General features: G+C 69.5%; 101 protein-coding genes (1 of these 101 cut by a window edge). 42 read left to right on the forward strand and 59 right to left on the reverse strand.

Annotation, left to right across the window (positions count from 1 at the left end):
- On the reverse strand, positions 1–306 hold a 306-nt coding region (locus BO221_RS55495; protein WP_233166239.1), incomplete at its 3' end, for a transposase.
- A 355-nt stretch (positions 307–661) separates the two neighbouring features.
- Between BO221_RS55495 and BO221_RS24100 the strand changes: the two genes are divergently transcribed.
- Positions 662–1,102, forward strand: coding sequence for a hypothetical protein (locus BO221_RS24100; RefSeq protein WP_143195650.1), 441 nt, complete (start codon positions 662–664; stop codon positions 1,100–1,102).
- Positions 1,103–1,287: 185 nt separating this feature from the next.
- Here BO221_RS24100 and BO221_RS24105 read toward each other — a convergent pair whose 3' ends face one another.
- Together BO221_RS24105 and BO221_RS24110 are read right to left on the reverse strand one after the other, a co-directional pair.
- Positions 1,288–1,821 carry a hypothetical protein gene (locus tag BO221_RS24105; protein ID WP_073562863.1) on the reverse strand — a complete coding sequence of 178 codons (534 nt, stop codon included), beginning with the start codon at positions 1,819–1,821 and terminating at the stop codon, positions 1,288–1,290.
- 684 nt (positions 1,822–2,505) lie between these two features.
- Positions 2,506–2,808 carry a hypothetical protein gene (locus BO221_RS24110; protein ID WP_073563235.1) on the reverse strand — a complete coding sequence of 101 codons (303 nt, stop codon included), beginning with the start codon at positions 2,806–2,808 and terminating at the stop codon, positions 2,506–2,508.
- A 298-nt stretch (positions 2,809–3,106) separates the two neighbouring features.
- Between BO221_RS24110 and BO221_RS56340 the strand changes: the two genes are divergently transcribed.
- Complete coding sequence (locus tag BO221_RS56340) at positions 3,107–3,586, forward strand: hypothetical protein (protein ID WP_233166240.1); 480 nt, start codon at positions 3,107–3,109, stop codon at positions 3,584–3,586.
- Positions 3,587–3,887: 301 nt separating this feature from the next.
- Here the strand turns inward: BO221_RS56340 and BO221_RS24120 are convergent, their stop codons facing one another.
- Complete coding sequence (locus BO221_RS24120) at positions 3,888–4,094, reverse strand: ATP-binding protein (protein ID WP_143195651.1); 207 nt, start codon at positions 4,092–4,094, stop codon at positions 3,888–3,890.
- Positions 4,095–4,457: 363 nt separating this feature from the next.
- On the opposite strand from BO221_RS24120, the gene BO221_RS24125 reads away from it, so the two are divergent.
- Positions 4,458–4,871, forward strand: coding sequence for a carboxypeptidase regulatory-like domain-containing protein (locus BO221_RS24125; RefSeq protein WP_073562865.1), 414 nt, complete (start codon positions 4,458–4,460; stop codon positions 4,869–4,871).
- Between the two features lie 669 nt (positions 4,872–5,540).
- Here BO221_RS24125 and BO221_RS24135 read toward each other — a convergent pair.
- Both BO221_RS24135 and BO221_RS24140 read right to left on the reverse strand, forming a co-directional pair.
- Entirely contained in the window at positions 5,541–6,419 is an 879-nt protein-coding gene (locus tag BO221_RS24135) for an SDR family oxidoreductase (RefSeq protein ID WP_073562867.1), read from the reverse strand.
- A gap of 100 nt (positions 6,420–6,519) precedes the next feature.
- Positions 6,520–7,293: a hypothetical protein gene (locus tag BO221_RS24140; RefSeq protein ID WP_073562868.1), complete on the reverse strand. Its 774-nt coding sequence runs from the start codon at positions 7,291–7,293 to the stop codon at positions 6,520–6,522.
- 150 nt (positions 7,294–7,443) lie between these two features.
- Between BO221_RS24140 and BO221_RS24145 the strand changes: the two genes are divergently transcribed.
- Positions 7,444–8,469 carry an NADP-dependent oxidoreductase gene (locus BO221_RS24145; RefSeq protein ID WP_073562869.1) on the forward strand — a complete coding sequence of 342 codons (1,026 nt, stop codon included), beginning with the start codon at positions 7,444–7,446 and terminating at the stop codon, positions 8,467–8,469.
- Between the two features lie 22 nt (positions 8,470–8,491).
- The gene (locus BO221_RS24150) at positions 8,492–9,589 is read left to right on the forward strand and encodes a glycosyltransferase (protein WP_073562870.1); all 1,098 of its coding nucleotides are present in this window, start codon (positions 8,492–8,494) and stop codon (positions 9,587–9,589) included.
- Here the strand turns inward: BO221_RS24150 and BO221_RS24155 are convergent.
- A complete protein-coding gene (locus BO221_RS24155; RefSeq protein ID WP_073563237.1) occupies positions 9,576–10,202 on the reverse strand; it encodes a GNAT family N-acetyltransferase in 627 nt (208 codons plus the stop codon). The two genes, BO221_RS24150 and BO221_RS24155, sit on opposite strands and share 14 nt — an antisense overlap.
- Positions 10,203–10,298: 96 nt before the next feature.
- Between BO221_RS24155 and BO221_RS24160 the strand changes: the two genes are divergently transcribed.
- The gene (locus BO221_RS24160) at positions 10,299–11,147 is read left to right on the forward strand and encodes a L,D-transpeptidase family protein (RefSeq protein WP_073562871.1); all 849 of its coding nucleotides are present in this window, start codon (positions 10,299–10,301) and stop codon (positions 11,145–11,147) included.
- A gap of 18 nt (positions 11,148–11,165) precedes the next feature.
- Here the strand turns inward: BO221_RS24160 and BO221_RS24165 are convergent, their stop codons facing one another.
- From BO221_RS24165 to BO221_RS24190, 6 genes are all read right to left on the reverse strand, one after another.
- Complete coding sequence (locus BO221_RS24165; protein WP_143195652.1) at positions 11,166–11,588, reverse strand: hypothetical protein; 423 nt, start codon at positions 11,586–11,588, stop codon at positions 11,166–11,168.
- Between the two features lie 12 nt (positions 11,589–11,600).
- A complete protein-coding gene (rpoN, locus tag BO221_RS24170; protein ID WP_073562873.1) occupies positions 11,601–13,115 on the reverse strand; it encodes an RNA polymerase factor sigma-54 in 1,515 nt (504 codons plus the stop codon).
- Between the two features lie 261 nt (positions 13,116–13,376).
- Positions 13,377–14,114, reverse strand: a complete 738-nt coding sequence (gene lptB, locus BO221_RS24175; protein WP_073562874.1) for an LPS export ABC transporter ATP-binding protein — start codon at positions 14,112–14,114, stop codon at positions 13,377–13,379.
- Entirely contained in the window at positions 14,111–15,049 is a 939-nt protein-coding gene (locus tag BO221_RS24180; protein WP_073562875.1) for an LptA/OstA family protein, read from the reverse strand. Before BO221_RS24180 ends, lptB begins: the two co-directional genes overlap by 4 nt.
- On the reverse strand, positions 15,046–15,573 hold the full coding sequence (gene lptC / locus BO221_RS24185) for an LPS export ABC transporter periplasmic protein LptC (protein ID WP_073562876.1): 528 nt from the start codon (positions 15,571–15,573) through the stop codon (positions 15,046–15,048). The genes BO221_RS24180 and lptC overlap by 4 nt, the downstream gene beginning before the upstream one ends.
- A gap of 14 nt (positions 15,574–15,587) precedes the next feature.
- The gene (locus tag BO221_RS24190) at positions 15,588–16,502 is read right to left on the reverse strand and encodes a lysophospholipid acyltransferase family protein (RefSeq protein ID WP_073563238.1); all 915 of its coding nucleotides are present in this window, start codon (positions 16,500–16,502) and stop codon (positions 15,588–15,590) included.
- Positions 16,503–16,519: 17 nt separating this feature from the next.
- On the opposite strand from BO221_RS24190, the gene astB reads away from it, so the two are divergent.
- Together astB and BO221_RS24200 are read left to right on the forward strand one after the other, a co-directional pair.
- Positions 16,520–17,845, forward strand: a complete 1,326-nt coding sequence (astB, locus tag BO221_RS24195) for an N-succinylarginine dihydrolase (protein ID WP_073562877.1) — start codon at positions 16,520–16,522, stop codon at positions 17,843–17,845.
- 12 nt (positions 17,846–17,857) lie between these two features.
- The gene (locus tag BO221_RS24200; protein WP_233166241.1) at positions 17,858–18,448 is read left to right on the forward strand and encodes an aminoacyl-tRNA deacylase; all 591 of its coding nucleotides are present in this window, start codon (positions 17,858–17,860) and stop codon (positions 18,446–18,448) included.
- Positions 18,449–18,458: 10 nt separating this feature from the next.
- Here the strand turns inward: BO221_RS24200 and BO221_RS24205 are convergent, their stop codons facing one another.
- Both BO221_RS24205 and BO221_RS53960 read right to left on the reverse strand, forming a co-directional pair.
- Positions 18,459–21,050 (reverse strand): O-antigen ligase family protein, encoded by a 2,592-nt coding sequence (locus BO221_RS24205; RefSeq protein ID WP_073562879.1) that lies wholly within the window; start codon positions 21,048–21,050, stop codon positions 18,459–18,461.
- 59 nt (positions 21,051–21,109) lie between these two features.
- Positions 21,110–21,679 carry a hypothetical protein gene (locus BO221_RS53960; RefSeq protein ID WP_073562880.1) on the reverse strand — a complete coding sequence of 190 codons (570 nt, stop codon included), beginning with the start codon at positions 21,677–21,679 and terminating at the stop codon, positions 21,110–21,112.
- A 105-nt stretch (positions 21,680–21,784) separates the two neighbouring features.
- On the opposite strand from BO221_RS53960, the gene BO221_RS24215 reads away from it, so the two are divergent.
- The 5 genes from BO221_RS24215 to BO221_RS24235 all read left to right on the forward strand — a co-directional run bounded on the left by BO221_RS24215 (position 21,785) and on the right by BO221_RS24235 (position 27,030).
- Positions 21,785–22,078 (forward strand): hypothetical protein, encoded by a 294-nt coding sequence (locus BO221_RS24215; RefSeq protein WP_083681316.1) that lies wholly within the window; start codon positions 21,785–21,787, stop codon positions 22,076–22,078.
- Between the two features lie 134 nt (positions 22,079–22,212).
- Complete coding sequence (locus tag BO221_RS24220) at positions 22,213–23,196, forward strand: SDR family oxidoreductase (RefSeq protein WP_073562881.1); 984 nt, start codon at positions 22,213–22,215, stop codon at positions 23,194–23,196.
- On the forward strand, positions 23,193–24,062 hold the full coding sequence (locus tag BO221_RS24225) for an alpha/beta fold hydrolase (RefSeq protein WP_198956174.1): 870 nt from the start codon (positions 23,193–23,195) through the stop codon (positions 24,060–24,062). Before BO221_RS24220 ends, BO221_RS24225 begins: the two co-directional genes overlap by 4 nt.
- Entirely contained in the window at positions 24,059–25,510 is a 1,452-nt protein-coding gene (locus BO221_RS24230; RefSeq protein ID WP_073562882.1) for a hypothetical protein, read from the forward strand. The genes BO221_RS24225 and BO221_RS24230 overlap by 4 nt, the downstream gene beginning before the upstream one ends.
- A gap of 41 nt (positions 25,511–25,551) precedes the next feature.
- A complete protein-coding gene (locus BO221_RS24235) occupies positions 25,552–27,030 on the forward strand; it encodes a hypothetical protein (protein ID WP_073562883.1) in 1,479 nt (492 codons plus the stop codon).
- Positions 27,031–27,055: 25 nt separating this feature from the next.
- On the opposite strand, the gene BO221_RS24240 is transcribed toward BO221_RS24235, so the two are convergent.
- From BO221_RS24240 to BO221_RS24255, 4 genes are all read right to left on the reverse strand, one after another.
- Complete coding sequence (locus BO221_RS24240) at positions 27,056–30,454, reverse strand: WD40 repeat domain-containing protein (protein ID WP_073562884.1); 3,399 nt, start codon at positions 30,452–30,454, stop codon at positions 27,056–27,058.
- Positions 30,451–32,487 carry a CHAT domain-containing protein gene (locus tag BO221_RS24245; RefSeq protein ID WP_083681317.1) on the reverse strand — a complete coding sequence of 679 codons (2,037 nt, stop codon included), beginning with the start codon at positions 32,485–32,487 and terminating at the stop codon, positions 30,451–30,453. The genes BO221_RS24240 and BO221_RS24245 overlap by 4 nt, the downstream gene beginning before the upstream one ends.
- A 33-nt stretch (positions 32,488–32,520) precedes the next feature.
- Positions 32,521–33,819 carry a UDP-glucose/GDP-mannose dehydrogenase family protein gene (locus BO221_RS24250; protein WP_073562885.1) on the reverse strand — a complete coding sequence of 433 codons (1,299 nt, stop codon included), beginning with the start codon at positions 33,817–33,819 and terminating at the stop codon, positions 32,521–32,523.
- 87 nt (positions 33,820–33,906) lie between these two features.
- On the reverse strand, positions 33,907–34,878 hold the full coding sequence (locus BO221_RS24255; RefSeq protein WP_073562886.1) for a nucleotidyltransferase family protein: 972 nt from the start codon (positions 34,876–34,878) through the stop codon (positions 33,907–33,909).
- A 205-nt stretch (positions 34,879–35,083) separates the two neighbouring features.
- Between BO221_RS24255 and BO221_RS24260 the strand changes: the two genes are divergently transcribed.
- Entirely contained in the window at positions 35,084–36,406 is a 1,323-nt protein-coding gene (locus BO221_RS24260) for a DUF418 domain-containing protein (protein WP_073563242.1), read from the forward strand.
- Between the two features lie 100 nt (positions 36,407–36,506).
- Here the strand turns inward: BO221_RS24260 and BO221_RS57385 are convergent, their stop codons facing one another.
- On the reverse strand, positions 36,507–37,547 hold the full coding sequence (locus BO221_RS57385; protein WP_198956175.1) for a nucleotidyltransferase family protein: 1,041 nt from the start codon (positions 37,545–37,547) through the stop codon (positions 36,507–36,509).
- Positions 37,544–39,028, reverse strand: a complete 1,485-nt coding sequence (locus tag BO221_RS24270) for an MraY family glycosyltransferase (RefSeq protein WP_073562887.1) — start codon at positions 39,026–39,028, stop codon at positions 37,544–37,546. The genes BO221_RS57385 and BO221_RS24270 overlap by 4 nt, the downstream gene beginning before the upstream one ends.
- Before the next feature lie 171 nt (positions 39,029–39,199).
- On the opposite strand from BO221_RS24270, the gene BO221_RS24275 reads away from it, so the two are divergent.
- Positions 39,200–40,393, forward strand: a complete 1,194-nt coding sequence (locus BO221_RS24275) for a glycosyltransferase family 4 protein (RefSeq protein ID WP_073562888.1) — start codon at positions 39,200–39,202, stop codon at positions 40,391–40,393.
- A 15-nt stretch (positions 40,394–40,408) separates the two neighbouring features.
- Here the strand turns inward: BO221_RS24275 and BO221_RS24280 are convergent, their stop codons facing one another.
- Entirely contained in the window at positions 40,409–41,275 is an 867-nt protein-coding gene (locus tag BO221_RS24280; RefSeq protein ID WP_073562889.1) for an FkbM family methyltransferase, read from the reverse strand.
- Between the two features lie 42 nt (positions 41,276–41,317).
- Complete coding sequence (locus BO221_RS24285; protein WP_073562890.1) at positions 41,318–42,397, reverse strand: polysaccharide pyruvyl transferase family protein; 1,080 nt, start codon at positions 42,395–42,397, stop codon at positions 41,318–41,320.
- Between the two features lie 139 nt (positions 42,398–42,536).
- On the opposite strand from BO221_RS24285, the gene BO221_RS24290 reads away from it, so the two are divergent.
- Positions 42,537–43,409: a bifunctional 2-polyprenyl-6-hydroxyphenol methylase/3-demethylubiquinol 3-O-methyltransferase UbiG gene (locus tag BO221_RS24290; protein ID WP_073562891.1), complete on the forward strand. Its 873-nt coding sequence runs from the start codon at positions 42,537–42,539 to the stop codon at positions 43,407–43,409.
- Here the strand turns inward: BO221_RS24290 and BO221_RS24295 are convergent.
- Together BO221_RS24295 and BO221_RS24300 are read right to left on the reverse strand one after the other, a co-directional pair.
- The gene (locus BO221_RS24295; protein WP_073562892.1) at positions 43,390–44,586 is read right to left on the reverse strand and encodes a glycosyltransferase family 4 protein; all 1,197 of its coding nucleotides are present in this window, start codon (positions 44,584–44,586) and stop codon (positions 43,390–43,392) included. The two genes, BO221_RS24290 and BO221_RS24295, sit on opposite strands and share 20 nt — an antisense overlap.
- Positions 44,583–46,109, reverse strand: a complete 1,527-nt coding sequence (locus tag BO221_RS24300) for a lipopolysaccharide biosynthesis protein (RefSeq protein WP_083681320.1) — start codon at positions 46,107–46,109, stop codon at positions 44,583–44,585. Before BO221_RS24300 ends, BO221_RS24295 begins: the two co-directional genes overlap by 4 nt.
- Before the next feature lie 188 nt (positions 46,110–46,297).
- Here BO221_RS24300 and BO221_RS24305 point away from each other — a divergent pair, with 188 nt between their 5' ends.
- Genes BO221_RS24305 through BO221_RS24315 form a run of 3 tightly spaced genes read left to right on the forward strand, consistent with a single transcriptional unit; the run spans position 46,298 to position 49,871 of the window.
- Complete coding sequence (locus tag BO221_RS24305; RefSeq protein WP_073562894.1) at positions 46,298–47,524, forward strand: glycosyltransferase family 4 protein; 1,227 nt, start codon at positions 46,298–46,300, stop codon at positions 47,522–47,524.
- Positions 47,521–48,711, forward strand: a complete 1,191-nt coding sequence (locus tag BO221_RS24310) for a glycosyltransferase family 4 protein (protein WP_073562895.1) — start codon at positions 47,521–47,523, stop codon at positions 48,709–48,711. Before BO221_RS24305 ends, BO221_RS24310 begins: the two co-directional genes overlap by 4 nt.
- A complete protein-coding gene (locus BO221_RS24315; protein WP_073562896.1) occupies positions 48,708–49,871 on the forward strand; it encodes a glycosyltransferase family 1 protein in 1,164 nt (387 codons plus the stop codon). The genes BO221_RS24310 and BO221_RS24315 overlap by 4 nt, the downstream gene beginning before the upstream one ends.
- Before the next feature lie 64 nt (positions 49,872–49,935).
- Here BO221_RS24315 and BO221_RS24320 read toward each other — a convergent pair whose 3' ends face one another.
- The 8 genes from BO221_RS24320 to BO221_RS24355 all read right to left on the reverse strand — a co-directional run bounded on the left by BO221_RS24320 (position 49,936) and on the right by BO221_RS24355 (position 60,235).
- Positions 49,936–50,844, reverse strand: coding sequence for a hypothetical protein (locus BO221_RS24320; protein ID WP_143195653.1), 909 nt, complete (start codon positions 50,842–50,844; stop codon positions 49,936–49,938).
- Between the two features lie 163 nt (positions 50,845–51,007).
- Complete coding sequence (locus tag BO221_RS24325; protein ID WP_143195654.1) at positions 51,008–51,913, reverse strand: hypothetical protein; 906 nt, start codon at positions 51,911–51,913, stop codon at positions 51,008–51,010.
- Between the two features lie 107 nt (positions 51,914–52,020).
- Entirely contained in the window at positions 52,021–53,199 is a 1,179-nt protein-coding gene (locus BO221_RS24330; protein WP_073562899.1) for a glycosyltransferase family 4 protein, read from the reverse strand.
- Positions 53,196–54,296, reverse strand: coding sequence for a glycosyltransferase family 4 protein (locus BO221_RS24335; RefSeq protein ID WP_073562900.1), 1,101 nt, complete (start codon positions 54,294–54,296; stop codon positions 53,196–53,198). The genes BO221_RS24330 and BO221_RS24335 overlap by 4 nt, the downstream gene beginning before the upstream one ends.
- Complete coding sequence (locus BO221_RS24340; RefSeq protein ID WP_073562901.1) at positions 54,247–55,533, reverse strand: acyltransferase; 1,287 nt, start codon at positions 55,531–55,533, stop codon at positions 54,247–54,249. Before BO221_RS24340 ends, BO221_RS24335 begins: the two co-directional genes overlap by 50 nt.
- A complete protein-coding gene (locus BO221_RS54950) occupies positions 55,530–56,891 on the reverse strand; it encodes an O-antigen ligase (RefSeq protein ID WP_073562902.1) in 1,362 nt (453 codons plus the stop codon). The genes BO221_RS24340 and BO221_RS54950 overlap by 4 nt, the downstream gene beginning before the upstream one ends.
- The gene (locus BO221_RS24350; RefSeq protein ID WP_073562903.1) at positions 56,888–58,024 is read right to left on the reverse strand and encodes a glycosyltransferase; all 1,137 of its coding nucleotides are present in this window, start codon (positions 58,022–58,024) and stop codon (positions 56,888–56,890) included. The genes BO221_RS54950 and BO221_RS24350 overlap by 4 nt, the downstream gene beginning before the upstream one ends.
- Positions 58,025–58,036: 12 nt before the next feature.
- Positions 58,037–60,235, reverse strand: coding sequence for a GumC family protein (locus tag BO221_RS24355; protein ID WP_369865497.1), 2,199 nt, complete (start codon positions 60,233–60,235; stop codon positions 58,037–58,039).
- 124 nt (positions 60,236–60,359) lie between these two features.
- On the opposite strand from BO221_RS24355, the gene BO221_RS24360 reads away from it, so the two are divergent.
- From BO221_RS24360 to BO221_RS52685, 10 genes are all read left to right on the forward strand, one after another.
- On the forward strand, positions 60,360–61,709 hold the full coding sequence (locus BO221_RS24360) for a bifunctional glycosyltransferase/class I SAM-dependent methyltransferase (protein WP_073562905.1): 1,350 nt from the start codon (positions 60,360–60,362) through the stop codon (positions 61,707–61,709).
- Entirely contained in the window at positions 61,706–62,053 is a 348-nt protein-coding gene (locus tag BO221_RS24365; protein WP_043404635.1) for a P-II family nitrogen regulator, read from the forward strand. The genes BO221_RS24360 and BO221_RS24365 overlap by 4 nt, the downstream gene beginning before the upstream one ends.
- Positions 62,050–63,648 carry a hypothetical protein gene (locus BO221_RS24370; RefSeq protein WP_073562906.1) on the forward strand — a complete coding sequence of 533 codons (1,599 nt, stop codon included), beginning with the start codon at positions 62,050–62,052 and terminating at the stop codon, positions 63,646–63,648. Before BO221_RS24365 ends, BO221_RS24370 begins: the two co-directional genes overlap by 4 nt.
- Before the next feature lie 174 nt (positions 63,649–63,822).
- Positions 63,823–65,415 carry a hypothetical protein gene (locus BO221_RS24375; RefSeq protein WP_073562907.1) on the forward strand — a complete coding sequence of 531 codons (1,593 nt, stop codon included), beginning with the start codon at positions 63,823–63,825 and terminating at the stop codon, positions 65,413–65,415.
- A gap of 48 nt (positions 65,416–65,463) precedes the next feature.
- The gene (locus BO221_RS24380) at positions 65,464–65,790 is read left to right on the forward strand and encodes a cytochrome c (protein WP_043404627.1); all 327 of its coding nucleotides are present in this window, start codon (positions 65,464–65,466) and stop codon (positions 65,788–65,790) included.
- A 69-nt stretch (positions 65,791–65,859) separates the two neighbouring features.
- Entirely contained in the window at positions 65,860–66,054 is a 195-nt protein-coding gene (locus BO221_RS24385) for a hypothetical protein (RefSeq protein WP_073562908.1), read from the forward strand.
- Positions 66,055–66,175: 121 nt separating this feature from the next.
- Positions 66,176–69,757, forward strand: a complete 3,582-nt coding sequence (gene mfd, locus BO221_RS24390; protein ID WP_073562909.1) for a transcription-repair coupling factor — start codon at positions 66,176–66,178, stop codon at positions 69,755–69,757.
- A gap of 75 nt (positions 69,758–69,832) precedes the next feature.
- Complete coding sequence (locus BO221_RS24395; RefSeq protein WP_083681322.1) at positions 69,833–71,176, forward strand: AAA family ATPase; 1,344 nt, start codon at positions 69,833–69,835, stop codon at positions 71,174–71,176.
- Positions 71,173–71,829: a retron system putative HNH endonuclease gene (locus BO221_RS24400; protein ID WP_073562910.1), complete on the forward strand. Its 657-nt coding sequence runs from the start codon at positions 71,173–71,175 to the stop codon at positions 71,827–71,829. Before BO221_RS24395 ends, BO221_RS24400 begins: the two co-directional genes overlap by 4 nt.
- On the forward strand, positions 71,826–72,542 hold the full coding sequence (locus BO221_RS52685; protein WP_143195655.1) for an ATP-grasp domain-containing protein: 717 nt from the start codon (positions 71,826–71,828) through the stop codon (positions 72,540–72,542). Before BO221_RS24400 ends, BO221_RS52685 begins: the two co-directional genes overlap by 4 nt.
- 103 nt (positions 72,543–72,645) lie before the next feature.
- Here the strand turns inward: BO221_RS52685 and BO221_RS24410 are convergent, their stop codons facing one another.
- The 5 genes from BO221_RS24410 to BO221_RS24430 form a co-directional block, all read right to left on the reverse strand.
- Positions 72,646–73,491: an OmpA family protein gene (locus BO221_RS24410; RefSeq protein ID WP_073562911.1), complete on the reverse strand. Its 846-nt coding sequence runs from the start codon at positions 73,489–73,491 to the stop codon at positions 72,646–72,648.
- Positions 73,492–73,643: 152 nt separating this feature from the next.
- Positions 73,644–75,317: a diguanylate cyclase gene (locus BO221_RS57390; protein WP_073562912.1), complete on the reverse strand. Its 1,674-nt coding sequence runs from the start codon at positions 75,315–75,317 to the stop codon at positions 73,644–73,646.
- A 91-nt stretch (positions 75,318–75,408) separates the two neighbouring features.
- Positions 75,409–76,005 carry a hypothetical protein gene (locus BO221_RS24420; protein ID WP_073562913.1) on the reverse strand — a complete coding sequence of 199 codons (597 nt, stop codon included), beginning with the start codon at positions 76,003–76,005 and terminating at the stop codon, positions 75,409–75,411.
- A 114-nt stretch (positions 76,006–76,119) separates the two neighbouring features.
- Positions 76,120–77,280 carry an acetylornithine deacetylase gene (gene argE / locus BO221_RS24425; protein ID WP_073562914.1) on the reverse strand — a complete coding sequence of 387 codons (1,161 nt, stop codon included), beginning with the start codon at positions 77,278–77,280 and terminating at the stop codon, positions 76,120–76,122.
- A 118-nt stretch (positions 77,281–77,398) separates the two neighbouring features.
- Positions 77,399–77,872 (reverse strand): ferritin-like domain-containing protein, encoded by a 474-nt coding sequence (locus BO221_RS24430; RefSeq protein ID WP_043404576.1) that lies wholly within the window; start codon positions 77,870–77,872, stop codon positions 77,399–77,401.
- A 180-nt stretch (positions 77,873–78,052) separates the two neighbouring features.
- Here BO221_RS24430 and BO221_RS24435 point away from each other — a divergent pair, with 180 nt between their 5' ends.
- Positions 78,053–78,367 (forward strand): hypothetical protein, encoded by a 315-nt coding sequence (locus tag BO221_RS24435; RefSeq protein ID WP_073562915.1) that lies wholly within the window; start codon positions 78,053–78,055, stop codon positions 78,365–78,367.
- Between the two features lie 98 nt (positions 78,368–78,465).
- Here BO221_RS24435 and BO221_RS24440 read toward each other — a convergent pair whose 3' ends face one another.
- Complete coding sequence (locus tag BO221_RS24440) at positions 78,466–78,780, reverse strand: PQ-loop domain-containing transporter (protein WP_073563246.1); 315 nt, start codon at positions 78,778–78,780, stop codon at positions 78,466–78,468.
- A gap of 154 nt (positions 78,781–78,934) precedes the next feature.
- Between BO221_RS24440 and BO221_RS24445 the strand changes: the two genes are divergently transcribed.
- Complete coding sequence (locus tag BO221_RS24445) at positions 78,935–79,369, forward strand: CBS domain-containing protein (protein WP_073562916.1); 435 nt, start codon at positions 78,935–78,937, stop codon at positions 79,367–79,369.
- A gap of 8 nt (positions 79,370–79,377) precedes the next feature.
- Here BO221_RS24445 and BO221_RS24450 read toward each other — a convergent pair whose 3' ends face one another.
- The 5 genes from BO221_RS24450 to BO221_RS24470 are packed head-to-tail and all read right to left on the reverse strand — an operon-like array spanning position 79,378 to position 88,680.
- On the reverse strand, positions 79,378–83,082 hold the full coding sequence (locus BO221_RS24450; RefSeq protein ID WP_073562917.1) for an FG-GAP-like repeat-containing protein: 3,705 nt from the start codon (positions 83,080–83,082) through the stop codon (positions 79,378–79,380).
- A gap of 11 nt (positions 83,083–83,093) precedes the next feature.
- On the reverse strand, positions 83,094–84,614 hold the full coding sequence (locus BO221_RS24455) for a hypothetical protein (protein ID WP_073562918.1): 1,521 nt from the start codon (positions 84,612–84,614) through the stop codon (positions 83,094–83,096).
- Complete coding sequence (locus BO221_RS24460; protein ID WP_073562919.1) at positions 84,614–85,990, reverse strand: DUF1501 domain-containing protein; 1,377 nt, start codon at positions 85,988–85,990, stop codon at positions 84,614–84,616. Before BO221_RS24460 ends, BO221_RS24455 begins: the two co-directional genes overlap by 1 nt.
- Positions 85,991–86,011: 21 nt before the next feature.
- On the reverse strand, positions 86,012–86,677 hold the full coding sequence (locus tag BO221_RS24465; protein ID WP_073562920.1) for a hypothetical protein: 666 nt from the start codon (positions 86,675–86,677) through the stop codon (positions 86,012–86,014).
- Positions 86,677–88,680 (reverse strand): DUF1585 domain-containing protein, encoded by a 2,004-nt coding sequence (locus tag BO221_RS24470; RefSeq protein WP_369865508.1) that lies wholly within the window; start codon positions 88,678–88,680, stop codon positions 86,677–86,679. Before BO221_RS24470 ends, BO221_RS24465 begins: the two co-directional genes overlap by 1 nt.
- A 147-nt stretch (positions 88,681–88,827) precedes the next feature.
- Here BO221_RS24470 and BO221_RS24475 point away from each other — a divergent pair, with 147 nt between their 5' ends.
- Positions 88,828–89,394, forward strand: coding sequence for a DUF420 domain-containing protein (locus tag BO221_RS24475; RefSeq protein WP_073562922.1), 567 nt, complete (start codon positions 88,828–88,830; stop codon positions 89,392–89,394).
- Between the two features lie 27 nt (positions 89,395–89,421).
- On the opposite strand, the gene BO221_RS24480 is transcribed toward BO221_RS24475, so the two are convergent.
- The 7 genes from BO221_RS24480 to BO221_RS57395 all read right to left on the reverse strand — a co-directional run bounded on the left by BO221_RS24480 (position 89,422) and on the right by BO221_RS57395 (position 95,950).
- Positions 89,422–89,805 carry a DUF952 domain-containing protein gene (locus tag BO221_RS24480; RefSeq protein ID WP_073562923.1) on the reverse strand — a complete coding sequence of 128 codons (384 nt, stop codon included), beginning with the start codon at positions 89,803–89,805 and terminating at the stop codon, positions 89,422–89,424.
- 72 nt (positions 89,806–89,877) lie between these two features.
- Positions 89,878–90,384 (reverse strand): SRPBCC family protein, encoded by a 507-nt coding sequence (locus BO221_RS24485; RefSeq protein ID WP_073562924.1) that lies wholly within the window; start codon positions 90,382–90,384, stop codon positions 89,878–89,880.
- Positions 90,385–90,419: 35 nt separating this feature from the next.
- Complete coding sequence (locus tag BO221_RS24490; protein ID WP_083681325.1) at positions 90,420–91,241, reverse strand: ABC transporter permease; 822 nt, start codon at positions 91,239–91,241, stop codon at positions 90,420–90,422.
- A complete protein-coding gene (locus BO221_RS24495) occupies positions 91,238–92,149 on the reverse strand; it encodes an ABC transporter permease (RefSeq protein WP_073562925.1) in 912 nt (303 codons plus the stop codon). The genes BO221_RS24490 and BO221_RS24495 overlap by 4 nt, the downstream gene beginning before the upstream one ends.
- Positions 92,146–93,693, reverse strand: a complete 1,548-nt coding sequence (locus tag BO221_RS24500) for an ABC transporter substrate-binding protein (RefSeq protein ID WP_233166242.1) — start codon at positions 93,691–93,693, stop codon at positions 92,146–92,148. The genes BO221_RS24495 and BO221_RS24500 overlap by 4 nt, the downstream gene beginning before the upstream one ends.
- Before the next feature lie 74 nt (positions 93,694–93,767).
- Positions 93,768–94,652 (reverse strand): hypothetical protein, encoded by an 885-nt coding sequence (locus tag BO221_RS24505; protein WP_073562926.1) that lies wholly within the window; start codon positions 94,650–94,652, stop codon positions 93,768–93,770.
- Between the two features lie 71 nt (positions 94,653–94,723).
- Positions 94,724–95,950: a M57 family metalloprotease gene (locus tag BO221_RS57395; RefSeq protein ID WP_304528724.1), complete on the reverse strand. Its 1,227-nt coding sequence runs from the start codon at positions 95,948–95,950 to the stop codon at positions 94,724–94,726.
- A gap of 274 nt (positions 95,951–96,224) precedes the next feature.
- Between BO221_RS57395 and BO221_RS24515 the strand changes: the two genes are divergently transcribed.
- Positions 96,225–96,986, forward strand: coding sequence for a hypothetical protein (locus tag BO221_RS24515; RefSeq protein WP_073562927.1), 762 nt, complete (start codon positions 96,225–96,227; stop codon positions 96,984–96,986).
- A gap of 4 nt (positions 96,987–96,990) precedes the next feature.
- Here BO221_RS24515 and BO221_RS24520 read toward each other — a convergent pair whose 3' ends face one another.
- The 4 genes from BO221_RS24520 to BO221_RS24535 are packed head-to-tail and all read right to left on the reverse strand — an operon-like array spanning position 96,991 to position 101,465.
- Positions 96,991–98,166, reverse strand: a complete 1,176-nt coding sequence (locus BO221_RS24520; RefSeq protein ID WP_073562928.1) for a hybrid sensor histidine kinase/response regulator — start codon at positions 98,164–98,166, stop codon at positions 96,991–96,993.
- Positions 98,163–98,603, reverse strand: coding sequence for a response regulator (locus tag BO221_RS24525; RefSeq protein ID WP_073562929.1), 441 nt, complete (start codon positions 98,601–98,603; stop codon positions 98,163–98,165). The genes BO221_RS24520 and BO221_RS24525 overlap by 4 nt, the downstream gene beginning before the upstream one ends.
- Positions 98,603–100,843, reverse strand: coding sequence for an ATP-binding protein (locus BO221_RS24530; protein WP_073562930.1), 2,241 nt, complete (start codon positions 100,841–100,843; stop codon positions 98,603–98,605). Before BO221_RS24530 ends, BO221_RS24525 begins: the two co-directional genes overlap by 1 nt.
- Positions 100,818–101,465 carry a biliverdin-producing heme oxygenase gene (locus BO221_RS24535; protein ID WP_073562931.1) on the reverse strand — a complete coding sequence of 216 codons (648 nt, stop codon included), beginning with the start codon at positions 101,463–101,465 and terminating at the stop codon, positions 100,818–100,820. Before BO221_RS24535 ends, BO221_RS24530 begins: the two co-directional genes overlap by 26 nt.
- Before the next feature lie 248 nt (positions 101,466–101,713).
- Between BO221_RS24535 and BO221_RS24540 the strand changes: the two genes are divergently transcribed.
- From BO221_RS24540 to BO221_RS24580, 9 genes are all read left to right on the forward strand, one after another.
- Positions 101,714–102,832 (forward strand): ABC transporter ATP-binding protein, encoded by a 1,119-nt coding sequence (locus tag BO221_RS24540; protein WP_073562932.1) that lies wholly within the window; start codon positions 101,714–101,716, stop codon positions 102,830–102,832.
- Positions 102,819–103,907, forward strand: a complete 1,089-nt coding sequence (locus BO221_RS24545; protein WP_073562933.1) for an ABC transporter ATP-binding protein — start codon at positions 102,819–102,821, stop codon at positions 103,905–103,907. The genes BO221_RS24540 and BO221_RS24545 overlap by 14 nt, the downstream gene beginning before the upstream one ends.
- Entirely contained in the window at positions 103,904–104,779 is an 876-nt protein-coding gene (locus BO221_RS24550) for a carbohydrate ABC transporter permease (protein WP_073562934.1), read from the forward strand. Before BO221_RS24545 ends, BO221_RS24550 begins: the two co-directional genes overlap by 4 nt.
- Positions 104,776–105,567 carry a carbohydrate ABC transporter permease gene (locus BO221_RS24555; protein WP_073562935.1) on the forward strand — a complete coding sequence of 264 codons (792 nt, stop codon included), beginning with the start codon at positions 104,776–104,778 and terminating at the stop codon, positions 105,565–105,567. Before BO221_RS24550 ends, BO221_RS24555 begins: the two co-directional genes overlap by 4 nt.
- Positions 105,568–105,573: 6 nt before the next feature.
- The gene (locus BO221_RS24560; protein ID WP_198956176.1) at positions 105,574–105,852 is read left to right on the forward strand and encodes a DUF2160 domain-containing protein; all 279 of its coding nucleotides are present in this window, start codon (positions 105,574–105,576) and stop codon (positions 105,850–105,852) included.
- Between the two features lie 4 nt (positions 105,853–105,856).
- Positions 105,857–107,638 carry an ABC transporter substrate-binding protein gene (locus BO221_RS24565; protein ID WP_073562936.1) on the forward strand — a complete coding sequence of 594 codons (1,782 nt, stop codon included), beginning with the start codon at positions 105,857–105,859 and terminating at the stop codon, positions 107,636–107,638.
- Between the two features lie 85 nt (positions 107,639–107,723).
- Positions 107,724–107,990, forward strand: a complete 267-nt coding sequence (locus BO221_RS24570) for a hypothetical protein (protein ID WP_073562937.1) — start codon at positions 107,724–107,726, stop codon at positions 107,988–107,990.
- Positions 107,984–108,181, forward strand: a complete 198-nt coding sequence (locus BO221_RS24575; RefSeq protein WP_073562938.1) for a hypothetical protein — start codon at positions 107,984–107,986, stop codon at positions 108,179–108,181. Before BO221_RS24570 ends, BO221_RS24575 begins: the two co-directional genes overlap by 7 nt.
- 12 nt (positions 108,182–108,193) lie before the next feature.
- On the forward strand, positions 108,194–108,757 hold the full coding sequence (locus BO221_RS24580; RefSeq protein WP_073562939.1) for a hypothetical protein: 564 nt from the start codon (positions 108,194–108,196) through the stop codon (positions 108,755–108,757).
- 2 nt (positions 108,758–108,759) lie between these two features.
- On the opposite strand, the gene BO221_RS24585 is transcribed toward BO221_RS24580, so the two are convergent.
- The 4 genes from BO221_RS24585 to BO221_RS24595 all read right to left on the reverse strand — a co-directional run.
- Positions 108,760–113,097 (reverse strand): DEAD/DEAH box helicase, encoded by a 4,338-nt coding sequence (locus BO221_RS24585; protein ID WP_073562940.1) that lies wholly within the window; start codon positions 113,095–113,097, stop codon positions 108,760–108,762.
- Positions 113,098–113,223: 126 nt separating this feature from the next.
- Positions 113,224–113,826, reverse strand: coding sequence for a hypothetical protein (locus tag BO221_RS24590; protein WP_073562941.1), 603 nt, complete (start codon positions 113,824–113,826; stop codon positions 113,224–113,226).
- 4 nt (positions 113,827–113,830) lie between these two features.
- Positions 113,831–114,304 carry a hypothetical protein gene (locus BO221_RS53965; RefSeq protein WP_143195656.1) on the reverse strand — a complete coding sequence of 158 codons (474 nt, stop codon included), beginning with the start codon at positions 114,302–114,304 and terminating at the stop codon, positions 113,831–113,833.
- Between the two features lie 113 nt (positions 114,305–114,417).
- Positions 114,418–114,703, reverse strand: the 3' portion of a protein-coding gene (locus BO221_RS24595) for a GlxA family transcriptional regulator (protein ID WP_233166243.1). 728 nt of this gene lie beyond the right edge of the window; the window shows 286 of its 1,014 coding nt (coding positions 729–1,014); its start codon lies beyond the right edge, outside the window — the gene reads right to left on this strand; its stop codon occupies positions 114,418–114,420.

Raw genomic sequence — 114,703 nt, forward strand, 5'->3', positions numbered from 1 at the left:
CCATTCTCGACGCCATCCGCGAGGTGCGCGCCGCCTCCGCGCCGCCTCGCGCCTCTCGGCGGGCGTCACCTCCACGGGCACGAAGGACATGGCCGTCCTCGTCCCCTCCTTCCCTTCTCGCCTGCGCGTCCAGAAGCGCAGCCTCTCGCGCGGCAACCCGTGCTTGCGCATGAAGGCCGACTGCGTGCCTCCTTCCTCCTCCCAGGCTCGCACCACCTGCTCTGCTACCTCCGGTGTCCACCTCGGCCGCCGCGCTGCTTCCAACCACGCCGGCTCCGTCTTCGTCGTCGCTGTGCTCGTCGTCATCTCGCCGCGCACTCTGCGGCCCCTCATGCACCGACACTACCTGGGCTGGATCGGAGGCTTACTTCGCGGCGCACCAGAAGGAGGTGCTCACCCGCGAGTACGTCTCCGGCTACCTGGACAAGTAGGAGCAGTTGCAGAAAGACGAAGGGCCCGGCTCCGAGGTGGAGTCCGGGCCCTTCTCGCTTTAGGGGGGGCGAAACGGTCCCCGTATCTCTACGCCGGTGAACGGCGCGGGTCATATCGCCTCTCCCGACCTAAGCTGTACTTGCCGCCCGGGGGGCGGCCGGTATCTAAGCCAACAACAGGCAGTGCTTGGTGCATTGCCTTTCGAAAGGGCGCTTGAATGAGTGACAGTATGGCAGCAAGAAACGAGGATTACGGCACCGAGGCAGCACTCCGACTCATGGCTGACGACGCAGAGCGGCAGTCGAAGGATATAAAGGGACGGGAGCTTGCCGCGAAACGCATCCTCACCCAACTCCTGGCGCTGGGGGGCAAGCAGCGCCGCGACACCATGAGGTTCGACTTCACAGAACAAGGCGGCGGCGTAACGATCTATCTCCCAGCGCAGCCGTACGCCCATCGCGACATGGCGCACGTGAGGTACGAGAACGGTACGTTCGTAGTGAACGCCGGACCCAAGAAGGTGAACGTGGATCTCGCCTATGATGCGTATCTGGGCGACTACGTGCCTGCGCAGCCAAGGAACGAAGGGGACGTTCCCCGACCTCCGCTGGGGGAACTCATCTACGCAGTGCTGAAGGCCACCGAGCGCCTGCCGGCAGAGGCATCATAATAGAGCCCCCGAGGTGAGGACGGCGGTGGAGAGGTCGCGCCCAACGCCAAAGATGGTGATGCCCCTCTTCCTGGAGTGGACGAATAACCGCTTAAGCCACGCACGGAGTGCTGTAGGCTAAGACAACGAAGGGCTCGGCTCCAAGGTGGAGTCCGGGCCCTTCGTGCTTCAGGACGTGGCGAGTCCTACCGGGTGGCGGGCTTCGCGGCCGAGCTCGCCGCCTTCAGCTTCGTGCCCCAGCTGAACAGGCCCGAGGCCCCCGCAGCGGTGGCCAGGATGCCCAGCACCAGGGTCAGCGTCACGGGTTTGCCGACTGCCAGCGCGGCGGACATCTGCAGCGCGGCCGCCGTAACCACCGCCAGGGAGATGCCAGCCACATCCGTCCGCAACCAGGGCACCCGGGACTCACCGAAGCGCCGCACCGCGTACACGGCGCCGAGCACCAGCGCGCACGCGAGCAGGCCCCAGTTCTTGGAGGACACGGCCTGGGCGAAGAGCTTCACCACCTCACCGAGCTGCACCTCCCCGGGTGTGGACGTGTCCGGGGCCGGCTCCGCAGGCAGGGCCACCACCTTGGTCGCGGCGCGCTGGGCCTGGGAGACCAGGTGCGCGGTGACGCTGCCCGCGCCCGTGGTGTCGGCGGACGGCTCAGCCAGCGAGGGGGTGGCCAGGGACAGCAGGGTCAAGACGGCGAGGGACGACAGGGACAGGCGACGCATAGGTGCTCCTGGGTGAGCGGGGCGGGTGTGCCCCGGGCAGGAGAAGGAGCGGCCCCGCGAGCGCGGAGCGAAAGAGATTTGGCTCCAGAAGGAGCCCGGTCCCGCGTGCTTCAGGCGCAATCGGCGTTACTGGCAGCACAGACTTGGGGAGGCAAACCTGGGGTACTGCCGCGGGACGCATTAGCGGCGACAGCATGAGGCGGGCACAGGAAACAGCACACATGGCGCGTTGCTGAACCTGTTCTTATCTTCCCCAGTGATGTCCGCTCGTTCGCTCTTTCCACCCGTCCCAGACGTCATCCGTGAACTCGCCGAAGTCGTCGGCATCGCCAGGGCCGCATGGACCCTGGTGTCGGTGGGGGTCTTCCTGGTGCACGCCGCCAGGAGCCTCCGACCAAAGACGACGAAAAAAAAAAACCCTCCACCCGGCTTGAATCCATACGGGAATATTGAACCCCTGGCGTAGCTCGCTGAATGCCCTTGAGGGTGTCTTCAGGATGACGTCCGCCCAGGCGGTCTGGCGTTCTCAATGCTGCGTCAACGGAAAGGGCCCGGTCTCCAACTCAGAGCCGGGTAGTTCGCGTTTCAGGTGCCGCCAGTAACATCTGGCGGCGCAGATCTGGGGAGGCTAGGCCCAGGGTCACGTCTCGGGCACCGGCACGTCAGGCCCGGGTGAGACGTGGGTCAGCGGCTCACGCGAGCGTCGTCGGTGAGTTTCTCGACGGCACGGGCGAGACGGCCGATCTCCAGCGTCATCGCGTCGAGTCGCGCCTCGATGCGTGCGACCTGGGCGGTGGCGTTGGACTGGGCCACAGAGAGGCGGACCACCTCGGCCTCGGCCGTGGTGACGCGGCGCTCGAGGTGACGCTGGTCGGAACTCAGCGCGCCCCAGACAACGCCAGCCGTGAAGACGGAGAAGGCCAGCGGCACCGCGAAGGTGAGCCACGGCGACGGCTTGGACTCGGCGGGGATGATGGGTGCGCTCATGCCCGGCAAGAAGTGGCGAGACGCGCGGCGCCGCAGCTGTCCTACACGCAAGACATTACCGTGGAGGTGAACCGCCCCAGTGTGTCCTACATACGGGACTGTGAGGGTCCCCCCCCCCAAAAACCGTGCAGTGGGGCAGAAATTTGGATTGCTCGGCGGGGACAATCGCGCGGGGAGAAAACCCCAATAAATCCCCCGCTCCTCCGAGCGAGGCCGCGCCGAAACTGTCAGCCGACCCCCGTGTTTCTTGCGGCGCCTCTTCTGCTGGGTGTCACCCACTCGCCCCAGGAGGGCACCCATGACGAGCAACCCCACCAGCAGGCCCATCACCACCCCGACCTTCGGACGTGTCGGCTACGACGCCTACGGCAACCACCCGAGCGCCCACGGTCCATGGACTACCTTCGACGGGCGGCCCATCCCGAAGTGGGAGGAGTACAGCGCGGCGGGCTCGGGCAGCCTCCCCCAAGCAGGAGCGGAGGAGAGGAGCGTGACGCGCCCCCAGGTAGGAGCAGAGGAGGCGAGCGTGGCGCCTGAGGCAGGAGCGAGGCAGGAGCGGAGCAAGGAGAGGACGCCGCCAGTAGACCAGGCGGGGCTGTTGCGCAGGACATTCGCGGTGGACGTGTTCACCTGCGTCAGGTGTGGAGGCAGGCGGCGGGTGCTGGCGTACGTGAAGCAAGCCAGAGGGGTGCGCGCGATTTTGGAGCACCTGGGACTGCCCACTGCAGGTGCGAGCCTGACCCCGGCGCGAGCGCCACCCCAGGGCGCTTGGTGTTGAGGCTTACGCCGCCACAGCCAAGAGACCTCATGCCCCTGCCGCGCCCCTCATGGGAGGGCTGCCTGGGCAGTCTGCACCAGCCCTCCCCCTCAACACGGCCTCTCTCCTGCCTATACGCATACGCATACGCAAGAACGCGCTTGGATGGCATGGCGGTGTTGGACCTCGCTGGAGGAGCGGATGGACTCAGATGCACTGAGAATACATTGAACCGAAAACATTTCCAGGCAATGGTGTTTTACTGGTTATTGTTGATTCATGAGAATGCGTGGTCCCAATGACAGACGCGGACCGTCGTCCCTCAGCGCGCCGCGTGTCTTTCTGGCCAGCGCGGCTCCGCCCGGGTGCCGTGTGGGGAGAGGGGCGTGAGCAGCACCCGCCAGCCGAAGTGCTGCGCCAGCCGCTCCACCAGCGACAGCCCGACGCCAAAGCCGCTGCGCTCGGGAGCGACCGCGCCAAGGCCCTCGCCGCTGTCGCTGACGCTCCAGCAACCCTCCTCCACCCGCACGCGCACCTGCCCGGCGCGGCATCGATCTGGAGTTCCGGTGGTGTCGATAGGGGCTCGTGATGGTCGTACCACTCCGAGAGACCTTCGAGCCGCGCATGGTCGAGTTGCTGGCCGTCCTGGCCTCGCGCTGGTCCGCCTTCGACCCATCACAGGATGTCCGCTGGCCCCATCTGTGTTGTGTAGCCGACGGAGCAGATGTGTCCACGGAATTGGGACGGGCTCACTCCTACGCGTGTGACCCGGGGCTCGCGTGAGTTACAGCAATGGCGGGGATTTTGAGAAAGACTGTTACTCCTGTTTTTATTGCCTTTTCATGCCTGAAATGCAGAATGCGCGTGCTTCATTCACAACCAGAGGGCACGCATGCGCAACTGGATCAAGACGCTTGGTATTGCTTCCTCGCTCGTGATGGGAATGTCGCTCGCCGGATGCGGTGGACCCGAGGGTGAGGATACGTTTGAAACCTCCGCCTCTTCCCTCGCGTCGTACGCGACCATTCAGGGCCAGTTCATCGATGAGAACGACTGGTGGGCGGACGGGAAGGTTCCGGGCGCGACCATCACCGTCTACTCGCAGGTGGATGGCAGCATCCTTGGCTCTGGCACCACGGACCAGAATGGCTACTTCTCGGTGAGCGGGCCGTTCTTCAATATCAACGTGCGGGTAGAGGCGGTGCCTCCGGTCACGGCCAACTGCAAGAGCAGTTACAAGACCGCGTACCTCTTCGTCGATGCCGTTCTTGAGACGATGAATTTCAAGGACGAGTGCAAGTTCTGATCGGAAGCACCGGCGGCTGAAGGCCTTGGTTCTTCTCCGAGGTCTTCATCCCTGACTGAAATTGGGGCGCTGTTCCCCCAAGCAGGAGCGGAGGAAGGAGAGGACGCCGCCAGTAGACCAGGCGGGGCTGTTGCGCAGGACATTCGCGGTGGACGTGTTCACCTGCGTCAGGTGTGGAGGCAGGCGGCGGGTGCTGGCGTACGTGAAGCAAGCCAGAGGGGTGCGCGCGATTTTGGAGCACCTGGGACTGCCCACTGCAGGTGCGAGCCTGACCCCGGCGCGAGCGCCACCCCAGGGCGCTTGGTGTTGAGGCTTACGCCGCCACAGCCAAGAGACCTGATGCCCCTGCCGCGCCCCTCATCGGAGGGCGGCCTGGGCAGGCATGCCCAAGGAGGCTGCGGGGCCTCTCCACCGGCCCGGCTCACTGCTCGGCCGGCACCCGTCCGCGGCCCTCCTCGGCCCCTCTGCACCTGCCCTCCCCCTCAACACCGCCTCTCTCCTGCCTATACGCCAACGGATTTGGTCCAAATTTGGTCCGACAAGAACCGATTTGGTCCCCCAAGATGCTCCACGCCTCCTCGTTAAGAGTGGGTTCGACTCAAGGCGGCGGGCAACCTCGATTGGAAGCGGCGGGAATCGAATCCGCCGCCCCCACGCGTGGCCCCGTGCTCAGGCGAGGACCTGTCCGCCCGTGACGCCGAGGATCTCCCCGTTCACGTAGCGCGACTCGTCCGAGGCCAGGAACACGTACGAGGGCGCCAGTTCCACCGGCTGCGCGGCCCGGCCCATCGGCGACTGCTCGCCGAACTTCTTCACCTTCTCGGCGTCGAAGGACTGCGGGATGAGCGGCGTCCACACCGGGCCCGGCGCCACGCAGTTGACGCGGATGCCGCGCTCGATGAGCTCCTGCGCCAACCCCTTGGTGAAGGTGACGATGGCGCCCTTCGTGCACGAGTAGTCGAGGATGCCCGGTGACGGCTGGTAGGCCTGGATGGAGGCCGTGTTGATGATGGAGGCCCCTGCCTTCATGTGCGGCAGCGCGTACCGCACCAGGTTGAACATCGCGATGATGTTCGTGCGGAAGGTGCGCTCGACGCGCTCGGCCGTGAACTCCTCGAACTTCTCCACCTTCTTGCCCTGGTAGGCCGCGTTGTTGACGAGCACGTCGATGCGGCCGAAGCGCTTCACCGTGTCCTCGATGATGCGGCGGCACACGCTCTCGTCGGTGATGTCTCCCTTGAGCGCGAGCACCTGGTGGCCCGAGTCCTCGACCGCCTTGCGGGTGACCTCGGCGTCCGGATCCTCGTTGAGGTAGGCGAAGGCCACGTCCGCGCCCTCACGGGCGAAGGCCAGGCACACCGCGCGGCCGATGCCGCTGTCCCCACCCGTGACGAGCACCACCCTGTCCTTCAACCGGCCGAGCCCCTTGTAGCTCGTGAGGCCGTAGTCCGGCTCGGGCGTCATCTGCTCCTCAAGCCCCGGGTGCTGCTGCTCCTGGGGGGGCAGAGGAGGCTTGGGTCCTGCTTCGCGCGGATTCTTCTGAGCCATGGCGGGGTCCTCTCGGGTTGCCTACCCTCCCCAGGGTGGGGAGGGGGCGGGACCCCGGCAACCGCCGGAAGAGGAACCCTCGCCAGGGAGGCGAGCGGGCTCAGGGACTGACGGTCACGTCCACGTCTCCCGAGTGGAAGAGGCCGCCCTCGCAGCGGGCCACCCCCTCGCAGGAGAGCACCTGCGCGACGGCGGTGCCGCTCATCCGCAGGATGTACTGGCCCTCCACCGTCTCGGGGGGAACGGTGAAACGGGACGTGTTGCCCTCCTGCTGCACGTCGAGCACGCCCAGGGCGCCGGTGTTCTTGTGGATGATGCTGGCCTTCGCGGGTCCCTGGAGGACATCGGTCTCGGGCAGCCACGCATAGGCATAGGTCTGATTGCGCCGCAGCGTGCCTGGGGAGCCGCTCTCGCGCAGGAAACGCCGCTTAGCCTTGGCATCGCGCAGGACGAGCACCATCGAGTGGGTGTCGTCCTGGAGGATGATGCGGAGATCCTCGGTGGGCTCGTTGTCCCAGCGCTCGGGGTCGAAGTCGAAGGTGGCGCGCGGCGGCTCGCACACCTCGCGCCCGCCGACACCGGTGTCCGGCACGCCCCCGGGCTCGAGCTTCATGGGCTGGCCATTGAGCGTGGCGGTGACGCCGTCCGCGAGCCGGGCGCAGGTGAAGCCCTCGGAGAACACGAGGGTGAAGCGGTGCGCGCCCACGGTGGAGTCCCGTTCGAGGGAGTCCACGTCCGTGAGGGTGAACTTCAGGGTGCGATCCTTCAGGTCCACGAGGGTGGCGGGCTGGGCCACGGTGCGGCCACAGCCGGCGAGCAGTCCCCACGCGGCGAGCGCGCCCACGACGAAACGAAGAGAGGAAGCGGAAGCCATCGCGCCACCCTACCACCACCCTCGGGAATGGCCCGGTCCACGACGCACCCTCCCGAGCCAGCCGGGCGGACGGGCGAGCCCCACCCTCGGATGCCCATCACACACCCTGCCCTCCCCTTCCCTCTTGGAACCGCGAAGGAGACGCACGACATGTCCGCCATCAACCGCCAGTTCCTCCTGGCGCGCAGGCCCGAGGGCCGGCTGCGAGAGTCCGACTTCGACTACCGCGAAGCCCCGGTGCCCGCGCCCGGTCCCGGAGAGGTGCTGACGCGCACCCTCTATCTCTCCATCGATCCGGCCAACCGGGTGTGGATGTTCCCCGACCCCACCTACCGTCCGCCCATCGAGCCAGGCGAGGTGATGGCCGGGTTCACGCTCAACGAGGTGGTGGACTCGCGGGACGCGCGCTTCCGCCCCGGAGACCTCGTCGAGTGCGATGGCGGCTGGCAGGATTACGCCGTGCTCCCAGGGGACGCGCTCCACGAGCTGGAGCCGAGGAAACCGCTGTCCCACTGGATGAGCGTGCTCGGGGTGACGGGGAAGACGGCGTACTTCGGCATGCTGGAGGTAGGAAGGGTGCGCGCCGGAGAGACGGTGCTCGTGTCGGCGGCGGCGGGAGCGGTGGGCTCGTTCGCCGGGCAGATCGCGAAGCTCCATGGGTGCCGCGTCATCGGCATCGCCGGAGGCCCGGAGAAGTGCCGCTGGCTCACGGAGGAGCTCGGCTTCGACGCGGCCATCGACTACCAGTCCGGAAACCTCTCCGAGCGGCTGGCGGCCTGTTGCCCCGAGGGCGTGGACGTCTACTTCGACAACGTGGGCGGCGCGGTATTCCAGGCGGCGCTGTTCCGGATGAAGACCCACGGGCGCATCGTCTGCTGCGGCTGCGTGTCCATCCTCGACACAGAAACACCACCCCCGAGGCTGCTCGGCGTTCCGGGCCTGCTGCCCATCCGCCGGCTGCGCCTGGAGGGCTTCATCGTGATGGACTTCTACGGCCGCCGGAGACAGGCCGAGCAGGCCCTGGCGGGCTGGGTGGCCGAGGGGCGGCTGAAGGTGCGCGAGGACATCATCGATGGGCTGGAGAACGCGCCACGGGCCTTGATGGGCCTGCTGCACGGAGCCAACATCGGCAAGCGGATGATTCGCGTCGCGCCGGAGCCCTCGGTCAGGGGGTAGGACGCGGCGGCGAGGAGGCAACGTGGCCGGCCGAGTGCTCCATCTGGCGGCGGGAAACCTGTACGGAGGCGTGGAGACCTTCCTGGTGACGCTGGCGAAGTCGCCACGGCGGCTGGAGCACCGCTTCGCGCTGTTCTTCGAGGGCCGGCTGGCCACGGAGCTGCGGGCGGCGGGTGCCTCGGTGGAGGTGCTCGGCCCGGCGCGGCTGGGGAGGCCGTGGACGCTCGTGGGGCCCCAACTGCGGCTGCGCCGGATGCTGCGCGCGTGGAACCCGGACCTGGTGGTGTACCACTCCACGTGGCTGAAGCTCGTCGCGGCCCCGGCGCTGCTCGGCTACCGTCAGGCGCTCTTCGTGCACAGCCGGGTGGACCCCCATCACCCGCTGGATCGGTTGATGGCGCGGTTTCCTCCCGATGCGTTCCTCACCAACTCGGAGTTCACGGCCGGGTCCGTCTCGGCCCTGGTGCCCCGGCCCACGCCGCTCGTCGCCGGCTGTCCCGTCGAGGACCGCACCCCAAAGGAGCCCGGCGTGCGTCAGTCCGTGCGCCAGGAACTGGGCGTGGCCGAGGACACAGCGGTCATCCTCCAGTTGAGCCGGATGGAGCCGGGCAAGGGACACGCGCTGTTGCTGGAGGCCCTGGCGAAGCTGGGGCGCGACGCGGCGTGGGAGTGCCTGGTGGTGGGAGGCGCGCAACGTCCGGAGGAACAGGCCTACGTGGAGCGCCTGCGCGCCCAGGCGGCACAGTGGGGGCTGACGGACCGGGTGCGTTTCCTCGGCCAGCGCACGGATGTCCCTCGGCTGTTCGCCGGAGCGGACCTGTTCTGCCACCCCAACGTGGTGCCCGAGGGCTTCGGCATCGTCTTCGTCGAGGCGATGTACGCGGGCCTGCCGGTGCTGACAACGGACATGGGCGGGGCGCGGGAGATCGTCGACGAGACGTGTGGAGCCCGGGTGGCGCCCCGGGCGGACGCCCTCGCGGAAGTGCTCGCGCGCTGGGTGGCGGACCCCGGAGCGAGGCAGGCCCTGGGACGCGCGGGCCAGCAGCGGGCGGAGCGCCTCTACCTGCCCTCCATCCGCGTAGGCCTGCTGGAGGACGCGCTCGAGCTCAGTGCCCGGTGAGCATCGACTCCAGACGCGTCTTCACCTCGGGCCACTCGCTATCGATGAAGCCGTAGTAGGCGGAGTCGCGGACCACGCCGCCGCGCACCAGCATGTGGTGGCGGAGGATGCCCTCGAAGCGGCCACCGATGCGCTCGATGGCCGCCCGCGAGCGCGTGTTGCGCCGGTCCGTCTTGAGCTGCACCCGCATCACCTTCAACTCCTCGAAGGCGTGGCGCAGCAGCAGGTACTTGCACTCGGTGTTCACCCGCGAGCGCCACACGCGCTTCGCCAGCCACGTGCTGCCAATCTCCAGGGTGCGGTGCTTGCGCTGGATGTCCAGGTAGCGCGTGCTGCCCACCGGCGAGCCCGTCTCCTTCTCGAGGATGACGAAGGGGCGCTCCACTCCTCGCTCCACCGCCGCCAGTGCGTCGGCGATGTACGTCTCCATGTCCCCGAGCGTGCTCAGCACCACGTTGAAGTGCTCGAAGATGCCGGGCTCGGCCACCGCGGCCAGCGCGGGGGCATGGCTCATCGCCAGCGGCTCCAGACGGACGGACTGGCCCTCCAGCGTCACCGGCGGGACGACGAGGGACGTGGGCTCTCGGTGGAGGATGGGATCGTTCGCGCTCATGTCGATGGACGACACGTATACCAGGGTGGATGTCCCCGCCACCGGCGAGAGCGCTAAGCTCGAAGGCCACCGCTCTCCTGTGACTCCGGGTGCACCATGACCGCTGATTCCGCTGGCTCCTCGACTCCCCCCGCCGCCCCGCGCAACGAGCGCTTCGCCCAGGTGCCGGAGCTGGCGGGAGTGCTCGCCGGACAGGCTTCGCTCGGCGTGGGCTCGAAGGGACCAGGCGTGCGCGCTGTGCAGCAGGCGCTCGCCGACATGGGCTTCAGCGTGCCCGGAGGCGCGGATGGCGCCTTTGGCGCGCAGTCGACCAAGGCCGTGCGCAACTTCCAGGTGCATGCCCGCCCGGCCTTCCCCGCGGTACAGGCCACCGGCAAGGTGGACGCCGCCACCCTGCGCGCCCTCGATGCGCTCGCCCCGCCCCCGGGACAGCGTGGACAGGGCCAGCACCTGCCGGTGCCCCATTACAAGGGCACGCCCGTGCGCGTGGTGGTGGTGAAGAACGAGCACCGCACCTTCCTCTTCGATGCCCAGGGCAAGCTCCAGTCCATCTTCGGCAACGCCGTGGGCACTCGCGCCAGCCAGACGGACCCCGGCCTGAAGAAGGTGACGGGCAAGCTCGACGAGCCCCAGGCGCTCGCCCTCGGCAAGAAGCTGTGGGGTGGGCCCGTCTTCGGGCCTCGCCTCATCGACCTCTCGTGGGCCGATGGCTCCCGCTCGGGCGAGGAGCTCCATGGCACCAGCGCTCCCGCCCACCTCGGCGAGGACGTCTCGCACGGGTGCATCCGTCACGACAACGCCGACATCATCGCCCTCTACAACGCGCTGAAGGCCGGAGACATGGTGGCCATCGTCGACAGCATCAACGACCCGAATCTGAAGGCCCCTCTCGCCACCCCACCGGGCATGCCGGACCTCTCGGGCGCCGTGGCTTCGCGCAAGTAGACCTGTCTCGAAATCCTCTTACGGGGAGTCCCGCTTGGACTCCTTCTCGAAGGGGAAGTGGAGGATGGCCCACAGCGCCATCACCCGGTGGAAGGCGGGATACGAGTCCACGGAGGGCACCCCGTAGAGGCTGACGGTGCGCTCCTCCTGCCCGCTCCAGAAGTGGAGGACGCGCTGCGGCCAGTCGTCCACGATCGCACGCGGTGAAGCCTGTTCCGGCAGACCCTGGACGAGACCGAGGATCCGCCGCATCGCGGAGTCGTTGAAGCGGTGCTGGATGCGTACGCGCCGCTGCTCACCGCCCGGGAGCCATGCGTGGCTCTCGTACTCCGCCTTCCCGGACGCCGCGAGCCGGAGGGTCGAACGGTGGAGCGTCTCCGTGAAGCCAAGCGTCACGGAGGCGATCAAGACATCCCCCCGCTCGAGCCACCTGGGTTCCACACCGGCTCCCGGCTAGAAGTAGCGCTTGCGCTTGCTGCTCGGGAGGATGCCCAGCACCTCGCGGTACTTGGCCACCGTGCGCCGGGCGATCTCCGTCCCCTGCGCCTTCAGCAGCTCCACGATCTTCTGGTCCGAATACGGATTGCGCGGATCTTCCTGCGACACCAGCTGCTTGATGTGGTGCTTCACCGCCTCGCTCGCCGTGTCCTCGCCGGACACGCGGGCAATGGACGAGTTGAAGAAGTACTTCAGCTCGAAGATGCCCTGCGGCGTGTGCACGTACTTGTTCGTCGTCACGCGCGACACCGTCGACTCGTGCATCCCGATGTCCTCGGCCACGTCCCGCAGAATCAGTGGCTTGAGGTGCGCGATGCCCTTGTCCAGGAAGTCCTTCTGGAACTTCACGATGCTCTCGGTGACCTTGTAGATGGTGCGCTGGCGCTGGTGGATGGAGCGGATGAGCCACTGCGCGCTGCGCAGCTTCTCCTGGATGAACTCCTTCGTCTGCCCCGGCCCCACCCCGCCACTCTTCAGCGCGTTGCGGTACGTGCCCGAAATCCTCAGCTTCGACAGGCCGTCGTCGTTGAGCACCACCGTGTACTCGTCCTCGCCCATCTTGTAGACGAACACGTCCGGGGTGATGTACTGCGCGTCGTCCCCGCTGAAGTTGCGGCCCGGCTTCGGGTCCAGCTTCGGCAGCAGCTTGGACGCCTCCACCACCTCCTCGAGCGGCACCTTCAAGTCCTTCGCGATCGCCGGAAGGTTCTTGCTCTCGAGGTACTTCATGTGCCGCTTGATGATCATCCCCAGCAGCGGCGCGTGCTTGTCCTTCAGCGCCGACACCTGGATGAGCAGGCACTCCTGCAGATCGCGCGCGGCGCAGCCCTTGGGCTCCAGGTTCTGGATGCGGCGCAGCGTGCGCTCGGCCAGCCCCATGGGCACGTCCGCCTCGTTGGCCAGGCGGATGAGTGGATCTCCCTCCACCTCCTCCAGCTTCAAGTACCCGTCGTGGTCCAGGTTGCCCAGAATCAGCATCCCGATGCGCCGCTCGGCCTCGTTGAGCCGCAGCGTCCCGAGCTGCTCCTGGAGGTGATCGACCAGGTCCTCCTTCTCCACCAGATTGGCTTCGAAGGAAGGCAGGTCATCGGTCGCCACGTTGCCCTTGTTGGAGGCGGTCGTGGGCTCGTTGAACTGGTAGCTGTTGAGGTAGGCCTCCCAGTCGATCTCCGGCGGGCCATCCCCGTCCGCCTTGAACTCGGGTGCCGCGTCCGGGGTCCGGGCTTCCACCCCCGCCGGCATCTCCGTGTTCGCCGCCTCCATGGAGGCCTCGCCCGGCTCCTTGTCGGACGTATCGCCAAAGGGCGCCTCGTCGGGCTGCTCCAGGAGGGGGTTCTGGTCCATCTCCTCGCGGACCTGCTCCAGCAGCTCCATCCGCGAGAGTTGCAGCAGCTTGATGGCCTGCTGCAGCTGGGGCGTCATCACCAGCTGCTGCGACAGCTTCAGGCTCTGCTTGAGTTCCATCGCCATTTCTATCTCCCGCCCGTTTCAACAATCGACTCGACGGCGGCCCGCCATCAAGGACCGTGCCAAAGTAGCAAGGCCCCCTGACTTCGTCCAGTGTCCGAGAGTCCGGCCCGCACTTTGCATTTTGTGAAATTCTTCTTTTATTCCGCCTACTTGCACTGTCTCCGACCAACGGGGAGACGTTGCGCAATGGACGTGCCGACGCGCCAGGGCGAGGGGCGCCAGCCGGCCCTCCACCCCCCCGCGGGGCCGGAATTTCGGCCCTCAAACCGACTGCAAGCGGAATCGCTCCCCGAGGTACACCGCCCGCGCCCGGGCCGAGGAGGCAATCTGCTGCGGGGTGCCCTCCTCCAGGATTTCACCCTGTGCGATGATGTAGGCGCGATCGCAGATGCCCAGGGTGTCCTGGACGTTGTGGTCGGTGATGAGGACACCGAGGCCACGGGACTTCAGGTGGGAGATCTGCCGCTGGAGGTCGCCCACGTTGATGGGGTCCACGCCGGCGAAGGGCTCGTCGAAGAGGATGAAGCGGGGGTTGGGGATGAGCGAGCGGGCGATCTCCGCGCGGCGGCGCTCGCCACCGGAGAGCGTCTCACCGAAGGAGTAGGCCACGTGGCTCAGGCCGAACTCCTCGAGCAGCTCGCGGGCGCGGCGCTCGCGGGCGGACTTGTCCAGGCCCTTCTGCAGCTCCAGCACGGAGAGGAAGTTCTCGTGCACCGTGAGCTTGCGGAAGACAGAGGCCTCCTGCGGGAGGTAGCCCAGGCCGCGCAGGGCTCGCCGGTGCATGGGCAGGGACGTGAGGTCCTCGTTGTCCACGCGCACCCGTCCCGCGTCGGGCCGCACCAGGCCCACCACCATGTTGAAGCTCGTCGTCTTGCCGGCGCCGTTGGGGCCGAGCAGCCCCACCACCTCGCCCTGCGCGACGTGGAAGGAGACGCCCTGCACCACCCGGCGCTTGCGGAAGCTCTTCTGCAGGCCCTCTGCGTGGAGATGACTCGTCATGGCTGCTTCGTTCCCCCCGTCTTGTCCTTGCGCCGCTGCTCCTGCTCCTTCAAGGGCGCCGTCTTGAAGACGACGGTGGCGTCATCCCCCTCGAAGCTCTTGCCCCCGAGGGCCATGCGCACCTGTGTGCCCCGGAAGTGGATCATCGGATCCTCCGCCTCGGGATTGCCCGTCACCACCAGCATGCCGGTGGGGACGTTGAGGCGGGCCCGCTCCCCCTTCGCCCGGCGATCTCCGTCCACCGCGCGCACGTTGCCCACGCAATCGGCCCGCGTCACCTCGCGCGAGCCGTTGTAGTAGGCGGTCAGTTTGTCGCACCGCAAATCCATGGTCCGGTGCTTCACCGTCACATCGCCCGAGAAGACAGCCTGTGCACGCGTGCCAGCCACCCGCTTGGACGTAATGACCACGGGGTTATTCTGCGAGGCGCCCTTCGCCTCGATCGGCGCCGGCTTGAAGGTGACGGTGGCGTCCTTCACCTCGAAGTTCTGGCTGCCCAACATCAGGCGCAGCTCGGAGCCCTTGAGGTGGGCCGCCGGGTCCTGCGCCTCGGGGTTGCCCGTCACCACCAGCAGGCGGCCAGGCACGTCGAAGTCCGCCCGCTCGCCCTGGGCGGTGCGCTCGCCATCCACCGCGCGCACATTGCCCACGCACTCGCCGCGCGTCGCCGTGTACTTGCCGCCGTACTGCGCGTAGTGCGCGGTGAGCTCGTCGCACCGCAGGTCCATCGAGTCGCGCTTCGCCCGCACGTCCTCCTTGAACATGAGGGTGGACTGGTCGCGCAGGATGGTCATCCGCTTGGAGGTGATCTCCGTCTCGCCGCCCTTCGGGGAGACCGCGGCCGTGGGGGTGGCGCGAGTGCCCGTGCTGGCGGTGGCCGTCGCGGGCTGCACCGGCTGGGCGACGAAGAAGGCCGTGACCAGGTACTCGATCACGGCGTGGCCCCCTCGACGATGGTCTGCACCGAGCCCTCGAAGTCGAACTGCCCCGTGGGGAAGGACAGCGAGAAGGAGTCCGCCCGCATGCGGCCATTCGCTCCCGTCACCACCACCCCCTCCGTGCCGCGCGCCACCTGCTCCGTCCCGTCATAAGTGGCTCGCGGGGTGTGCGCCACCATGCCGGTGGCCGTGCGCACCTCCACGTCTCCCGAGGCCACCAGTTGCCGCGCACCCGGGTTGCCCTCCATGAGCTTCGCGCGCACCGTCGTGCCACCCGGCTGGCCGCCACCCTGGGCGTCCTTGTCCGGCACGTTCACGGTGGCCTGGGTGGCGGTGAGCTCGCCCGTCCGGTCCCAGGTGGCCTGCACGGCCTCGCCCGTCATGGACAGGGTGCTGCCGTCGTACGAGCGCAGCCGTACCCCATGCATCACCACGGCGGGAGGCGCGGAGGCATCTTCGGCGGCCTGCTTCTGGGAGCAGGCCGCCAGGAGGGCGAGGAGGCTGAGGAGGGTACGTCTCACGAGGCGTATCTCTATCACCGGGCAGGGGTGGGACGGGTCTTCCAACGCTGATGCATCCACACCCATTGCTCGGGGGCCCTGCGGATGGCCGCCTCGATGCTCAGCGAGAGAGCGGCCGTGAGCGTCACGGCATCCGCCTCGCGGTCCCCGCTCGCACTCCAGGGCACCTCTTCCATCCAGAGGCGGTAGCCGTCGCCTTCACGCTGACAGAAGCCCACCACCACCGCCGCGCCGGTGCGCAGCGCCAGGTCCGCCGCCGCGCGCGGGGTGGCGGCCAGCTCACCGAAGAAGGGGACGAAGACGGACTGCACCTTCGTGTCCTGGTCGATGAGCAACCCGAGGATTTCTCCGGCCTTGAGGGCGCGCAGCATGGCCCGGGCCGCGCCCTCCTGGCCGCGCCAGATGCTGCGCACCCCGCCCTGGGCACGGAAGCGCTCGACGAGCGTGGTGAGCCGCGGGTCCGTGGTCTCCTTGGCGATGCTCTGGCTGGGGTAGCCCGCGCGCGCCACCCGCCGGGCCAGCAACTCCCAGTTGCCCACATGGCCGGACACGAAGACGACCCCCTTGCCCCGGGCGAGCGCCGCCTCCAGGACGCCCCGGTCCGTGGCCTCCCAGCGGACCAGGTGCTCGAGTTGCCGGTCCATGGCGGCGGTGGCGCCCACCTCGAAGGCGGCCATGCCCAGGTGGCGGAAGGAGGCCCGGGCGAGCGCATGCCGCTCCGCGTCGGACTTCTCCGGGAAGGCCCGGGCCAGTGACTTCAAGGCCTTGCGGCGCTCCCCGCCGGCCACGGCGAAGGCGAACCGGCCGAATCCCGCCCCCAACCACCGGGCGAACCCCAGCGGCAGGACACTGACGATGGCCAGTGCCGCACGGACGAGCAGGTAGCGGAGGAAACGCTTGAGACGCTTTGCTAAGGGAGGGCGCTCCACGAGCGTTTCCATATCCCATGCGCGAATACAACTTCGACGGCATCGTCGGTCCCACCCACAATTATGGCGGCCTGTCGCCGGGCAACCTGGCGTCCTCCCTGCATGGCGGCGAGGTGAGCCACCCCCGCGAGGCGGCCCTCCAGGGCCTGGAGAAGGTGCGCTTCGTCTCGGGACTGGGCGTGGGGCAGGCGGTGCTGCCACCCCAGCCGAGGCCCTCGCTCAAGGCACTGCGCGCACTGGGCTTCACGGGCACGGACGAGCAGGTCATCACCCGGGCCGGGAAGGAGGCCGAGCACCTGCTGCGGCTGACGTCCAGCTCCGCGGCCATGTGGACGGCGAACGCGGCCACGGGAGCGCCCTCGGAGGACACGGCGGACGGGCGCATGCACCTGACGCCGGCCAACCTCCAGCAGATGTTCCACCGGGCGTTGGAGGCGGAGACGACGCACTCGGTGCTGCGCGCCATCTTCGCGGACGAGAAGCACTTCGCCGTGCACGCGCCGCTGCCGGGTGGCGGGCACTTCGCGGACGAGGGCGCGGCCAACCACATCCGGCTGGTGACGCCGGGGCACAAGGCGGTGCACGTGCTGGCCTGGGGCCGGAGCGCGTGGCGGGACGATGTGCGCCACCCCACCCGTTTCCCCGCCCGGCAGACGTACGAGTCCAGCCAGGCGCTCGCGCGGCTCCACCAGTTGGACCCGGCGCAGGTGCTGCTGCCGCAGCAGGCTCCCGAGGGCATTGACGCGGGCGCCTTCCACACGGACGTGGTGGCGGTGGGCAACGAGAGCTTCCTCATGCTGCACGAGCAGTCCTTCGTGGACCCGCAGGGGCTGCTGAAGACGCTGCGCGAGAAGCTGGGCGAGGGCTTCACGTACGTGCTGGCCACCAACGAGGAGCTGCCGGTGAGGGACGCGGTGAAGGCCTACCCGTTCAACTCGCAGGTGCTGACGCTGCCGGACGGCACCATGGCCATCATCGCGCCCGAGGAGAGCCGGGAGACGGGGCCAGCGCGGCGCTTCCTGGAGCGCGTGGTGGAGGAGAACAACCCGGTGAAGCGCGTGTATTACCTGGACGTGCGCCAGTCGATGAACAACGGCGGCGGTCCGGCGTGCCTGCGCCAGCGCGTGTGGCTCACGGACGCCGAGCGCGCCGCGGTGAAGGCCAACGTCTTCTACACCCCGGAGTTGCACGAGGCGCTCGCCAGCTGGGTGAAGCGGCACTACCGTGAGGATCTGCGCGCCAGGGACCTGGTGGACCCGAAGCTGGCCCGCGAGACCATGACGGCCCTGGACGAGCTGACGCGCATCCTCCAGCTGGGCAGCGTGTACGACTTCCAGAAGTGAGGCGCGGGGCGCATGCCCGCCCGTCTGGGAGGCATGCGCCCGGCCAGCCATGGACTGAAGGGCCGGGGCAGTCCACCTTCGAGACAGAAGGTACCGCCCATGATCCCCGAGCCCATCCAGCACTATCTCCAGCAGCAGCACGTGCCCTTTCTTCGCCACTGGCATCCGCGCGCGGTGACGGCGCAGGAACTGGCCCAGGCGCTCCACGTGACGGGTTACCGCGTGGCCAAGTCCGTCATCGTCGAGGCCGACGGACGGTTGTGCATCTGCCTGATTCCCGCGACGGACACCCTGGACCTGGAGAAGGTCCGCGAGGTGCTCGGCGCGAGGGACGTCCGGCTGGCCAGCGAGGACACGTTCGCGAATCGCTTCCCCGAGTGCGAGCTGGGAGCGGAGCCGCCCTTCGGCCACCTCTACGAGCTGCCAGTGCTCATGGACGAGGGGCTCGGCGTGGCCGAGGACCTGCTGCTGCGCGCCGGCTCCCATGAGGAGGCGCTGGAGGTGAGTGTCGAGGACTTCATCGGCCTCGAATCACCGAGGATGGGCTCCATCACCCACGGGCACGTGGGGCGGAACACGGTGCATCACGACGTGCACGCGTGAGCCGTGGGGCTCAGGGCTCCTCGCCCTCCAACGTCCCCATGTCCTCCTCCGCGCCCAGGGCCCGGAGGAGCAGGTCCTCCTCCGCGCCCGAGCCCACACGTGAGCGGCTCCGCGCCTCCACGCGCTGGCGCTCCGACGCCTCCAGGCGCGCCACCCACGCCTCTCCTTCCCCCCGCTGCTCCTCCGGCAGCAGCAGCAGGCCCTCGCGCACCGCCCGCGCCGCGGCGTCGAACTGGTGCAGCGACTCGTGCAGCCGCGCCACCTTGAACCAGAGACTCCCACTCGGCTGCATGCGCACCGCGGACTTCCAGGACTCCAGCGCCCGCGCGCGCAGCCCCTCCCGCTCGTAGCTGGCCCCCTCGAACATGTAGAGCTGAGCGCGCTGAGACTCGTTGGACACGAAGGGGTTCACCTGCTGGAGCGACTCCCTCGCGCGCCGGGTCAACCCCAGCTCCACCTGCAGCCGCGCGAGCGCGAAGGCCCGCTCCACGTTGCCCGGAAACCGGGGTCCCAACGCCTCCAGCACCGCGAGCGCCTCGTCCCCCCGGCCCTGTGCATGGAGCACGTCCGCACGCAGCAGATAAGAGGAGAGTGCATCCGGAGCCCTCCGCGATACCTCCGCGCTCGCCGCCTCGGCCTCCGCCAACTCGCGCCGCTCCAACCGCACCCGGGCCTCGAGCTCCCAGAGCCGCACCGCTTCGGGCACCGCGTCGAAGCGCTCGCGCGTCCAGGCGAGCCAGGGGAGGAGCATCTCCGGGTTCCCCGCGCGCTGGAGCTGGGAGGCGAACGTCACCACGTGCCGCGCCGTGTCCGGGGTGAGGGCCTGCAACTCCTCGAGGGTCCTCGCCCGGCCGAGCGCCTCGCTCCACATCAATGAATGGTCTCCCGCCTCGAAGGCCAGCCGGTACTCGAGGAAGGCCTGCGCGCGCTGCCCCAACGAGAGCAGGGCGCGCGCGGCCACGCGGTGGGCCCACGCATCCACCGGGTTCAGGAAGAGGGCGCGGTTGGCGAAGGCGAGCGACTCGGCCGCTTCCGCGCGCCCCGCGTTCACATGGGCCAGGCCCATCAGGTCCTGCAGCGCATGGTCCGCCGGGTGCCGGTCGATGAGGGCGAGCCCCCGGGCGCGCACCTCGGCGAGCGGGGCCCGCGTGGTGACGAGCGCACCGAGCTCCGCCTCCGCCCTGTCCAGCGTGCTCCAGCCGGGAACGAGCGCCACCAGGGCCACTCCCGCGAGGGCCACGCCCACCGCGAGCACGCGCAAGGGCGCATGGCCGCGAGGAGCCTCGGCACGCTGCCGGTCCTCGGGACGGGCCACGCTGGCCAGCGCCACCCAGGCCGCCACCGCGCTCGCGGGCAGCTCCAGGCTGAAGTCGAAGAGCTCATGCAGCCCGAGCGCCCCCACCCCCGCGAGCACCGCCCATTCCTCCGCGCCCAGCCCCTCCCGGCGCAACAACTGGCCGAAGCCCCACAGCATCCCCGCCAGCAGCAACAGCCCGGGCACGCCGAACTCCGTGGCGAGTTGCAGCACCGCGTTCTCCGGGTGCGTCGAGGTATTGATGACGGGCCGCGTCTGGTAGCGGGGGAAGACGGACTCGAAGGCGCCACGGCCCAGGCCGAGCGGATGGGCCCTCGCGACCGAGGCCAGCTCCGGCCACTGCTGGAGTTTGCTCTGGCGCAGCTCCTCCACGCTGTCCGCCGTCTCCAGCTCGGCCGCGAGGTGCTCGGAGGCCAGCAATCCGCCCACGGCGAGCACCGCGAGGAGGCACAGCAACACCATGCCCCAGCGGCGCCACGTACGGGCCAACAGGAGCGCGAAGGCGAGCACCCCGAAGACGAAGAAGGCGATGCCCCCGCGCGAGAGGGACAGCAGCACCCCCGTCCCGCCCAGGAAGGAGGCCAGCACGTAGGGCACCGCTCGCGTGCGCCCCTCACTGGAGAGCGCGAGTCCCAGGGACACGGTGGCCGACAACCCGAGGAAGGCCGCGAGGTGGTTGGGGTTGCCGAAGGGCGTGACGAGCGGCGGCCGGGCGTGGACGAACGCGATGACGCCGAAGAGGGTGTCGAGTCCGAGCAGCGCGTGCACCAGGCCCAGCACGGCGATGGCCGCGCCCGTGAAGGCGAGCGTGCTCAGCAGCCGGCGGCGCGCGCGTCCGGAGCGGCACACCTGCACGGCGGCGACAAAGGTGAGCAGGTACGCCAGGTGCCGGGCCAGCTCGCGCCAGGTGGCCGGCGGATCCATCGACAAGGGGCGCGGGCCGTCCAGTCCCAGGGGGACGAGGACGAAGTCGCGCAACCCGGCCGCCTCGGGACTGAGCACGGCGAGGAGCCCCGGCGGCAGCGGAACGAGCTGCAACGCGCACAGGAGGGCCCCCGCGCCCAGGGGCAGCGCGAGCACGGGCAGGTGCAGGGAGCGCCGCTGTCTCCACGCCCCCACACACGCCAGGACACAGGCGAGGCCCGCGAGCACCACCAGGGGTCCATGCACCCACAGGGGCGCGCCCCCGAGCGACAGGGGCAGCCCCACCAGCAGCACCGCCAGCACCGCCTCGGCACCGAGGGTGTACCGGGACGTGCGCGAGCGGGAGGGGAACGCGGAGGACATGGACGGCTCCCGAGTATGGCACGGGTCCGGTGGGACGCCTGGAGTACCCGCCCGCCTGCTCAGAAGGAGAGCGACGCCACCGGGATGAAGCTCTCGCCCCGGCCATCACGCCAGGACCGCACGGAGGACTCGGAACCCGAGCGCTTCAACTCCCGCAGCTCATCCTCCAGCCGGCCGCGCTGGAGGATGAGCTCGTTGCGCTCGACCCTGGCCAGCTCCGAGGCCTGCAGGCCGGTGACGAGGCCCATGATGAGCAGGGCCACTCCGCCGACCCCCAGCGCCGTGAGCACCGCTCCCACCGTCGTGACCGTGAGCGCGTACTGCGCGCTCGAGGCCAGTCCGACGATGATCACGGGCACCCCCACGAGCAGCAGCGGCGACAGCACGTACCCCGCGATGCTCATGGCGATGGCGCCGACGGGCCAGTTCGAGCTGGTCTGGCGCAGGCGGGCGTTGATTTCCTCCACTTCCCGGGTCAACTCGCGGATGCGGGCCTCGCGGCTCTCGGACGGGGCCTGCGCGACGAGCAGCCGCGCCGAGGGGCGCACCTCGGGCGGGGCTGGCTCCAGCAGCGAGACCTGGCCGGACAGGGGGGAGACGGCGAGCAGGACGGCGATGAGGGACACCATGGTGGGAGGGCCTCCAGGAAAGTGAGCAGCTGAAGAAGCTACCATCCGACCTTCTGGCCGCCATTGCTTGCATCCCGAACGCCTTCTGGCATCTTCGCCCACCTCATGCGCCGCGCCACCGCCATCACCCTGCTCTGCTCCTCCCTGCTCGCCCTCGCCGGTTGCAAGAGTCCGTGCCGGGAACTGTCGGATCGGCTCTGCGAGTGCGTCGAAGCCTTCCGGCGCGACGAGTGCATCCAACTGGCGGCCGACCGCGAGCGGAGCATCGACACGACCGACGAGGATCTCGCCCTCTGTGAGGAGCGGCTGGACACCTGCACCGTCAATCGGAACGACCGCACGACCTGCGACCTCCTCCTGACGGACGAGGGCAAGGCGGCCTGCGGTCTGGCGCGCTGAACCCGGCCCATCCCCTGGCGAGGAGCCCGGCGGCTGCCTGAGCGCCCGCCCGTCTTGTCGCCTTCCCGGAGCAACCCCAGCTTCCTGCCATCCCTTCGGGAGGTCCCCACCTCCCGTATGCCGCGGAGGCGGGTATGGCGAAGGTGCGGGACACAGTGGTGGTCATCACCGGCGCCTCGAGCGGCATCGGGCGGGAGACGGCACTGGCGTTCGCCCGGAAGGGCGCCACGGTGGTGCTGGCCGCCCGGCGCGCCCAGCCCCTGCGCGAGGCCGCCGCGCAGTGCGAGAAGCTCGCGGGACAGGCGCTCGCGGTGCCCACGGACGTCACCGACGAGGACTCGGTGCGGGACCTGGCGCGCGCCGCCATCGAGCGCTTCGGCCGCATCGACGTGTGGGTGAACAACGCCGCCGTCACGCTCTTCGGGCGCTTCGAGGAGACACCGCCTCTCGACTGGCGCCGCGTCCTGGAGACGAACCTCTTCGGCTATGTCCACGGCGCGCGCGCGGCCATTCCGTACTTCCGCGAGCAGGGCCATGGGGTGCTCATCAACAACCTCACCGGCTACGCGAAGATGGGCGCGCCGTACCTGAGCGCGTACATCTCCAGCAAGTTCGCCCTGCGCGGGCTGACGGAGTGCTTGCGCCAGGAGCTGGTGCGGGACGGCATCGAGGTGTGCGCGGTGCTGCCGGCCTCCATCGACACGCCCATCTTCCAGCACGCGGCCAACTACACCGGGCGGGCGGTGAAGCCGCTGCGCCCCGTCATCCCCGCGCACGCGGTGGCCCGGGCCATCGTCCAGTGCGTCCGGCGCCCCAGGCCCGAGGTGGTGGTGGGACGCGCGGGCTCCCCGTTGCAGCTCCTGCACACGCTGTCGCGTCCGCTCTACGACCGCGTCATCCAACGCCTCATCGAGCGCGAGCACTTCCAGAAGCGCTCCGCCGCGCCCTCCGCCGGCAACCTCTGGAAGCCCCTGGCCCAGGGCACCGGGGTGAGCGGCGGCTGGACGGGCCACGAGGGCAGACCGCGGCGCACCCGGGCCCTGCTCGGCACGGGGGCGGTGGCCCTCGCCCTGGGACTCGGGTGGCTGGGCCTACGCGAGGCGGGGACGCACGCATGAGACCCGCCCTCCCCTCGCTCACGGAGTCCCTCGGGCGGTGGGAGCACGCCCTCATGGCCGGAGACGCGGACACGTACTCGGGCCAGGTGGCCAGCCGGTGGACACGCGTGGGCGGGCGGCGCGTGCACGTGCGCGTCTCCACGCATCCAGTGCCCCCCGAGGCGCTCACGGTGGTGCTGGTGCACGGACTGGTGGTCTCCAGCCGCTACATGGTGCCCACCCTGCTGAGGCTCGCGCCCACCTGCCGGGTGCTCGCGCCGGACCTGCCGGGCTTCGGCCGGAGTGACCCGCCCTCGCGGCCTCCCGAGAGCATGTCCGGCCTCGCCGACGCGATGGCGGAGTGGATGGAGGCGGCGGGGCTGGAACGGGCCGTCTTCCTGGGCAACTCGCTGGGGTGCCAGACGCTGGCGGACTTCGCGGCACGCTACCCCGAGCGCACCGTGGGCCTCGTGTTGCAGGGGCCCACGATGGATGCCGAGGCCCGCTCCGTGCACCAGCAGGTGTGGCGATGGCTGAGCAACTCCCAGCGGGAACGCTCCGCGCAGATGCCCCTGCTGGTCCATGACTACTGGGAGGCGGGTCTCCGGAGATTCCTCGACAGCTTCCGGATGGCGTTGAAGGACCGCATCGAGGACAAGCTGCCCCGGGTCCAGGCGCCCACGCTGGTGGTCCGAGGGGCCAGGGACCCCATCGTCCCACAGCGCTGGGCCGAGCGGGTGACGGCGCTGCTGCCGCGAGGCCGGCTGGCGGTCATTCCCGGGGGAACGCACACGTTGAACTTCGCCGCGCCGCTCGAGCTCGTCCGGGTGGTCGAGCCATTCCTGCGCGAGCTCCAGGCTGGCGCCGAGAGGACCCCGCACGCATGAAGCCCTCCCAGTACGTCGCCGGCTTCGACTCCTCCACGGGCTGCCTCCGGGCGCTCTCGCGCTTCCTCCACGGGAGGGATTTCCCCGCGCTGGGCACCCGGGGCGGAGACGGACTGCTGCCCCTCGTGCGGCTCGTCAGCGCCCTGCCCCGCAAGCTGCGCGAGGAGGTCTACGCCTGGTCCGGCTGGGCCGAGGCCATCCAGTCGCGTCACCTCTCGCAGGTGGTGTCCGAGGAGATGTCGCGCTGGACGGTGGAGCAGTACCCGCGGCGCCAGTACCCGGCGGTGGCGATCGGCTCCTCGGGCGGGGCGATGGTGCACCTGTGCGCGGCGCTCGGCATTCCGTGGCTGCCGCAGACGTTCCTCATTCCCGTGCGCGCGAACGTCTCCCCGGACGAGCCCCGGCACGCGCTGCGCTTCGGCGAGGAGAAGGCCCCGTTGCTGCTGGAGGGCAACCCGGACCTGGCGCTGCACCACATGCACGACGTGGCGCAGGACCGGCTGATGCTCGCGCACATGACGTACTTCCGGGTGAAGCGCCTGCGCCTGGGAGAGGCCTTCTCCGGGTTCCTCACGGACTCACTGGAGCCCGGGGGCACCCTCTTCCTGGTGGAGTGCGAACGGCGCTGGCCGACGCTACGGGTGGGACCGCGCCACGTCTTCCAGCACGGAGCGGTGGGAGGCCTCTCGCCCGAGGAGTACGAGCACGGCGGCGAGGCGGTGGAGGAATACCTGCGCCGCTACGGCATTCCCAAGACACGCTGGGACTCGCCAACGCCGGACGGTGACTCCCCCGAAGCGGAGTGGGGCTTCGAGCCCGCGCTGCGCGAGGACGTGGAGGAATTCGCGCGGCGGCACGGCTACCGGGTGCGGCGCATCGTCTACACGGAGCCGAGGGACCTGAGCCCGCTGGTGGCGGACCTGTACCGCTGGTGGTACCGGCAGCGGCGGATGAAGGCGAGCCGGCTGCTGGTGGAGTCCTTCATGACGATGGAGCCCTGGTGGACGCTGCGCACGGGCTCGGTGCCGTTCTGGATGACGTTCAACGAGGGCACGTCCGCGGACGCGCTGGAGCAGTACCTGCGGGAGGCGGAGCCCTTCGACATCATCCACCTGATGCTCTTCCAGCACGGCACCGAGGGCCCGAGGCTGGCGGCCATCGCGAGGTGGAAGGAGCTGCTGGGGAAGGCGCGCCAGTGGGGAGGCTTCCTGGGCGTGGATCCGCGGAAGCACCCGAGGGACTTCGCGGCGCTCGCGCGCTACCACACGGACCTGCGGAAGCTCTCCGCGCGCTACCCGATGCCGGGGCCGCTGACGCTGAGCCAGCTGGAGCGCTTCCTGGAGGAATCGGGCGACAAGTACCCGGTGCGGTGGGTGGACGTGGAGCCCCCACGAAGCTCCGGGACGCGCACTCCGGACGAGGAAGAACGAGGCCCCTGGCTGCACTGAGACAAGCCCCCTCTGCCTCTGGTCTATGCTGACAGGCACCTATGAGCACGTCAGCCGAACAACCCCAGCGCGAGGATCTCGAGCTCCTCCTGGTCCACGCGGATGACCAGCACCCGGTACTGGAAGGAGGGCTGGAGCCGAAATCAGTCTGGAACGCGCCGAAGCCCGAGTCGCTCCCTGGCCGGGTCGAGGTCCCCACCCGCGACATGCGCCACGGCGATCCGAACGATCTGCCAGCGCAGCGCTGGGCCGTCGTGGCGCCGCTCGGGGACGAGGGTGACGCCCTGCTCCAGGCCGTGGAACCGTTGGTGCGCCAGAGGGAGCAGCAGCAGGGCGCGCCGGTCATGCGCTACCGGGTCTGCCCAGGCATGGATGCGGCGACGGTGGTGAAGTGGAAGAACCAGGTGCTGCAACCCGAGGACATCCCGGAAGAGGAGTGGCCACGCTACCTGCTGTTGCTCGGGGACTTGCACCAGATGCCGGTGGAGATGCAGCACGTGCTGGCCAACGACCTGTTCGTGGGCCGGCTGCATTTCGCCCACGCATCGGGAGCGGTGGACCTCGAGGGCTACACGGCGTACGTGGAGAAGGTCCTGGCGTCCGAGCAGGGAACCAACGCCACCGAGGAGCTGGACGTCCTGCTCTACACCGCCCGGGACGGAACTTCCGCCACGAACACGGGGCACCGGCTGTTGGTGGAACCCTGCCAGGAGATGATGGAGAAGCGGTGGAAGCCCAAGCGCCCGGGGATGAACATCCAGCTCGTGCCCTATGACGAGGAGGGACCGGAGGAGTTGCTGAGCGCCGCGGGGGCGGCCCGCTCGGGGGTGATGCTCACCGTCTCGCACGGGCTCGGGAAGCCGCGTGGCGGGTGGGCCTCGGTGGAGCAGCAGCGGGCCACGCAGGGTGCGCTCTCCATCGCCCCGGGGAAGGTACTCACGGCGGAGCTGCTGCGGAAGACGCCCTTCCTGCCGGGAGGCATGTGGTTCTACCTGGCGTGCTTCGGCGCGGCGACGCCTCCACGAAGCGCGTTCCACGCCTGGCTGAAGCTGCTGGAGCAACAGAAGCTCTATGGCGCACGGCCCGAGAGCGTGCTGGAGAACCTGCCCAAAGCGGGCGAGCGCCCCTTCCTGGCGGCGCTGCCACAGGCCGTGCTGGCGAATCCGAAGGGGCCGCTGGCCGTCATCGGACACAGTGACCTGGCGTGGACGTTCGGCTTCGCCGACTCCGAGGAGATGCGGAAGAGCCGGGCCTCGCGCGTCCTCTCGATGCTCAGCGCCATGAAGGACGGCAGCCGCGCGGGCGTGGCCTTCGACTCGCTGATGCGCTTCTACCGGGACGTGAACGACGACGTGATGAAGGACTACGAGGCCCGGCAGGAGGCGGAGGTCTACAAAAGACCTGACCCGATCGATCCGAAGAAGCTGGGCCTCCGCTGGATGCTGCGCAATGACTTGCGCGGTTACCTGCTGCTGGGAGATCCGGCGGTACGGCTCGCATTCCGGCGTCCCTCCGCGTGACGACTTTCACGTCCGCACGTTCAGTTCAAGGACCGGAGGCGCCAGCGACGAAGGGAGGCTGTGAGGGAATGCGACCGTAGGACCGCTCGCATTCTTCGTAGGTCTTCAGTGCTTGTGAGTCGCTCTCACCCAGGTAGATCTGACGCAGCTCGGGCAAGAGGCAATCATGATTGGCTTCCCGCAGGCGCCGGGAGAGCTCGGAGATGGCGAGAGGCCAGGTCCGAAATGTCCTGTCCGCGGAGGCAGTGACAATGCGCTGCCCATCCGGACTGAAGTCCGCGGACAAAACCGCGCCTCCATGCCCAGAAAGGATGATGGGTGCACCCTTTCCATCCGCGCTCCATATCCGCGCGGTCTTGTCCTTTGAAGCAGTCACGATGCGCTGCCCATCCGGACTGAAGTCCACGGACAGAATCATGTCCCCGTGCCCAGAAAGGATGATGGGTGCACCCTTTCCATCCGCGCTCCATACCCGCACGGCCTTGTCCTCGGAAACAGTCACGATGCGCTGGCCATCCGGACTGAAAGCGGCGGACATGACCCTGCCCTCGTGTCCCGAAAGGACAATGGGCGGTCCCTCGCCATCGGCACTCCATACCCGCGCGGTCCTGTCAGCGGAAGCGGTGACGATGCGCTGCCCATCCGGACTGAAAGCGGCGGAATAAACCGCGTCCTCGTGTCCCGAGAGAACAACGGGTGCGCCCTCTCCATCCGCACTCCACACCCGGACGGTCCTGTCCCAGGAGGCAGTAACGATGCGCTGCCCATCCGGACTGAAACCGGCGAAACAAACCGCGGCCTTGTGTCCCGCGAGGACAACGGGTGCACCCTTGCCATCCGCGCTCCACACCCGGGCGGTCTTGTCCTTGGAGGCCGTGACGATGCGCTCCCCCTCTGGACTGAAGCCGGCGAAGAAGAGCGGACCCTCGTGTCCCGCGAGGACAACGGGTGCGCCCTTGCCATCCGCGCTCCAGACCCGGGCGGTCTTATCCTTGGAGGCCGTGACGATGCGCTCCCCATCCGGACTGAAGGCGGCGAATTGCACTTCATCCCCATACCCCAGGGGGACAACGGGTGCGCCCTTGCCATCCGAGCTCCACACCCGCGCGGTCTTGTCCTTGGAGGCCGTGACGATGCGCTCCCCATCCGGACTGAAAGCAGCAAACCAGACCCTGTCCTGGTGTCCCGCGAGGACAACGGGTGCACCCTGGCCATCCGCTCTCCAGACCCGGGCTGTCTTGTCCTCGGAAGCAGTCAAGATGCGCTGCCCATCCGGACTGAAGGTGGCGGAATGAACCGCACCTTCGTGCCCCGAGAGGATGACAGGTTCTCCCTTTCCATCGGCTCTCCAGACCCGAACGCTCTGATCCAGCGAGGCCGTGACGATATGCTGCCCATCCGGACTGAAGGCGGCAGACATCACCCTGTCCTGATGTCCCGCGAGGACAACGGGTGCACCCTGGCCATCCGCGCTCCAGACCCGGGCGGTCCTGTCCCAGGAGGCCGTGACAATGCGCTGCCCATCCGGACTGAAGGCCGCGAAATAAACCCCGTCCTCGTGCCCAGAGAGGACAACGGGTGCGCCCTTCCCGTCCGCGCTCCACACTCGAGCGGTCGTGTCACTTGAAGCAGTGACGATGCGCCGCCCATCCGGACTGAAGGCGGCGGCTCTGATCGGCCCCCCATGTCCCGAAAGGACAATGGGCGTTCCCTTGCCATCGGCACTCCACACCCGGGCGGTCTTGTCTCTGGAGGCTGTGACGATGCGCCCCCCATCCGGACTGAAAGCGGCGAACCAGACCCTGTTCTCGTGCCCCGAAAGGACAATGGGTGTTCCCTTGCCATCGGCACTCCACACCCGGGCGGTCTTGTCCCAGGATGCGGTGACGATGCGCTGCCCATCCGGACTGAAGGCGGCGGACACAACCTCGTCCTCGTGATGCAGGGTGATCTCGAGCTCGCTCCGCACGAGGCTCTCCATTGCCAGCGCCCGCCAATCGCGAGATGTCTCCGGGTGTTTGACCTCGAGGAGCAGATTCATCGCGGGCGCGAACTGGCGGTGTCCCATCTGTTCGCGCACTCCCACCATCACGGATTGATCGTGCGCCCGCTCAGCTTGCGAGGTTGCTTCAACCTGGGCCTTCCAAGCCGCCTCCTGGGCCTTCCAAGCCGCGGCCCTTTGCTGGAGCGCCCAGACAAACAACCCTCCCGTCAGCACTGCCACACCGACAGCGATCCCGGCGATCAGCAGCAACCGGCGCCTCTTGGCGCGTTCACGCTGGAAGCTGCGCGCCGACTCCTCGCGCCGCACCCGCTCCTGCTTGAGCTCGAACACCTTCCGCGCCAGCCAGTCATGCCCCAGCTCGAAGTACCGGCCTCCCTGGTGCGCCTCCGCGCGCAACACCGCCGCCTGCTCCAGGTGCTCCAGCACCTGCTTCGCCTTCTCGGGTGGCAACACCGCGTGGGCCTGCTTCTCCGTCAGCAGCGTCCGGCTCCCATCATTGGCAACCAGATGCTCCTCCAGCAGCCGGCGCGCATCGGCGCGTAGCGGCCCCAGGCGTCTCAAGGTCGTCTGCAGGTAGCGATGCAGGATGGGCTCGGCCTTCACGGGGCCGGCCTCATGCCCCTTCCGCTTCCGCTCCTCCCAGAGCGCCCGGCAGACAATCTGCGCGAACGCGGCCTGGACTTCCGCCGTGTCCGACGCGGACTGCCCGGGCAGCCCGACCTGGAGCATCAGCTCCCGCATCTCCTCGCGGTCCCACTGCTGCGCGGGCTGTCCCTGGGTGGCCAGCCAGCACACCACCTCCACCATCTCCCCGACGGTCAGGGGGCCCAGCCGGAAGCCCTGCTCCAGCAGCACCCGCCGTCCGCGCAGCCGGTCCCGGAATCGCCCCAGGTAGTCCTCACGCAGCGCCAGCACCAGTTGCAGCCCGCGGAAGGGCCTGCGCGCGAGCTCGTCCAGGCTCTCGAAGAAGGCATCCACCTGCTTTGGCTCGCGCCCCGGCAGGAAGAGCTGCTCGAGCTGGTCCAGGTAGATGAGCAGGGGGCGCTCGGACTGGCGCTCCGCCAGACGCAGGGCCTCGGAGAGCGCGGTGGACGGCGGCATGTCCCCGGGCACCGGTCCCAGCTCGAGGTCCGAAAACATCTGCCGGGCCAGCCACGCCAACGGCTCCTCATCCGGCGGCCACCCCTCGACGCTGGAGATGCGGAAGTCGTGCTCCTCCTTGCGCAGCTCGGGAATGACTCCCGCCTGCATGACGGACGACTTGCCCGCCCCCGAGGGGCCGAAGAGCGTGATGCACGGGTGCGCGAGGATGCTGTTCAGCAACCGGCGCGTGGTCTCCTTGCGTTGGAAGCGCTCGCTGTCCCGGCTCCGGTAGGGCTGGGGACCCAGAAAGGGATTGGGATCCACGTGGCCACTCATGGCTGCGTCCCCCGCGCCCGCTCATCGAGCCACACGCTCAGCTCCGCGGGAGCCGCTTCGATGGCCTGGATGCCCACCCGGCCCGGCAGGCCCTTGCCGCTCACCCACACGGACTGCTCCGGCTCTCCGGGCTCCAGGGTGACGAGGCTCCCGATGGGCAGGGGGCGCTTGCCGAAGAGCCGGTAGAGCATCATCCGGTGGTGCCAGGTGTGCAGAGACATCCCCAACAGCAGTGCCGGGTGTCTGTTCAACGCCCGCAGGACGGGGTCCGCGAGCACGGGGGGAAGCAGGGAGCCCAGGTGGATTCCCAGCAGATAGTCGTCCTCGGTGAGCAGCGGCTTGCGGTAGTCGTTCGACGGCAGGTAGCCGCTGTAGAGCCGGAGCACCACGTAATCCCTCTCCGGATCGATCGACTCCAGGGGCGCGTCGAATGGCTCCCAGCTCTCCGCGTCCGCCTCGTACCGCATCACCAGGGTCGAGTCCTCGCCCGACCCGGGAAGTGGAGGCTGGATGGCATAGAGGGCCTGCTGGGAATGGTGCCGGGCCAGCGCGTTCTCCAGCACCGGGCGCCGCATCAGCGTGATGTGGACTCCGGGAGGCAGCCCACGGGCCAGCACCTCGACGAGCGGCGACTCGGGAGCCACGCTGCGGAATACCTTCTTGAACTCGGAGTCCAGCGACTGCTCTCCGATGTGGAGCGCGTAGTGCTGCGCCAGGGTGCTCAGGGCCCCCTCGGGAGAGGAGTGGGGTGCCCGGGCCACGAGCTTCGTCTGGAGCTGCTGGCGGAAACTCTCCAGCAGGGGGCCCTCGTCCATCCACCGGTCGCCCAGCACCAGCGAGAAGCGGCTCGACAGGAGCTGCCGCAAGGCCGCGGGCATCTCGCGGCGCGAGTCCGGGCTCGCGCGGGCCGGGGCTCGCGGAGGTTCCACGATCTTGCGGCCCTTGAAGTCGAACAGGATGGAGTTGCGCGCCCGCAGGTACAGCACCGGAGAGAAGGCCTCGGCACTCCCCTTGAAGCTGGTCAGCATGGTCCGCCGGGCCTCGTTGAGGCTGAAGGCCACGTCCCCGTGCTGAAGCGTCCTGCCGGTGAGCGTCCGGTAGAACGTCTTCGAGCACAGCTCCGCCACGTCCGCCTTCACGGGCCAGAGGTGGGCGACGACCGCATCCGCCCCATCCCGCGTGAGCAGTTCCGCCGCGCTGGCATGTTCCCCCGGAGCCGCGCCCTCGCAGGCCTCCAGCACCACCAGACGCAGGTATCCGCGCGTCCCCGCCTGGAGCTGTTGCGCCAGCAGCTCCGCCTCCACCCAGGACTCCTCGTCCTCGTCATCCGCGAGCCGGAGGGCCGGCACGCCCTTGCGCACGCCCCCGTGGCCGATGAAGTGGATGACGTGGGGAATGGGCTCGCTCCTCAGCCGCTCCAGGAGGTCGCTCTTCCGGGTGCGCGAGCCGGTGAGCGGTTCGAGCCACTCGACCTCGCCCGCGCCGATGCTCTCACCGAGCGCGCTGCGCAGCCTCGCAAGCGCCCCCTCGTGCATGGGCGCGACGGCCAGCACCCGCACCGCTCCACGCACCTCGCGCGGCTGCCACGGCTCCTTCGAGAGCACGCCCCGGACCGGCAACAGCTTCGGCGAGTTGCCCAGGAACCCGAGCTGAGTCTGGGGCTCACAGAGCGCCTCCCACGGGAAGGCCTGGAGCGCACCGTCGCGCAGCAGGAAGCGCACCAGCAGCGGCTCCCCGCCCGCGGCCTCGCGCAGCCGCTCTTTCACGGTCTCCAGCTCGCCCCGGAAGAGCGCCTGGTGGAACGACCGGGACTGAGCGAGCCGCTGGTCCCCGAGCGGAGCCGCCCGGAGGGCCGCCTCGCGCAGGTTGATGGCGAACTGGCTCAGCGCCTCCGAGGTGACGGCTGGCGCCAGACCATGTGGCGCTGGCCGCTCGTCCCGGCTGCTCTGGGCCTTCACCTGGAAATCATCGCCCGATCGGTCGATTTCGATGTCCAGGCACTGTCTGGAAGGTTCGGCTCCCCCGCGAGGCATGCCGGGATACTACCTCGTCCTCCCGGAGGGCCCCTACTTCCGGCCCAGGCCCATGTACGTGAAGCCCAGCTCGCGCATGCGCGACGGGTCGTAGATGTTGCGGCCGTCGAAGATGACCGGGCTCTTCATCAGCGCCTTCATGCGATCGAAGTCCGGGTGGCGGAACTCGTTCCACTCGGTGACGACGAAGAGCGCGTCCGCGCCCTCCAGCGCCTCGTAGGGCACGTTCGTGTAGCGGATGCGGTCACCCAGCACGCGGCGCGCGGTGCGCTCGGCCACCGGGTCATGCGCCGCCACCTTCGCGCCCTTGGCCAGCAGGCCCTCGATGACCTCCACCGACGGCGCCTCGCGCATGTCGTCCGTCTTCGGCTTGAAGGCCAGGCCCCATACCGCGAACGTGCGCCCCTCCAGCGAGCCGAAGTGCTTCAGCGCCTTCTGCACCAGCGCCTTCTTCTGCCGCTCGTTGGTGCGCTCCACCGCGCGCAACAGGTCCAGCTCCATCCCCAGCTCGCGGCCCTTGGCCACCAGCGCCTTCACGTCCTTGGGGAAGCAGCTGCCGCCGTAGCCCACGCCCGGGAAGAGGAACGGGTAGCCGATGCGCTTGTCCGCGCCCATGCCCTTGCGCACGAAGTCCACGTCCGCGCCCACGCGCTCGCACAGCGCGGCGATGTCGTTCATGAACGAGATGCGCGTGGCCAGCATCGCGTTGGCCGCGTACTTCGTCAGCTCGGCCGAGCGCGTGTCCATGTAGAGGATGGGGTTCTCCGTGCGCACGAACGGCGCGTAGAGCTGGCCCATCACCTTGCGCGCCCGCTCGGACTCGGCGCCGATCACCACCCGGTCCGGCTTGAGGAAGTCATCCAGCGCCGCGCCCTCCTTGAGGAACTCGGGGTTGGAGACGACGTCGAACTCCACCTCCGTCACCCGGGAGATGACCTCGCGCACCTTGTCCGCGGTGCCCACCGGCACGGTGCTCTTGTCCACCACCACCGTGTACTGCCGCATGGCCCGGCCCACCTGCTCCGCCGCCGACAGCACGTACTGGAGGTCCGCCTCGCCGCTCTCGCCCTCGGGCGTGCCCACCGCGATGAACACCACCTGCGCGCGCGCCACCGCCGGCGCCAGCTCCGTGGTGAAGCTCAACCGCCGGTCCCGCGTGTTCTTGCGGATGAGCTCCTCGAGCCCCGGCTCGTAGATGGGGACTTCCCCCTGCTGCAACTGGGCGATCTTCCGCGCGTCGATGTCCACGCAGACGACGTCGTTACCCGAGTCCGCGAAGCAGGTGCCCGCGACCAATCCCACGTAGCCGGTTCCAATGATGGCGATATGCATGAGCGTCCTGACTGTCAGCAGCCGGGTACGCTCTTACCCGGGAGTGGCCTCGCGGGGGAAGGGGCGAATAGCAACCAGCCCCTCGCCTCACTGCCCGGTCAGCAAGCGGCGCAGCCGCTCCGAACCCCGGACATGGCTCATCTTCCCCGGCACACTCGCCGGCTGGACGACCAGCCGGTCCAACAGCTCGCGCGTGGCGCGGCGCAGCGGCGGCAGGGCCGGCTTCAGAGCCTCGGCCGTCTCGGGGAAGAGTCCCGACACGATGGACAGCGAGGTGTAGAGGGAGCGCTCCAGCTTCCACGCCTTCGCCCGCTCCAGCAGTGCCGCCACGTCCACGGGGCGCGAGTACACGCCGCCCATCGCCTTGGCGCCCGTCATCAGCTCGCGCAGGTCCACGAAGGACAGCCAGGGCACCTGGTACCCCTCCCGGGCCTGCTCCAGGCACACCAGCAGCACCGCATCCTCCAGGTCCGGGCGGAAGATGGAGGGGCCGTACATCTTCATGGGCTTCGCCCGGTCGAAGATGCCCTGCACCTCGGCGCGGCGGCTGGTGCCGAGCACGTCGGCGTAGAGGTGGATGGCGGTGCGGCCGTCGGACAGAACCTTGATGGCGCCGTGGGCCGGCGCGTCGGGCTCGGGGCGGAACTCGTTCTGGGCGAGGTAACCCGCGAAGCCGTCCACGTCCATGCGCCGCAGCAGCATCTGAATTTCCAACACGGGGCGGAAGGCCACGTGCGGGTAGAGCGTGTCGGCGAAGGCCGCCGCCCCAATGAGGAGCAGCTTGCGGCCCTCCAGCTCGTCCACGGAGCGCTTGAAGTTGACGAGCTTCATCACGTTGTCGTTGACCGAGCCCGAGTAGATGCTCAGCAACTGGTCCCGCACCCACTCCGGCGCATCCGCCCCGGGCATGCGGTACTGGAGGTTGTAGGAGGCCAGCGGAGCCAGGCCCTGCGCGATGGCCCAATCCACGTACTCCTCCCAGGGAGCACCGCGCAGCGAGACACGGGGCGGTTCGAAGGAGGCGAGGACGCGAATGGTGTCGAGGAGGCTGATGGCCATGGCGACGCAGCTTTAACGACTCCCGCGTACATGACGCAATCGGAAGCCGCATCGCCTGTCCATCTCGCTACCGCGGGGACGGGGTTGTCCGGATATGGAACGGCGCTGTCCGGATACGGACAGCCTGGGAGGCCCGGGCCCGGCGGTCCCCTGGCCGCTGGGAATAGGGGCGGGCTGGCACAAGTTCGGCATGGCTTTTCCGGCCATGAGCCAACCACCCTCTTCTCCCACCGCTCCGCAGGCCGAAGCCCGCCCCGTCGACGCCAGCGAGCGGCTCGCCCTGCTGGACGTGCTGCGCGGCTTCGCGCTGTGTGGCGTCTTCGCGTCCAACACCTTCATGTGGTTCTCTGGCCGCGCCTACCTGACGCGCCAGCAGATCGAGGCCGCCATGGCCTCGGCCACATGGGTGGACCAGACCCTCATGTACACCATGGGGATCCTCGTCAACGGCAAGTTCATCACCATCTTCTCGTTCCTCTTCGGCCTGGGATTCTCCGTGCAGATGATGCGGGCCGAGGCGCGCGGCGCCGCCATCACCCCGCTCTACATGCGGCGATTGGTGATGATGTTCCTCATCGGCTGCGTGCACCTGTTCGGGCTCTGGCTCGGCGACATCCTCACCACCTACGCGACCATCGGCTTCGCGCTGCTGCTGTTCCGCGGGCGCCAGGACAAGACGCTGCTCATCTGGTCCGCCCTCCTCCTCTTCATCTCGCCCCTCGTGGTGAACCTCGCCATGAAGTACGTGCCCATGCTCCTGAGCGGGGGAGCGGAAGCGGGCGCCGATGCGGCCAAGGCGGCCATGGAGCGCTCCAGCCAGCTGCGGGCCGAGACGAGACAGGCCTTCTCGAACGGCACCTACGTGGAGATGGTGCGCACCAACGCCCATTACTTCTTCGTCCAGTTCCTCCCGGGTCTCGCGGGATTCTTCCTTCCCCTCCTCGGCCGCTTCCTGCTCGGACTCATGGCCGGACGGCGGCGTCTCTTCCATGACGCGCCCCAGCACCTGGCGTTCTTCCGCAAGCTGCTCCGCTGGAGCCTGGGCATGGCGGTGATCGGCAGCGCCGTCGGGATGGTGGTGCAGTACATGATGCGCCAGAAGATGCTGGATCCCCAGTCGCCGTGGATGATGCTCCTGAGCCCGGTGCGTCAGCTCAACGAGATGGGGCTCGCCGCCGTCTACGTCGCGGGCCTGGTGCTGCTCTTCCAGCGCGAGGCGTGGCAACGGCGGTTGATGGTGCTCGCCCCCGTGGGCCGCATGGCGCTGACGAACTATCTGAGCCAGACGGTCATCAGCCTGTTCATCTATTACGGCTTCGGGTTGGGGCTCATGGGGAAGATCAGCCCCGGGGCGACCATCGCGCTCAGCCTGGTCATCTTCGCGGTGCAGGTGGTGTTCAGCCACTGGTGGCTGGCGCGCTTCCGCTTCGGCCCCGCCGAATGGCTGTGGCGCTCGCTGACGTACGGCAAGGCCCAGCCGATGCGCCAGCCCTCGGCGCCCGCCGCCGCGGCGGTGACGGCCGTCTGACGCTCACACGGGAGAAGAGGCGCGGCCCGGCCGCTCTCGGCACCCCGAAGGTGCCGAGCACCTCCCTCTCGCAATGCTCCAACCGCGAGACCGTACGGGGTCAGCGGCTCGAACGCAGCGCCGTGAGCCCGTCGTCCCGTAACCGGCGCAGTGAGTAGCGCGCCATGGGCAGCAGCCGGGGCGCGAGCAGCAGCTTCGCCGCCACCCACGCCGGCTTGTGGTTCATCAACTCCGTCTCCAGCAACCGTCCGGCCGTGAAGAAGCGCGCCGCCATCCGCCGCTGCCACACGGGCGGAGCCAGCGCCTCCAGCACCTCCTCCGGCACCGAGGCCCCCGTCAGCCTCCGCGCCGCCTCCAGCGCGTACCAGGCCAGGTGCGGGAAGGCCGTTCCCCTCGCCACCTCCACCACCCGTTTCCAGTCCAGCCCCGGGCTCGCCAGTACCCGTAACTTCAAATCGAACAGCCACGCCAGCCGCTGCAACAGGTGGTTGCTCGCGTGGATCGCCAGGTACACGAGCTCGTCCTCCGCGCACAGGTAACGCACGCGCCGGCCCTCCAGCACCCCCTCCTCCGCGCGCGCCAGCAGTGCTTCCGCCTCCAGCGTCTGGCCGTACCCCACCAGCGCGCGGAAGTGCAGCTCCACCATCCCCGCCGCGCCAGTGAACGTCAGGTGGTGCTCGTGCTCCCGCGCATGTGCCGCCGCCGCCTCGCCGAGCGGCCTCAACCCCAGTCCCACCAGGGCACCCGACGCCACTCCCACTTCCGCGTCCGCCACCAGCAGATCCACGTCCGTGGTGGCCCGCTGCAACGGCTCCGGGTACAGGCGCAGGCCCAACCCGTACCCCTTGAGCAGCACCGGCACCACCCCCACCGCGGTCAGCGCGTCCAGGCTCCGCACCAGCAGCGCCTTCACCCGCATGCCCCGAGCCGCCTGGGCCAGGGTCTCGCGGCGCAGGTTCGTACGCGCCGGCTCGCCCAGCGTCCACCCCGAGCGCCCCAACGCGTGCTGCACGAAGCCCGCGAGCCCATGCCGCGCCGCCGCCTGCACCAGGGCCTCCACGTCCGTGGGCACGGCACCACGCGGCGCCTCGGGCCAGGCCCGGAGCACTTCCAGCAACGCTCCCGCGCCCTCGCCGCTCACCGGCGCAGCGCCACCACGCGCTGCGGATCCGCGTCCGCCCGCGCCAGCAGCTTCGCCGCCCGGTCTCCCACCGCGTCCGCCACCAGCTCCAATGCCAGCTCCTCGTCTCGGTTGATCTCCGAGCGCCCGTCACTCCAGGCAATCATGAGGCGGCCGAGCAGCTCGTCCCCGTTCTTCACCTCCAGGGCCACCTCCAGCGGCAGCGCCGAGCCCGCGGGCCGATGGGTCTCGAAGGTGAGGCCATCCCTGTTGCCCTCGCGCTGGCGCTCGAGGCGCAATTCCAGCCGGGAGGCATCGAGCGCGCCCGCCAGCGGGCGCACCGCATCCCAGAGCTCCTTCATCCCGTTGCCAGCGCGCACCGCGTCCGTCACGTCCTTCACCAGCGAGCGCAGGCGGATGTTCTTGCGCCGCGCCGCCCCCATGTCACCGGCGTTCCGCAGGTCCAGGTAGCCCAGCTTGCGCATCAGCACCGCCACCACCACCGCCATGCCCGTGAGCAGCATGGCGCTCTGCGCGGTGTTGGCCCAGTGCAGGCCGAGCGCCGTCAGCGTGAAGAGCGCGCACAGGGCGTAGAGCACCAGCACCGCCCCGCGGTGGCTGAGCACCATGCGGCTCATCATCCGGTGGTGGATGTGCTCGCGGTCCGCGCTGAACATGGGCCGGCCCAGCACCGTGCGCCGCACCATGGCCAGCAGGGTGTCCATGATGGGCAGGCCCAGCGCCATCACCGGCACCAGCATGGCCACCGCCGTGCCGCTCTTGGCGCTCGTCTTGATGGAGACGGCCGCCAGCACGAAGCCCAGGAACATGCTGCCCGTGTCTCCCATGAAGATGGAGGCCGGGTTGAAGTTGAAGACGAGGAAGCCGAGGATGGCCCCCGCCAGCGCCGCCATCACCAGGCACAGCAGCACGTCGCCCCGGCTCAGCGCGAGGATGAAGTTGGTGCCCACCCCGAAGAAGGCCACTCCGCCCGCCAGCCCGTCCAGCCCGTCAATCAGGTTGAGCGCGTTGATGACGCCCACCACCCACAGCACCGTGAAGGGCAGGCTCAGCAGCCCCAGCGGCACCGGCGGCCCGAAGGGGTTGGCGATCAGCTCGATGCGGAAGCCGAGCCAGTACAGGCCCAGGGCCAACAACAGCTGCACGCTGAACTTCAGCTTCGCGCCCGCGCCGCGCAGGTCGTCGTAGAGGCCCAGCGCCGCGATTCCCAGCCCGCCCGCGAACAGGCCCCACACCAGCTCCGTGTGGTAGCGGAAGTGTTGACCCACCCCCGAGTCCACCAGGAAGAGCGCGCACAGGGGCGCGAAGAAGCCGCCCACGATGCCAATGCCCCCCAGGCGAGGGATGGGCCGCACGTGCACCTTGCGGCTGGAGTTGGCCTGGTCCAGCAGACCCCAGGCCAGCGCGCGATTGCGCACCACCAGCGTCAGCACCAACGCCACCATCAGCGCGACGAGGAAGGCCACCAGATAGGTAATCATCTCTCGACCTCCACCCCCAGGGCCGCGCATGGTGGCGGGGCTGGCGCGGAGCGTCAATGTCCTCCGGTATCACTCGACTGTTGCCTGCATGCTGGAGAAGCCAGCAGCCGATAACGCACACGCCTTGTCCCCCTCCTGTCGCACCGGATTGGAATTGAGTAAGGGGAACGGATGCACGGCGGAAGCACACACACACCGGGCACCGCGCTCGTCAGTGGTGCCGCGGCGGGCGCGGGAGGCATGGGCGTCCACGCGGCTTCCCTGCTGCGCGCACTCTCCGGCCCGGGCGCGCCGCTGCATGTGCTCGGGCCTCCTCCCACCGACGCCCGGCTGGCCTCTCTCCCGGGCGTCGTCTGGCACACGCCTCCTCGCTCCCTGCTCGCGGCGGTGCGGCGCTGGACGCCCTACCGCTGGCTCACCGGAGCGCTCCAGCTCCACCTGGACGAGCACCTCGGACAGTGGGCCGCGGCCCGCCTGGAGCACCTGCGGCCCTCACGGCTGTACACCTTCACGCAGGTGGGGCTCGAGTCCCTCGAGTGGGCCCGGCGCGCGGGCGTGCCCTGTGCCGTCGACAATCCCAACGGGCACATCGCCGGCTTCCGGGACGTCTACGTCCGCGAGACGTGGCGCCAGGCCCTCCGCCCCCACCTGGGACACCCCACCCCCGCCGCCGTGCGCCGCATCCAACGCGAGTACGCGCTCGCCAACGCCATCCGCGTTTCCTCTCCCTGGTCCCGTGACTCCCTCGTCCGCCACGGCGTGCCCGAGGGCAAGGTCACCGTCATCGAGCTGCCCATCGACCTGGAGCGCTTCCAGCCTCCGCCCACGCGGCCCGCCGCCGAGGGGCCGCTGCGCGTGTGCTTCGCCGGCTCGCTGGACGTGCGCAAGGGCTTCCACCACCTGCTGCGCGCGGTGCGGCAGGTGGGCGCCGGGCGCGTCCAGCTCCACATCGTGGGCGCCACGGGAGACCGCGTGTCGCGGCGCCTCTTCCAGCGCGAGCGCCAGGGCCTCCAGGTGGAGGCGATGCCGGGAGACCCGCGCCCCGTCTACCAGCGCTCCGAGCTCTTCGTGCTGCCCTCGCTGGAGGACGGCTTCGGGCTCGTGGTGGGCGAGGCCATGGCGTGCGGGCTGCCCGTCGTCGTGACGGACCAGTGTGGCGCCGCCGCCTGGGTCGAGCCCGGACGCACGGGCTGGGTGGTTCCCGCCGGACAACCGCACGCACTCGCCTCGGCGCTGGAGGACGCGCTCCGCCGCCGCGCCGAGCTGCCCCACATGGGAGCGCGGGCACGCGCCGCCGTCGAGGCCCACGTGGCGGCGGACCCGCTGGCCCGGCTGCGCACGTGGTTCGAGTCCGTCACCCCCTGAGCGGAGCGCGTCTCCTCAGGGCAGCGTGCGGCCGAAGCTCGCGCCCACCACCTGATTCAGCCGCTCGGTGTCGCGCGAGAGCACGAGGTTCGCCTCGCAGTTGTTCCACATGTGGTCGTAGACCCACGGCTTGCCCAGGGGAATCAGCCGGCGCTGGTGGATCTCCCAACCATCGAAGCCCATGTCCACCAGGGCCTGCACCAGCTTGGAAGCGGAAGAGCCGGCCTCCTGGAGCGCCTCGGGAAACACCTCCACGAGGAGCACCATGCCGGGATTGCGCTCCACCGTCCGCCGCATGCCCTGGAGCACGTTGTGCTCGTAGCCCTGGACGTCGATCTTCACCAGGCGGATGGCCCCATCGGGGATGTCCTTCACCGCCTCGTCCACGGTCGTGAGCGGCACCTCCTGCCCCGTGCCACCCGTGCCCTCCCCCGCCACGCGATGGTCCCCATAGTTGTAGGGGTGGAGCGCCATGCGCACCGAGCCCATCCGGTTCCCCACCGCCATGTGGCGCGCGTCCACGTTCTCCGCGTGGTTGAGGCGCAGGTTCTCCCGCAGCAACTCGTGGTTGTGCTGCTCCGGCTCGAAGGAGATGACCTTCCCTCGCGGCCCCACCCGCCGGCTCAGCGTCAGCGTGTGCAGGCCGATGTTGGCGCCGATGTCCAGGCACACCCCACCTTCCAGCTCCAGGTGCTCCAACAGGCGGCGGAACTCGGGCTCGTAGTCCCCCTCGACGTAGAGCAGGGTACCGACGATCTCATCCCGGAGGTCCACCTTCATCTGGAAGTCCTGGACCCGGACCTGTACCTCGGGGCGCGTCCGGGAGAGGACGGGAATCACCACCCGGCGCTGGAGCGCCTTCATCCACCAGGGCATCCGCATGAAGCGGCTTATAGGCGTCCCCCCGGGAGGGCTCAAGCCACCTCAAGGGGGAGTGAGCAGCTTGCGAACATACTCCCGGATGCTCCGCTGCCGTTCCCGGGCCCGCGCCAGGATGGGCTCGCGCAGGCCATCCGCCTGCCCGGCCAGCTCCAGCGCGCGAGAGAAGATGTCCTGTTCCGGCACGCACAGGTCCACGTGCCAGTGCTCCAGCCCCAGCGAGGCCATGAAGTCGAGGCACTTCTCCCGGTAGCCCAGCATGAGCACCGGCGTGCCCGCGCAGCACGAGAGCACCGCGGCGTGCAGACGCACCGCGAGCGTGAGGGTGCACGGAGCGGCGAGCCGCATGTACGCCTCGGCCGTCCTGGGCTCGTGGATGACGATGCCCTCCTGTCCGACCCTGGCCGCGAGACGGCGCAGGCTCTGGACATCCCACGCGTGCATGGCCACGAAGACGGGCTCCCAGCCCTGGGCCACGAAGTGCCGGATGGCGCGCTCCAGCCCCTCCAGCCGCTCATCCGGGTAGCCCTCGGGCTCGCCGGGCGTCGTATAGATGATGTTGACGGCGAACCGGCGCGGGAGCGCGGGCGGCTCGGCACGCTCGCACGTGGACACCAGGGCGAGATCGCCAATCACCTCCACATGGGGAACGCCCAGCTCGTCGAGCGTGGCCTTCGAGAGGGGGCCTCGCACGCCCACGGCCCGGAAGTCCCGCAGCAACGCGCGCCACTCCAGCAGCTCCGGCCGGGCCTTCATGTGGAAGCCGGCACTGCCCACTCCCGTGCCCAACGTCCAGGCGGGCAGGCCCAGCTCCAGCGCGGTCCGCACGACGGGCAGTCCATACGAGTTGATGAACGTCCCTCCGCCGAGGATGAACTGCTGGAAGTACCGCGCGCCGGACAACCCCAGCCGCGCCAGCCGCCGCTCCTGGGGCGGAAAGCGGAAGGTGGCGACGTGGTACCCGTCGAGCACCTGTCGCGCGGCCTCGAAGAGCGCGTCATCGCCGAGGTTGTGGACGCCGTGACCTCCCACATAGGCCAGACGGGGCCGGCCCTCGAGCAGGGGGACGAGCCGCTTCTGGACGGCGCTGGCGTTGTCGCGGACGGCGGCGAAGAGGGAGCGCATACGGGAGCTGACCCCATCCGTCCTGCCACATCCGCTCCGCCCGCGCGAGCACCATGAAAGTCCCCGCGCCGCCCGGGAGGGGAGCGGCCGGGTGGACATGGCTCCTCGGCGGGTGCCGGAGCCGTTATGGTCACGCCCCATGGCGACGTCGACGTCACGAGACCACCTGCTGGGCGTGCTGACGCGGGAGTTCGAGCGCGTATACCTGGAGGTGTGCGCGCGGGGGTTCTCGGCCCTGGGGCGCACGAGCCCGGACCATCCCGTGGTGCGGGACGACGCGTGGCAACACCACCCGGCCTGGCCTCCCTCGTACGAGGCCTATGGCCGCTACCGCGTGCTGGACACGCTGCGCAAGGCGCGCTCGCTGCGGCCGGAGCGCGTGCTGGAGATCGCCACCGGTGGCGGCTTCACCGCGGCGTGCCTGTACGAGGAGGGGCGGGAAGTCGTCGCCAATGACCTGCAACCCACGCGGGAGCTCTTTGGCGCGTGGACCACCGGGGATCGGCTGCGCTGGGAGGCCGGTGACTTCTTCGCGCTCGACCCGGAGCGGCTGGGCACGTTCGACCTGGTGCTGGCGTGCGAGGTCATCGAGCACGTGGCCCATGGAGACCGGATGCTCGCCCACCTGCGCCGCTTCCTGAAGCCCGGGGGTACGCTGATGCTGACGACGCCCAACGGCGCGTACTTCCGCTCGAAGCTGCCCACGCACTCGCAGGTGGAGGACTTCACCGCACTCGAATCCCAGCAGTTCAGGCCCGACGCGGACGGACACCTCTTCCTCTACACGGCCGAGGAGCTGGAGCGGCTGTGCCGCGCGGCCGGCTTCACCCAGGTGGACATCGAGCTGTCGGTGACGCCCTTCCTCTCGGGACACGCCGGGGTGCGCCTGCTGCCCTCGCGGCCAGCGCTGGGGCGGGTGTACCTCGCGCTCGACAAGGGGTTGCGGCGCCTGGGCCCCGCCGCGCGCGAGCGGCTGTGCACCCAGATGCTCGTCACTGCCCGGGTGCCTTGAGGCGCTCGCACAGCGCGTCCACGTGGGCGCCGGCGTCGAAGCGCCGGGACATGTGCCAAGCCCCCTCGCGCAGCCGTGCATGATGGCCCGCGTCGGCGAGCGCCCGGACGATGGCACCCGCGAGGCCCTCGGACGTGGGCGGGTTTCCCGGCGCCAGCTCACCGGACACGCCCGGCTCGCACCAGTCGGGGATGCCACCCACCGCGAAGGCCACCGAGGGCAGGCCCACGCCGCCCGCCTCCACGCCCACCATGCCGAAGGGCTCGGGCCAGACGCTGGGCACCGCGAGCAGGTCCGCCCGCCGCATCAACGCCTCCCGCTCCGCCCGGTCCACCCAGCCCACGAAGCGCACCGGCACGCGCCGCGCCGCCGCCTCCGACTCCATGCGCGGGCGCTCCGGTCCATCTCCGGCCACCACCAGCTCCAGCTCGCGGCCCAGCGCCTCACGGGCCCCGGGCAGCGCGCGCACCAGCTCCACCCCGCCCTTCAGCTCCGTGAGCCGCCCCACCATCAATACCTGGCCGGATGGAGGCCGTGGCGCGGGAGGCTCGGGGTCCGGCGCCCCATCTCCGAAGAGTGGCACACACACCACCTGTGAGGAGGAGAGCCCATGCCGCAGGTACTCCTCGCGCATGGCCCGGCTGCCCACCAGCACCGTGCCGTAGCGGCGGGCGAGCGCGAGGCGGCGCTGCTGGTAGCGGTACTCGCGCAAGGCGGTGAGCGGGCTGCGTCCCCCACAGCGGCGCGGCAGGTAGTGCACGAGGCACCCGGGGCCGAGCACGCGCTGGCAGGGCACGGGCCGGGGGAAGGCATGGCGCTTCATCCCGCTGATGCACGTGCCGTAATAGGCATGGAGGAAGAGCAGCGCCGGGTAGCGCTCCAACAGCGCCTCCTCCAGGCGGAGATCCTGCACGCCGTGCTGGTAGACGCGCTCGGGCCGCCACGCCGCCACGGCCTCGAGCGCCCCCTGGCGTCCGAGCGCGGCGGGTCTCCACACGGGAATGCCGAGCCCCTCGTCGAGGCGCGCCTGCCCGGGAGCGGCGTCGTGCTCGACGAGGAGCGCGACGGAGTGCCCCCGGGCCTGGAGGAGCGGCAGCAGCGTGCGCAGGTGGGACTCCACTCCGCCCACCACGGCGCGGTGCCGCGCGACGAGGAGGAGGCGCAGGCCGTGGCTCATACCGTCCCGGGGGGTTTGGAGGGAGACAGGCGCGCGGTGAGCGCGTTCCACCGGGGCCGCACGTAGGACTCCAGCGGCGCGACGAAGGCCACGGGGCCCACCAGGAACCCGTACAGCAGCGCGGAGCCGATACCCACCGTGAGGAAGCCCACCAGGTGCCCCGGGGCCCACGCGAGCGACAACAGCGTGGCGAGCACCAGCGTCACCCCGGTGCGCCAGAACCAGGGGAAGAGCGGCCGGAGCATCTGTCTCGGGGAAACACCGGAGTGACGCGCGAGCGCGCGCAGGTGGCCCGGGAGGCTCACCAGCACCAGGCCCGCGAGCGTCCCGAGCGGCGCGCCGATGAAGCCGAGGAACCACAGGCCCACCGAGCCCACCGCGAGGGCCACCACCCCATCCGCCAACGAGGTGAGGGCGATGCGGCGCTCGTCCCCGAAGGCGAAGGTGGCCATGGCGGTGGCGCCGCTCCAGTGACGCAGCAGCATGTTGAGGGCGATGAGCCCGGAGACGCCGAGCCCCAGGTACTTGTCCGGGCCCACCCACCAGCCCACGAAGGCGCCATTGGCGGCCACCACGCCGGTGGTGAGCAGGCCACTGATGAGCAGCGAGGCCTGCACGAGGCTGGTGCACACCTGCAACAGGCGCTCGCGGGACTCGCCCGTCCGCATCTGGCTGAGGCCGGGCAGCGCGGCGTTCACGAGCATGCGCGGCTGGTGGATGAGGATGGACACCGCCTTGGACGTGCACGCGTAGGCGACGGTGGCCTCGGGGCCGAGCAGCTTGCCCACCAGCAGCAGGTCCGTGCCGGTGAGGAGCACGGTGGCCAGCTGGTTGACGGTGACCCACGCGCCCCGGCGCAACCAGCCGAGCACTTCGGAGCGCTTGAGCCGGGGCAGCCGCCGGGGCAGCACGTGCCGGTGGCGCCACACGAGCCGCACGCCCGCCAGCGCCGCCTGGAGCAGTTGCTGGACGATCCACCCCCACGCGAGCGACACCACGCCATGGCCGAGCAGCACCAGCCCCACCGTGGTGCCCGTGCCCACCATCCAGCCCACCATCTGCGCGACGGAGAGCCAGGCCAGGTCCTGCAGGCCCTCGATGAGCGCGGACAGCATGCGCAGGGGATACAGGAGGACGAACGCGAACAGCGTGGGACCCAGGGCCGGGCGCAAGGCCTCCCAGTCCGCGGGCAGGAGCAACCACAGGCCGAGCGCCGCCGCTCCGACGAGCAGCGACTGCATCAGCGCCAGCCGCAGGGTGAAGCCCACCAGACGCGGCGTGGCCTCGGGGCCGTCCGCGCGGCCCGTGGCGCTGGCGACCTCCCGGGGCACCAGGGCGATGACGCCCACGTCCAGCAGCAACAGCCAGTTGAGCAACTGGAAGCCGACGAGCCACAGGCCGTACTGCTCGGAGCCGAGGCGCTCCAGCAGGAATCGGGTCAGGAAGAGCCCGACCCCCATGGTGAGGAGCTGGTAGGCGTAACCCACCCCCATGCCACGGAGATAGCGGCGTGTTCGGCTCATAAGAAGGACGCCCCAGAAGGACGCCCCATCCTGCCATCGCCCGCGCGGGAGTGCGCCCACTCCGTCTGGAATGACGCCGGAGCCCCCGCCTCCCGGGCGGCCAGGCGGTACCCCGGGCCTGTTCCCCACCCGGCATGGACGAATCGGCGCCTTGACCTGGCCGGTCCACCTCTGGTGGGTTCCGCCGGGTGCGGTTGCTCTTCCTCAGTCCGGTGGGGGTGGTGGGTGGAGCGGAGCGGACGCTCCTGGACCTGCTGGACTGTCTGCGCCGTGCACCCGAGGCGCCCTGGCTCGGCCTCATCGCCGGAGCCGAGGGGCCGCTGACGGAGCAGGCCCGGGCCCTGGGTGTGGAAACGCTCGCCCTGCCCCTGTCCGCCGCGCTCGCCTCGTTGGGGGACTCGCAACTGCGCGGCGCGGGAGCCGGGCGCTACCTGCGCTTCGGCACCACCCTGGCCCGCGCCACTCCGGCCGCGGCGGCCCACCTGCTCGCCCTGCAACGTGCCCTGTGGCGCTTCCGCCCCACCCTCGTCCACTCCAACGGCCTCAAGACGCACCTGCTCTCCGCCCTCTGCGCCCCGGGCGCCCCCGTGGTGTGGCACCTCCATGACTTCCTCGGCGAGCGGCCCCTGCTGCGGCGCGTGCTGCGTCTGGCCGGGGTGCGCGCGGCGGCGGCCATCGCCAACTCGGCGGCGGTGGCGGAGGACGCCCGGCACGTGCTCGGCCGCGTCCCCGTGCACCCGGTGCACAACGGCGTGGACACGGAGCGCTTCTCGCCCGGCCCCGCCGGCGGTGGATGGCTCGACACGCTCGCGGGCCTGCCCCCAGCACCCGAGGGCACGGTGCGGCTCGGCCTGGTGGCCACCTACGCGCGCTGGAAGGGACAGGAGGTGTTCCTCCAGGCGGCGGCGCGCCTGCGGGCCCTGCACCCCTCGCACGCGGTGCGCTTCTACGTGGTGGGCAGCCCCGTGTACCGCACGCCCGGCTCGCAGTACGCGGAGGCGGAGTTGCGCGCCACCGCGCACGCGCTGGGCCTGGAGGCGCACGTGGGATTCATCCCCTTCCAGTCCGAGCCCGCCCCCATCTACCGGGCGCTCGACGGGGTGGTGCACGCCAGCACACGGCCGGAGCCCTTCGGGATGACCATCGTCGAGGCCATGTCCTGCGCCCGGGCGGTGGTGGTGTCCGCGGCGGGCGGAGCCGCGGAGCTCGTGCGCCCCGGACATGACGCCCTGGCCTTCACCCCCGGGGACGTGGAGGGACTCGCCGGAGCGATGGCACGGCTCGTCCGCGAGCCGGAGCTGCGCGCGCGGCTGGGACAGGAAGCACGGCGTTCGGTGCTCGCACGCTTCACCCGCGAGCGCTACGCCGCCCAGGTCCAGGACGTCTACGCGCGGGTGCTGGGAGGGCGGGCATGAGTGGACGGTACGCGGACGCGCTCGGCGTCTCCTGGCACCTGCTCACCGGCGAGTTCCCCCCACGGCCCGGCGGGGTGAGCGACTACACGTGGCAGGTGGCCGAGGGGCTCGCGCGCGAGGGCTGTGCCGTCCATGTCTGGGCCCCGGGCGACCCACGGGAGACGCTGGCCCCCGAGGGCGTCACCGTGCACCGGCTGCCCGAGGGCTACGGGGTGCGCGGCCTGAAGCGGCTGGAGCAGGAGCTGGAGGGGCTGCCTGGTCCGAAACGGCTGGTGGTGCAGTACGTGCCCCACGCCTTCGGCTACAAGGCGATGAACGTCCCCTTCGCGTTGTGGCTCGCGCGGCGCCGGGAGGACGAGGTGTGGATGTTCTTCCATGAGGTCTGCTTCCCCTGGGGCTGGAAGCTGCCGTGGCGCCACAACGTGCTGGGTGCCGTCACCCGGGCCATGGCGGCGATCGTCCTGGCACGGGCGGACCGCGTCTTCGTCTCCACGCCGTGGTGGAACAGGCTCCTCCACGCCCCCCCTCGCCGCGTGCCCATTGAATGGCTGCCCGTGCCGAGCAACCTGCCCACACAACCCTCCCTGAGCGCGGTGGAGTCCCGCCGCGCCGCGTTACGCCCCCGCCCGGACACGGTGCTCATCGGCCACCTGGGGACGTATGGAGCGCTCATCACGGGCCTGATGGAGGAGGTCCTGCCCGCGCTGCTCCACCAGGACGCACGCCGCCGGGTGGTACTGGCGGGCCGGGGCAGCACGCACTTCGCCACGCAACTCACCGGCCGCCACCCGGCGCTCGCCGGACGCGTGCAGGCACTGGGAGGCCTGCCCGGGGACGAGCTCGCCGCCACGTTGAAGGCCTGCGACGTGCTCGTGCAGCCCTTCCCCGATGGGCTCAGCACGCGCCGGGGCAGCGCCATGGCCGGGTTGGGGCTGGGCGTGCCGCTGGTGTCCAACGCGGGCCCAGCCACCGAAGCGCCCTGGCGGGACTCCGGCGCGCTCGCCCTGGCGCCCGAGCCCACGGCCGCCTCCGTCCTCGAGACGGCCGAAGCCCTGCTGTCAACTCCCGGCTCCTGGCCCGCCCTGGGCCGGCGCGCGGCCGATTTCTACGTGGAGAACTTCTCGCTCGCGCATACGCTGGACGTGCTGTGGAACCGCGTCCGCGCTCGCGGGGTGGAGGACACATGAGCGACACCAGCAGTCCCTTGCGTCTGGCGTTGCTGATGGACCCGCTCGACGAGGGCTGGCCGAGCATGGACCTCGCGGGCGAGGCGCTGCACGAGCAGTTCCACGGCCCGTTGGCGGACAGGGTGTGGGTGACGTCGGTGCGGCCCAAGCTGGTGCCCGTGGCGCGGCGGCTGCCCGTGCTGCGCGAGCGCCGGGACGCACTCAACGTGGACCGGGTGCTGACGCGCTTCCTCACCTACCCGGCCCGGGTGGCGTTGCGCACGCGTGGCCAGGACGCCTGGCACGTGGTGGATCACACGTACGCGCAGCTCGTGCACACGCTGCCGCCCGGGCGCGCGGGCGTGTACTGCCATGACCTGGATGCCTTCCGCAGCATCCTGGAGCCATGGAGGGAGCCACGGCCGGCGTGGTTCCGGGCCATGGCGTGGGCCGCGCTGAAGGGGCTGCAACGGGCGGCGGTGGTGTTCCACAGCACCCTCGCGGTGCGCGACGAATTGCTCCGCCACTGCGTGGTGCCTCCGGAGCGGCTGGTGCACGCCCCGCTGGGCGTCTCGTCCGAATACGGGCCCGAGCCGCTCCCCGGAGACACCAGCGACGAGGTGCTGCGTCCACTCGGCGGCCGCCCCTACGTGTTGCACGTGGGCAGTGGGATTCCGCGCAAGCGCCTGGACGTGCTCTTCGATGTTTTCGCCGCACTGCGCCGCCGGCACCCGGAGCTGCGCCTGGTGCAGCAGGGGGCGGAGCTCAGCGACGCGCGACGGGCCCAGGTGGCGCGGCTCGGCATCGGGGACGCGTTGCTCCAACCTCCGAAGCTGGACAGAGCGACCCTCGCGGGGCTGTACCGGAAGGCGCGGGCGGTGCTGGTGACGAGCGAGGCCGAGGGCTTCGGACTCCCCGTCATCGAGGCCATGGCCTGCGGGACGCCCGTGGTGGCGAGCGATCTGCCCGTGCTGCGCGAGGTGGGCGGAGACGCCATCCGCTACGCGCCCGTGGGAGACGTGGGCGCCTGGACGGAGGCGGTGCACGGGCTGGTGGAGTCACCGGAGCCCGGCGCGGCCCGGAGCCAGCGCATCGCCCGTGGGCGCGGCTACTCCTGGACGAACCACGCGCGCACCATCCTCGACACCTACCAACGGCTCGCGGCGTCCTCCAGCCGTTGACTCCGGCCAGAAGACGCCGCGGGGTGCGACACGGCGGCGCGAAGACGGGCGCCGTCAGGAACACTCAGGGCGAGACATCCACGTCCGCCAGGGCCCACACGCCGCTGGAGGAGCCCCGGATGCGCGCGCCAGCCTCGAACGCGAAGGGCTCGAAGACGGGGTAGCCATCGCCGTCCACCACTCCCGGGAAGCTCTCGAAGCTCGAGAGGATCTCGAGATGGAGGTCACCCTCGGGGCTGTAGAGGGACGAGCCGTAGAAGAAGAGCCTGCCGGTCGGTTCCGCACGCAGGCTGAAGAAGAACGGCTTGCCCTTCAGGTTCGCGGCGACGCGCTGCAGCTGCTCGGAAGGAGCCCCCCCGAACTGGATGGTGACGGGGCCGGTCTCCATATGGGACATCCTGTCCCAGCTATCCCGGGTGACCGTGAAGGACTCGAAGCTGATGACGAAGGGCACGCTCGTGCCCACCAGCTCGTAGTAGGGGTTCATCGGGCCATAGTCGCCATCGAGCGAGTCGAACTGGAGGGTTCCGGCGAACCACCCACCGCTGTCCACGTGGATGCCCACGTCCGCGGTGCCATCGCCAGGGAGCTTGAACAGGAAGCGCACCTGGGTCGTCTCGCCCTTCTTCACGAAGAACGGCAGGGGGTTGGGAGACAGCAGCGTGGCCGGCACGGGCGTTCCGGGCGCATCCGCGCGCTCCATCGTCCAGCCGCTGGCGAGCTCGATGCTGTAGCCACCGGTCTGGAGCGTCACCTGCACCGTGTCCGCCGCCGTGTCCGTGACGGTGACCGTCTGCGTCCCGGTGATGTTGAACGTCGCGCCCACCAGCCGGTACACCTTGCCGTCCGCGGCCGTCGAGCTCAGCGGCATCTGCAACGTGCCCGCCTCCTGCGGATCCACCGTGACGGTTTCCCCCCCACAAGCCACCACAACGAGCGCGAGCACACACGCGCCGAGATTCAGCAGTCGCACGTCAAGTCCTTTCGGGAATGAAGCGCGCACCGTATAGAGATTTTGACAGATTCCTGTCAAATGAGAGGGATTTCCCATACGCCGCGTATGGGTATGGACTCACCGGACAGCTGTCCTCCAGCCGTTGACTCCGGCCGGAGGACACCGCGAATCGCGAGGAGTTTCAGGGAGCGGCGTTCACGTCCGACGTGCCCGCGAAGCCGATGGAGGCATCCCAGAGATTCATGGGGCTCTCGGTCTCGAAGGGCCGGAAGAGAGGATAGCCCTCGGCGTCCAGCAGCCCCGTGAAGGGGAGCGAGCCCGGGTACAGCTCGAGCCGGATGTCGGCCCCAAGGTTCTCGATGCGCCCACCGCCGAAATCCACCATGCCACTCCCAGACCGCAGCAAGGTGAAGGAGAACATCGAGCCCTCCAGGGACGCGGCGACGCGCTCCAGCTGCTCGGAAGGAACCCCTCCGAACTGGACGGTGACGGGGCTGGTGTGCACGGTCGTCACCCCAAAACCATCCCGGCCGGTCGTGAACGACTCGAAGCTGATGAGGAAGGGCACGTCCTTGCCCACCAGTTCGCCGTAGGGGTCCACGTCGGGCCCCGAGCTATCGCTCACCTCGACATGGATGGTCCCGGCGACCCACCCGCCGCTGTCCACGTGGATGCCCACGTCCGCGGTGCCATCCCCGGGGAGCTTGAACATGAAGCGCACCTGGGTGGGTACGTCCTTCTTCACGGTGAAGGTCAGGGGGTTGGGAGACAGCAGCGTGGCCGGCACGGCCGTTCCGGGCGCATCCGCGCGCTCCATCGTCCAGCCGCTGGCGAGCTGGATGGTGTAGGAGCCGGCCTGGAGCGGCACCTGCACCGTGTCCGCCGCCGTGTCCGTGACGGAGACCGCCTGCGGCCCGGTGATGTTGAACGCCGCGCCCACCAGCCGGTACACCGTGCCGCTCGGGGACGTCGAGGTCAGCGGCAGTTGCAGCGTGCCCGCCTCCTGCGGCTCCGCAGTGAAGGTTCCCCCACCACAAGCCACCACAACGAGCGCGAGCACACTCGCGCCAAGATTCAGCAATCGCATGACGAGTCCTTTCGGGAATGAAGACGCTCTCCGTATAGGAAAGCGGACAGATGCCTGTCAAAGAAGGGGGGATAGGGATTTCCCGTACGCCGCGTATGGGCAGGGACTCACCGCCGGGAGGAGAGCTCTTCCTCGACCAGCGCGGCGAAGCCGTCGAAGCAGCGCGAGGCCTCGAAACGCTCCCGCACCATCCTCCGTCCCTGACGGGCCAGGGCGAGGAAATGCTCGGACTCGTCCATGACACGGGCGAGGGCATCGGCGAGCGCGCGAGGGGCACGCACCGGAACGCTGAGACCCGTCTCCCCATCGCGGATCGTCTCCCGCAGCCCGCCCACGGAGGTGGCCACCACGGGCACCTCACACGCCAGCGCCTCGAGCGGAGAGAAGCCGAGCCCCTCCTCCAACGACACCTGCGCGCACACGTCCGAGGCCTGGTAGTACGCGGGCAGCTCGTGCACGGGGTCCACCGCGTCACGGGTGAGGGTGCGGTCCCCCAGGCCCCGCTCGAGCGCGAGCTGCTTCAACCGCTGGTGTCCACCGCTCAGGTTGAGCATCCAGAAGGAACGTCCCGAGACCTTCAACAGGGCGCAGGCATCCAGGAGGGACTCGGTGTCCTTCTCCGGAGCCACGCGGCTGGAGAAGAAGATGAGGAAGCCCTCCTCGGGCAGGCCGAGCTTCACGCGCAGCCGCCGCTTCTCCTCGGGAGGCACCGGCCGGAAGCGCGAGGTGTCCACGCCGTACAGCGGCACCACGCGCACCTTCTCCCTCCGCCCGTAGGACACCTGGCCTCCCAGGTAGTCACTGAGGACGAGGTAGCGGTGGCCCAGCAGCGCGTTGCCGGCGCGCGCCGCCTCCAACAACGTGCGCCCGGCGAGGTAGGCTGGAAGCCCCAGCTCCCCCCGCTCATAGCGGCAGTGGAAGTAGGCGATGTTGGGACTGCAGATGAGCATGAAGGTGGGCACCCGGGTGAGGCCCCGGCAGGCATTGGCGGCCAGGGAGGCCACGCCCGCGTTCTGCGCCAGCACCGCATCCAGCTCCGCGCGGTGACGCACGAGCCATGTCCCCACGAACGCGGCGAAGGCCACACGCCCGGCCGGGCCTTCGATGATGCGGACCGGCTCGGGGCCCTCGTCCTTCCAGTTGATGGTGCGCGGCCCGAAGGCGGGACGCAGCAACAGCGTCAGCTCGAAGCGCTGCTTCAGCCCCGTCACCAGCCGCACATCGGTGCCGCTCTCGCAGATGAACACCAACCGGCGGCGGGGGCCGGCGGAGACGGACGCGCTCACGGGACTCCTCCCAGGGGGACCCTCTCGACACAGGAGACGAACCGCTCGGCCATGTACCGCCAATCCTCACGGCGCAGCAGCTCGGAGACGGCGGGCAGCTCGGCACGGACGGACTCGCGCCGGGAAGCCCAGCCCGCGAGCGCCTCGGCCAGCGCGCGAGCATCTTCCGGGTCCTCCAGCAGCAGCGGGCGCAACGAGGGCGGGTAGCGCTCGGCCACGCCCGCACCGCGGCTGACGAAGGAGGGCAGGCCCGTGCACAGGGCCTCGACGACGCCCAGCCCATAGGACTCGTAACGCGTGGGCGCCACCAGTGCGTCACACCCGGCCAGCAGACGGGCCACGTCGGTGCGGAAGCCGAGGAACTGGATGGAGGAGAGTCCCTCGGCGCGCGCCCGCTCGCGCCAGGCCGGCAGCTCCGCCCCGCTCCCCATCACCACCAACACGCCGTCCCAGGTGCCCCTCCGGTGCAGCTCCGCCCAGGCCTTGTAGACGGTGTCGAAGCCCTTGCGCCTGTCCCCCAGCGCCCCCACGAAGGCCACCACCGGCTGCTCCGGACGCCAGCCCTGCCCGGCGCGCACCGCCTCGCGCTCGGAAGCGGAGGGAGGACGGAAGCGCTCGCCCTCGATGCCACAGTAGACGACGCGGATGCGTCCGGCCGGTACACCCAGGCGCCGCAAGTCCTCCGCCGTCCGGTGGGAGTTGGCGATGAGGAGGCGCGCGCGGGAGAAGGCGGCGCGCTCGGCGCGCAGGTAGCCCTCGTGGACGAGCCTCCGGGCGAACGGGCGCCAGCCCCGGGCCTCGAAATCGGGCGTGTACGCCGCGTGGACGTAGTGCACCCAGTTGACGTCGCCCCAGAGACAGTTGCCGCCATTCACCACCACACGGGCCCTTCGCGCGCTCAGGCGGCGGGCCCAATAGCGGCCGACGGCGTCCAGCACGGGAGAACCCAGGGCCACCGAGCCCGCGGGCTTGGGGGCGGCATGCCAGTGCGTGCCCGCCAGCGCCAGGAGCTCCTCGGAGGCGGAGTGGGCCACCACGTGCACCTCGTCACCCCGGAGGGAGAGGTACTCGGCCAGCGCCAGATGCGCGCGGTCCATCGCCCCGCGCCGCCCCACGTCTCCAGTCACCAGCAGCCACGTCCCCACCGTCTACCTCGCCTCCAATGCCAGACATCCCGAAGTGACTCCCCGCCCGCCGCGCGCCCCGGTGCACCGGCCCCGGCTGGATGCCGGGCTGGACCCGAGCCTTGCCAGGCACCCATCGCAGCAAGTGCCCGCGCATGAAGGCGAGCAGGGGACGCTCCACCGCGACATAGAGCACGACACCCGCCCCCACCGCCACCGCCACGAGGCCCCAGAGCGCCAGCATCCGCGCTCCTGTCGTGTCCAGGACCTGGAACACGGCGGGCACCAGCAACACCAGCAGGGGCCAGTGAATCAGGTAGAGCGAGTAGGAGGCGTTGCCCAACTGGACGAGCGGACGCGGAATCCGGGGCCGCCAGCGCCGCTCCACCAGCGCCAGGCCGAGCACCAGCAGGAAGGACGGAACCGCGTAGAAAAGGGCCGCGTGGTACTTCAGGCCCGGCGGCGCCAGCCGGTCATGGAGCAGGACCGCGGCCGTCATGGACAGCACCCCGCCCCCGAGCACGGCCCCATCGAGCGGGGCGGACGTGCGCACGCGCGACAGGATGAAGCTCGCGAGCACGCCGAGGGTGAAGTGCAGGTTCGAGGGGTGGAAGAGGAAGAGGAAGAGCCGGGCGCCGGGAACCTGCTGGAAGAACGTGGGGCGCAGGGAGTCGAGGCAGAGCGTGCCCAGGGAGAGCAGGAAGAAGCCCACCGCCGCCCGGGCGGAGAGCCGGGGCGGCAGCAGGAGCGCCACACAGAAGAGCACGTAGAAGCGGAGCTCGTGGATGAGCGTCCAGGCGACGGTCACGAGAGGCTCCCGTCCCTGGGGAATCAGCAGGAGCGACTGGAGCACGTAGCCGGGAGCCGGCAGTCCCCCGCCCACCACGCGCGGCACCCACAGGCCAGTGGCGAGCACCAGCATCGTGACCACCCAGTAGATGGGGTAGATGCGCACGAAGCGCTTCATGAGGAAGAGGGGCAACGCCTGGCGCCGGCCCAGGTCCTCCCGATGCGCGTGGAAGATGATGAAGCCGCTGAGGCAGAAGAAGACGTCGACGCCCGCGTAGCCCTGCTTCACGAACTCGGGAAACAGGTAGCCCACACCCGGCACGCCGCTGCTCGTCAAACTGGCGTGGTAGAGCACCACGGCGAAGGCGGCGAGCCCCCGGAGCATCTGCTGCGTGAGCAGCTCGGGACGTGACGAGCTCATGCGTGTTGCGTCTCCATCTGGCTGGACGGGGCAGGAGGCGAAGGCTTCACGGCCACGGCGGCACGAGCCACGGGCGCGGGGCGCCGGGTGCCCACGACGATGCCCATCCACAGCAGCAGCAGGGCGGTGCCCGGGATGGAGGAAAGCAGGCCCGTGCCGATGATGGCCGTCCCCCACATCACCAGCACCGTGGCCCACATCATCCGCTCGGCCACCCATGAGCCGCCCTTGCGGCGCGGCGGCAACCGCGTGAAGAGCCAGCCGAGGAAGAGCCCCCACAGCACCAGCCCGATGAGGCCCTGCTCCATCGCGATGCGGCCGAACTCGTTCTCCAGGCCGTGCTGGGGTCTGGCGAGGTCCATCAGGAAGAAGGGGATGCTCGTCCCGCCCGCGCTGCCCAACCCGTTGCCCAGCGGGTACTGGGTGAGGACATCGAGCATGCTGGTGTTCACGCTCCAGGACACGCGCTCGGTGACGTAGTCGGTGTCCTCCAGCGAGAGGAAGCGCTGGAAACGGGGGTTGCTCAGGACGACGAAGCCCACCACCACCGCCAGCGCCCCGATGCTCGCCAGCATCCGCCACGACAGGCCCACGACGAGCACCACCAACCCGAGGATGCCCACGAGTTGCACCACGGGGCTGCGCGCCGCGCACAGGAAGATGCCCAGCAGGCTGGCCACCAGCGCCACCGCCGTGAGGACGCGGCTGGAGGGCCGGCGCTGCCAGCGGCGCACCAGCAGCGGCAGCGACAGCAGCATGGTGCCCCCGTACGCGTGCCCGGTGTTGAAGATGGCGGGGATGCGCAGCGCGCGCTCCGCGCCCACGTCATTGGACATGTAGATCAAATAGGTGACGGCGTTGCGCGGGAAGAACGCCTCCACCCCCAGGCGCAACTCCAGCAGCGCGAAGAGGAAGGCCACGAGGTTGAGCCCCAGCACCCAATCGCCCAGGGAATCCACCTCCTCCCCGGTCAGCTGCGCGCCGATGGCGATCAACGGCAGCAGCAGGATGGCCACGCGCAGGCCCACCAACTGGATGAAGAAGTGCTGTGAGTCGAAGAGCGGCGACAACACCATGGTGAACAGCGGCCACACCATCAGCACGCGCACCCAGAGCCGCAGCACCTGGCCATCATGGCCGTAGCGCATCTTCCGCTTCCGGCGCAGGAGGATGGCCACGTAGAGGCCCACCACGGCACCGTCGAACATGAAGTGCGAGAACCCATCCGGGAAGCGGGCCCGGAGGATGCCGTAGAAGTAGCCCACCAGCAGCACCGCGCCCAGCCCGTGGCCGAGGCTCCGCCGCGTGGCCAGCCACGCCCCGGCGATGGACAGGAGCGTCAGGACGAGGCCGATCATCCCCTCGCCCTCCGCGCGTCCAGGACCTCCCGGTAGATGGCGAGCACGCGCTCGCCCATGCGGGCCTGGGTGAACTCGGCCAGCACGCGCGCGCGGCCCGCCTCGCCCCAGGCCCGCCGCTGCTCCGGGTTCGCCAGCATCCGCCGCATGGCCGCGGCCAGCGCCGCCTCGTCCCCCGGCGGCACGGTGAGGCCACTCTCCTCGTGACGGCTGACGAAGGGCACCCCCGAGTCCAGCGCGGTGTTGATGACGGGCAGCCCACACGCCAGGGCCTCCAACTGCACCAGCGCGAAGGCCTCGGCGCGAGTGACGGAGGACAACACGAAGGCATCACACGCGAAGTAGAGCGCGAGCAGCTCCTCGTCTCCCAGGTTCCCGAGGAAGTGCACGCGCCCGGCCACCCCGCACGCACGGGCCAGCGCCTCCAGCTCCGCGCGCAACGGCCCCTCGCCCACCAGCAACAGGTGCGCGCCCTCCACCTCGCGCAGCGCGCGGATGGCGTGGTCGAACCCCTTGTAATAGACGAGCCGCCCCACCCCCATCAGCAGCGGAGCCCCACCGTACCGGGCGCGCACGGCCGCGGCCGCCGCCTCGCGCGCGGGCGTGCGGACGAAGCGCGACACGCCGATACCGAAGGGCACCACGTGGCACCGGTCCCGGTGCGGCCGCAGCGCCTCGGACGTCTCCACGTAGTTGGGCGAGCCCACCAGGATGGCGTCCGCGCGCGCCAGCGCCCGCTGCATGAAGGGCCCGTACACCTTGAGCAGCCTTTTCTGGCGCACCACGTCGCTGTGGTAGGTGATGACGAGCCCATGCCGCCGGGGCCGCACACTGCCCAGGTACCCCATCACCGCCATGGGGTGCGGGAAGTGCATGTGCAGCAGCTCGTACCGGCGCCGCGACAGCTCCAGCGGCAGCGTGGGGTTGAGCGAGGTGGAGGCCACCTTCACCAGCTCGGCGCAGCGGGTGACGGGCACGCCGTGCACCACCTCGCGCACGGTGCGCGGCTCCGTGTTGGAGACGAGCACCTCCAGCTGCACGCGGCCCTTGAGCTCCTCGCACAGCCCCGACAGGTGCGTCTCCATGCCGCCCCGGTAGGGCGCGTAGTACTTGCCCAGCTGGAGGACCTTCATCACCGGGCGTCCTCAGGAGACGGAACGCTGCTCGTCCCGCTCGTTGCCGTAGCCCCGGTAGCCATAGCCATAACTCTCGGCCCCGTACCTGCCGCCCTTGAGGTCCACGTGGTTGAGCAGCGCGCCGATGACACGGGCCTTCACGTCGCGCAGCGAGCGGATGGCCCGCTTCGCCTGCTCGCGCTGGGTGGTGCCCGCCTTGAGCACCAGCAGGATGCCGTCCGTCTGCTTGGAGAGAACGAGCGCGTCCGACACGGGCCCCAGCGGCGGGCTGTCCAGCAGGACGCAGTCGAAGCGCTCGCGCAACTTGCCGAGCAGCTCGGAGAAGGCGCGCGTGTGGAGCAGCTCGGCGGGGTTGGGCGGCAGCGGCCCGCAGGGCAGCACGAAGAGGTTGGGCACGTCCGTGGACTTGATGGCGCCCTCCAGCGAGCCCTCGCCCACCACCAGCGAGCTGACGCCCATGTCGTCGGGCACGCCGAAGGCCCGGTGCAGGCGCGGCCGGCGCATGTCCGTGTCCATCAACAGCACGCGCGAGCCCGTCTGCGCCATCACCATGCCCAGGTTGATGACGACGGTGGACTTGCCCTCGGAGGGCCCGGCCGAGCTCACCACCACCGTGCGGAAGGGCTTGTCCGGCGACATGAAGAGCAGGTTGGTGCGGATGGCCCGGCACATCTCCGCCGCCTGCGAGCGCGGGTGGCGGTGGATGTACAGGTCCGCCGGTCCCCCATCATCGGGCTTGAGCGGCGGCATGGCGCCGATGAAGGCCAGCCCCAGCCGCTCCTCCACGTCCGCGCGGCTGGCCACGCTCGCGTCGAGCAGCTCCAGGCCCAGCGCCACCGCCACGCCGCCCATCAGCCCCAGCAGGAAGAAGAGCATGACGGCGCTGCGGGTGTTGGGCCGCACCGGCACCGGGTTGGGCAGCGCCGCGTCCAGCACGCGCACGTTGCTGGTGCGCAACTGGCCCGACAGCTCCAGCTCCTTGAAGCGCTTGAGGACCATCTCGTACAGCCGCTGGTCGTTCTCCGCCTCGCGCCGCAGCTTCTGGTAGGCGATCTCCTTTTCCGTCAGCGCGAAGGCCTCGGCCTTGGCCTGCTCCACGCGCTCCAGCAGCGTGCGCTCGTTGGCCTTGACCGCCGCCAGGTCCGTCTCCGCGCCCTTCACCAGGTTCTCCAGGCTGCGCCGCAGCTCCTGCTGCAACACGGCCAGCTTCCCCTGGCACTCCTGCATCTTCGGGTGCTCCGGCAGGTAGCGCTCGGACAGCTCCACGCACTGGGTGCGCTGCTCCAGCACCTTGTCGCGCAGGTCTCTCAGCGCCCCCTCGTTGGCCGCGGAGAGGCCCTCGGCCCAGTGCTCCGCGTCGGGGCTCGCGCTCTTGCGCAGCTGGCGCATGGCGTCCACCCGCGCCTGCACCGCCGCCATTCTCGTGCGCACGGCGATGAGCTCCGTCATGAAGCTGTCGTAGGCCAGCTTCGCCGTGCTCGGCTGCTGCTCCCCATCCTTGCCCGGCACGGACATCGACAGCACGTCCGCGCCGCGCTTGAACTTGTAGAGGTCCAGCTCGCTGGTGCTGGCGCGAGAGCCCAGCTCGCCCATGCGCTCCTCGAGCCAGACGCTGGCGCCCTCGGTCGTCTTCAGCCGGAGGGCCAGGTTCTCCGCGATGTAGGCGTCCGCGACCTCGTTGGCCAGCAGCGCCGCGCGCTTGGGGTCCACGTCCTCCACGGCGATGCGCACCACGCGCGAGTTGGCCGAGGGAATGACGGTGATGCGCGAGCGCACCATGGCCACCGGGTCCGCCGCGGCCATGGCCTTCTTGCGCGCCTCCTCGTCCTGGATGCCCGCCACCCCGAGGAAGGCCGCGTCGTTGCGCAGGCCCAGCCGGTCCACCACCCGCGACGACACCGCGCGCGAGGTGATGACCTCGCTCTGGGTCTGGTAGTACTCCTTGTTCGCCCAGTAGTTGCCGCGCTCGTCGCCCATGACCTCCTTCACCTCGGTGTCGAGCACCCGGGGCGCGGCGACGTCGATGATGAGCGAGGTGCTGGCCGTATAGATTCTGGGCTGGCGCAGGGTGTGGAACAGGCCCATCAGCATCACCGCGGCCATGACGCCGAGGATGAGCCACTTGCGGCGCCAGACCGCGTGGACGTATTGCATCACGTCCAGCGACGGCTCGGGGGCCTCGGGGGCTTCGTTCGAAGTCTCTTCCACAGCGGGTCAGACTGCCCCGGGGAGCCTGGGGGGTCAATCTTCCCGGACTCGCTCGCAAGCCCTCCTGCCACGCGGTGCACACGAGCACGAGCACCCATGCCCGGCGTGTGGTAGTCACCCGGGCGTGAGCCAGTCCCTCTCGTTCGTCATTCCCTTCACCCCCGCGTCCGCCGCGGACGCCTCCCGCTTCGCCCACAACCTCGCCGCGCGCGGCACCGAGGTCATCCTCGCCGGGGACGGGCCGGTGGACGCGCCCTCCAGGCCCCACGTGCACGTGCTCTCCGGGCTGTCCGGGAAGGGAGCGGCCATCCGGGCGGCGCTCGGCCGGGTGACGGGCGACATCACCGTCCTGCAGGACGCGGACGCGGCCTACTCGCTGGAGGCCTGCGAGGCCCTGTGCCGGCCCATCCGCGAGGACGCCGCGGACGCCGTCTTCGGCAGCCGGCGGGTGCCGAAGCTGGACGCGGAGCAACTGGCGGACAAGGCCCTGGGGCACATCACCCGTTTCGTCACGGACGTGTCGCTGGAGGATCCGCTCTGCGGCCAGCGCGCCTTCCGCACCGAGGCGCTCAAGTCCGTGTCGCTCACCAGCGACGACGAGTCGGTGGACGCGGAGATCGTCGTGAAGCTGTCGGCGCAGCTCTACCGGCTGGCGGAAGTGCCGGTGACGCTGGACGCCGCGCCGCGCCGGCCGCTGGGCGCGCAGCTCGCGCGGCTGCGCACGCTCATGCGCTACGCCACGGTGCAGAACGACGCGGACAACCAGCACGAGGGCTACACCACGCTGGAGCGCATGGACGGCGCCAACAACTACAACGCGTGGCTGGGCCAGCGCTTCCGCGAGCACCTGGGCCGGCGCGTGCTGGAGATCGGCGCGGGCATCGGCACCATCACCGAGAAGCTGGAGCCGGGGCTGGAGCTGCTCATCGCGCTCGAGGTGGACCGCTTCTACGTGGACCGGCTGAAGAACAAGTTCCGGGGCCGGCCGCACGTGCGCCCGTACCTGTCGGACGTGGCGCTCGCCGACTGGGAGTCCCTCAAGGCCGAGCAGCTGGACACCATCGTGCTCTCCAACGTGCTGGAGCACATTCCGGATGATGCCTCGGCCGTGCGCCGCTTCCGGCAGATCCTCCCCGTGAACGGCAAGGTGGTGGTGCTGGTGCCGGCGCTGCCGCAGCTCTTCGGCTCCATCGACGAGGCGGTGGGGCACTACCGTCGCTACACGCCCGAGGCCCTGCGCCAGGTGCTGGAGGGCAACGGCTTCGAGGTGGAGACGTTGGAGTGGATGAACCTGGTGGGCATTCCGGGCTGGTTCATGAGCAGCCGGGTGATGCGCCGCCGCTCGGTGCCGAAGCTGCAGCTCAAGGTGTACGACCGGATCGCTCCGCTCTTGGCGAAGGCCGAGAGTCAGGTGAAGCTGCCGGTGGGAATGAGCCTCTTCGCGGTGGCGCGCGCCACTGGAGGTGCCGGGTGAAGAAGATCGAAGCCATCATCAAGCCGTTCAAGCTGGACGACGTGAAGGACGCCCTCCACGAGGTGGGCGTGCACGGGCTGACCGCGGTGGAGGTGAAGGGCTTCGGCCGGCAGAAGGGTCACACGGAGCTCTACAAGGGCGCCGAGTACGTGGTGGACTTCCTGCCCAAGGTGAAGGTGGAGGTGGTGGTGGACGACGAGATGGTGACGCGCGTGGTGGACGCCATCGTGCGCGCGGCCCGCTCGGGCTCCGAGGGGAAGATTGGAGATGGGAAGATCTTCGTCCTGCCGGTGGACGAGGCCGTGCGCATCCGCACGGGGGAACGGGGTAGCGACGCGCTGTGAGTGCCCTGCCCGGCTCGCGCGCGGTGTACGCGGTGCTGGTGGCGCTGTACGTGCTGCTGTTCCCGTACCACCCCGGCCTGCGCTCGCCCAACGAACTGTGCCGCCTGTGGCAGACGCGGGCGCTGGTGGAGTACGGGACGCTGGACATCAACCGGGCGTTGAAGGACTTCGGTTATGTCGGCGACCTGTCGGTGAAGGACGGGCGGTACTACCCGTCCAAGGCGCCGTTGTTGTCCTTCGCCGCGGTGCCCGTGTACGCGGCGCTGCGGGCGTGGAGCGGCGGCTTCCTGTACGCGGTGCGCGAGGTACCGCTCGTCTTCTTCAGCCGGCTCTTCCTCACGGTGCTGCCCACGCTGGGGATGCTGTGGCTGGTACGCCGCTTCCTGCGAACCTACGTCTCCGAGGCGGTGGCGGACGCGGTGACGGTGACGTACGGGCTGGGCTCGCTGGCGTTCAGCTACTCGCTGCTCTTCATGAGCCACCAGACGACGGCGGTGTTGCTGTTCGGCGGCTTCTACGCGCTGTGGCGGCTGGCGCGCGGCGAGTGGCGTGAGCGGGGTTACCTGGCCGCCGGAGCCTGCGCGGGTGCCACGGTGGCCGCCGAGTACACGGGCGCGCTGGGCGTGCTGGGGCTGATGCTGTACGCGGTGCTGACGGTGCTGTGGCGTGACGAGCCCATGCGTGAGCGGTGGGTGCGCCTGGGCCGGGGCGCCGGGCTGGCGACGTTGGGGGCACTGCCCTTCGTGGTGGGGCTGATGCTGTACCACCAGGCGGCCTTCGGACACCCGCTGGAGAGCGGGTACAAGTACCTCAACGACGCGGCCTACCAGCCGTGGCACCTGGGAGGCTTCCTGGGCATCCGCTACCCGGACCCGCGTGCCTTCTTCCTGTCCTTCTTCTCGCCGCTACGCGGGCTGTTCACCCTGTCGCCCTTCCTGCTGCTCGCGTTGCCGGGCGTGTGGGTGCTGCGGCGCGAGGCCCGCGGCAATGGGGAGATGCGGGCGCACTTGTGGCTCGTGGTGGCGTTGCTCGCCGGGTACACGTACTTCACGTCCTCCTTCTCGTATGACTCGTGGGGCTGGACGACGGGGCCTCGCCACCTGACGGGGCTGGTGCCCTTCCTGCTGCTGCCCGCGGCCCTGGTGCTGGAGCGGTTGAGGACATCGGGCCGTCCGGTGCTCGCGGGCGTGGCCGCGGCGCTGTGCACTGCTTCCATCGTGTTCACGGGCCTGGCCACCTTCGTCAACTACGTGCCCGATGACGTGTCCAACGTGGTCCTCGGACTGGCCGTGCCCCTCCTGAAGGCGGGCTATCAGCCTCCCAATGCGCTCAATGTCCTCGGCGTCTCCAACCCGGAGGCAGGGGTGCTGCTGCTGTGCCTGCTGCTCGGCCTGGCGGTCTGGGTCTTCGTGCGGCTGGGACTGAGCGGAACGGGCCGGGCGGCGATGCTGCCGCTGCTCGCGGGACTGGCGACGCTCGCGCTGTTGGTGGGCGTGCAGACCGCGACGGTGAAGCACCATGGCCCGGATCGGGGCGCGGTAGGATTCCTCGAGAAGGTATGGCTCGTACCGCCGGGCCGGACCCTGGATTTCTAGCTCCCCAATTTCCCCTCGCCCTCCGGGAGAGGGACGGGGTGAGGGTGCCTCGAATCCCGGGTTGAACCATCTGTCCACACTGGAGTCCGTGGGTTGAAGAACAGGGACAAATACCCTCACCCTGACCCTCTCCCGAGGGGAGAGGGAATATCCGGCTGAAAGGGGATAGCGCCCATGATGCAGGCAGAACCCTCACGCTCCTCCCGGCTCCGGATTCCGCCCCTGCTGCTGTTGCTCGCGGGCTTCTGGCTCACGTTCCTCGCCACGTCCTCCGGAGGCTTCGAGAGCAGTGACGCCGAGCTGCGGCTCGCCACGGCACGCTCCTGGCTCGAGGGCCGGGGCGGAGCGATCGACTCCCCCTCCCTGACCGCACAGACGCCCGACGGCAGGCGCTTCAGCTTCTACGGGCCGCTCCAGTCCGTGGTGATGGTCCCCAGCCTCGCGGTGGCGAAGCTGCTGCCCGTCTCGGAGGCCACGCGCGACAACGCGGCGAGGTTCCTCATCACCCTCGTCACCCAGCCCCTGCTGTCCGTGCTCGCCCTCGCCTTCTGCTTCGGCGCGCTGCGCCACCTCGGGATGAGCCACCTCGCCAGTGCCAGGGCCACGGTGGCGGTGGGGCTCGGCACCCTCTTCTGGCACTACGCCCGCATGGGGCAGGAGGAGAACCTGGTCGCACTGGGCTTCAGCCTCTGGCTGTACGGCGTGAGCCGCTACCTGAAGAAGGACGAGTGGGGGCTCCCGTGGGCGGCGCTCGGGGGCTGCGTCGCCATCGCGACCCGGTGGGCCGCGGCGCCCTCGCTGGCCGTCATGGCCGTGCTGACCGTGGTGCTGATGGCCCGCAACGGGTGGGCCCGGGCGAAGGTCCTCGCGCTCTCGGCGGCGCTCTGTGCCGGCACGTTCGCCGGGCTCCTCGGGTACAACTTCCACCGGTTCGGCCATCCGCTGGAGACGGGCTACGGCCTCTTCTTCAAGGACAAGCAGCTGGCGTTCTTCGTCCCCGAGCGGTGGGCCGAGCAGGCCGCCGCGCTCCTGGTGAGCCCCTACCGCGGCTTCTTCCTCTACTCGCCCCTGCTCGCGGCCGTGCTCGTCTGGGCCTTCGTGCGCGCCAGGGCCACCGTGTTCCGCGGCCCCTCGGCTCCACTGAACGTGCTGGCGCTGCTCGTGCTCGCGGGGAACGTCGTCTTCCTCTCGAGCTACTCGTTCTGGGACGGCGGCTTCGGGTGGGGCCCTCGCTTCCTCGCGGCCATCGTCCTCTTCTTCGCGCCCATGCTCGGGCTCATGTTCGAACGGGTCCGTTGGGGCAACGTGGCCCTGGGCCTGGCCGTGGCCACCCAGGTGCTCTCCGTCACACTGCCCGCGACGACGGAGAACCACGCCCGGGCCGCCATCGTGGCCACCGGCTCGCGCACCTGCTCGAGCTGGACGTGCGGCTGCACGGCCATCTGCCTCCGTCCGGGGATGAGCCTCGATGCGCTCGGCAACACGCTCGCTGGCAGGCCTGGCAGGCTCATCGCGCCCCGCGAGTCCCTGGCCCCCGATCAGGTCCTCCTCTCCTCGGACTACCAGACCCTGAACTGGTGGCCGGTCCGGCTCGCCTTCCGGATGCACCTGATGCACCGGTTCGTCGCGCTGGCGCTCTCGGGTACGCTGCTGGTGCTGGCGGCCCTGCTCATGTGGCAGGCCTTCCGCCAGTGGCGGCGCACCAGTCCAGCGCACGAGGGCGGTGAACTTTCACTGGCCGCTGGCCTTCCGCCCAGCCGACACTGAACCCGCGGCCTCGTGCCGTATCGTCGTCCTCCCGAGGAGCCCCCCACGATGAAGATCCGTCTCGCCCTGCTGCTCTCCCTTTCCCTGGCCACCGCCGCCCACGCCGAGGAGGACTCCGTCGCCGAGGTCTGGACGGCCAAGTGCAAGTCCTGCCACGGGCCGGATGGCCGGGCGCAGACCCAGATGGGGAAGAAGGAGGCCATCGTCGACATGTCCCAGCCGGCCTGGCAGCAGGCCCAGACCGACGCCGACATCCGCGAGGCCATCGCCGACGGCTCCCCGCGCAACAAGAAGATGAAGGCCTACAAGGACAAGCTGACCCCTCAGCAGATCGATGCCCTTGTCGCCTACATCCGCGGAATGAAGAAGGGCTGATTCCCCATCGGGCCGGGGGTGAATATCCCTTCAGCCCACGCCGTCCCCCCAACAGGAGGTATTCCCCCCATGCGTCTCCTCACTCTCGCCCTCGTCTCCCTGCTTGCTCTCGCGAGCCTCACCGGAGCCCCGTTCCCGGCCACGGCCAGCACCGAGACCTGGCGTTCTCCGTCCGCGCTCCTGGACGGCGGGGGAAGCGGGGATGGCGGCGACGACGATGACGACAAGGACGACGACGACGAGGACTTCCGGGTCCGGGGCTGAGTAGGAGATTGTAGGCCCGGGAGCCGGAGTGCCTGTCGCAAACTGGCCTCCTCGCTCTTCCGTTGACCTACACGGGTCCGGCTCCTAATTACCGGGGGGGCGCCCCAGGTCGCCCGCTCGGATGGAAACTCCTTTTACCCAGAAGCTCGGTGGGGAGGCGCTCGGTGTGCCTCCCATGGCAGGGGACCCCTTCGCCCGTGTGCTGGAGTTGCTGCGCCCGGGGCAACGTGTCCGCACGCAAGGTCTCCAGGGAGCCGCCCGGGGCCACGCGCTCGCCCGGCTGACGCGCACCCTGAAGGCGCCACTCGTCTGCATCGCCACGGACGAGGAGGCCGCGGATGCCCTCGCCAATGACCTCGCCTTCTTCCTCGGGGGCAAGGGCACGCCCTTCGAGCCCCACGTCCTGCGTCTGCCGGCCGACGAGGTGCTCCCCTACGACGAGCTCTCCCCGGACGCGGATGCCGTCGCGGACCGGCTCGGCGCCCTCTTCCACCTGAGCCAGGGCACGCGCTTCCCCGCGCTCGTGCTGTCCATGCGCGGCCTGCTGCGCAGGGTGCTGCCCACGCAGGTGATGAAGGAGCTCTCCGAGCGCATCACCGCGGGGCAGGACGTGGATCGCGACGAGCTGGCGCGGAAGCTCGCCAACATGGGCTACCAGAACAGCCCGCTCGTCGAGGACCTGGGCACCTTCTCCGTGCGGGGTGGCCTCATCGACGTCTTCAGCCCGCTCTACGAGAAGCCCGTCCGCATCGAGTTCTTCGGCGACACCATCGAGTCCATCCGCGCCTTCGATCCGGAGACGCAGCGCACGGTGGACACGCTCAAGGAGATCATCCTCCTGCCGGCGCGCGAGGTCATCTTCTCCGAGCAGACGCGAGGGCGCGCCGAGGCCGCCGCGCGCGCCGTGGCGGACCGCATCAACCTGCCCACCACGAAGCTGCGAGAACGCCTGGATGCCATCCGCGAGGGCCTGCCCGGCTTCGGCCTGGAGGGCCTGCTGCCCGGCTTCTTCGAGGGAGGCCTGGGCACCGTCTTCGACTACCTGCGCCAGTGGCACCCCGAGCCGCTCTTCTACCTGGATGACCCCATGGGGCTCGAGCGCGTGGCCGAGGACCTGTGGGCGGAGGCGGAGCGCTCGGCCGCGGCCGCCGACGCGGAGCAGGAGCTCACCTATCCGCCGCTGGAGCACTTCCTGACGCGCGCGCAGGCGGAGCAGCAGCTCCAGGCCTTCCGCGTGATGGAGGGCGGGGGCCTGTCGCTCACCCAGGGCGAGGCGCCGCCGGTGCTCTTCCCCTTCGGCACGACGCAGGACGTGCGCGAGGCCATCCTGGCCCACCACGGCGAGGAGGGGGCGCTCACCCCGCTCATCGAACGGCTCCAGCGCTGGCGGGACACGCGGATCGCCTGCGCGGTGGCCTGCGGCACACTCAGCCAGGCGGACCGGCTCAAGCGCCTGCTGTTGGACCGGAACGTGATGGTGCGCGTCCACACGGAGCCGCTAGAGGACGCCGCCAGGCTCTTCGAGCCCTCTGTCTTCGCCCACCTCTTCACGGGCGAGGTGAGCCACGGCTTCGTGGATGGGGCGGGCGGCATCGCCGTGCTCTCGGACGAGGAAATCTTCGGAGCGCGGGCGCGCAGGCGGCCGAGGCGCTCGAAGAGCCTGGATGCGTTCGCCTCGGGCTTCAAGGACCTGAAGGAAGGGGACATCATCGTCCACACCGACTTCGGACTGGGCCGTTACGCGGGCCTGACGAAGATGCAGGTGAACGGGGTGCCCGGGGACTTCCTCGTCCTGGAGTACGCGGGGAAGGACAAGATCTACCTCCCGGTGAGCCGCATGCGGCTCATCCAGAAGTTCACCGGTGGGGACCCCACCCAGGTGACGCTGGACAAGCTGGGGACGACGTCCTGGGAGAAGACGAAGAAGCGGGTGAAGGAGCAGCTGCTGAAGATGGCGGCGGACCTGCTCACCATCGCGGCGGCGCGGCGGGCGCACTCGGGCCACGCCTTCAGCGCGCCGGACCGGTACTTCGCCCAGTTCGAGGCGGACTTCGAATTCGAGGAGACGCCGGACCAGGCCAAGGCCATCGAGGACGTGCTCGGCGACATGCAGAAGTCCGAGCCGATGGACCGGCTCGTCTGCGGTGACGTGGGCTACGGCAAGACGGAGGTGGCGATGCGCGCCGCCTTCAAGGCCACGTTGGATCGCAAGCAGGTGGCGGTGCTGGTGCCCACCACGGTGCTGGCGCAGCAGCACTACCTGTCCTTCAAGAAGCGCTTCAAGGACTACCCGGTGGTGGTGGATGTCATCTCGGGAATGAGGAAGCCCGCCGAGGTGCGGGAGATCCTCAAGCGCGCCAAGGAAGGCAAGGTGGACATCCTCATCGGCACGCACAAGCTGCTGGGTGGGGATGTGACCTTCAAGGACCTGGGGCTGCTCGTGGTGGACGAGGAGCAGCGCTTCGGGGTGAAGCACAAGGAGCAGATCAAGAAGCTGCGCGCGCTGGTGGACGTGCTGACGCTGTCGGCGACGCCGATTCCGCGCACGTTGCACATGGCCATGTCGGGCGTGCGCGAGATGAGCATCATCGCCACCCCGCCGCAGGACCGGCGAGCCATCCGCACCTTCGTGCTGAAGTTCGACGAGCAGACCATCAAGGAGGCCATCGAGCGGGAGATCGCCCGCGGTGGCCAGGTCTTCTTCGTACACAACCGGGTGGAGTCGCTGCCCTCGATGGAGGAGACGCTCAAGCGGCTGCTGCCGAACGTCTCCGTGGGCGTGGCACACGGGCAGATGGGCGAGGGCCAGCTCGAGAAGGCGATGCTGGAGTTCACCGAGAAGAAGCACCAGGTGCTGCTGTGCACCAGCATCATCGAGAGCGGCATCGACATCTCCAGCGCCAACACGATGATCGTCAACCGGGCGGACACGTTCGGCCTGGCGCAGCTCTACCAGTTGAGAGGACGCGTGGGCCGCTCGAAGGAGCGCGCGTACGCGTACCTGCTGGTGCCCACGCGGCGGGTGGTGACGAAGGACGCGCAGCGGCGGCTGGAGGTGCTGCAACGCTTCACGGAGCTGGGCGCGGGCTTCTCCATCGCGAGCCACGACCTGGAGATCCGCGGCGCGGGCAACCTGCTGGGCTCCGAGCAGTCGGGCTCCATCTCGGCGATTGGCTTCGACCTGTACGCGCAGCTGCTGGAGGAGGCGGTGGCCGAGGTGCGAGGCGAGCCGCCGAGGGTGCAGATCGAGCCGGAGATCACCATGCCGATACCGGCGCTCATTCCGGACGACTACGTGCCGGACGTGCACCAGCGGCTGGTCTTCTACAAACGCTTCAGCCAGGCGAGCAATCCGGACGAGGTCCAGGACCTGCGCTCGGAGCTGGTGGACCGCTTCGGCGAGGCGCCGGACGAGGTGGACAACCTCTCGGAGCAGACGCTGCTGAAGATCGACATGAGGGATCTCCGGCTGCGCGCGCTGGAGGGAGGCGCGGGCCGGCTGGTGGTGACGCTGGGCGCGGACGCGCTGCTGGACGGGATGAAGGTGGCGGGACTGGTGCAGCGCTCCAAGGGCGTCTACCGGCTCACCCCGGACATGAAGCTGGTGGTGAAGCTGGGCGCCGAAGTGCGCGGCCCGTCGCTCATCGCCGAGGCCCGGAAGGTGCTGCGCGACCTCCACACCTGCGCGCTGCCGGAGGCGTGACGGCTTGGAGGTACTGGGGCAGGATGCCAACGCCGAGCGGGCTCATGGCTCCTCGGCAAGTGGAGGCACACTTCGATGTCGGAGAAGATGATGCGGGTCCAGCGGCTCGAGTTGACCCACTTTCGTGGCATCCGAAACCTCACGCTCGACTTCCCCGAGAACGTGACCGTGCTCGTTGGGGTGAACGGAGCAGGCAAGACGTCGATTCTCGAGGCACTCCGTGCGTCTCTCGCGTTTCTATTGAAGCTGGTCCAAATGGGTGTCCGCGGAGGAGTGGAAGGCCGTAACCAGCTACGTTTTCGCCAGGAAATAGCCAACTATAATTGGCCAGGCCAAAAACTGCCACTCTACCTCCAAGAGAGTGATATCCAGGTTGGACAGAGAGCTTTATCCCTGACTGTCAATGCGCACACAGATAGGGGTGACCTGGCTTGGAGCATTAAAGGGCAATCGACGCTGCCTGGAGAGATTGGGCTGGACGGTACTTGGAACAAACTCATCGAGCATGCCTTGGAGTTGGCTGCTCGTGTGGAACGAGATCCACTCACCCCGGTTCCGCTCGCCATCTACTATGCCGCCAGTCACAGCGCGAATCGAGACGAGCCGCTCTTCGAGGAGGGAGGAGTCCAGAACCAATTCGCCGCTTACGAACATGCACTCACCGGATCCGGTCTTTCCTCCACTTCAGCTTTCGTTTCCTGGTTCCGGCGGCGCGAGGACTTTGAAAACGAAAAGCGGCTTGATGACGCAGAGTTCCGGGATTCTCAACTCCAAGCCGTGCGACACGCTGTTGAGAAATTGCTGCCCGGATTCAGTGCCCCTCGTATCCGGCGGCAGCCCATGCGCATGGTCGTCCGCAAGGGCGAAGCAGAAGTCGATATCAGACATCTCTCGGATGGAGAGCGATACCTGCTGACCCTGGGCGCGGATATCGCCAGGCGGCTGGCCCTGGCCAACCCCGCAGCCGCTCGACCTGAGTTGTGCAGCGCGATCATCCTCATCGATGAGATCGAGACACATCTACACCCCTCCTGGCAGCGCCGGGTCATTCCAGCCTTGGAAAGTGCATTCCCCAATAGCCAGTTCATCATCACCACCCACTCGCCACAGGTACTGAGCAAAGTCCGCCCAGAATGCATCTACCTGCTCCGTCACGAGGACGGTGAGATCCACGCGATGCATCCCGATGCCTCGTTCGGCCGTGATTCCAACCGCATCCTCGAAGACCTCATGGGTGACGACGAGCGGCCGATCGAAATCAAGCAGATGCTGAGCGACTACTTCCACCTCATCGATCAGGGAAAAATAGACGAAGCCCGCTCACTCCGGCAGAAGATAGAATCGCTCATCGGCTCAAGCGAGCCCGAGTTCGCTCGAGCTGACGCCATCCTACGCACCCGGGAGTTGCTCTCCCGATGAGATCTATCGTCAAGGGGACCGGGTCGGCGGAGTTCTCGGCCTGGAAGAAGCGCAAGGCAACCCACAAGCAGCCTCCTTGGGACAGCACCGATGAGGACTGGCTCGAAGTCAAATCCCAGGTCAAGCAAGCACTTCTGGACGAGCAGGGCTTCGTCTGCTGCTATTGTGAGCAGCGCATCGAAAGTGCGAATTCGCATATCGAGCACTTGGAGTCACGCCACACTTCCCCCAAGCGCGTTTTCGACTACACCAACCTCCTGGCATCCTGCACCAAGAAGAGCCACTGCGGCTCCCTCAAGGGAAGCAAAGCACTTCGGGTGCACCCGCTCATGCCTGACTGCCGGGAGTACTTCATCTTCACCAGCAATGGGACCGTGCAGCCCACGGACAATCCCACGCGTCGTTCGATGGCCGAAGAAGCCATCAAGGACCTGGGACTGGGTATCAGCACGCTGAATGCTCAGCGAAAGAGCGCGATTACCGGCTTCACCCAGGCCTTGAAAGGCATGGACCCGGAGCAGGCACGCGAGGCACTGTCGCGCATCGACGTACGGGATGAGCAAGGGAGGAATATGCCCTTCGCGAGTGCAATCCTCTCCGTGTTCCCACTCCGCCCACCTGCACCCGCCACTCCCAACACAGCTGGGGCATGAAGCCCATGATCGACGGCCTCACGCTGCTCATCCCCGAGAAGGCGGACCCGGAGCGAGATGCGGTCGCTCGGGCATGGCAGGCAAGTGGCGGGGCAGTCCTGCGCATCGACCGTTTCTGGAGTCCGCCCGAGGTGGACCGCCAGCGCGTGCGCCTCTACGGCAACGACACCTTCTGCCTCGTCCTGGCCCAGAAGCTCGGGCTGGAGCTGGTGTCTCCTCCGGATGACCTGCTCCTCACGTTGGACCCGGCGTGGCTCCAGCGCGAGGTGCACGACTCCACCCTGGAGCGCGCCGCGTACGAATCCTTCCCCCGGTTCATCAAGCCGCTCGTCCCCAAGCAGTTCCGCGCCCGCGTCTATCGAGGGCTCGCGGAACTCGAGGAGGAGTGCCGGGGACTCACTGCGGACACCATCGTGCAATCCGCCGAGGTCGTGGACATCCAGGCGGAGGCACGCGCCTTCGTGCTCGGCCAGCAGGTGCGCACGTGCGCGCTCTACGAAGGCGGAGAGGGCTCGGCCCCGGAGGCCGAGGCATTCCTGGGAGCGTTCGCTCGCGCCCATCCGCTTCCCCGAACGTGCGTACTGGATGCCGCGCTCATCCGGGGACGGGGGTGGGCCCTTCTCGAAGCGAACGCCTCGTGGGGGGCCGGCCTCAATGGCTGTGACCCCGCTCAAGCCATCGCGTGCATCGCCGAGGCCACTCGGCCGGTCTGAGACAGCCCGGGAACCCGCCGGGCGCGGTCTCTCCAAACTTGTCCAACTGTTGGACAAGTTCGTGAAGACCGCGTCCGGAGGGGACCTCCTCCGATTACCCGGCTCAGCGGCCGCCCGTGGCCACTCCGGGCGCCAGGACGATCTCGATGCGCCGGTTGAGGCTGCGGTTCTCCGGCGTGTCATTGGGCGCGATGGGCTGGTACGGGCCGTAGCCCGCCGCCGACAGCACCGTGGGGTCCACCCCCGCGTCCTGCAGCGAGCGCACCACCGCCATCGACCGAGCCAGGCTCAGCTCCCAGTTCGATGGGAACGGCCCCTTCGGGTCCGTGGGCAAGTCGTCCGTGTGACCCTCCACCCGGATGATCTTCCCCTGCACCCCCTTGAGCGCCTCGGCGATCTTCGCCAGTGCGTCCGCGCCTTCCTTGCCCACCCGCGCCGAGCCCGAGGCGAACAGGATCTTGTCCTTCATGTTCACCGTCATCCGGCCCCGGAGCTCCGACAGCTCGATCTTCCCCTCGGAGATCTCCTTCTCCAGGCTCTTGGCCAGGCTCTCGTACTCGGCGCTCCGCTTCTCCAGCGCCTCCTTGGCCTCGGCCAGCTTGCGCCTGGAGCTCGCCAGCTCCTCGTTGAGCGCGGTGAGCTCGGCGTTCTTCTGCTCCAGGGCCCGGCGCTCGGCGGCTCCCGCCGTCAGCCGCGTCTCCGCCGTGGTCAGCCGCGTGTTCAGCGCCACCTTCTCCTGCTCCAGCCCCGCCACCTTCTCCTCCAGCCCCTTCACCTGCTCCTCCAGCTGGCGCACCTTCGCGTCCGCCGCCGCCCGCGCCCCCTTCTCCTCCTGCAACTGCTCGTCGAGTGTCTGGGCCCTCTGCATCGCCGCGTCGTACTTGCCCTGCGGCACGCACCCCGTGGCGAGCACGAAGGCGCACAGTGGTGCCAGCAACCTCTTCCTCATGTCCCGTTCTCCTTCCAATCAGTTGGAGCACCAACTACACCCATCCCAGGGGTGCTGTGAACCCCCTGCCTACATCAGGGGCCACAGGATGGAGAACGGGCTCGGATACCCTCACCCCGTCCCTCTCCCGAGGGGAGAGGGGAGGGAGGGCGTCACTTGTGCTCGCGTGGGGCGCCCGCCCGCCCGGCGTCGAGGATGGACCGGGAGAGATCGTCCATCACCCGCATCAATTCCTGCCGGACCTCGTCGGAGGAGGTGCGCAGCTGCGTGGTGAGGATGTGCAGCGCGTCTCCGGGAGCGGAGGCCTCGTGCAACATGCGGGCGGCCGTGCGCGTGGCCGTGAGCGGACCTTCCACGTCCTCCGCCACGAGCCGGCGCAGCCGCTCCAGGACGCTGCTGGTGGAGTTGGCAACGGGCGCCGGGGCCTGCGCGGGCTCCGCCGTTCCCACCGTCACCGGGCACACCCGGTTCCGGCCCTGGCGCTTGGCGCTGTAGAGCGCCGCGTCCGTGAGCTCGATGAGCTCGGACATGGAGGTGGCGTGCGCGGGGTAGCACCCCACTCCGGCGCTGATGGTCAGCGCGCGGCTGCCTCCCCGGGCCCCGTGCACCGTGGCCCCGTCCACCGCGGCCCGGAAGCGCTCGGCGGCGATCAGCCCGTGCTCCAGGTCCGTCTCGGGGAGGATCATCGCGAACTCCTCGCCTCCATGCCGGGCCACCACGTCCGTCGAGCGCGCCGTCTGCCGCAGCCGCAGGGACACCTCGCGCAACGCCTGGTCCCCGGCGGTGTGGCCGAGGTTGTCGTTGACCTGCTTGAAGTGATCCAGGTCCAGCAGCACCAGCGTCATCGGGTGCTTGTAGCGCTGGGCACGGCGGAACTCGACGCCCAGGGCCTCGTGGAAGTAGGCGCGGTTGTACAACCCGGTGAGCGGGTCCGTCACCGCCACCAGCATGGCGCGGTCGCGCGAGGTGCGCAGCTGACGCTGGCGGCGCTGGCGGCGCAGGGCGCTGGCCAGACGGGCGGCCAGCTCGGCCATGGGCGTCTGCAACGTGAGGTAGTCATCCGCGCCGGCGTCGAACGCCATCACGCGCCGCGAGGTGGACTCCGTCTCGTCCACCACGAGCATGGCGGGCGCTTCCTCGTCGAAGCCGAAACGCTTGAGCAGCGGCTGCTCCCCCTCGAGCGCCACCGCGTAGCTGACGACGAGCAGATCCGCGTCCGAGGAGCCCAGGCGCTGCGAGGGCGCGCGCTGGGTGAGCTGGAACTCGCCGCCCACGGGCGTGCCGCGCAGGGCCCGCGCGAGCCGCTCGCTCACCACGGGCATGTGGTGGATGATCTCCACCCGCGCCTGGGGGGGGGTGGGCGCGTCCGGCTCGCGCATGACGCGGGCCATGGCCTCGTGCTGCGCCTGCAGCTGGGCGCGCATCTTCCCCAGCGAGATGAACGAGCGCACCCGGGCCAGCATCTCCGCGTCCGGCGCCGTCTTCGTGAAGAAGTCGTCGGCGCCCGCCACCAGGCCATTCACCCGGTCATCCGTGGAGTCCAGCGAGGTAAGCAGGAGGATGGGCGTGTTGCTGGTGCGCGCGTGGCTGCGCAGGCGGCGCGTCAGCTCGTGGCCGTTCATCTCCGGCATCATCACGTCGAGGATGAGGAGATCGAACGGTTGGGGACCCTCGGTCGCGAGCCCGAGGGACTCGCGGGGAGAGGTGGTCATCACCACGTCCAGCCCGCTCTCCATCAGCCGTGAGCCGATGGCTTCGAGTGCGATGGGGCTGTCATCCACCAGGAGGACGCGGCCCGTGGTTCCGAGGGTATTGAGCGCTGCCATGGGATCCGTTCTGTCTGCGGTCTTCAGGCTATCAGTTACGAGGGAGTGAGGGACACCCACCCCCTGCCTCCCAGGCCAGCTGGGAAGCCCTTCACCAGGTGATGACGTAGGTGCAGCGATCGCCCCGCCACTTGCGGCACGGCTTCGTCTCGTCATGCACCACGCGGGCTCTCGATTCGTAGAGCTGGGCCACGGCCGTGAGCACGCCGATATCGAACGCGCAGGGGTACGGCGTCTCGCACAGGCTGATGACCTTGCGCTGCCCTGGCACCGGCTCGTAGCCGTAGTGGCCAATCCCCTCCTCCATCCGCCCGGTCTCCAGGTCGAACATGAGCCGGCCGTTCTTGCGGTGGTTCAGGTGGTACGCCACGTCCACGCCCTTGATGGCGCTGTAGATGTCGCGGACGCTCTCCGGCAACCCCACGCTGCGGGGGATGGCCATGCCGATCTGCGTCAACAGCCCGTCCCCCAGCTGCTTGCCGATCTGCTGGAAGCACAGCAACCAGGAGCGCTGCGAGTACCAGCCCGTCAGATCCAGCTGCGCCTGGCCCCGGGCATTGGGCGTGCCAATGCCCTCGTCCAGCAGGTAGGCGCTCCCGAGCACCGCGAAATTGCTGAAGCCGTCCACGACCGCCTTCACCGCCTGTCCCTTGACCTCGATACCCTCTTCGAAAGGGACGAATTGCATCTGGCGGCCCCTCCCCGTGGCCTACCTTTCAGGACTGTAGCACCCAACACGGGAAAGCGAACAAGTCCGGCGAGTCCTCCTCTCCAGGAGACCGGGTGCGTCCTGACCCGCTCACTAGGGGGTTCCCGCTACCGCCGCGCCGCAGAAGTGGGCGATGGCCCGGGTCAGATACGCCTCGCACCGCACCAGGTCCTCCATGGGGACGTACTCACCCGTCTGGTGCGCCACGCGGATGTCCCCCGGGCCGAACACCACCGCCTGGGCGCCCAGCTCCGTGAGCTGCGGGGCCTCCGTGCCGAAGGGCACCGTGATGGGCGCGTTGCCGGACAGCTCCGCCAGCACCCGCACCACCTCCGCGTCCGCCCGCGTGTCCACCGCCGGATCCGTCCGCAACAGCTGGATGCGCGCCTCGTAGCCGGGCTCGTCCCGCACCAGCTCGTGCCGGATGGACTCCAGCAGCTCCAACACCCGCTCCTTCGGCTGCCGGGGAATGGGGCGCCACTCCACCGTGAAGCGGCACGCCCCGGAGATGACGTTGGGCGCCTTGCCCCCGCTGATGAGCCCCACGTTCACCGTGGTGAAGGGCGGCTCGAAGGACTCGTCCCGCTCCTCGCGCAGCCGCGTGCGCGCCAGCGTCTCCAGCTTCTGCAGGAAGCGCCCCGCCCGGAAGATGGCGGACGCCCCCGCGTCCGGGTACGCGCTGTGCCCCTCGCGCCCCCGCACCTCCACCTCCGCCAGGCAGTACCCCTTGTGCGCGCGCACCGGCACCAACGACGTGGGCTCCCCCACGATGGCGTGCCTCGCCCGCCCCTTGCCCAGCGCCACCAGGTGCTTGGCCCCCTCGCAGCCCAGCTCCTCGTCCGCCGTCAGCAACACCATCAACGGCGCCTTCAGCTTCCCCGGAAAGTGCGTGGCCGCGTACAGCGCGCAGGAGATGAAGCCCTTCGTGTCACACGCTCCCCGGCCGTACAGCCTCCCGTCCCGCTCCGTCAGCCGCAGCGCGTCCGTCCACTCCGCGTCGTACGGCACGCAGTCCGTGTGCCCCACCAGCGCCAGCGCCGCCCGCTCCTCGCCGCCGCCGCCCTTCACGGCAACGAGGTTCACCTTCTCCACCCCCGCCCCGTCCCGGTACGTCACCCGCTCCACCTGGAAACCCGCCGCCTCCAGCCGCGCTCCCGCCTTGTCCACCAGCGGCGCGTTGGGACGCGTGGACGTCGTGTCCAGCGCGACCAGCTCCCTCAACGTCTCGCGCAGCTCGGGCAGGGTGTCACTCACGGTGGGGCCTCCAGGGCTCGGAATTCCGCGCTCCGCGCGGGATGGGGTCAGCGAATGTAGACCCTCACCCTGGCCCTCTCCCAGGGGGAGAGGGGAAATTGCACCCGGGGGTCTGCGCTCAGGCCTGCGCTTCGGCGCCTTCGTCCGCCACCACCCAGGGGCGTTGGCGCACCGCGTCCTTCACCCACGTGATGTGCCGCTCCTCGTCCCGCCGGTTCTTCTGGATGAGCGCGCGCACCTCGGGGCTCCACTCGAAGCTCAGCGCCAGCTCGTAGGCCCGGTTGGTGAACTCCTCGTTGCCGAGCATCGCCACCAGCGCCGCCTCCGTCCCCATCATGCTCGTCATCGCCGTCAGGCCCTTCATCGCCGCGCCCTTCAGGTCCGGCCTCAACTCCACCGGCTCTCCCCCGAACTGGCGGATGAACGCGTTGAGCTCCTGCACGTGCCGCACGTGGTCCACCCGGAAGTCGTTCAGCCGCTCGCGCACCATCGGCTCCTTCACCCGCGCGATCGCCGCGTCGTACGCCCCCACCGCGTCCACGTCCATCTGCGCCAGGCTGCGCAGCTTCTCCACCTCGGATTTGCGTCCCATACCGTCCTCCTCCCCGCCCCTCGCGTCAGAGTCCCCACAATCTGATCGGACCCGCCCGCACGGCCAACCCCACCGCCCCGGCGCCCGCCCGGACAGCAGGCAGGGAGGCTCCTCCCCTCCACCCCCCCCTCCCTCATGCGCACCTTTGCCTCACACCTCTCACCACCGGAGGCACCGGACATGAAGAACGAGGACGCGGTCACCACCAATGTGGAGATGCAGACGCGGCGCATTCCCTCCATCGGCTTCCTCGGCGTCGCCATCGGGTGCATGGCCGCCAGCGCCTTGCTGATGATCAGCGGACGCAAGACCTGGGCGAACTTCGTCGGCCAGTGGGCACCCACCATCCTCATCCTGGGGACCTACAACAAGATCGCCAAGACGTTCTCCGCACCCATCGACGAGCAGCAGCGCATCCAGCACGGCGGCCACCCCTCCATGATGAAGTCGCCCGAGGAGCTCACCCGCCAGATGTCTCCGCAGCCGGTGAGCTGAACCCCTCGCCGGAACCCACGCCGAACACCTCACGGCCCGGCCCCCTGCCCCTCCCGCGGAGGAGCCTGGGGGCTCTCGGTTTCGCCGGGCGGCCCGGCTCAGGCCCTCGCGGGGCTCATGCCCGTGGGCACCGTGCCACGCCGGGACTTCATCCGCTCCGCGCGCCGGTGCTTCACCACGATGGCGAGCCCCACCAGCGCGCTCAGCAACATCAAGGCGTTGGTCACCACGAAGACCCAGTTGTCCACCAGCACACTGTAGAGGGTGAAGCCCGTGGAGGCGGTGAGTTGCCCCACGAAGAGCCACGTGGATACCCCCTCGCTGGTGCCGGAACGCCACTGTTTGTAGACCTGATTGGCGATGGTCAGCACGAGCACGAACGAGCTGAACCAGCCAATGACTTCGCTCCCCATGTGCTCAACGATGCGCACGCCCGAGGCGCCACGAGGCCCCTCCGCCCGGGGGGCGGGCGTCCAGTCGCGGACAGGGATTGCGGAATGCGCGGCAGCCACGCCGGAGCGGACACACCCTCCCCTGCGAAGCATCCACACCCATGAGGTGCGTCCCATGAAGATTCGTGACGTGATGACTCCGGACGCCGTCGCCGCCCACCCGGGGACGACGTTGATGGCCGCCGCCGAGATGATGCGCCTGCTCAACGTGGGCTCCCTGCCCGTCGTGGACGGAGAGCGCGTCGTGGGCATCCTCACCGACCGGGACATCGTCGTGCGAGGACTGGCCCTGGGCTTCAACCCGCGCACGGCCTCCGTCGCCGACGTGATGACGCGCAACGTGCAGACGTGCTCCGTGGACGACGACGTGGAGGAAGTCGCCCATCAGATGAGGGAGCTCCAGGTGCGCCGCCTGCTCGTCGTGGACGAGCGCGAGCGGCTCATCGGCATCGTCTCCCTGGGAGACCTCGCCATGGAGATGGAGGACCAGCGGCTCGCCGGCCGGGTGCTCGAAGGCATCTCCGAGCCCTCCACCGCCATGGCGCACTGAGGCCGGGCCTAGAAGCCGAGCGGCACCAGGAAGGCCGTGCCGTTCTGCGTACCCGTGCGGTAGCTGAGCGGCGCGCCGACGACGAGCGTGGGCGGAGAGCTGCCACTCCCGGCGATCAGCGCCAGGTCGGTGCCGAAGCCCGAGCGCTCCGCCACGTCTCCCGTCAGCGTCAGCAGGGGCGTGAGCGCGCCGGACAGCCCCGGCCCGCCCGCGTACACGAACACCGCGCCGCCACCATCCGAGGCCACCGACGCGCCCGGGGCGCTCACCACCAGCTCCGGCGCCCCGTCACCCGTCAGGTCCACCCCACCGGCCAGCACCGAGCCGAAACCCACCGCCCGCGAGCGGTGCACCACCACCTTGGTCTGCAAGGGGATCTCGAGCGCGCCCACCACGTCCTTGCCCGACGTGCCCAGCCACGCGTCCCTCAGCTTCGCCGTGTCGAAGAGCATCACCGCCGGCTGTGTCACGCCGTTGTAGGGCACGTTCGTCGCGCTCACCGCCAGGTAGTCCGCGCCATCCTTGCCCAGCACGCGGCCCACGCGGGCAATCGACAGGCCCAGCCCCATGAAGTTCATCCCCACTTCCGGGTCCGCCGCCAGCCGCACCACCTTCGCCTCCTTGCGTCCACCGCACCGGGTCCCGCCCTTGTCGAAGCCGAACAGCACCGCCACGCCCGAGCGCGTGCTGCCATCCGAGTAGCGCCACCCCACTTCGTGGCAGCCATCCCCGTTCAGGTCCCCCAGCGCCACCGGCACCGAGGTCGCCTGCGAGAAGTAGAGCGAGGAGTAGCCGGGGTCGCACGCCATGGTCCGCTTGGCCAGCGTGACGTCATCCGGCGCACGTCCCAGGAAGAGCTCGAAGCCGTTGTTGCGCAGCGCGCCGATGTCCTGCATGCCGTCGCCGTTGAAGTCGAAGCCGCCCACCACCCCGCGCCCGATGCCGTTGCGCGCGCAGGTGCTGCTGCCGCACGTGACGCTGCCAATCGCCCACAGCCGGTACGCCGGCTTGTAGGTGCCGTCCGCCTGCGCCAGCGACACCAGCACGCCGCCCGACTGCAGGTCGGTCGAGCCCGTGGGCAGACACTCGGTCCTCACCGTATGGTACGCGTTGCCCAGCTCATTGGCGTTCGAGGCGGTCCGGGGCACGGTGAAGGCCGGCGCGCCCAGCACCAGGTCCGGCCGCCCATCTCCGTTGAAGTCGGAGAAGGCCACGTCCGTGCCCACGTTGCGCCCGTTGTACAGCGGCGAGTTCGTTCCCTCGGCCGCGAGCGTGCCCGCGCCGCCCGCCGCGCCGAACGTCCACGCCCGGCCCGCCGACAGGTCGTTGCCATCCTGGTTGATGCCCGGGCCGTGGAAGCCCGGCGAGCCCACCAGCGCCACCACGTTGGCCCCGCTGCGCGCCACCGCCACCGACTCGCCGAAGCGCTCCACGCTCGGCCTGGCCGGCACCAGGTAGCTCGTGCGCTTCCACGCCGCGAGCGTGTCACCCTCCTTCATGAAGCCATCCACCCGTCCGGTGAAGGCACGGCCGTCCGGCGCGGAGGCCCGGCCCGCGAACACCACCAGCGCCGGGTTGTCCGGCAGCGCCCAGGCTGCGATGCCCACCCCGAAGGCGTCCGACTTCGCCGCGCCCGGCAGGAAGGTGACCGGCTTGTTGAGGACGGTACCCCTGGCCAGCCCCGTCAGCGGGTACACCAGCACCTTGCCGCCATAGCGCATCGCGGCGGTGCCCGTGCCAACGGTCGCGTAGGGCGCGCCAACCAGCAGCTCCAGGCCGGGGGTGCCGTCCACGTCCGCCGCGGCCCAGCCGCGCCCCGCCACGATGGAGGCCGCGTCCCCGTAGAAACGGGCATACGCGTTGGCGAGCAGCTGCTGCGGCGGCGTGGTCGAGGGGTCGCCCGTGGGGGCGTACGTGCTCACGTCGAAGAGAAAAGCCCCGCCCGCGTCCGTCATCGCCCCCAGTCCGCCGGTGCTCCGGAGGTCCGGCGAGTCCGCGCGGTCCAGCAGCACCACCAGCAGCGGCGGCCGCGACCCCTCGGCCGGAATGGTGCCCAGGCGCCAGGTGCCCTCGTTACCGTCCGCGGCGTTCGTGGGCAGCACGTAGACGTCCGGCGTGGCGCGGAAGCGATTGCCCTCGGCCCGGCCGAAGAACACGGACACCGCCGGCTGAATCACGCCCGCGGACGTGCCATCCGCCCGGTAGCGCGACGTCTTGCCCAGCGCGGCGATGTCCGCCCGCCCGTCCCCGTTGAGGTCCGCCACCACCACCGCCTGGCCCATGTTCGTCCGGGAGCGCTGCTCGATGGTGCCGCTCACGCTCTGGTCGGTGCCACCCAGACGGATGGTGGGCAGGTCCGGCACGGGCTGGCCCGGGGTGAGCTGGAAGATGTCCACCACGCCGCGATTGACGAGTCCGCCGCTGGACGCCAGGTCACCGTTCGGCGAGCCCGCCAGCACGTCCAGGTCCCCGTCCCCGTCCACGTCCGCGAGCGCCACGCCCGTGCCGAAGGCGCCCCGGCCCACCCCGGAGAGGGGCGTGCGGATGCGCTCCGGCCCGCTGGTGCCGAAACGGTACAGGTACACCGCGCCCGAGCCGTCGATGGTGACGTCCGCGCCCGGCGAGGACACCACCAGCTCCGCCTTCCCGTCCTTGTCGATGTCGCCCGCGGCCAGTCCGTCGCCGAACCGGGCCGTGTCCGTCTCGCCGGTGAGCACCCACGTGGGCTGCTCGGGGATACCCGAGAGGCTCCCCTTGAAGATGAACACCGCGCCGCCCTGGGGCCGGGAGAGATCGCTCTCCGGCCGGCCCACCGCCACGTCCGGTACCCCGTCCCCATCGAAGTCCGCCGTCACCACCGCGGCCGTGTCGGTGATCTGCCCGTGCGGCTGCGTGTCGCGCGTCAACTCGTCCAGCACGCGCACCGACACCGAGGCCTTCTGGTTCGTGAACGGGTCCGCCGCCTCCAGCACCGCCGCGCCCTTCGCGCCCGGCTCGACCACGAAGCGTCCACCCTCCACGGAGCCCGGACCGGACACCTTCGTCCAGACGATGCGGTCACTGCCGCCCACCGTCTCCAGTTGCACCGAGGAGCCCGCGGGCACCGCCAACAGCGCCGGCGAGCCGCGCAGCACCGCGTCCGCGCGGACCTCGAACTGGAGCACGGCCTCGTCACCCGTGCGGCTGTCGCGCACGCGCACCAGGTCCACGCCCGTGCCCGAGCCCGCCGTGTACATGCCCGAGGGCGTCACCGTGCTGTTCACGTCGCTCCGGTCCAGGGAGAAGACGGGCTCGCCCATCTGCCCCGTCACCTGCACCTGGAAGGACGTGCCCGGCTTCAGCGTGGCCCGCGCGGGCGCCACGTCGAAGGCCGCCACCACCTCCACCTGAGTGCTCGCGTCTCCGGGGCAGCGCAGATCCTCCACCACCAGCGTGTCCGTGGACGGCGTGACCCCGGCGACGAAACGCGAGCCGCGCATCTCTCCCGAGGAGCCACCGGGCTCGACGAGGTAGCGGTAGTGGCCGCTGCCTCCCGTGGCCGTGAGCGTGACGGGCTCCTTCACCCGCGTGCGGGTGGGGCTCGCGGAGAGGGCAAGGGGCGGCAGGCCCGCGCAGGGATCCACCGCCGGGAGAGGCTCGGTGGGCTCCACCTCCGGCTGGCACGCAGCCGACAGGAGGGCGAGCACGAGCGACGCGCGGGAGACTCGGTTCATGATGAAACGCCTCAGGGGTTCGCGCCGGTAGCCGCCCAGCGCTGGATGAGGGAGATGAGCTGCGGATCCAACGGGCCATCCGCGGGCATGCGCTGATCCTTCACGGCCGCGATGATGCTCTCCGCGTTGTCCTTCCAGAGCGTATACGTGCCCAGGGGACGCGCCGGACCGGTGTCATGGCACTTCGCGCACCGGGCCTCGTGGATGGGACGGATGTCCTTGTCCCAGCCGAGCGCCACGGTGGACAGGGGCTGGTAGTCGAAGCTCACCACGCGCCGGGCCTCGGTCCCATCCGCGTAGCGCGCCACGGCGGAGAGCGAGTGAATCCCCGGCTCCAGGCCCACGAAGGAATAGGCCTTGGGCGTGCCATCCGCCTCCGTGCCGCCGAGGCTGTAGGCGGGGCCACGCACCGGCACCTCCACGCCCGCCACCTCGTAGGTGAAGGTCAGCGGCGCCACGCCCGGCACCAGCCGCGCGCTCACCACCAGCGAGTCCTCCACCACCTGCGAGCCCTCGAGCAGTCCGAGCACCCGCGGCACCGGGCCCTTGCTGAGCGCCACCGTCTCGGCGCCGAGCTGCACCCAGGCACACCCGCTCTCGTCGGCCGCCAGGAAGCGGAACTCGCGCGTGTCCACGCCCGAGGCCTCGCCCCACGTGCCCGTCTCCGCGTCATGGGCGAGCAGCTTGCCGTCCATGTTCACCCAGATGAAGCGCCCCGCCCCCAGCACCTGCTCCGGCTTGCGCGCGAGCGCCACCTGCCGCCACCCGTCCTCCGCGAGCCGCAGCAGCCGCGACGACGTCAGCACCCACGCCTCGCCCTTGCCCTTCTCCGAGGCACCCAGCCCCGCCAGCCCCACCACGCGCTCGCCCTCCTGCAGCGGCAGCGAGGAGACCTGGCGCACCTGCCACGTGCCCGGGGCGGTGCGCACGGCGACGCTCAGCGTCTCCTGGCGGAGGAACCACAGGCCCTGCGCCCCATCCTCCGCGGGCGCCGAGGCCAGCGCGGTGATGCCGTCCAGCGCCTGGCCATTCACCTTGAGCGCGGACAGCGCGCCGCCCTGCAGCCGGTACAGCCCCGAGGCATGTCCGAGCCACACCGCACCATCCGGCGTGGCCGCCGTGGCCACCAGCCCCGTGCCCAGCACCTCGCGCCAGGGCGGGGCGATGAGCCAGCCCGACTGCGCCAGGAAGAGGCCATTGTCCGCCTCCACCAGCGCCGAGCCCGCCCCCATCCGGAAGACGGCGCGGGCCCGGCCCGGCGTCACCGTGTTGCCCGGGTGGCTCTCCAGCGCCGCCTTCGTCCCGTCCAGCCGCAGGCGGATGACGTTGCCGTCCGCCGTCGCGAAGATGCCGCCCCCCGTCTGGTCCGCGAACCCGGACGCTGGCGCCACATCCACCTCCGTCCGCACCTGCACCGGCGCGAAGGGCTGGGGACTCGGGTGGTCCTGAGGGAGGGACGGCGCGGGCTCGCAGCCGGACAGCAGGGCCGCGAGCATCAGGGGGCCGATACGGTACGAGGCTCGGGTCTTCATCACGTCGCCAGCAGCGGCTTGAGGGGTTCCACGCGGGTGATGCTGTAATCCAGACCAGCGGACGCCAGTACCGTCGCGATGATGTGATCCGGGAGGATGCTCTCTCCGTTGTTCGAGTCCTTGGCACCCGTCTTCAGGTCCACCAGGCCCGCCGCCATGCCGATGTCACCGCTGTGGCCGAACACCATGTTGTGCTTCACGCCAGCGCCCATCAGCAGGCAGCTGTTCGTCAGGTGGTGATCCCGGCCGTTGGTGGCGTTGATGAGCGGGGTGCGGGCGAACTCGGAGAACACCAGGATGGTGGTGTGGTCCATGAAGTCGCCGCCGGACGGGTGGGGGGTGCTCTCCAGGTCATCCACCAGCCGCGCCAGCGCGTTGAAGCCCGTGCGCAGGTTGGACAGGTGCGTCGTCTGCGTGCCGAAGTGCGTGTCCAGGCCGCCCACCAGGTTGATGGACACGCACTGGCTGATGCCCAGCTTCAGCGCCGTGGCCACCAGCGCCGCGCGCCCCGCCGCGCTGTCGTACGGCCCCGTGTCCGGCAGCCCGTAGAAGGCACGGACCGCGTTGTTCTCGGTGTTCTTCACCGCGAAGTTGAACTTCTCGCTGAGCCCGCCCTGCAGCACCTGCAGCACCTGCTCCCGGCTCGTGTGATAGGAGTCTCCCACCCCGCCCGCGCTCAGGGCCGCCTCGTCACACGTGACGGGCTCCCCCCCCAGCGCCAGCAGCTCGGTCTCGATCTGGCTGTCCAGCTTCCGGGTGCTCGGCTTCAGCGTGTTCACGAGGTCCGTCGAGCGGCTCACCCGAAGCGCGTTGGCGCTGCCGGGGTAGCGGTCGTTGTACGACTCGACGCCGTACGCGATGGACGGAATGGGAACGGTGGGCACCAGCTGCCCGACGACCTCCGTGGCCGTGGACGAGCCACGCGCCGCGGCGCCGATGGGGCGCTTGCCGGTGATGAAGTAGCGCATGCCCTCTTCATGCGCGAGCGTGGTCATGTTGACGCCACGCACCACCGCCATGCGGTTGTAGTGCTTGGTCAGGTTGGCCACCGCCGGACCGAAGGTGATGTTGGAACCGGCGGGAGTGATGGGGAACGGGGCCGTCCCATCCGTGAAGAGGTTGTAGCCCGGGAGGATGCGCGTCTCCGCCACGCGCTCGGGCGTGAAGACGTCCGGGTCTCTCGGGTCGAAGGCGAGGAGCTGATCCCACCCGCCCGAGAAGTAGACGAAGACGAAGCAGCGGTCCGCGGGCTTGAGCACGGCGGCCTGCGCGAAGGAGCGGAAGGGCAGGCCCCCCAGGAGGCTGGCGCCCAGGAAGCCGGCGCCGGCCTTCAGGAGGGTGCGGCGCGAGGTAGCAATCGGGTCGTTCTTCTTCATGGAGATATCTCCCCGGAGCCGTCAGTAGGTGAGGAAGCGCGAGTCCGTCATCAACGCGATGCACACCGCGGCCAGCGCCTGGTCACGGCCGTTGGTGATGGCCTCGGCGCGCGCCGCCGCCTTCGTGAAGAAGGTGGCCCAGCGCGTCAGCTCGTCGCCCTGCAGCGGCGAGCCCCAGAAGCGGGTGGACAGGTACACGAGCAGCTCGCGCACCTGGGCGTCGGAGAGCTTGCGCAGATCCGTGAGCGGGCCGGGAATCGTGCGGCTGAGCACGCGCGCCTCCGGAGAGGCCAGGCTCTTCTCGGCGGCCGCCTGGGCCATGCACACCTCGCGCGCCCCGTCCTCGAGGAACTTGGCGAAGACGAGGTTGGGCTCGGTGCTCTCCTGGTTGACGAGCGCGTAGTCGGCGCGGCCCAGGGTGGTGGCCAGGCCGCCCTCGAGGCCCGCCCACGGGCGGCCCACGGCCACCTCGATGGAGCGGGCGAGCTGGGTCACGGTGAGCCGGCGCGGCGAGCGGCCCACCCGGCCATCCTGCAGCTCGGGGTCCGGCAGCGGCGTGCCCATGTCCCCGTGCGGGTTGCCCACGGGCTCGAGCTGGCCGTCCACCGGGGGCGGAGCGGCGGGAGTCTTCTCACCACACCCGGCGGCGCCGAGCGCGAGCAGTGCGGACAGAAGCAGGCGGCGCATCAGTCGATCCTCCGGTAGGCATCGGACATCACCACGCGCTCGATGAGCGCCTTGAAGCGGTGGCCGTCCCGCGCGAAGTCATCCGCGAGCGGCTGGAGATACATGCGCTGCTCCTCCGCCGACATGGGCCGGCCGAGGAACTCCTGCCAGACGCGGCGCACCGCGCAGCGCTCCAGGTCTCCCGTCTGCAGCATGCGCTGCACCAGCAGGGCCGGACCGCTCTCGATGTTGTTCTCCTCGTCCGCGGTCCGGTAGAGGTACGTCTTGAGCAGGCCCAGCGAGTTGGCGCCATCGCCGTCGTACGCCTGCATCACGTACTGGCCGCACTCGCCACCGCACGAGGTGTTGCCCGAGAGCGCGCAGTCGCGGCACTTGGGGTCATAGCGGGGGAACTGCTCCGGCTTGAGGAAGAGCGCGGCGCGCTCGGCGTAGCGGCCCCAGTGGGCGCCGGTGGGCTCGATGGTGGCGTGGCAGTAGTTGCAGCCACAGCGCTTGGCCAGGTTGTTCTCCCGGTTGCACGCGTCCTCGGCGGCCGGCTGGCGGGCGTTGTCCGGCGGCGCGAAGGACTTGCACAGGAAGGCCGCGTAGAAGTGGTTGACGCGCGCGCGCTGGGTGGGGAAGCGGTAGAGGAACGCGGGCGTGGTGAGCACACCCGAGTGCGAGCTGTCACGCACGTACTCCTTCCAGGTGTCCGCCTGCGCGAAGGGCAGGCTGGGCAGCGCCTGGGGCTCGGCCGGCGGCGTCACGCTGAACACGCCCACGGCCTGCTGGGTGTTCCGGTACATCTCGGACAGCGGGCCGTTGACGAAGGAGCGGCGCGTGGTGAGGATGTTGAAGTAGGGCTCGTCTCCGCGCACCACCGACTCGGCGATGAGCTCGGGCTCGTCGTTGATGGCCTCGATGCGGGCCGTGTGCGTGGAGCCGTTGGGCGCCTCGCAGCGGCTCATGCCCTCGCCACAGCCACAGCTGCGGTCACCGTTGAAGCGCGCGGTGGTGCACGGCTCCATCGTCCACGGGTTGGCCAGGCGCTCCTGGGCCTCGATGGCGCACACCTTCACGTTCGCGGCGCCGGCGTTCCAGAAGGGCGCGGGCCGGTTGACGAAGCCCTCGCGATGGACGCAGCCGCGCCGCGGCTCGTAGGAGCCCTTGATCTCCAGGCCGTTGGTGCGCTTCAGGTTGAGATTCATCGAGCAGCGGTCGAGCCGGCTGCTGCCGTCCGCGTAGGCCACCACGCGGTTGCTGTCGGCCGGATCCACGACCGCGGTGAACGTGGCCGTCCGGGGCACGCACCTGTGCGGCACCAGGGCGGTGCCCACCAGCCGCATGTCGCAGAAGTAGCGGAAGGGCGCGAGCGAGGAATCCTTGTCGATGGCCGCCTCGCACGAGGTCACGCCGGCGATGGGATTGTTGCTCGCGTCCCGGTCCAGCCGGGTGCAGGTGTAGAAGTTGGTGTCGTAGTCCCAGCTCACCGGCATGGGGACGCCCTGCTCGTCGTAGCGCTCCTTGGCGCACGCCGCGGCCGTGGCGGGCAGCGGCGGATCCACATGGGGATCCTGCCGGGCGGTGCACACGTCCTGGGCAATGGCGTTGTCACAGGTCTGGCCGTTGGCGCCGCGCAGCGGGCGGCTGCTGTTGCCGCGCAGGGACATGGCGTCCGTGGCCGAGCCCGAGCCCGTCATGCGCGAGTTGCCGTTGTTGAAGACGCTGGAGCTCACGTTGCTCCACATGAGCGCGCGGTGGTAGGCACGGATGCGGGCGTAGAACTCCTCCTTGTCCATGAGGGCGCGCACGTCCTCGACCGTCACCTGCCCCTTGGCCTTGGCCGCCTGGTACTCCTCATACGTGGGCGGCCGGCCGAGCAGATCCAGCGAGAGTTGGCGCAGATGGCGCTCGAGCGGAACCTTCGAGACCGGGGCACACACCGGTTCTTCCGCGAGCGCGGGGAGAGAAACCATGAGAACAGCGGTCGCCAGGGGGGCGAGGAAGCTTCGTGCGAGCCGCACGGGGACCTCCGAATGGGGGCGCAGCGGGGGGACTGCGGTTGCCCTTATGCCAGGAATTCCCGTTAATAGCTATACGCTTGCTGATGTAACAGAGAAGCAGGCCTCGGCAGTTGCATGCGGGGCACAGTCAGGACAGAAAGCTACGCCATGTCTGACGCTACTTCCGCTCCGCGGGCCCCGGTGAGCGACCGCGGTTTCTACGTATTCACGGCGGTGGTCTCCACCGCCGCGCTCTCATTCCTCGCGTATCTTCTTCTCATCCGCCGAGGAGGCGCGGTGGAGGGAGTGGACCTGCGCTTCCTGCCCGCGGTGAACGCGAGCCTGAACGCGCTGGCGGCGGCGTTCCTGACGGCGGGCTGGGTGGCGATCCGCCGCAAGGCGAGGCGCGTGCACCAGTACCTGATGGTGTCCGCCTTCGCGGCCTCGGGATTGTTTCTCGTTTGTTACCTGGCCTACCACTTCGTGCACGGGGACACGCGCTACGCGGGCGGCGGGGTGATGAGGACGGTGTACCTGAGCATCCTGGCCAGCCACGTGCTGCTGTCCATCTTCGTGGTGCCGGGCGCGCTGCTGTCCTTCTACTTCGCGTGGCGCAAGGCCTTCGACAAGCACCGGAAGGTGACGCGGTGGCTGGCGCCCATCTGGCTTTACGTGTCCGTGACGGGCGTGGTCATCTTCTTCATGCTGCGCGGCAGCCTGCCCGCGGTGCACTGAGGGGCCCGGGCCTCCCGGAGTGGGCGCTCAGGGGATTCCGGCCGGGAAGGCGTGCGTCCCGTCCGGGCTCAACGGCAGCTTCGTGACGCTCCGCACGGCCCCGAGGGGGAGCGGACCGTAGAGGTGGGGGAACAGACCGGGGCGGGAACGGCTGGACGCCGGTTCCCAGCGCAGGACGTCTCCGAGCGCGGCGACGTCCACCTCGATCAGGAGCAGGTCCGGCTCGCCAGCGCGGTGTTTGGCGGCACTGGCGCGCACCTGCGCGGCGGTGGAGAAATGCAGGAAGCCGTCACGCGTATCGTCAGCGCTGCCGCGATACTCGCCCACGGCCTCGGCCGCCCGCCAATCCCCATCACGCACCAGGGTATAGATGGTGGTGACGGATTCGGGCGGGCGGGCTCGGTCGCTCATGCGGGCATGATGCGCTACTTCCGCGGCTTCTGCCCGTCTCCGGACGGCCCGGCCCCCCCGACGCCGGTTGACTCAACCCGCCGTGGTGGCCGTGGACTCCAGTTGCCGGACCCGGCGGGCGAACTCCCCGAAGAAGACCGCGTGGAGACGCTTCAGATTGGCGAGCTGCGGCTCCGAGCCGCGGTACTCGCCCCCCCAGGTCAGCGTGCTTCCGCTCGCGGTGCGTTCGACGGTCACGACGGCACTGCACGCCAGGGGGTGGCCTCGCAGGGAAGCGTACTCGAGGAGCCGCGGGGGCTCGAAGCGCACCAGGCGGTAGTGCAGCTCCGGGCCACCAACCGCCAGGCGCTCGGCGAGCACCGCGCCCGCGGCGAGCGGGGGCCTCAGCGCACGGATGAAGGACACGTCGTTGGCCCAAAGCACGGCGTCCGGTGAGTTCGTCAGCGCGCGCGTGAACTCCGCCCAGAGAACCTCGGGAGCGAGTGCCGCCGGGAACGTCTGGGTGAAGGGATACACACTCGCATCCGGAGCGGCCGTCTGCAGCGGGAGCGTGGCGGGATCGAGTCCGGTGTCTGTCATGGCTCGCGACCGTATCAGCCGCGAACACCGAAGCGCTAACGCTCCAGGTGTTTGGGGTCCAGCGCATCGCGCACGGCATCGCCGAGCAGGTGGAAGCCGAGCACGGTGAGGGCCAGCGCGAGCCCGGGGAAAAGGGCCACGTGGGGCGCGACGAGGAGGTACTGCGTGCCCTGGTCCACCAGCGCTCCCCACGAGGGCGTCCCGGGAGGCGCCCCCAGCCCGAGGAAGCTGAGCGAGGCCTCGGCGAGGATGGCGCCGGGCAGCGCGGAAGTAGCCTGGACGACGAGGGGCCCGGCGGCGTTGGGCAGCAGGTGGTGGAAGAGGATGCGCGCGTTGCCGGCGCCGAGCGCCCGCGCGGCCTGCACGTAGTCCCGTTCGCGCAGGGTGAGCACCTGCCCTCGCGCCAGCCGCGCGTAGCCCGTCCACCCGGTGAAGCTGAGCGCGAAGATGACGTGGGTGAGCGAGGGCCCCAGCACGGCGGTGATGAAGATGGCCAGGAGCATGCCGGGGAAGGCGAGCAGCACGTCGGTGAGCCGCATGAGCGCCTCGTCCACGAGCCCGCCCAGGAACCCCGCGAGGCCGCCGAGCACGGTGCCCACCAGGGCCGAGAGCGCCACGGCGAACGCGGCGACGACGAGCGACACGCGGGCGCCATACAAGACATGCGTGAGCAGATCGATGCCGTTCTCCCCCGTGCCGAGCGGATGGCCGGGACGAGGAGGCGCGAGCTCGGTGGCGAGGTCCATGGCCTCCGGCGCGTGAGGACTGAGGACGGGAGCGAGCAGCGCGACGAGAACGAGCAGCCCCGCCACGGCGAGACCGAAGCGCCCCCCCACGGAACGGATGCGGAGCCTCATGCGCGCCTCCGCACGCGCGGGTCGACGAGCGCATAGGCCACGTCGGTGAGCGTGTTGACGAGCACGTAGCAGCAGGTGAAGACGAGCACGGTGGCGCGCACGGTGTTGTAATCGCGCTTCTCGATGGCGCTCAGGAGCAGGGTGCCCATGCCGGGCCAGGCGAAGACCTTCTCGGTGACGATGGCGCCGCCGAGCAGGGCGCCGAACTCGAGCCCCAGCACGGTGAGGATGGGCAGCAGGGCGTTGCGGAAGGCGTGGCGCCACAGCACGGTCCGGGGAGAGAGCCCCTTGGCGCGGGCGACGGTGACGTAGTCCTCGCGCAAGGCCTCCAGCATGGCGGCGCGGGTCATGCGCGCGAGGAAGGCGGAGAGCGCGGTGCCCAGGGTGAAGGCGGGCAGGACGAGGTGCCGCCACGACTCGGCGCCGGACACGGGCAGCCAATCCAGCTTCAGCGAGAAGAGGATGATGAGCACCGGCCCGAGCCAGAAGCGGGGCAGCGCCACGCCGGCCACCGCCGCGCTCATGGCGGCCGTATCCACCGCCGTGCCCCGGCGCGCCGCGGCGGCCACTCCGAGGGGCAGGGCCAGCACCAGGGCCACGGCCATGGCCGCCAGCGCGAGCAGCAGCGTGAGGGGCAGGGCCGCGCCGATGGAGGGCATCACCTTCTTCTGGAAGGGAGGCACCGAGGTGCGCAACTCCCCGGTGACGAAGTCCCGGGTGAAGTTCCACAACTGGAGGTGCACGGGCTGGTCCATGCCCACGGCGCGGCGCAGGGCCTCTCTATCCACCAGGGTGGACTCCTCGCCCAGCATCACGTCGATGGGATCTCCCGGCACCAGGTGCAGGAAGAGCGAGACGAGCAGCAGCGCACCGGACAGGGCCACCGCCGCCGAGGCGAGCCGCCTCATGGCTCCACCATCCTCGCCAGTGCCAGCGGAGTGAATCGGCCGTGGGCACTCGGCGCGAAGTCCTGGAGCCGGCGGGAGACGACCGCCACGGAGCTCTCGTGCCACAGGGGCACCACGGGCACCAGCACGCCCAATCGCTCCTGGGCCTGGGCGTAGAGCGCCTGGCGCTCGGGGGTGGAGACGCGGCTGGCCTCGTCGAGGAGGGCATCGAGCGCTCCGTCCCGCAGCGCGCCCCGGTTGAAGCCGCCCCAGTGGTTGGCCTCCGTGGGCACGTTGCCCGAGTGGTACGCGCTGCGCATCAGGTCCGGCTCGATGACGGAGGCCCACTTGAGGGTGAAGAGCTCGAAGTTGCCCCGGCGGATGTCATTGAAGAAGGTGCCGAACTCGAGCGAGCGCACCTCCACGGCCACGCCACCGCGCGAAAGCTGCTCCTGGAGGACGAGCGCCACGGAGCGGCGGAAGCGGTCCGTGCTCGTCTTGAGCTGGAAGGAGAGACGGGGCGCACCGCCAGGACCATCCGGGTCCGGGTAGCCGGCCTCGTCCAGGAGCCGGGCGGCCTCCTTCGGATCGTACCGGCAGCCGGAGACGGGAGCCCAGGCCCAGTGCGTGCGTGGCAGCATGCCGTTGGCGGGCACCGCCAGCCCGTGGAACTTGTACGTGACGAGCGGCCCCACGTCGACGAGGTGGCACAGGGCCAGGCGCACCCGCGCGTCCGCGAGCGGCCCGTGGCGAAGGTTGAGGCCCAGGTAGGCGAAGCCGGTGCCTTCCTTGGTGAGGACACGCAGCGAGGGCTCGCGCTCCAGCGCGGGCAGCACGGCCGGGGACAGCGCGTTGAGGACGAGATCCGCGCGCCCCTTGAGCAGCTCCAGCACGCGCGTCGTCTCGTCGCGCACCACGCGGAAATGCAGCCGGGGGATGGCGGGCGCACCGCGGTAGTGGCCCGCGAAGGGCACCAGCGTGAGGTGGTCCTCGTCCGGCTGGGACGCGAAGCGGAAGGGGCCCGCGCCGATGGGAGCCCGGCCCTGGACTTCCTTGCCGGCGGTTGAGGCGCGCTCGGCGGGGAGGATGCCCAGGGACAGCTCGGAGAGCAGGGGCGCATAGGGCCGGCGCAGGTGGAAGCGCACCGTGCGCGCGTCCACCACTTCCACCCGCTCGACGGCCGCGTACCGCTCCGCCCGGGGGCTGGCGATGGCCGGGTCCCACATGCTGTCGTAGGTGGCCTTCACGTCCTCGGTGGTGAGGGCGCTGCCATCATGGAAGGTGAGCCCCGGACGCAGGGTGAGCTCCACGAGGGTGGGAGACAGCTCGCGGAAGGACTCGGCCAGGTCCGGCACGGGCGTGCTGGTGTCATCCAGGGTGATGAGGCCCGGGGTGATGAGCTGGGCGAGGCGCTGGCCCATGGCCGAGAGCGTGAACCGGTCGTCCAGGCTCTCGGGTGGGGATTCGATGAGCACGGTGATGCCCGGGGGCGGCCGCTCGGCGCGACAGCCGGGGAGGAGCACCACGAGGAGCGGCAGGACGGCGAGGCGGAGCAGCGGGGGCATCAGCGCCTCCGTTGTGTCACAGCCCCGGGCATGGGTCGAGGAGAGGGCGGCGAGCAGGCGAGCGCGTCACGGGGCTATTCGAGCGCCTTCAAGAGGGCGTCCCGCTCGCCGGCGAGCTTCTTGGAGTTGATGGCCTTGCGAATCAGGCGCGCGGCCTCGGGACGAACGGCGGCGTCCCCCAGCCGGGGAAGCCAGCGGGCGCGGAGCTCCTCGAGCTGCTGCCGCTGGGTGAGCTCCGTCGAACGGAGCCACTCCTCCAGCTCCGTGAGGATGGGAGGCCTGAGCACCTGGAGCCGCTCGGCCTCGGTGGTCTCCTCCGGTTTCAGGGTGTACCGGCGCGCGGCCCACTCCTCGGAAAGCGGACCCCAGCGCTCGGCGAGCGTGCGGAGGCCGGCTCGGACGTCATCCTGGATGTCCTCCCACCGGGGGCCGGGACTCATGCCCCAGGTGACGAGCCGCTGCCGCAGGGCCTCGTGCCCGTCGGACTCGTCATGGACCACCGCGCCCAGCTCCGCCCGTCCCCACACGTCGAACGGGTGGTTGTGGGAGAAGACAGCGCTCTCGACGTAAGCGTCGCCGAAGATGTACGTGCCATACGGCTCGTCCTCCCCGAACAGACGGCGCACGCGGAGCTCTCCGAGGACGACGAGGTAGCCGCACGTGTAGAGCGTCTGCGCGACGAGATTGCCGCGGACGAAGACGAGTCCGCCCACGTTCTCGAGCCACCCGTCGACGAGGAGATCACCTTCGATGAAGGTCGAGCCCCTGGGGTTTTCCAGGGCCAGTGACGGGACACGCCCGCCCGTGAACACCCCGGCCCCACTCCTGCCGGAACCGTAAGCGAGGACCTGGGGATCCACGTCCATGCCAATCCGGGAGCCCCGGGTCCGGAATTCGCTGTAGGGGCGCAGATAGGTGGCGGCCTGGTCCGGCGGCAACCAGCGTTGCAGGGGGAGCATGCGGCCACCTCTTAGCAAACAGGCTCCCGGGGCACCGTCTCCCGGGAGCCGCGAGCCGGGCGGGCCGTACGTCACTGCATGACGAGGACGAACGTCTCCCAGGGACCGATGGCGGAGCGGTTGGCGTTGACCGAGCCCAAGCCGTTGCCACCGCCGCCGTTCTCGGCCACCACGTACTGGCCGTTGAACGCCTGCAGGGCCACGCGGTCACCGGTCAGGAAGTCGCTCCAGCCATCGAGGTTGATGATGCGGAAGGATTCCCAGGGACCGCCGACCGCGCGGTTGGCGGCCACGTGCGCGCCGCCGCCATTCTCGGCCACCATGAACGAGCCGTTGGAGGCGCGCAGCTGGATGAGGTCGTTGTGGACCAGCTCGCCGCCGTTCACGTCGGCGTAGACGAAGCGCTCCCAGCCACCAATGGCCGTGCGATCGGCGCCCACGTGCGCGCCGCCGCCGTGCTCGGCGAACAGGTAGTGGCCGGTGGAGGTGCGGAACGACATGGTGGTCGGCCCCTTGGGATACATCGCGAGCAGCGCGGTGACGTCGCTGCCGGTCAGCTCACCCGTCTCGGACGCGCGGAAACAGGAGTTCATGTACGAGCCCCCGACCACCGCGTTCGTCGGCGTGCCGGGGATATGGATCGCACCGACGCCGGCCTGGCCCTCGTCACCGCCGAGACCACAGCTGATGGCGCGGTTGTAATAGTCCGAGTGACGGAAGCCGATCGTGTGGCCGAGCTCGTGCGTGATGACGTGCTCGATCGTGTCGACGCCGTACTGGCTGAGCTGGCCGCCGATGGTGATGTTCGAGAACGGCAAGCCGCCCGACGGGAACCCGGCCACGCCGCCATTCATGTTCGGATCGATCACCGCGTTGATGGTGAAGCTGCAGCCGGTGCTGGGCGCCCGCGCCATCGAGAAGGAGAGCGGCAGCTCCTCGTAGTTCTGGATCGCCTGGTCGAGGGCCGTGCTGAACACCCCGGTGAACCCCGGGCCGTCGACGCAGATCTTCGTCACGGACGCGGCGATGGTGTTGGTCGTGCGGTACTGCTCCGCGGTGGTACCGGCGGGGGCCTTCAGCATCTCGCGAGATGCCGCCAGGGACACTTCCGCGTCCCGCCCGACGTAGACGGCGTCACCGACGACCATGATGTCATCGGCGGGGAATCCGGCCTGCAGCAGGTTGTCGACGATCTCCTGCGAGTCCGTGGGCTGCTCGCCAGAGCATCCAAACGCCAGTGCACCGCTCACGGCGAGCGCGACAATCGAACGAGTCGGGTTCTTGCGGATGTGGTTCACGATCTCTCCTTCAGTGCTGCGGATGATGAGAAGACGAGAGCTGCATTCTCAGCCCATGGGATGGCCCTGTTATGGCTCAGGCCACCAATCCCGGTTCTTCAGGTTTTTCCATGAAGTCATCATCCATGTCAATTACTGCTTAGTCTCGATTTCCTATTTCGCGCGAACAATCCAACGACCCTACTGCGGACGTGGTATGCGAGAGATGCGCGATAAGACCTGTATGGTCATCTCCGCACCGCCGTGCTAGGAGACCGGGCTCGGGAGAATCGAAATGAAAGAGGAAGACAAACCCAGGAGCGGAGGAGCGCTGGGGCCGTATCACGTCACCCTGCGCCATCGCGCCATCGGAGGAGGGCTGGGCCGCCTGTATGAGGCGCGCAATACCGAGACGGGAAACCCCGCCCTGGTGCTCATGCCTGGACCCAAAGGAGATCTGCGGGCGGAAGAGAGCTGGCAGGTGCGCGCCACCGCCAACGTCACCCCGCCCTACCTCGCGCTGGAGGTAGAGCACGCTCCCGCGAACGGACAACCCCGCCAACTGACGTGGATGCTCGAGCGGTGGGCCGTGACCTTCATGCGCATCGACACACGGCCCGCGGTGCAAGCCCACCTGACGGGAGGCCCGAAGGAGTTTCGCCCGCGTCCGTCGGGCTGGCTCGGCTCACCCAGGATAGGTCTGGCACTCGCCGCTCTGCTCGCGCTCGCGGTGTTCCTCTGGCCACGACCCATCGAGCGCCCGCTTCAGGAAGTGCACGCCCTGGAGGTGAACTCCACAGTGGAGGAGCTGGTCCTCAGCCGCACGAGTGACGAGCCCGGAACTGGGATTGAGGGCTTCCCCATGCCCGACAAACCCGTGGCGGGCCAGAAGAAGCCTCCGTGCAATCCAAAGCGTGGCGAAGTGGAGATCCGCGGCGGGTGCTGGATGGAAATCGCCAAACGCCCACCCTGTACCGAGGGCGCAGCCGAGTACCAGGGCAAGTGCTACATCGGAGTGGGCGCCGCGATTCCTCCCCCCACCTCCATCGGTCCCTGAAGTCTCAGGCCGACTGTTCCACCTGGGACTCGCGCACGCTCAACTCTCGCGGCAGGCGCACGGTGAAGGTGGAGCCCTTGCCCTCCTCGCTCTCCACCGTGAGCGTGCCCCCGTGCAACTCCACCAGCCGGTGCGCGCTCGCCAGTCCCACCCCACTGCCGGAAATCACCGGGGCCACGTTCCGGCCCCGGCGGAAGCGCTCGAAGATGTGCGGCAGGTCCGCCTCCGGTATCCCCATCCCCTGGTCCTGCACCCTCAGCCTCACCCATCCGTCCGGTCCCGGCGACTCCTCCGTCAGCCACACGTCGATGGAGCCCCCTCGCGGGCTGTACTTCACGGCGTTGCCCAGCAGGTTGTCCAACACCCGCTCCAGGCTCGCCTCGTCCCACTGGCCCTGGAAGTCCGTGCCCTCCACGTGCAGGTGCACCGGGTGCGTGGCCACCAACGGCCCCAGCTCCCTCACCTTCACCCGCACCAGCGCGAACAGGTCCACCGGCTCGCGCTTCAACGGCTTCTCCCCTCCCCTCGTCACCTCCAGGAAGTGGTCGATCAGCTCCCCCATGCGCTGGGTACCCCTCAATATCTGCTCCAGCCGCATCTTCACCCCCGCCGTCTGCGACTCCGGCGTCAGCTGACGGCGCAGCAGCTGCGTACTCAGCAGGATGCTCTGCAGCGGCCCCTTCAGGTCATGCGTGGCGATGGCGAAGAACTCGTCACGCACCGCGAGGGCCTCGCGCGCCACCCGCTCGGCGTGCTCGGCCTGGCGGCGGCGGTCCTCCAGCTCGTGCGTCAGCCGCATTTTCTCCACCGCGGCGTGCAGGCTGTGGCGCAACCGCTCCGGGGTGAAGGTTTCCTTGAGGAGGTAGTCGTGAGCCCCGGCCTTCATCGCCTCCACCGCCACGGCCTCGCTGCCGCTGCCGGTGTACACCACCACCGCCGGCGCGCGCTCCTTGCACCGCTCGCGCAGCTCGCGCAGCAGCGACACCCCATCCATCCCCGGCAGGTGGAAGTCCAGCACCAGCGCGTCGGGAAACGGCGGGTGGAGCAGGCGCTCCAGGCCCTCCTCGGCGGAGCTGGCCAGCTCCACCTCCCACCGCGTCTCCGTATCCTTCTCCAGCGCCCGCCGCAGCGCCCGCTGATCCGCGAGGCTGTCGTCGATGAGCAGCACACGCAGGCTCATCCCCTGGGCTCCTCCAGTCCGGGAAGCCGCGCGGCGTTGAACCAGAAGCACTCCAGCGCGCGCGCGGCCTCCTGCAACCCGACGGCGTCACCCGGCTTGAAGAGGTAGCTGTTGGCGCCTCCGGAGTACGCCGAGCTCACGTCCCGCGCCTCAGTGGAATTGGAGAAGATGATGATGGGCAGGGTGCGCAACACCGGGTCTGCCTTTAGCAGGGCGAGCACCTCCTGGCCACCGATGCCCGGCAGGTTCAGGTCCAGCAGCACCAGCATCGGCCGGGGAGCCCCCACGTACGCCCCCCGTTGGAAGAGGTAGTCGAGCGCCGACTCCCCATCCGGCACCCGCACCACGGGCACGGACAGCGGCAGCTTGCGGGCCACGCGCACCAGCGCCTCCGCGTCCGGATCACTGTCCTCCACCAGCAGCAGGGGCCGTTCCATCACAGGGGCCTCTCTCCCAGCGTGAAGAAGAAGGTCGAGCCCTGGCCGGGCGAGGACTCCACCCACAGCTCGCCCCCGTGCAGCCGGACGAGCCGCCGTGCAATGGCGAGACCCGCCCCGCTCCCGCCCCCGTAGGAGTGGGCCGGGTGCAGCCGGCGGAACATCTCGAAGATGTCCTCGTGGAACCGCTCGGCGATGCCGATGCCGTTGTCCCGCACATAGAAGACGTACTCATCCGCCCGCCGCCGCGCCGGATGGGACAGGGGCTCGCCCGGACCGTGGTAGCCCAGCTCCACCCGGCGCGGCCCGCTGGACTGGTGGTACTTGGCGGCATTGGTGAGGAGGTTGACCCAGACCTGCTGGATGCGCACCCCGTCACACTCCACGCGGGGCAGGCGGCGGGGGACACGCACCTCCAGCTGGTTCTCCTGGAGCCGGGCGGACACGGTGAGCAGGACCTCGTCCACCAGCTCATGCATGTCCACCTCGCCCCAGGCCAGCTCCACCCGCCCCGCGCGGCTGTACTCGAAGAGGGCATCCATCTGCCCCTGGGTGCGTGCGGCCAGCCAGCGCACCTCCTCGAGCTGCCGTTGCCCTTCCTCGCCGAGCTGCTCGCCATGGTCCTCGAGGAGGAAGCCCACGTACTGCTGGATGCCACGCAGCGGTTCCTTGAGGTCGTGCGCCACGGTGCCACCGAAGGCATCCAGCTCCGCGTTGGAGCGGGCGAGCGCGGCGGCATGGCGCAGCAGCACGCCCACCAGGGCCGAGCGGAAACCCTCCGCTGCGGCCACGTCCTCGGGCGTCCAGGAGAGGCTCGCCCCGCGCACCGTTTCCCGCCAGGCGTCGAAGGAGGCGCGCGGATGGAGGCGGCTGGCACCGGGCCCGGGCACCACCGGCTTCTGCGGATTGCCGGCCCAGGTGACGGTGCGCGCCACCTCCGGGCGGAACCAGAGAATGAAGCGGGGCGAGGTCTCGTCCAGGCGCACCGCGAGCAGCCCGCTGGCCACATCCGCGTACTCGGCGGCCGGCGGGTGGTGCCGTGCGAGCCGCTCCGTGTGGAAGGTCCCGTCGGAATGCTGTCCGGCGAGCCAGAGGGCCAGCTCCCGCACGTCCTCGGAGGAGGGCGTCTGGCCCACGAGCACCGGGGCCTCGCCGAGCAGCAGGGCCACCCCGCCCGCGCCGGTGAGGCCGAGCAGGAGCTCCGCCTGCTGGGACAGGGCCGTGGGCAGCGTCGCCGCCTGCTCGGAGAGCCGCTCCACCAACTGCGTCTGGAAGTGGGCGCGGCGGGCGAGCTCGGCGGATACGCTGGCGCGCTCCTCGGCGGCGAGTTGCAGCGACACCAGCCGGGCCAGCACATCACAAGCGCGGCGCGTGGCGAGCGGCACCAGCAGGGGCGTGCGGTGGTGGCACGCGATGAGGCCCCAGAGACGGCCGTCGCGCAGCAGGGAGATGGACATGGAGGCGCCCACCCCCATGTTGGCGAGGTACTCCAGGTGCACCGGGGACACGCTGCGCAGGGCCGAGCCGGACAGGTCCAACGGGCGTCCCTCGGAGGGCAGCACGGGAGGCCGGAGCGGCACGGGCTCGGCGCGCGCGTCGGCGATGAGCCGCAGCGTGTGGCGCGTGTAGAGGGCGCGGGCCTGGGCGGGGATGTCGCTCGCGGGGAAGTGCAGGCCCAGGAAGCCGTCCATGGACTCGTCGCGGCTCTCCGCCAGCACCTCGCCATGCCAGTCCGCGTCGAAGCGGTACACCATCACCCGGTCGAAACTGGTGAGCGCGCGCACCGCCTCCGCCGCCGCCTGGAGCAGGCCCTTGGGGCCCTGAGCGCGGGCCAGCGGCGAGAGGAGCAGGTCCACCATCCCCAGCGCTTCCTCTTCGTTGGTGCCCTCCGCGGTGGGCTCCAGGTCCAGCACCACCAGCCCGTCGCTGCGGTGCGGAACGCCGATGAAGAAGCGGCCCGCGGCCTCGAGGCGCAGCAGGCCGGAGACGGGTTGGGCCAGGGCCCGGGTGAGCAGGGCGAGCGAGGAGGGAGGGAACAGGCCCGGCAGAGGTTGGCCCAGGAGCGCCTCCGGCGAACGCCCCAGCAGGGCCTCGGTGTTGGCGCTCACCAGCCGCAAGGTGAGGTCCGGCTCCGAGAAGGCCAGCAGCACCCCGTGGGGCTGGATGCCCCCCAGCAGGTGGATGGGCTCGCGCTCGCACTGCGAGAGCTCCGCTTCAGAGACAGGAGGGCGCGTCGACATGGGACTCCCGAAGCCAGGCCTCGAAGGCCTCGAAGGTGTCCTGGGCGCCGCGCACCACCCGGGGCGCGAGTGCCGGCTCCGGACAGGCACGCGGCAGGGCCTCGCCAAAGGCCTTCCACATGGGCCCCACGGACTCGCCATAGGCCCGGAAGAAGACGAACCCTCCCACGGAGGCACCCTCGAAGTGGCGGGTGAGGTGGCGCAGGATGAGCTGCCCACCGAGTGTCGACCCCTCCAGGACGTACAGGGTCCCGAGCGCCTCGGGAACCTCGGACAGGGAAGGCAGGCCCGGGTGGCGCGGCAGGCGGGCCAGCGAGGCACCATCGTGTCCGAGTGCCCGGAGGTCCTCCTCCAGCAGGTGCACCTTCCGCCGCTCGGCGAGGCGCAGCTCGGGGAAGCGGCCCTCCAGGCACGCGGCGAGGGAGGCCTCCCACGGGGCGTGGAGGCCGTAGAGCGCCTCCAGGTGGCGACGATAGCCGGAGGGAGTGAGGTCCGGAGACATCAGGCGTACCACGCGCTCGGCGCGCTCATGGTGCGCACGCGTCTCCGCCTTCAATGTCTGCAGCAGGTGACGGGGTTCTGGAGTACGAGGCTCTGGGGAGAACAAGGCTTTTCCGAGCATGGCCACTGTCCGAGGGCCGGGGAACGAGGTTTTCGTCCAAGTGTCAAACTTCCGCCAGCCCTGTAGGCAGGCGAGCGGGCCAGGGGCCAGCCTCACCGCTCGCGGGTCCACCCAGGAGGCGGATGGGGGCGTCTGGCAGCCCTAACGGAGGGTGCCGGGGCCCCATTCCGAAGCTGGACCCGGCGTGAATTCTTCCTACGATGCGCCCGCGGTCACTCACGGCGTAGCGCATCGAGGGGACACACCGGGTGAGCCATGGCATCGAGCTGGAGAGCGTCACGCGCGTGGTGGAGGGGGAGACCCACCTCGCGGACATCAGCCTGAAGCTCGAACCCGGCGCCTTCCACATCCTGCTGGGCCGCACGGGAGCGGGAAAAACCTCGCTGCTGCGCCTCATGGCCGGGCTGGACAAGCCCACCCGGGGCACGCTGCGGGCGGATGGGGCCGACGTGACACGCGTGGACGTGCGCCGCCGCAACGTGGCCATGGTGTACCAGCAGTTCGTCAACTACCCCTCGCTCACCGTCTACGAGAACATCGCCTCGCCGCTGCGGCTGGCGGGAAGACTGCGCGGACAGGAGTTGGACCGGCGCGTACGGGAGACGGCCGCCGCGCTCCGCCTGGAGCCCTACCTCCAGCGGTTGCCCGCGGAGCTGAGCGGAGGACAACAGCAGCGCACGGCCATGGCCCGCGCGCTGGCCAAGGACGCCTCGCTGCTGCTGCTGGACGAGCCCCTGGCCAACCTGGACTACAAGCTGCGCGAGGAGCTGCGCACGGAAATCCGCCAGCTCTTCCGCAACCGCCCCGCCGTCGTGGTGTACGCCACCACCGAGCCCACCGAGGCGCTGCTGCTCGGCGGGAAGACATCGGTGCTCCACGAGGGCCGCCTGCTGCAGACGGGCCCGACGCTGGAGGTGTACCAGTCCCCCGCCACCGAGCGCGTGGGCCAGATTTTCAGCGATCCGCAGATGAACCTGTGGGACGCGGAGCTCTCTCCGGAGGCGGAAGCGCGCCTGTCGCCCGAGGTGGCCTTCCCGCTGTCCGGGCACCTGCGGGGGCTCGTGCCCGGACGCTACCGGCTGGGGGTGCGCGCCCACCACCTGCGGCTGTCGCCCGGTGGAGCCGGAGACGTGCGCATCCCCGCACACGTGGAGGTGGAGGAGGTGAGCGGCTCCGAGACACTCGTGCACGCGGCGCACGCGGGGCTCGTGCTCACCGCGCAGGTGGAGGGCGTGCACCGGCACCCGTACGGCGCGCCGGTGGAGCTGTTCGCCCCGCCCTCCCGGATGTTCGTGTTCAGCCCCGAGGGCCGGCTGGTGGCCGCGCCCCCCTTCTCTTCCGAGGCGCCCGCCCATGGCCAGGATTGAGCTCCGCGGCATCGCCCACGCCTACGTGCCCGCGCCCGCGTCCGAGCAGGACTACGCGCTGCGCCCCCTGGAGCTCGTCTGGGAGGACGGTGGCGCCTACGCGCTGCTGGGACCCTCGGGGTGCGGGAAGACGACGCTGCTCAACATCATCTCCGGCCTGCTGAAGCCCACCCAGGGACAGGTGCTCTTCGACGGAGTGGACGTCACCGTGGCCCCGCCGCAGCGGCGCAACATCGCCCAGGTGTTCCAGTTCCCGGTCATCTACGACACGATGAGCGTCTCGGAGAACCTGGCCTTCCCGCTGCGCAACCGGGGGTTGGGGACCGCCGAGACGCGGGCACGGGTGGAGGAGGTGGCGGAGTTGCTGGAGCTCACTCCGGATCTGCGCAGGAGGGCCAGCGGGCTGTCCGCGGACATGCGCCAGCGGATTTCGCTGGGCCGGGGCCTGGTGCGCCGGGACGTGGCGGCCATCCTCCTGGACGAGCCCCTGACGGTCATCGACCCGCACGTGAAGTGGCTGCTGCGCCGCAAGCTGAAGCAGGTGCACGAGCAGCTGAAGATGACGCTGGTGTACGTGACGCACGACCAGGTGGAGGCGCTGACGCTGGCGGACCGGGTGGTGGTGATGAACCAGGGGCGCGTGGTGCAGGTGGGCACGCCGCAGGAGCTCTTCGAGCGCCCGGCGGACACCTTCGTCGGCTACTTCATCGGCAGCCCGGGGATGAACCTGTTGCCGTGCACGGTGGAGGAGGGCGCGGTGGTGGTGGAGGGACAGCGGCTGCCGCTGGACGCGGGCGTGTGCGCGCGGGCGCGGGAGGCCGGGGGCGAGCTGCGGCTCGGCATCCGTCCCGAGTTCCTCCGGCGCGTCCCCGAGGGCACGCCGGGCTCGGTGCGTGTCGAGGTGACGCAGGTGGAGGACCTGGGGCGGCACAAGCTGGCCACGGCGCGGCTGGGGACACAGGCCCTGAAGGTGCGGCTGCCCGAGGAGGAGCGGCTCGCGCCGGGCGAGGCCTGCTGGCTGGAGCTGCCGCCGCGCTGGACGACGCTGTACGCCGGAGGCCGAGCCATTCCATGAACAAGCCCACGAATCAGCGCGCCTGGCTGCTGGTGCTGCCGGTGCTGGTGGCCGTCGCCTTCAGCGCCATCATCCCGTTGATGACGGTGGTGAACTACTCGGTGCAGGACATCCTGGGACCGGAGCAGCGGGTCTTCGTGGGCACGGAGTGGTTCCGCAAGGTGCTGAGGGACCCGGAGCTGCACGGGGCCCTGCGGCGGCAGCTCGGCTTCTCGCTGGCGGTGCTGGCCCTGGAGATTCCACTGGGCGTGGCGCTCGCGCTGGTGCTGCCCAAGGAGGGCCGCGCCGCATCCGTATGCCTGGTGCTGCTGGGCCTGCCCCTGCTCATCCCCTTCAACGTGGTGGGCACCATCTGGCAGATCTTCGCCCGCGGGGACATCGGCCTCTTCGGCGTGGTCATCAACGCGCTCGGCGTCGAGTACAACTATACGTCCAACGCGCTGGATGCCTGGCTCACGGTGCTGCTCATGGACGTGTGGCATTGGACGCCGCTGGTGGCCCTGCTCTGCTACGCGGGCCTGCGCGCCATCCCCGAGGCCTATTACCAGGCGGCCCGCATCGACGGCGCCTCGGCCTGGGCCACGTTCCGCTTCATCCAACTGCCCCGGCTGCGCGGCGTGCTGACCATCGCCGTGCTGCTGCGCTTCATGGACAGCTTCATGATCTACACCGAGCCCTTCGTCCTCACCGGCGGCGGACCCGGCAATGCCACCACCTTCCTGAGCCAGTACCTCACGCGGCTCGCGGTGGGCCAGTTCGACCTCGGCCCGGCGGCGGCCTTCTCGCTCGTCTACTTCCTCGTCATCCTGCTGCTCAGCTACATCTTCTACACGGCGATGACGGCGACGGCGGGCTCGAAGGAGGCGCGATGAGACGCCTCGCCGTGCCCCTGTACCTGCTGCTCAGCTTCATTCCCATCTACTGGCTGGTGGGCATGTCGCTGAAGACGAACGAGGAGATATTGGGCGGCTTCACGCTCTGGCCGCGGAATCCCACGTTCGCCAACTACGTCACCATCTTCACCGACCCGGACTGGAGCAACGGCTACATCAACTCGCTCACGTACGTGGGCATCAACACCGTGCTCTCCGTGCTGCTGGCGCTGCCCGCGGCCTATGCCTTCTCGCGCTACCGCTTCCTCGGGGACTCGCACCTCTTCTTCTGGCTGCTGAGCAACCGCATGTCGCCCCCGGCCGTGTTCCTCCTCCCCTTCTTCCAGCTCTACTCGAGCATCGGTCTGTTCGATACGCCGTGGGCCGTGGCCCTGGCGCACATGCTCTTCACCGTGCCCCTGTCCGTGTGGATCCTGGAAGGCTTCATGTCCGGCGTGCCGCGGGAGATCGACGAGACGGCGTACATCGACGGGTACAGCTTCCCCCGCTTCTTCGTGCGCATCTTCCTGCCGCTCATCCGCTCGGGCGTGGGCGTGACGGCGTTCTTCTGCTTCATGTTCAGCTGGGTGGAATTGCTGCTGGCGCGCACGCTGACGTCCGTGGAGGCCAAGCCCATCGTCGCCACCATGACGCGTACCGTGAGCGCCGCCGGCATGGACTGGGGCCTGCTCGCCGCCGCCGGAGTGCTGACGCTCGTGCCCGGCGCGGTCGTCATCTACTTCGTGCGCAACTACATCGCCAAGGGCTTCGCCCTGGGAAGGGTGTGAGCCCCCATGGACCTGGAATGGATGGCCTGGACCGCGCCGACGGCCGGCTTCTTCGTGGTCATCGTGCTGCTGCTCGCCGCCTATACCGTCTGGGGAATCCGCTCTCCTTCCCTGCCCCGCCGGGGCCTGCTTCCCATGACCACCACCCGCGGAGACCGCCTCTTCGTGGGCCTCATGGGCAGCGCCTTCATCCACCTCGCATGGGTGGGGCTGACGGATGCCCCTCTTGGGAACGCCTTGGGTCTGTCGTTGCTGTTCATGCTCTTCATTGCTCGCTGGGGGTAACCCGTTGAAGAACACGTTGAAGTGTGTGCTGGCTCTGGCCGTGGCAGTCCCCATCGCCGGATGCAAGAAGGAGTCGAAGCCAGAGGAAGGCGCGAAGCCCGCCACCGCCCAGCAACAGCAGGCGGACCTGGCCGTGCTGGAGAAGGCCGCCGAGAAGTGGGTGGACCAGGAGTTCCAGCCGAGCACCCTCACCCGTGAGCAGCAGCTCGCGGAGCTGAAGTGGTTCCGCGAGGCCGCCGCCCCCTACCGCGGGCAGACCATCAACGTGGTCTCGGAGACGATCGACACCCACGTCTACGAGGCCAAGACGATGGCCAAGGCCTTCGAGGAGATTACCGGCATCAAGGTCAAGCACGATCTCATCCAGGAAGGCGATGTCATCGAGAAGCTGCAGACCCAGATGCAGTCGGGCCGCAGCATCTATGACATGTATGTGAACGACAGCGATTTGATTGGCACGCACGTGCGCTACGGGCACGTGGTGCCGCTGTCGGACTTCATGACGGGCGAGGGCAAGGACGTGACGCTGCCCACGCTCGACATCGACGACTTCATGGGCAAGAGCTTCGTCACCGGTCCGGACGGGAAGCTGTACCAGTTGCCGGACCAGCAGTTCGCCAACCTGTATTGGTTCCGCCAGGACTGGTTCAGCCGGCCGGATCTGCGCGAGCGCTTCAAGAAGAAGTACGGCTACGAGCTGGGCGTGCCGGTGAACTGGTCCGCCTACGAGGACATCGCCGAGTTCTTCAGCCGCGACGTGAAGGAGATCGACGGAGTCCGGGTGTACGGCCACATGGACTACGGGAAGAAGGATCCGTCCCTGGGCTGGCGCTTCACGGACGCATGGCTGTCCATGGCGGGCGTGGGAGACAAGGGCCTGCCCAACGGCAAGCCGGTGGACGAGTGGGGAATCCGCGTCGAGGGCTGCAACCCGGCGGGAGCCTCGGTGGCGCGCGGCGGCGAGACGAACGGCCCGGCCGCGGTGTACGCGCTGACGAAGTACATCGAGTGGCTGAAGCAGTACGCGCCGCCCCAGGCGGCCGGCATGACGTTCTCCGAGGCGGGCCCGGTTCCCGGCCAGGGCCACGTGGCGCAGCAGATCTTCTGGTACACGGGCTTCACGGCGGCGCTGACGAAGCCGGGGCTGCCGGTGGTGAACGCGGACGGCACGCCGAAGTGGCGCATGGCGCCCTCGCCGCACGGCCCGTACTGGCAGGAGGGCACGAAGCTCGGCTACCAGGACACGGGCTCGTGGACGATGCTCAAGAGCACCCCGCTGGAGAAGCGGAAGGCGGCGTGGCTGTACGCGCAGTTCACGGTGGCGAAGACGACGTCGCTCAAGAAGTTCCTGGTGGGGCTGACGCCGGTGCGCGATTCGGACGTGCGCTCCGAGCACGTGACGAAGGTGGCGGACCGGTACGGCGGCCTGGTGGAGTTCTACCGGAGCCCGGCGCGAGTGGCGTGGACGCCCACGGGCACCAACGTGCCGGACTACCCGAAGCTGGCGCAGCTGTGGTGGCAGAACATCAGCCTGGCCGTCGAGGGCGAGAAGACGCCGCAGCAGGCCATGGACACACTGGCCGAGCAGATGGACGACGTGCTGGGCCGGCTGGAGCGCGCGGGCATGCAGAACTGCCCGCCCAAGCTCAACCCGGTGAAGGAGGCGAGCTTCTGGCTGGACGCGCCGGGAGCTCCGCACGCGAAGCTCCTCACCGAGAAGCCCAAGGGCGAGACCGTGCCCTATGAGCAGCTCCTGCAGGCCTGGAAGGAAGGGCGCGCGAAGTAGCGCGCTGTCGTCCGGGAGGAGCGCACCCCATGAATGTGTGCGCTCCTCATCCCATGACAAGAAATCCCACCAAGAGAGCCCAAGCATGAAGACCTGCCTGATGCTCCTCATGGGAGCCATTCTTCTTGTGAGCGGATGCAGCCATGAAAGCAGCGCGGTCCGCCAGGAGCCAGATACACACCTGACCACGGACACGGCTGACGAGAGCTGCAACACGGTCCCCGCTCGAATCTGGGCTCTCATCAACAACGGCCAGTTCGAGGAGGCGCAAGCCTTGATTGCCGAGGCAAAAGCCTCGGGGCTCATCGCTGCCCCCATGGCCGCGCGAATGTTGGACAGATCTCCTTGCTGAATACGCGGGTAGGACAGCTTCCCGCCACGCTCCAGCGCGCACGAGATTTCCCCTCACAACTCAAGGACTACACGCTCTTCGAATTCAAACAAATGCTGGAGCGGGAAGACTTCAGCCTGGCGACCAAGGCGCAGCTCAACAGTGTGGTCAAGATTCTTCAGAATCCCAAACGGCTGATGGAGAAGCTGTAGGGGTGTAATCTCATGACACATCTCAGCGTGGAGGAACTGGTCAAGAAATTCGAGATGGCCAGAAAAGCCGGTGAGCACGGGCGAGGAAACCCGGAGCAATTGAGACTGCTTCGAGAGCTCGCGGAAGACTGTCCTGCCTTCACCCCCAACCTTCTCTACCTGGCCCGGTTGCAACAGGTCATCGACCAACCCGGCAGAAGCCCGGAGGAGGTATTCTCCGAAATCCAGCGCCTCCTCGAACTGGCCATCCTGGGTTCGGGCCGCAGTGCTCCCGTCGTTCTGGAGCTGGGCAATTTCCTGGATACCTTCCAGAACGACCCGCTGAGTGCGATGAAGCTCTACGAAGAAGGAGAACAGAAGGCATTGGCGACGCTCGAGAATGCGTGGTTCTTCAAACTCAGATATTGGAATCTCGAGCGGACGAAAGAATCCCTGGAAAAGGCCCTTCGGCTCTGCGTCCTGGTGGAGCAAATCTTCCCCGAGCCAAACACCTACCTCGAGGATGAAATACAGACCACGAAACGCCTGGCCGCACGGGAGGGATTGCTCCCTGACCCGAACAGCTCCTCCGAATGAAGTCAGTTGGCCTGGGCCGTCTCGCCGGGTCCCGACTCCTCCTCGGTGTCCTCATCACCCCGCGCGTCGAAGCCCTGCGGCACTCCGTCCACGTAGGTGACGACGTTGCCCACCGTTGCCGGCACTCGCGGACCCGGTGTCACCACTCCCGTGAGGTTGAGTGGGTCCACCGCCGACAGTTGCACCCGCACTCCCGAGGGCGCCTGCCGACGCACCGCTCGCGCTACGTCCACCGCCTCCGGGAGCGCGAACTGCTCTCCCACGAAGCCCGCTACAAAGCGGCCTCCGCGGATTTCCCCTCGCGCCTCCATCCGCCGGTACACGTACAGCAGCTCACGCCACGAGGGAGCCAATGATTCGCGCATCACCAGGTCCCTCCAGACGATGCCGTAGCGCTGGAGGAACAGCCGGGCCAGTGACTCCCGGACCTCGTCCTCGGCCTTCGGCTCCGAGGGCACCAGCAGGCTCCAGCGGCCCGGGCCTCCTCGCTGCAACAGCTTCTGCCGCTTGCGCTGCGCGGGGCTCTGCAGCACTCGCAGGTTCTGCACCGCGTCCGCTGTCACGAGGCCTCGCGCTACGAGCTCCCAGAGCGCGTCCTCCACCTCCGCGGGCAGACGGCGTGAACGAGAACAGAGGTCGTTGAAGAAGCACGCGCCTCGCTGCTCCAGCACCGCCACCACGTCCTTCGCCGGCCCCGACAGGTCCGGTGGCACCCACACGCCCCCGTCCGATAGCACCGCGTTCGGCCTCGCCGCCGAGAGCATCCAGTCCAGGTCCTCCCGGCGCACGAAGGTCAGGCTCGCGTTGCGGTTCGGTGTCGCCGCCCGGGAGCGGGTGGGCTCAGGCTCTGGTGGCGTGGCGGGGGCTCCCCGGCGCGGGCCGGGCACGGGCTTCGCGTCCTTCTGGGTGAGGCGTCCCCAGGCCACTTCGCCCGAGTAGCAGGCTCGCTCCAGCAGGTCTCCCAGGTACCCCTTCATCCGCGCGGGCAGCAGGTAACGCTCCCACGCCGAGGCCGGCGCTTCGTAGCCCTGCAGCAGGGTGATGGCCTTCGAGAGGCCCGTTGAGCCTCGCAGCGCGTCCAGCTCCTCCAGGTGGTGCCACCGGAAGAGGAACCGCATGAAGTCCTGTGCACTGAGCGGCTCGATCTCCTTGCGCAGGCGTCCCACGGTGAGCCGGTGGATTCGCTGCAGGAGGCGGCGGTCGCACCACTCCACCACGGCCGGGGTGGAACCCGGGGTCTCCTGGGGATTTGGGCGGAATCGGCCTCTCAGGATTCCTCCCGTCGCCTCCAACTGGTGCAACGACAGGAAGACCTCGGACTCGTCCAGCGCCGTCTGCTCCGCCAGCTCTCCCGCCGTCGTCGGTCCCAGCAACTCCATCCACCCCCGCACCACCTGCTGCACCGCCGCTTCCCGCTCCACCGGCTTGTCCCCCGGCAATGGCTGCAGCTCCGGTTGCAATGGCACCTCGGGGAAGAGCGCTCGAATCGCGCTCTGCCGCTCCGCCGGTACCAGGAACCGCCTCCCTCCCACCTCCAGCCACGCCACCCGCCGCTGTGCCAACAGGCTCGAGACGAATCGTCCCGGCACCTCATTCTCCGGCAGCAACACCAGTTGCAGCAGCGCGTCGTGCAGTTCGTCCTCGTCCCGCATCGGCGGCGCCGCGTCCCTCACCACCTGGTCGATGGCGTCCGCGTCCAGCGCCCCGAACGACGCCGCGTCCTCCGCCGGCAGCGTCCGCCTCAGCACCACGTTGCGCACCCGCCGCTCCTCCGCTGGTGCGTCGTCCAGGAACGTGTACGGCTGGCTGTTCACCATCTGGTGCGCGAACAGGCTCGGCTCCGGCACGTCCTTCGCCACCAGCTTGATGCGCCCGTCCTTCATCCTCTTCAGCACCTCGCGCAGGCCTTCAATATCCATCGCCTCGCGCAGGCAGTCCTCCATCGTCTGCTTCACCAGCGGATGGTCCGGCAGCTCGACGTCCGCCCCTCCATGGTTGTCCTGGCACCCCACCTGCGCCGGGAACACCGCCGCCAGCAGGTCCTCGCTCCTCGCCCGCTGGAGGTTCGGAGCCACCCGCTTGCCCCCAGAGAACCGTGACAGTGACAGCGCCCGCGTCGCGTTCCACCGGAAGCGCGTCCCGAACAGCGGCACCTGCAACACCGCCTGCACCAGCACCTCCTCCACGTTCTCCGGATTCAGGAACTGGAAGATGTCCTCCAATGGGAACGAGTGCTGCTCGCCCAGCGACAACAGCAGCCCGTCCTCCGTCGCCGCCGCCTGAAGCTCGAAGTCGAACGTGCGGCAGAAGCGCTTGCGCAATGCCAGTCCCCACGCCCGGTTCACCCGGCTCCCGAATGGCGCGTGGAGGATGAGCTGCATCCCTCCCGCCTCGTCGAAGAAGCGCTCGGCGACAATCGTGGTGTTGCTCGGAACCACGCCCAGCACCTGCTGCCCCGCCCTCAGGTACGCCAGCAGCGCATCCACCGCCGGCGGCGGCACCCTCAGCTCCTTCTCCAGGAACAGGGCCGCGTCCTTGCGCGCCGTCAGCTCCTCGCGCAGCCGCCCCACGTGCACGCTCAGCTCGTCCGTGCGGCCCGGCGCCTCGCCTCGCCAGAACGGCACCGTCGGCGGCTGCCCGTGCGCGTTCTCCACCATCACCGACGCCCCCATCACCCGCTGGATCCTCCACGCCGTCGTCCCCAGCAGGAAGATGTCCCCCGGCGTCGACTCCACCGCGAAGTCCTCGTCCAGCGTCCCCACCACCTTCCCCTCCGGCTCCGCCACCACGTTGAAGGTGAACGTGTCCGGAATCGCTCCTCCATTCGTGAGCGCCGTAATCCGCACGCCTCGCCGCGCTTTCAGCCGCTGGTTCACCCGGTCCCGGTGCAGGTGCACCCCCGCCCTCCCCCGCCTCAGCGACACGCCCTCCGAGAGCGTCTCCAGCACCTTCTCGTACTCCTCGTACGTCAGGCTCCGGTACGGGTACGCCCGGCGGAACAGGCTGTACAACGCCCGCTCGTCCCACTCCTCGCACGCGCACGCCGCCACCACCTGCTGCGCCAGCACGTCCAGCGGCTTCTCCGGAATCCGGACCGCGTCCAGGTCCCCCTCGCGCACCGCGTTCAGCAGCCCGACGCACTCCATCAGCTCGTCGCGCGTCATCGCGATGAGGATGCCCTTCGAGATTCCTCCCTTGTAGTGGCCCGCGCGGCCCACCCGCTGCAACAGCACCGAGATGGAGCGCGTGGTCCCCAACTGCACCACCAGGTCCACGTTGCCCACGTCGATGCCCAGCTCGAGCGACGCCGTGGCCACCATCACCGAGAGCTGCCCCGCCTTCAGCCGCTCCTCCGCCGACAGCCGCATCTCCCTCGACATGCTGCCGTGGTGCGCCGCGACCTTGTCCTCCCCCAGCCGCTCGCCCAGGTCGTGCGCCACCCGCTCCGCCATCTTCCGCGTGTTCACGAAGACGAGCGTCGTGCGGTGCTCCCCCGACAACTGCACCAGCCGGTCATACACCTGGCCCCACATCTCGTTCGTGGCCAGCGAGCCCAGCTCCGCGTCCGGTATCTCCACCCGCAGGTCCCACGGCCGCTGGTGCCCCACCTGCACCAACCGGCACTCCTCCGCCCGCTCCCCCGTCAGGAAGCCGGCGATGGCCTCCAGCGGCTTCTGCGTCGCCGACAGGCCGATGAGCTGCGGCCGCACCTCCGTGAGCGCCTTCAACCGCTCCAGCGACAGCGCGAAGTGGCTGCCCCGCTTGTCCCTCGCCAGCGCGTGGATCTCATCCACGATGACCGTCCGCACCGAGCGTAGCGTGGCCCTCGCCCGGTCCGCCGTCAGGTACAGGTAGATGGACTCCGGCGTGGTGATGAGGATGTGCGGTGGTCGGCGCACCATCTGCGCGCGCTCGGACGCCGAGGTGTCCCCCGTGCGCACCTGTACCCGCAGCTCCTGCGGCGAGAAGCCCGCCGCCCGCGCCCGCTGCACCAGCTCCTCCAGCGGCTGCAGCAGGTTCTTCTGCACGTCATTGCCCAGCGCCTTCAGCGGCGACACGTACAGCACCTGCGTCCGGTCCTCCAGGCGCCCCTCCAGTGCGAGGCGGAAGAGCCGGTCCAAGGCCGCCAGGAAGGCCGTGAGTGTCTTACCGCTGCCCGTGGGCGCGGCGATCAGCACGTCCTGCTGCGCCTGGATGAGGGGCCAGCCCTCCACCTGGGGGCGCGAGGGCTCGCCGAGCCGCTCGGTGAACCACCGCTGAACCACTGGGTGGAACGGCTCAAGGGCCGGGTGCACGGGCTGCTGGGACGCGACGAAATCGAGGGCAATCTGGGGGGCCATGGCGCTCTCTCCCTCAGACTGAACACCGGTTTAGGATGGGCGTCAATGCGTACGCCCGTCCGTGGGGTGGGCGGCCGTCGGAAGGTGGAGCCACGGTGAGCCCGGACCGGGGCTCTTCGAAGCGAGCTAGAGCGGCAGGTTTTCAGGCTCGGGTGTGAAGAGCGCGTGAAAGAGCGTGGTCTCGGGCGGCTCCTTCCGATGCACGATCAGTGGGACTCGGGTCTCGGCGATCTTGCGAGGAAGAGCCTCGGCCCCGTACCTGGCTTCGATCTTTCTGGCAACGACTTGCGCGAGCGCCTGCATCTGAGCCGGAAGCGGCTCAAAGAAGACCCTCGCAGCACCACGCACCTCTCGACCTTTGTAGTCGTACTGCACGCCATAAACAGTATAGACAGGCGCCAGGACGCTCAGGCAGCCGACAACCGTCCAGAGGCGCGATCGCGGCTCGTCCTCCTGTGGGTCCGAAGACACGGGTTCCTGGTTCGTATACACCATGCATTTGAAGCAGGGATCACAGGTGGCCGTGGCATGCCCGATGTTGAGGTGCGGCAGTTCCACTCGGAGTTCGCCCATGAGCGCGCGCCACTCGTCGAGCTTCTTGAGTGCCTGCTCCCACGCGTCATGGAACAACTCTGTCTCAGGGCTGTTCTCGGGCTTGTCATCGAACTCATGGTCTGAACGCCAGTATTTCCGAGCAACGGACAGCAGTTCTTCCGCTGAAATGGGCATGGGCCTAGAAATCAATTCGGATGGGTTTTGTTTTCTTTTCACACAGGGCCGTCACACTCGCGCCAGCCACGGCGCGATTGAGGACCTCGTGAAATGTATTCCTGAATTGCATGCAAACAAGTCCAGGAAGCGGAGAGGAGGGAGCGGCGAGCACCTCTCGCAACGCCTGGTTCGCGCAATCCGCAGCGATTCGCTGAGCAAGCGGATCGGATATCAATCCCACCTTTCTGTGTTCAATTGGCATTCCCACGCCGAAGTTACAGAAATAGGGCTCCAGGGTCGATTGATTGATGACGGTTGCATGGATACACGCGGCACGCCAGCCATCCGGTCCCACTTCGGTTTTCTCGACGATGGTGGTGAATTGGAAGTGGCTCGGTTGGTAATGATTGATGCTGCAGCCCGGGAGGACAGGCAGAAACACCACGAGCAAGCGCGGGAAGGCGGACAGCCATGTGAGTCGCATTGAAATGCCCACGGCACCACCTCGGCTCAAGGAGGAACGGCCAAGTACCCGACGCAGGCTACATCACGCGGCCCCTACACAAGGCCTGGACACACGTACAGCATCACACAGTGCCCCCTGCGTACTCAACCATCACGGAAGTCGCGGAGAGTCGAGCGCGTGCGTCTCGCGCGCGGCGTCTCCCCGGTCTCGCGGCGGAAAACGCGCCGGAACGCGGCCGGGTCGGCGTAACCGACACGCACCGCCACCTCGTCGACCGGGTGCTGCGTCGTCTCGAGCAGGTGGACCGCCTGGGCGACTCGCAATCGCTGTGCGAACTGTTGGGGCGTCATCCCCAGCCCCTTCGCCACCCTCCGCGCGAGCGTGCGGGGTGACGTGGCCGTGGCGCGAGCCATCTCGTGGATCGTGCTC

Source organism: Archangium sp. Cb G35 (genome assembly GCF_001896145.1).
Taxonomy (GTDB): Bacteria; Myxococcota; Myxococcia; order Myxococcales; family Myxococcaceae; genus Archangium; species Archangium violaceum.

Coding starts and splice junctions, on each gene's coding strand:
- BO221_RS24260 (WP_073563242.1), top strand. CDS start 35,084: ATGAGCCAACCACCCTCTTCTCCCACCGCTCCGCAGGCCGAAGCCCGC.
- BO221_RS24335 (WP_073562900.1), bottom strand. CDS start 54,296: ATGGACCGCGCGCATCTGGCGCTGGCCGAGTACCTCTCCCTCCGGGGT.
- BO221_RS53960 (WP_073562880.1), bottom strand. CDS start 21,679: ATGGTGTCCCTCATCGCCGTCCTGCTCGCCGTCTCCCCCCTGTCCGGC.
- BO221_RS24205 (WP_073562879.1), bottom strand. CDS start 21,050: ATGTCCTCCGCGTTCCCCTCCCGCTCGCGCACGTCCCGGTACACCCTC.
- BO221_RS24105 (WP_073562863.1), bottom strand. CDS start 1,821: ATGCGTCGCCTGTCCCTGTCGTCCCTCGCCGTCTTGACCCTGCTGTCC.
- BO221_RS24280 (WP_073562889.1), bottom strand. CDS start 41,275: ATGCGGATGCCCTGGTGGATGAAGGCGCTCCAGCGCCGGGTGGTGATT.
- BO221_RS24350 (WP_073562903.1), bottom strand. CDS start 58,024: ATGAAGGTCCTCCAGCTGGGCAAGTACTACGCGCCCTACCGGGGCGGC.
- BO221_RS24155 (WP_073563237.1), bottom strand. CDS start 10,202: ATGAGCGCGAACGATCCCATCCTCCACCGAGAGCCCACGTCCCTCGTC.
- BO221_RS24145 (WP_073562869.1), top strand. CDS start 7,444: ATGTCCGCCATCAACCGCCAGTTCCTCCTGGCGCGCAGGCCCGAGGGC.
- BO221_RS24275 (WP_073562888.1), top strand. CDS start 39,200: ATGCACGGCGGAAGCACACACACACCGGGCACCGCGCTCGTCAGTGGT.
- BO221_RS24255 (WP_073562886.1), bottom strand. CDS start 34,878: ATGGCCATCAGCCTCCTCGACACCATTCGCGTCCTCGCCTCCTTCGAA.
- BO221_RS24215 (WP_083681316.1), top strand. CDS start 21,785: ATGCGCCGCGCCACCGCCATCACCCTGCTCTGCTCCTCCCTGCTCGCC.
- BO221_RS24560 (WP_198956176.1), top strand. CDS start 105,574: ATGGACCTGGAATGGATGGCCTGGACCGCGCCGACGGCCGGCTTCTTC.
- BO221_RS24570 (WP_073562937.1), top strand. CDS start 107,724: ATGAAGACCTGCCTGATGCTCCTCATGGGAGCCATTCTTCTTGTGAGC.
- BO221_RS24125 (WP_073562865.1), top strand. CDS start 4,458: ATGCGCAACTGGATCAAGACGCTTGGTATTGCTTCCTCGCTCGTGATG.
- BO221_RS24110 (WP_073563235.1), bottom strand. CDS start 2,808: ATGAGCGCACCCATCATCCCCGCCGAGTCCAAGCCGTCGCCGTGGCTC.
- BO221_RS24310 (WP_073562895.1), top strand. CDS start 47,521: ATGAGTGGACGGTACGCGGACGCGCTCGGCGTCTCCTGGCACCTGCTC.
- BO221_RS24585 (WP_073562940.1), bottom strand. CDS start 113,097: ATGGCCCCCCAGATTGCCCTCGATTTCGTCGCGTCCCAGCAGCCCGTG.
- BO221_RS24450 (WP_073562917.1), bottom strand. CDS start 83,082: ATGAACCGAGTCTCCCGCGCGTCGCTCGTGCTCGCCCTCCTGTCGGCT.
- BO221_RS52685 (WP_143195655.1), top strand. CDS start 71,826: ATGAAGCCCATGATCGACGGCCTCACGCTGCTCATCCCCGAGAAGGCG.
- BO221_RS24555 (WP_073562935.1), top strand. CDS start 104,776: ATGAGACGCCTCGCCGTGCCCCTGTACCTGCTGCTCAGCTTCATTCCC.
- BO221_RS24420 (WP_073562913.1), bottom strand. CDS start 76,005: ATGCAATTCGTCCCTTTCGAAGAGGGTATCGAGGTCAAGGGACAGGCG.
- BO221_RS24400 (WP_073562910.1), top strand. CDS start 71,173: ATGAGATCTATCGTCAAGGGGACCGGGTCGGCGGAGTTCTCGGCCTGG.
- BO221_RS24435 (WP_073562915.1), top strand. CDS start 78,053: ATGAAGAACGAGGACGCGGTCACCACCAATGTGGAGATGCAGACGCGG.
- BO221_RS24535 (WP_073562931.1), bottom strand. CDS start 101,465: ATGCTCGGAAAAGCCTTGTTCTCCCCAGAGCCTCGTACTCCAGAACCC.
- BO221_RS56340 (WP_233166240.1), top strand. CDS start 3,107: ATGACGAGCAACCCCACCAGCAGGCCCATCACCACCCCGACCTTCGGA.
- BO221_RS24315 (WP_073562896.1), top strand. CDS start 48,708: ATGAGCGACACCAGCAGTCCCTTGCGTCTGGCGTTGCTGATGGACCCG.
- BO221_RS24385 (WP_073562908.1), top strand. CDS start 65,860: ATGCGTCTCCTCACTCTCGCCCTCGTCTCCCTGCTTGCTCTCGCGAGC.
- BO221_RS24225 (WP_198956174.1), top strand. CDS start 23,193: ATGAGACCCGCCCTCCCCTCGCTCACGGAGTCCCTCGGGCGGTGGGAG.
- BO221_RS24465 (WP_073562920.1), bottom strand. CDS start 86,677: ATGCGCCGCCTGCTTCTGTCCGCACTGCTCGCGCTCGGCGCCGCCGGG.
- BO221_RS24440 (WP_073563246.1), bottom strand. CDS start 78,780: ATGGGGAGCGAAGTCATTGGCTGGTTCAGCTCGTTCGTGCTCGTGCTG.
- BO221_RS24495 (WP_073562925.1), bottom strand. CDS start 92,149: ATGAGGCGGCTCGCCTCGGCGGCGGTGGCCCTGTCCGGTGCGCTGCTG.
- BO221_RS24580 (WP_073562939.1), top strand. CDS start 108,194: ATGACACATCTCAGCGTGGAGGAACTGGTCAAGAAATTCGAGATGGCC.
- BO221_RS57390 (WP_073562912.1), bottom strand. CDS start 75,317: ATGGCAGCGCTCAATACCCTCGGAACCACGGGCCGCGTCCTCCTGGTG.
- BO221_RS24485 (WP_073562924.1), bottom strand. CDS start 90,384: ATGACAGACACCGGACTCGATCCCGCCACGCTCCCGCTGCAGACGGCC.
- BO221_RS54950 (WP_073562902.1), bottom strand. CDS start 56,891: ATGATCGGCCTCGTCCTGACGCTCCTGTCCATCGCCGGGGCGTGGCTG.
- lptB (WP_073562874.1), bottom strand. CDS start 14,114: ATGACGAGTCATCTCCACGCAGAGGGCCTGCAGAAGAGCTTCCGCAAG.
- BO221_RS24375 (WP_073562907.1), top strand. CDS start 63,823: ATGATGCAGGCAGAACCCTCACGCTCCTCCCGGCTCCGGATTCCGCCC.
- BO221_RS24460 (WP_073562919.1), bottom strand. CDS start 85,990: ATGAAGAAGAACGACCCGATTGCTACCTCGCGCCGCACCCTCCTGAAG.
- BO221_RS24140 (WP_073562868.1), bottom strand. CDS start 7,293: ATGGCTTCCGCTTCCTCTCTTCGTTTCGTCGTGGGCGCGCTCGCCGCG.
- rpoN (WP_073562873.1), bottom strand. CDS start 13,115: ATGGCGATGGAACTCAAGCAGAGCCTGAAGCTGTCGCAGCAGCTGGTG.
- BO221_RS24395 (WP_083681322.1), top strand. CDS start 69,833: ATGTCGGAGAAGATGATGCGGGTCCAGCGGCTCGAGTTGACCCACTTT.
- BO221_RS24300 (WP_083681320.1), bottom strand. CDS start 46,109: ATGAGCCGAACACGCCGCTATCTCCGTGGCATGGGGGTGGGTTACGCC.
- BO221_RS24235 (WP_073562883.1), top strand. CDS start 25,552: ATGAGCACGTCAGCCGAACAACCCCAGCGCGAGGATCTCGAGCTCCTC.
- BO221_RS24340 (WP_073562901.1), bottom strand. CDS start 55,533: ATGAGCTCGTCACGTCCCGAGCTGCTCACGCAGCAGATGCTCCGGGGG.
- BO221_RS24290 (WP_073562891.1), top strand. CDS start 42,537: ATGGCGACGTCGACGTCACGAGACCACCTGCTGGGCGTGCTGACGCGG.
- BO221_RS24270 (WP_073562887.1), bottom strand. CDS start 39,028: ATGATTACCTATCTGGTGGCCTTCCTCGTCGCGCTGATGGTGGCGTTG.
- BO221_RS24250 (WP_073562885.1), bottom strand. CDS start 33,819: ATGCATATCGCCATCATTGGAACCGGCTACGTGGGATTGGTCGCGGGC.
- BO221_RS24230 (WP_073562882.1), top strand. CDS start 24,059: ATGAAGCCCTCCCAGTACGTCGCCGGCTTCGACTCCTCCACGGGCTGC.
- BO221_RS24295 (WP_073562892.1), bottom strand. CDS start 44,586: ATGAGCCACGGCCTGCGCCTCCTCCTCGTCGCGCGGCACCGCGCCGTG.
- BO221_RS24475 (WP_073562922.1), top strand. CDS start 88,828: ATGTCTGACGCTACTTCCGCTCCGCGGGCCCCGGTGAGCGACCGCGGT.
- astB (WP_073562877.1), top strand. CDS start 16,520: ATGCGCGAATACAACTTCGACGGCATCGTCGGTCCCACCCACAATTAT.
- BO221_RS24245 (WP_083681317.1), bottom strand. CDS start 32,487: ATGCCTCGCGGGGGAGCCGAACCTTCCAGACAGTGCCTGGACATCGAA.
- mfd (WP_073562909.1), top strand. CDS start 66,176: ATGGAAACTCCTTTTACCCAGAAGCTCGGTGGGGAGGCGCTCGGTGTG.
- BO221_RS24515 (WP_073562927.1), top strand. CDS start 96,225: ATGAAAGAGGAAGACAAACCCAGGAGCGGAGGAGCGCTGGGGCCGTAT.
- BO221_RS24520 (WP_073562928.1), bottom strand. CDS start 98,166: ATGAGCCTGCGTGTGCTGCTCATCGACGACAGCCTCGCGGATCAGCGG.
- BO221_RS24500 (WP_233166242.1), bottom strand. CDS start 93,693: ATGCCCCCGCTGCTCCGCCTCGCCGTCCTGCCGCTCCTCGTGGTGCTC.
- BO221_RS24135 (WP_073562867.1), bottom strand. CDS start 6,419: ATGGCTCAGAAGAATCCGCGCGAAGCAGGACCCAAGCCTCCTCTGCCC.
- BO221_RS24285 (WP_073562890.1), bottom strand. CDS start 42,397: ATGCGCTCCCTCTTCGCCGCCGTCCGCGACAACGCCAGCGCCGTCCAG.
- BO221_RS24100 (WP_143195650.1), top strand. CDS start 662: ATGGCAGCAAGAAACGAGGATTACGGCACCGAGGCAGCACTCCGACTC.
- BO221_RS24160 (WP_073562871.1), top strand. CDS start 10,299: ATGACCGCTGATTCCGCTGGCTCCTCGACTCCCCCCGCCGCCCCGCGC.
- BO221_RS24530 (WP_073562930.1), bottom strand. CDS start 100,843: ATGTCGACGCGCCCTCCTGTCTCTGAAGCGGAGCTCTCGCAGTGCGAG.
- BO221_RS24430 (WP_043404576.1), bottom strand. CDS start 77,872: ATGGGACGCAAATCCGAGGTGGAGAAGCTGCGCAGCCTGGCGCAGATG.
- BO221_RS24490 (WP_083681325.1), bottom strand. CDS start 91,241: ATGAGGCTCCGCATCCGTTCCGTGGGGGGGCGCTTCGGTCTCGCCGTG.
- BO221_RS24410 (WP_073562911.1), bottom strand. CDS start 73,491: ATGAGGAAGAGGTTGCTGGCACCACTGTGCGCCTTCGTGCTCGCCACG.
- BO221_RS24505 (WP_073562926.1), bottom strand. CDS start 94,652: ATGCTCCCCCTGCAACGCTGGTTGCCGCCGGACCAGGCCGCCACCTAT.
- BO221_RS24545 (WP_073562933.1), top strand. CDS start 102,819: ATGGCCAGGATTGAGCTCCGCGGCATCGCCCACGCCTACGTGCCCGCG.
- BO221_RS24445 (WP_073562916.1), top strand. CDS start 78,935: ATGAAGATTCGTGACGTGATGACTCCGGACGCCGTCGCCGCCCACCCG.
- BO221_RS24200 (WP_233166241.1), top strand. CDS start 17,858: ATGCCCGCCCGTCTGGGAGGCATGCGCCCGGCCAGCCATGGACTGAAG.
- BO221_RS24480 (WP_073562923.1), bottom strand. CDS start 89,805: ATGAGCGACCGAGCCCGCCCGCCCGAATCCGTCACCACCATCTATACC.
- BO221_RS24220 (WP_073562881.1), top strand. CDS start 22,213: ATGGCGAAGGTGCGGGACACAGTGGTGGTCATCACCGGCGCCTCGAGC.
- BO221_RS24325 (WP_143195654.1), bottom strand. CDS start 51,913: ATGCGATTGCTGAATCTTGGCGCGAGTGTGCTCGCGCTCGTTGTGGTG.
- BO221_RS24380 (WP_043404627.1), top strand. CDS start 65,464: ATGAAGATCCGTCTCGCCCTGCTGCTCTCCCTTTCCCTGGCCACCGCC.
- BO221_RS24455 (WP_073562918.1), bottom strand. CDS start 84,614: ATGAAGACCCGAGCCTCGTACCGTATCGGCCCCCTGATGCTCGCGGCC.
- BO221_RS24240 (WP_073562884.1), bottom strand. CDS start 30,454: ATGAGTGGCCACGTGGATCCCAATCCCTTTCTGGGTCCCCAGCCCTAC.
- BO221_RS24525 (WP_073562929.1), bottom strand. CDS start 98,603: ATGGAACGGCCCCTGCTGCTGGTGGAGGACAGTGATCCGGACGCGGAG.
- BO221_RS24590 (WP_073562941.1), bottom strand. CDS start 113,826: ATGCCCATTTCAGCGGAAGAACTGCTGTCCGTTGCTCGGAAATACTGG.
- BO221_RS24550 (WP_073562934.1), top strand. CDS start 103,904: ATGAACAAGCCCACGAATCAGCGCGCCTGGCTGCTGGTGCTGCCGGTG.